113 protein-coding genes, 1 pseudogene and 1 riboswitch (1 of these 115 running past the window's edge) are annotated in these 115,343 nt (G+C 36.8%); of the genes and pseudogenes, 57 read left to right on the top strand and 57 right to left on the bottom strand.

Annotated features, from left to right (window positions below; translation table 11 throughout):
• The first annotated feature begins 511 nt into the window (after nt 1-511).
• Genes cydP through NGC85_RS07785 form a run of 5 tightly spaced genes read left to right on the top strand, consistent with a single transcriptional unit; the run spans nt 512 to nt 3,838 of the window.
• Nucleotides 512-703, top strand: a complete 192-nt coding sequence (gene cydP, locus NGC85_RS07805) for a cytochrome oxidase putative small subunit CydP (RefSeq protein WP_005054167.1) — start codon at nt 512-514, stop codon at nt 701-703.
• The gene (locus NGC85_RS07800) at nt 703-2,280 is read left to right on the top strand and encodes a cytochrome ubiquinol oxidase subunit I (RefSeq protein ID WP_254805440.1); all 1,578 of its coding nucleotides are present in this window, start codon (nt 703-705) and stop codon (nt 2,278-2,280) included. Before cydP ends, NGC85_RS07800 begins: the two co-directional genes overlap by 1 nt.
• Nucleotides 2,277-3,422: a cytochrome d ubiquinol oxidase subunit II gene (gene cydB, locus NGC85_RS07795; RefSeq protein ID WP_254805439.1), complete on the top strand. Its 1,146-nt coding sequence runs from the start codon at nt 2,277-2,279 to the stop codon at nt 3,420-3,422. Before NGC85_RS07800 ends, cydB begins: the two co-directional genes overlap by 4 nt.
• A 14-nt stretch (nt 3,423-3,436) precedes the next feature.
• A complete protein-coding gene (cydX, locus tag NGC85_RS07790; RefSeq protein WP_004653762.1) occupies nt 3,437-3,538 on the top strand; it encodes a cytochrome bd-I oxidase subunit CydX in 102 nt (33 codons plus the stop codon).
• Between the two features lie 3 nt (nt 3,539-3,541).
• Nucleotides 3,542-3,838, top strand: coding sequence for a cyd operon YbgE family protein (locus tag NGC85_RS07785; protein WP_005059072.1), 297 nt, complete (start codon nt 3,542-3,544; stop codon nt 3,836-3,838).
• Between the two features lie 431 nt (nt 3,839-4,269).
• On the opposite strand, the gene NGC85_RS07780 is transcribed toward NGC85_RS07785, so the two are convergent.
• The 6 genes from NGC85_RS07780 to NGC85_RS07755 all read right to left on the bottom strand — a co-directional run bounded on the left by NGC85_RS07780 (nt 4,270) and on the right by NGC85_RS07755 (nt 8,567).
• Nucleotides 4,270-4,791: a GNAT family N-acetyltransferase gene (locus tag NGC85_RS07780; protein WP_254805438.1), complete on the bottom strand. Its 522-nt coding sequence runs from the start codon at nt 4,789-4,791 to the stop codon at nt 4,270-4,272.
• A 65-nt stretch (nt 4,792-4,856) separates the two neighbouring features.
• Nucleotides 4,857-5,540, bottom strand: coding sequence for a DUF2057 family protein (locus tag NGC85_RS07775; protein ID WP_005054173.1), 684 nt, complete (start codon nt 5,538-5,540; stop codon nt 4,857-4,859).
• 218 nt (nt 5,541-5,758) lie between these two features.
• Complete coding sequence (locus NGC85_RS07770) at nt 5,759-6,355, bottom strand: nitroreductase family protein (RefSeq protein ID WP_254805437.1); 597 nt, start codon at nt 6,353-6,355, stop codon at nt 5,759-5,761.
• Nucleotides 6,356-6,530: 175 nt separating this feature from the next.
• Nucleotides 6,531-7,652: a signal recognition particle-docking protein FtsY gene (gene ftsY, locus NGC85_RS07765; RefSeq protein ID WP_254805436.1), complete on the bottom strand. Its 1,122-nt coding sequence runs from the start codon at nt 7,650-7,652 to the stop codon at nt 6,531-6,533.
• A gap of 117 nt (nt 7,653-7,769) precedes the next feature.
• Entirely contained in the window at nt 7,770-8,099 is a 330-nt protein-coding gene (locus tag NGC85_RS07760; RefSeq protein ID WP_254805435.1) for a hypothetical protein, read from the bottom strand.
• A gap of 108 nt (nt 8,100-8,207) precedes the next feature.
• Nucleotides 8,208-8,567, bottom strand: coding sequence for a hypothetical protein (locus tag NGC85_RS07755; RefSeq protein WP_005054177.1), 360 nt, complete (start codon nt 8,565-8,567; stop codon nt 8,208-8,210).
• A 226-nt stretch (nt 8,568-8,793) separates the two neighbouring features.
• Between NGC85_RS07755 and NGC85_RS07750 the strand changes: the two genes are divergently transcribed.
• The 3 genes from NGC85_RS07750 (at nt 8,794) to NGC85_RS07740 (ending at nt 10,481) form a co-directional block, all read left to right on the top strand.
• The gene (locus tag NGC85_RS07750; protein WP_005054178.1) at nt 8,794-9,027 is read left to right on the top strand and encodes a hypothetical protein; all 234 of its coding nucleotides are present in this window, start codon (nt 8,794-8,796) and stop codon (nt 9,025-9,027) included.
• 504 nt (nt 9,028-9,531) lie between these two features.
• Nucleotides 9,532-9,912: a DUF2750 domain-containing protein gene (locus tag NGC85_RS07745; RefSeq protein ID WP_005054179.1), complete on the top strand. Its 381-nt coding sequence runs from the start codon at nt 9,532-9,534 to the stop codon at nt 9,910-9,912.
• Between the two features lie 137 nt (nt 9,913-10,049).
• Nucleotides 10,050-10,481, top strand: coding sequence for a CBS domain-containing protein (locus tag NGC85_RS07740; RefSeq protein WP_005054180.1), 432 nt, complete (start codon nt 10,050-10,052; stop codon nt 10,479-10,481).
• A 57-nt stretch (nt 10,482-10,538) separates the two neighbouring features.
• On the opposite strand, the gene NGC85_RS07735 is transcribed toward NGC85_RS07740, so the two are convergent.
• Nucleotides 10,539-11,753 carry an aspartate aminotransferase family protein gene (locus NGC85_RS07735; protein ID WP_254805434.1) on the bottom strand — a complete coding sequence of 405 codons (1,215 nt, stop codon included), beginning with the start codon at nt 11,751-11,753 and terminating at the stop codon, nt 10,539-10,541.
• A 163-nt stretch (nt 11,754-11,916) separates the two neighbouring features.
• Here NGC85_RS07735 and grxD point away from each other — a divergent pair, with 163 nt between their 5' ends.
• On the top strand, nt 11,917-12,258 hold the full coding sequence (gene grxD, locus NGC85_RS07730) for a Grx4 family monothiol glutaredoxin (protein ID WP_005054182.1): 342 nt from the start codon (nt 11,917-11,919) through the stop codon (nt 12,256-12,258).
• A 50-nt stretch (nt 12,259-12,308) separates the two neighbouring features.
• Here the strand turns inward: grxD and NGC85_RS07725 are convergent, their stop codons facing one another.
• On the bottom strand, nt 12,309-12,632 hold the full coding sequence (locus NGC85_RS07725) for a hypothetical protein (protein ID WP_005059084.1): 324 nt from the start codon (nt 12,630-12,632) through the stop codon (nt 12,309-12,311).
• A gap of 79 nt (nt 12,633-12,711) precedes the next feature.
• Here NGC85_RS07725 and NGC85_RS07720 point away from each other — a divergent pair, with 79 nt between their 5' ends.
• Nucleotides 12,712-13,143, top strand: a complete 432-nt coding sequence (locus tag NGC85_RS07720; RefSeq protein ID WP_254805433.1) for a guanosine-3',5'-bis(diphosphate) 3'-pyrophosphohydrolase — start codon at nt 12,712-12,714, stop codon at nt 13,141-13,143.
• A gap of 51 nt (nt 13,144-13,194) precedes the next feature.
• A complete protein-coding gene (locus NGC85_RS07715; protein ID WP_005054185.1) occupies nt 13,195-14,118 on the top strand; it encodes a LysR family transcriptional regulator in 924 nt (307 codons plus the stop codon).
• Nucleotides 14,119-14,146: 28 nt separating this feature from the next.
• On the opposite strand, the gene map is transcribed toward NGC85_RS07715, so the two are convergent.
• Nucleotides 14,147-14,941 (bottom strand): type I methionyl aminopeptidase, encoded by a 795-nt coding sequence (gene map / locus NGC85_RS07710; protein WP_254805432.1) that lies wholly within the window; start codon nt 14,939-14,941, stop codon nt 14,147-14,149.
• Between the two features lie 356 nt (nt 14,942-15,297).
• Between map and brnQ the strand changes: the two genes are divergently transcribed.
• Complete coding sequence (brnQ, locus tag NGC85_RS07705) at nt 15,298-16,599, top strand: branched-chain amino acid transport system II carrier protein (protein ID WP_254805431.1); 1,302 nt, start codon at nt 15,298-15,300, stop codon at nt 16,597-16,599.
• Nucleotides 16,600-16,960: 361 nt separating this feature from the next.
• Nucleotides 16,961-17,203 (top strand): hypothetical protein, encoded by a 243-nt coding sequence (locus NGC85_RS07700; RefSeq protein ID WP_005054188.1) that lies wholly within the window; start codon nt 16,961-16,963, stop codon nt 17,201-17,203.
• Between the two features lie 29 nt (nt 17,204-17,232).
• Here NGC85_RS07700 and NGC85_RS07695 read toward each other — a convergent pair whose 3' ends face one another.
• Entirely contained in the window at nt 17,233-17,688 is a 456-nt protein-coding gene (locus NGC85_RS07695; RefSeq protein ID WP_254805430.1) for a hypothetical protein, read from the bottom strand.
• A 131-nt stretch (nt 17,689-17,819) separates the two neighbouring features.
• On the opposite strand from NGC85_RS07695, the gene NGC85_RS07690 reads away from it, so the two are divergent.
• Together NGC85_RS07690 and NGC85_RS07685 are read left to right on the top strand one after the other, a co-directional pair.
• A complete protein-coding gene (locus NGC85_RS07690; protein WP_254805429.1) occupies nt 17,820-18,680 on the top strand; it encodes an alpha/beta fold hydrolase in 861 nt (286 codons plus the stop codon).
• Between the two features lie 705 nt (nt 18,681-19,385).
• On the top strand, nt 19,386-19,850 hold the full coding sequence (locus NGC85_RS07685; RefSeq protein ID WP_005054191.1) for a MarR family winged helix-turn-helix transcriptional regulator: 465 nt from the start codon (nt 19,386-19,388) through the stop codon (nt 19,848-19,850).
• Nucleotides 19,851-19,897: 47 nt separating this feature from the next.
• Here NGC85_RS07685 and NGC85_RS07680 read toward each other — a convergent pair.
• Nucleotides 19,898-20,566, bottom strand: a pseudogene (locus NGC85_RS07680) (SOS response-associated peptidase family protein).
• Nucleotides 20,567-20,736: 170 nt separating this feature from the next.
• Between NGC85_RS07680 and NGC85_RS07675 the strand changes: the two are divergent.
• The 3 genes from NGC85_RS07675 (at nt 20,737) to NGC85_RS07665 (ending at nt 23,078) form a co-directional block, all read left to right on the top strand.
• Complete coding sequence (locus NGC85_RS07675) at nt 20,737-21,378, top strand: TetR/AcrR family transcriptional regulator (protein ID WP_005059093.1); 642 nt, start codon at nt 20,737-20,739, stop codon at nt 21,376-21,378.
• Nucleotides 21,379-21,491: 113 nt separating this feature from the next.
• Nucleotides 21,492-22,412, top strand: coding sequence for an ornithine carbamoyltransferase (gene argF / locus NGC85_RS07670; protein ID WP_254805428.1), 921 nt, complete (start codon nt 21,492-21,494; stop codon nt 22,410-22,412).
• 141 nt (nt 22,413-22,553) lie between these two features.
• A complete protein-coding gene (locus NGC85_RS07665) occupies nt 22,554-23,078 on the top strand; it encodes a protein tyrosine phosphatase family protein (RefSeq protein ID WP_005059094.1) in 525 nt (174 codons plus the stop codon).
• Here the strand turns inward: NGC85_RS07665 and ispF are convergent.
• The gene (ispF, locus tag NGC85_RS07660) at nt 23,066-23,557 is read right to left on the bottom strand and encodes a 2-C-methyl-D-erythritol 2,4-cyclodiphosphate synthase (RefSeq protein WP_254805427.1); all 492 of its coding nucleotides are present in this window, start codon (nt 23,555-23,557) and stop codon (nt 23,066-23,068) included. The genes NGC85_RS07665 and ispF overlap by 13 nt on opposite strands.
• Before the next feature lie 99 nt (nt 23,558-23,656).
• Here ispF and NGC85_RS07655 point away from each other — a divergent pair, with 99 nt between their 5' ends.
• Nucleotides 23,657-24,304, top strand: coding sequence for a hypothetical protein (locus NGC85_RS07655; protein WP_254805426.1), 648 nt, complete (start codon nt 23,657-23,659; stop codon nt 24,302-24,304).
• 96 nt (nt 24,305-24,400) lie between these two features.
• Here the strand turns inward: NGC85_RS07655 and NGC85_RS07650 are convergent, their stop codons facing one another.
• From NGC85_RS07650 to galE, 5 genes are all read right to left on the bottom strand, one after another.
• A complete protein-coding gene (locus tag NGC85_RS07650) occupies nt 24,401-24,904 on the bottom strand; it encodes a hypothetical protein (RefSeq protein ID WP_254805425.1) in 504 nt (167 codons plus the stop codon).
• Nucleotides 24,905-25,053: 149 nt separating this feature from the next.
• A complete protein-coding gene (locus NGC85_RS07645; protein WP_302885541.1) occupies nt 25,054-26,328 on the bottom strand; it encodes a D-amino acid dehydrogenase in 1,275 nt (424 codons plus the stop codon).
• 146 nt (nt 26,329-26,474) lie between these two features.
• A riboswitch (glycine riboswitch) is annotated at nt 26,475-26,564 on the bottom strand.
• Between the two features lie 136 nt (nt 26,565-26,700).
• On the bottom strand, nt 26,701-27,192 hold the full coding sequence (locus NGC85_RS07640) for a hypothetical protein (protein ID WP_254805567.1): 492 nt from the start codon (nt 27,190-27,192) through the stop codon (nt 26,701-26,703).
• Between the two features lie 109 nt (nt 27,193-27,301).
• On the bottom strand, nt 27,302-28,696 hold the full coding sequence (gene fumC, locus NGC85_RS07635; RefSeq protein ID WP_254805423.1) for a class II fumarate hydratase: 1,395 nt from the start codon (nt 28,694-28,696) through the stop codon (nt 27,302-27,304).
• Between the two features lie 154 nt (nt 28,697-28,850).
• On the bottom strand, nt 28,851-29,858 hold the full coding sequence (gene galE / locus NGC85_RS07630) for a UDP-glucose 4-epimerase GalE (RefSeq protein ID WP_254805422.1): 1,008 nt from the start codon (nt 29,856-29,858) through the stop codon (nt 28,851-28,853).
• A gap of 67 nt (nt 29,859-29,925) precedes the next feature.
• Between galE and tusD the strand changes: the two genes are divergently transcribed.
• Genes tusD through NGC85_RS07610 form a run of 4 tightly spaced genes read left to right on the top strand, consistent with a single transcriptional unit; the run spans nt 29,926 to nt 31,322 of the window.
• Complete coding sequence (gene tusD, locus NGC85_RS07625; RefSeq protein ID WP_254805421.1) at nt 29,926-30,294, top strand: sulfurtransferase complex subunit TusD; 369 nt, start codon at nt 29,926-29,928, stop codon at nt 30,292-30,294.
• A 43-nt stretch (nt 30,295-30,337) separates the two neighbouring features.
• Nucleotides 30,338-30,688: a hypothetical protein gene (locus NGC85_RS07620; RefSeq protein ID WP_254805420.1), complete on the top strand. Its 351-nt coding sequence runs from the start codon at nt 30,338-30,340 to the stop codon at nt 30,686-30,688.
• An 11-nt stretch (nt 30,689-30,699) separates the two neighbouring features.
• Nucleotides 30,700-30,984, top strand: a complete 285-nt coding sequence (locus NGC85_RS07615) for a DsrH/TusB family sulfur relay protein (protein WP_254805419.1) — start codon at nt 30,700-30,702, stop codon at nt 30,982-30,984.
• Nucleotides 30,985-31,010: 26 nt separating this feature from the next.
• Nucleotides 31,011-31,322 carry a TusE/DsrC/DsvC family sulfur relay protein gene (locus tag NGC85_RS07610; protein WP_254805418.1) on the top strand — a complete coding sequence of 104 codons (312 nt, stop codon included), beginning with the start codon at nt 31,011-31,013 and terminating at the stop codon, nt 31,320-31,322.
• A 10-nt stretch (nt 31,323-31,332) separates the two neighbouring features.
• On the opposite strand, the gene NGC85_RS07605 is transcribed toward NGC85_RS07610, so the two are convergent.
• On the bottom strand, nt 31,333-32,196 hold the full coding sequence (locus NGC85_RS07605) for a DMT family transporter (protein WP_254805417.1): 864 nt from the start codon (nt 32,194-32,196) through the stop codon (nt 31,333-31,335).
• A gap of 122 nt (nt 32,197-32,318) precedes the next feature.
• Between NGC85_RS07605 and NGC85_RS07600 the strand changes: the two genes are divergently transcribed.
• Complete coding sequence (locus tag NGC85_RS07600; protein ID WP_254805416.1) at nt 32,319-33,716, top strand: PLP-dependent aminotransferase family protein; 1,398 nt, start codon at nt 32,319-32,321, stop codon at nt 33,714-33,716.
• A 1-nt stretch (nt 33,717) separates the two neighbouring features.
• On the opposite strand, the gene NGC85_RS07595 is transcribed toward NGC85_RS07600, so the two are convergent.
• The 7 genes from NGC85_RS07595 to NGC85_RS07565 all read right to left on the bottom strand — a co-directional run bounded on the left by NGC85_RS07595 (nt 33,718) and on the right by NGC85_RS07565 (nt 40,968).
• Entirely contained in the window at nt 33,718-34,200 is a 483-nt protein-coding gene (locus NGC85_RS07595; RefSeq protein ID WP_005054213.1) for a helix-turn-helix domain-containing protein, read from the bottom strand.
• 176 nt (nt 34,201-34,376) lie between these two features.
• On the bottom strand, nt 34,377-35,609 hold the full coding sequence (locus NGC85_RS07590; protein ID WP_254805415.1) for a molybdopterin molybdotransferase MoeA: 1,233 nt from the start codon (nt 35,607-35,609) through the stop codon (nt 34,377-34,379).
• Complete coding sequence (gene moaCB / locus NGC85_RS07585; protein ID WP_087539268.1) at nt 35,609-36,532, bottom strand: bifunctional molybdenum cofactor biosynthesis protein MoaC/MoaB; 924 nt, start codon at nt 36,530-36,532, stop codon at nt 35,609-35,611. The genes NGC85_RS07590 and moaCB overlap by 1 nt, the downstream gene beginning before the upstream one ends.
• A gap of 15 nt (nt 36,533-36,547) precedes the next feature.
• A complete protein-coding gene (locus NGC85_RS07580; protein ID WP_099948746.1) occupies nt 36,548-37,090 on the bottom strand; it encodes a molybdenum cofactor biosynthesis protein MoaE in 543 nt (180 codons plus the stop codon).
• A gap of 2 nt (nt 37,091-37,092) precedes the next feature.
• Nucleotides 37,093-37,344, bottom strand: coding sequence for a MoaD/ThiS family protein (locus NGC85_RS07575; protein WP_254805414.1), 252 nt, complete (start codon nt 37,342-37,344; stop codon nt 37,093-37,095).
• Nucleotides 37,345-37,368: 24 nt separating this feature from the next.
• Nucleotides 37,369-38,400, bottom strand: a complete 1,032-nt coding sequence (gene moaA / locus NGC85_RS07570) for a GTP 3',8-cyclase MoaA (protein WP_254805413.1) — start codon at nt 38,398-38,400, stop codon at nt 37,369-37,371.
• 285 nt (nt 38,401-38,685) lie between these two features.
• Nucleotides 38,686-40,968 carry a molybdopterin-dependent oxidoreductase gene (locus tag NGC85_RS07565; protein WP_254805412.1) on the bottom strand — a complete coding sequence of 761 codons (2,283 nt, stop codon included), beginning with the start codon at nt 40,966-40,968 and terminating at the stop codon, nt 38,686-38,688.
• A 409-nt stretch (nt 40,969-41,377) separates the two neighbouring features.
• On the opposite strand from NGC85_RS07565, the gene dsdA reads away from it, so the two are divergent.
• Both dsdA and NGC85_RS07555 read left to right on the top strand, forming a co-directional pair.
• Nucleotides 41,378-42,709: a D-serine ammonia-lyase gene (gene dsdA / locus NGC85_RS07560; RefSeq protein ID WP_254805411.1), complete on the top strand. Its 1,332-nt coding sequence runs from the start codon at nt 41,378-41,380 to the stop codon at nt 42,707-42,709.
• Nucleotides 42,710-42,825: 116 nt separating this feature from the next.
• Entirely contained in the window at nt 42,826-43,572 is a 747-nt protein-coding gene (locus tag NGC85_RS07555; protein WP_254805410.1) for an IS5 family transposase, read from the top strand.
• A gap of 18 nt (nt 43,573-43,590) precedes the next feature.
• Here the strand turns inward: NGC85_RS07555 and NGC85_RS07550 are convergent, their stop codons facing one another.
• The 5 genes from NGC85_RS07550 to NGC85_RS07530 form a co-directional block, all read right to left on the bottom strand.
• On the bottom strand, nt 43,591-44,220 hold the full coding sequence (locus NGC85_RS07550) for a molybdenum cofactor guanylyltransferase (RefSeq protein ID WP_254805409.1): 630 nt from the start codon (nt 44,218-44,220) through the stop codon (nt 43,591-43,593).
• On the bottom strand, nt 44,217-46,997 hold the full coding sequence (locus NGC85_RS07545; RefSeq protein WP_254805408.1) for a nitrate reductase: 2,781 nt from the start codon (nt 46,995-46,997) through the stop codon (nt 44,217-44,219). The genes NGC85_RS07550 and NGC85_RS07545 overlap by 4 nt, the downstream gene beginning before the upstream one ends.
• Nucleotides 46,998-47,083: 86 nt before the next feature.
• The gene (nirD, locus tag NGC85_RS07540) at nt 47,084-48,703 is read right to left on the bottom strand and encodes a nitrite reductase small subunit NirD (protein ID WP_254805407.1); all 1,620 of its coding nucleotides are present in this window, start codon (nt 48,701-48,703) and stop codon (nt 47,084-47,086) included.
• 11 nt (nt 48,704-48,714) lie between these two features.
• Nucleotides 48,715-51,261, bottom strand: coding sequence for a nitrite reductase large subunit NirB (gene nirB, locus NGC85_RS07535; RefSeq protein WP_005402691.1), 2,547 nt, complete (start codon nt 51,259-51,261; stop codon nt 48,715-48,717).
• Between the two features lie 28 nt (nt 51,262-51,289).
• Nucleotides 51,290-52,648, bottom strand: a complete 1,359-nt coding sequence (locus NGC85_RS07530; protein WP_254805566.1) for an MFS transporter — start codon at nt 52,646-52,648, stop codon at nt 51,290-51,292.
• A 518-nt stretch (nt 52,649-53,166) separates the two neighbouring features.
• Here NGC85_RS07530 and NGC85_RS07525 point away from each other — a divergent pair.
• The 5 genes from NGC85_RS07525 (at nt 53,167) to accC (ending at nt 57,786) form a co-directional block, all read left to right on the top strand.
• Nucleotides 53,167-53,757: an ANTAR domain-containing response regulator gene (locus tag NGC85_RS07525; RefSeq protein WP_254805406.1), complete on the top strand. Its 591-nt coding sequence runs from the start codon at nt 53,167-53,169 to the stop codon at nt 53,755-53,757.
• On the top strand, nt 53,758-54,768 hold the full coding sequence (locus NGC85_RS07520; RefSeq protein WP_254805405.1) for an ABC transporter substrate-binding protein: 1,011 nt from the start codon (nt 53,758-53,760) through the stop codon (nt 54,766-54,768).
• 738 nt (nt 54,769-55,506) lie between these two features.
• Entirely contained in the window at nt 55,507-55,956 is a 450-nt protein-coding gene (aroQ, locus tag NGC85_RS07515) for a type II 3-dehydroquinate dehydratase (protein WP_254805404.1), read from the top strand.
• Nucleotides 55,957-55,981: 25 nt separating this feature from the next.
• Nucleotides 55,982-56,404, top strand: a complete 423-nt coding sequence (gene accB, locus NGC85_RS07510) for an acetyl-CoA carboxylase biotin carboxyl carrier protein (RefSeq protein ID WP_005061941.1) — start codon at nt 55,982-55,984, stop codon at nt 56,402-56,404.
• A 17-nt stretch (nt 56,405-56,421) separates the two neighbouring features.
• Nucleotides 56,422-57,786, top strand: coding sequence for an acetyl-CoA carboxylase biotin carboxylase subunit (gene accC, locus NGC85_RS07505; protein WP_034711088.1), 1,365 nt, complete (start codon nt 56,422-56,424; stop codon nt 57,784-57,786).
• Between the two features lie 47 nt (nt 57,787-57,833).
• Here accC and NGC85_RS07500 read toward each other — a convergent pair whose 3' ends face one another.
• Nucleotides 57,834-58,310, bottom strand: a complete 477-nt coding sequence (locus NGC85_RS07500; RefSeq protein WP_254805403.1) for a hypothetical protein — start codon at nt 58,308-58,310, stop codon at nt 57,834-57,836.
• Between the two features lie 203 nt (nt 58,311-58,513).
• On the opposite strand from NGC85_RS07500, the gene NGC85_RS07495 reads away from it, so the two are divergent.
• Complete coding sequence (locus NGC85_RS07495) at nt 58,514-60,004, top strand: amidase (RefSeq protein ID WP_254805402.1); 1,491 nt, start codon at nt 58,514-58,516, stop codon at nt 60,002-60,004.
• A 6-nt stretch (nt 60,005-60,010) separates the two neighbouring features.
• Here NGC85_RS07495 and NGC85_RS07490 read toward each other — a convergent pair whose 3' ends face one another.
• A complete protein-coding gene (locus tag NGC85_RS07490) occupies nt 60,011-61,177 on the bottom strand; it encodes an MFS transporter (RefSeq protein WP_254805401.1) in 1,167 nt (388 codons plus the stop codon).
• 189 nt (nt 61,178-61,366) lie between these two features.
• Nucleotides 61,367-62,755 carry an amino acid permease gene (locus NGC85_RS07485; protein ID WP_254805400.1) on the bottom strand — a complete coding sequence of 463 codons (1,389 nt, stop codon included), beginning with the start codon at nt 62,753-62,755 and terminating at the stop codon, nt 61,367-61,369.
• A 354-nt stretch (nt 62,756-63,109) separates the two neighbouring features.
• On the opposite strand from NGC85_RS07485, the gene fahA reads away from it, so the two are divergent.
• From fahA to NGC85_RS07465, 4 genes are all read left to right on the top strand, one after another.
• On the top strand, nt 63,110-64,417 hold the full coding sequence (fahA, locus tag NGC85_RS07480) for a fumarylacetoacetase (RefSeq protein ID WP_254805399.1): 1,308 nt from the start codon (nt 63,110-63,112) through the stop codon (nt 64,415-64,417).
• On the top strand, nt 64,404-65,036 hold the full coding sequence (maiA, locus tag NGC85_RS07475; protein WP_254805398.1) for a maleylacetoacetate isomerase: 633 nt from the start codon (nt 64,404-64,406) through the stop codon (nt 65,034-65,036). The genes fahA and maiA overlap by 14 nt, the downstream gene beginning before the upstream one ends.
• 17 nt (nt 65,037-65,053) lie before the next feature.
• Complete coding sequence (locus NGC85_RS07470) at nt 65,054-65,602, top strand: VOC family protein (RefSeq protein ID WP_005061957.1); 549 nt, start codon at nt 65,054-65,056, stop codon at nt 65,600-65,602.
• Between the two features lie 271 nt (nt 65,603-65,873).
• The gene (locus tag NGC85_RS07465; RefSeq protein ID WP_254805397.1) at nt 65,874-66,653 is read left to right on the top strand and encodes an IclR family transcriptional regulator; all 780 of its coding nucleotides are present in this window, start codon (nt 65,874-65,876) and stop codon (nt 66,651-66,653) included.
• Between the two features lie 60 nt (nt 66,654-66,713).
• Here NGC85_RS07465 and hppD read toward each other — a convergent pair whose 3' ends face one another.
• Complete coding sequence (gene hppD, locus NGC85_RS07460; RefSeq protein ID WP_254805396.1) at nt 66,714-67,769, bottom strand: 4-hydroxyphenylpyruvate dioxygenase; 1,056 nt, start codon at nt 67,767-67,769, stop codon at nt 66,714-66,716.
• A 517-nt stretch (nt 67,770-68,286) separates the two neighbouring features.
• On the opposite strand from hppD, the gene NGC85_RS07455 reads away from it, so the two are divergent.
• Entirely contained in the window at nt 68,287-69,957 is a 1,671-nt protein-coding gene (locus tag NGC85_RS07455; protein WP_254805395.1) for an FMN-binding glutamate synthase family protein, read from the top strand.
• A 27-nt stretch (nt 69,958-69,984) separates the two neighbouring features.
• On the opposite strand, the gene NGC85_RS07450 is transcribed toward NGC85_RS07455, so the two are convergent.
• From NGC85_RS07450 to NGC85_RS07435, 4 genes are read right to left on the bottom strand one after another with little or no spacing between them, the layout of a single operon-like run.
• Nucleotides 69,985-71,016: an alpha/beta hydrolase gene (locus NGC85_RS07450; RefSeq protein WP_254805394.1), complete on the bottom strand. Its 1,032-nt coding sequence runs from the start codon at nt 71,014-71,016 to the stop codon at nt 69,985-69,987.
• A complete protein-coding gene (locus tag NGC85_RS07445; protein WP_169110752.1) occupies nt 71,016-72,149 on the bottom strand; it encodes a YdcF family protein in 1,134 nt (377 codons plus the stop codon). The genes NGC85_RS07450 and NGC85_RS07445 overlap by 1 nt, the downstream gene beginning before the upstream one ends.
• An 8-nt stretch (nt 72,150-72,157) precedes the next feature.
• A complete protein-coding gene (gene murB, locus NGC85_RS07440) occupies nt 72,158-73,192 on the bottom strand; it encodes a UDP-N-acetylmuramate dehydrogenase (RefSeq protein WP_254805393.1) in 1,035 nt (344 codons plus the stop codon).
• Nucleotides 73,193-73,205: 13 nt separating this feature from the next.
• The gene (locus NGC85_RS07435) at nt 73,206-73,721 is read right to left on the bottom strand and encodes a low molecular weight protein-tyrosine-phosphatase (RefSeq protein ID WP_005054275.1); all 516 of its coding nucleotides are present in this window, start codon (nt 73,719-73,721) and stop codon (nt 73,206-73,208) included.
• Nucleotides 73,722-73,942: 221 nt separating this feature from the next.
• Between NGC85_RS07435 and NGC85_RS07430 the strand changes: the two genes are divergently transcribed.
• Nucleotides 73,943-75,103 carry an iron-containing alcohol dehydrogenase gene (locus tag NGC85_RS07430; RefSeq protein WP_254805392.1) on the top strand — a complete coding sequence of 387 codons (1,161 nt, stop codon included), beginning with the start codon at nt 73,943-73,945 and terminating at the stop codon, nt 75,101-75,103.
• Complete coding sequence (locus tag NGC85_RS07425; RefSeq protein ID WP_254805391.1) at nt 75,100-75,543, top strand: thioesterase family protein; 444 nt, start codon at nt 75,100-75,102, stop codon at nt 75,541-75,543. Before NGC85_RS07430 ends, NGC85_RS07425 begins: the two co-directional genes overlap by 4 nt.
• 61 nt (nt 75,544-75,604) lie before the next feature.
• On the opposite strand, the gene NGC85_RS07420 is transcribed toward NGC85_RS07425, so the two are convergent.
• The 17 genes from NGC85_RS07420 to dnaX form a co-directional block, all read right to left on the bottom strand.
• Nucleotides 75,605-76,186, bottom strand: coding sequence for a TerD family protein (locus NGC85_RS07420; protein ID WP_005061978.1), 582 nt, complete (start codon nt 76,184-76,186; stop codon nt 75,605-75,607).
• Between the two features lie 38 nt (nt 76,187-76,224).
• On the bottom strand, nt 76,225-76,938 hold the full coding sequence (locus NGC85_RS07415) for a TIGR00266 family protein (RefSeq protein WP_169110762.1): 714 nt from the start codon (nt 76,936-76,938) through the stop codon (nt 76,225-76,227).
• A 12-nt stretch (nt 76,939-76,950) separates the two neighbouring features.
• Nucleotides 76,951-78,243: a VWA domain-containing protein gene (locus NGC85_RS07410; protein ID WP_254805390.1), complete on the bottom strand. Its 1,293-nt coding sequence runs from the start codon at nt 78,241-78,243 to the stop codon at nt 76,951-76,953.
• 93 nt (nt 78,244-78,336) lie between these two features.
• Complete coding sequence (locus NGC85_RS07405; RefSeq protein ID WP_005054281.1) at nt 78,337-78,912, bottom strand: TerD family protein; 576 nt, start codon at nt 78,910-78,912, stop codon at nt 78,337-78,339.
• Between the two features lie 84 nt (nt 78,913-78,996).
• Nucleotides 78,997-80,073: a DUF475 domain-containing protein gene (locus NGC85_RS07400; RefSeq protein ID WP_254805389.1), complete on the bottom strand. Its 1,077-nt coding sequence runs from the start codon at nt 80,071-80,073 to the stop codon at nt 78,997-78,999.
• Nucleotides 80,074-80,116: 43 nt separating this feature from the next.
• Nucleotides 80,117-80,695 (bottom strand): TerD family protein, encoded by a 579-nt coding sequence (locus NGC85_RS07395; RefSeq protein ID WP_005054284.1) that lies wholly within the window; start codon nt 80,693-80,695, stop codon nt 80,117-80,119.
• A gap of 108 nt (nt 80,696-80,803) precedes the next feature.
• The gene (locus NGC85_RS07390; protein ID WP_254805388.1) at nt 80,804-81,988 is read right to left on the bottom strand and encodes a TerD family protein; all 1,185 of its coding nucleotides are present in this window, start codon (nt 81,986-81,988) and stop codon (nt 80,804-80,806) included.
• Nucleotides 81,989-82,060: 72 nt separating this feature from the next.
• Complete coding sequence (locus NGC85_RS07385) at nt 82,061-82,945, bottom strand: HpcH/HpaI aldolase/citrate lyase family protein (protein WP_005054286.1); 885 nt, start codon at nt 82,943-82,945, stop codon at nt 82,061-82,063.
• Nucleotide 82,946: 1 nt separating this feature from the next.
• Nucleotides 82,947-84,098: a cysteine protease StiP gene (gene stiP, locus NGC85_RS07380; protein WP_254805387.1), complete on the bottom strand. Its 1,152-nt coding sequence runs from the start codon at nt 84,096-84,098 to the stop codon at nt 82,947-82,949.
• Nucleotides 84,082-84,900: an HAD hydrolase family protein gene (locus NGC85_RS07375; RefSeq protein WP_254805386.1), complete on the bottom strand. Its 819-nt coding sequence runs from the start codon at nt 84,898-84,900 to the stop codon at nt 84,082-84,084. The genes stiP and NGC85_RS07375 overlap by 17 nt, the downstream gene beginning before the upstream one ends.
• A 12-nt stretch (nt 84,901-84,912) precedes the next feature.
• Nucleotides 84,913-86,031 (bottom strand): phosphoribosyltransferase domain-containing protein, encoded by a 1,119-nt coding sequence (locus NGC85_RS07370; RefSeq protein WP_254805385.1) that lies wholly within the window; start codon nt 86,029-86,031, stop codon nt 84,913-84,915.
• Nucleotides 86,032-86,086: 55 nt separating this feature from the next.
• Complete coding sequence (locus tag NGC85_RS07365; RefSeq protein ID WP_254805384.1) at nt 86,087-87,148, bottom strand: ATP-grasp domain-containing protein; 1,062 nt, start codon at nt 87,146-87,148, stop codon at nt 86,087-86,089.
• A complete protein-coding gene (locus NGC85_RS07360; RefSeq protein WP_254805383.1) occupies nt 87,145-88,677 on the bottom strand; it encodes a helix-hairpin-helix domain-containing protein in 1,533 nt (510 codons plus the stop codon). Before NGC85_RS07360 ends, NGC85_RS07365 begins: the two co-directional genes overlap by 4 nt.
• Before the next feature lie 2 nt (nt 88,678-88,679).
• A complete protein-coding gene (locus tag NGC85_RS07355) occupies nt 88,680-90,422 on the bottom strand; it encodes a PP2C family serine/threonine-protein phosphatase (RefSeq protein ID WP_254805382.1) in 1,743 nt (580 codons plus the stop codon).
• Between the two features lie 20 nt (nt 90,423-90,442).
• Nucleotides 90,443-91,501 (bottom strand): TerY-C metal binding domain-containing protein, encoded by a 1,059-nt coding sequence (locus NGC85_RS07350; RefSeq protein ID WP_254805381.1) that lies wholly within the window; start codon nt 91,499-91,501, stop codon nt 90,443-90,445.
• A 28-nt stretch (nt 91,502-91,529) separates the two neighbouring features.
• A complete protein-coding gene (locus tag NGC85_RS07345; RefSeq protein WP_254805380.1) occupies nt 91,530-92,165 on the bottom strand; it encodes a VWA domain-containing protein in 636 nt (211 codons plus the stop codon).
• 460 nt (nt 92,166-92,625) lie between these two features.
• A complete protein-coding gene (dnaX, locus tag NGC85_RS07340) occupies nt 92,626-94,674 on the bottom strand; it encodes a DNA polymerase III subunit gamma/tau (protein WP_254805379.1) in 2,049 nt (682 codons plus the stop codon).
• Nucleotides 94,675-94,866: 192 nt separating this feature from the next.
• Here dnaX and NGC85_RS07335 point away from each other — a divergent pair, with 192 nt between their 5' ends.
• The 10 genes from NGC85_RS07335 to NGC85_RS07290 all read left to right on the top strand — a co-directional run bounded on the left by NGC85_RS07335 (nt 94,867) and on the right by NGC85_RS07290 (nt 105,409).
• Nucleotides 94,867-96,027, top strand: coding sequence for a cupin domain-containing protein (locus NGC85_RS07335; protein ID WP_254805378.1), 1,161 nt, complete (start codon nt 94,867-94,869; stop codon nt 96,025-96,027).
• Between the two features lie 210 nt (nt 96,028-96,237).
• Nucleotides 96,238-97,293, top strand: coding sequence for a linear amide C-N hydrolase (locus NGC85_RS07330; protein ID WP_254805377.1), 1,056 nt, complete (start codon nt 96,238-96,240; stop codon nt 97,291-97,293).
• 36 nt (nt 97,294-97,329) lie between these two features.
• Nucleotides 97,330-97,836, top strand: coding sequence for a hypothetical protein (locus NGC85_RS07325; protein WP_254805376.1), 507 nt, complete (start codon nt 97,330-97,332; stop codon nt 97,834-97,836).
• A gap of 356 nt (nt 97,837-98,192) precedes the next feature.
• Nucleotides 98,193-98,759 carry a TetR/AcrR family transcriptional regulator gene (locus NGC85_RS07320; RefSeq protein WP_254805375.1) on the top strand — a complete coding sequence of 189 codons (567 nt, stop codon included), beginning with the start codon at nt 98,193-98,195 and terminating at the stop codon, nt 98,757-98,759.
• A gap of 549 nt (nt 98,760-99,308) precedes the next feature.
• Entirely contained in the window at nt 99,309-99,620 is a 312-nt protein-coding gene (locus NGC85_RS07315; protein ID WP_005054304.1) for a metalloregulator ArsR/SmtB family transcription factor, read from the top strand.
• 88 nt (nt 99,621-99,708) lie between these two features.
• A complete protein-coding gene (locus tag NGC85_RS07310; RefSeq protein ID WP_254805374.1) occupies nt 99,709-101,409 on the top strand; it encodes a SulP family inorganic anion transporter in 1,701 nt (566 codons plus the stop codon).
• A 196-nt stretch (nt 101,410-101,605) separates the two neighbouring features.
• Nucleotides 101,606-102,799 carry a serine/threonine transporter SstT gene (sstT, locus tag NGC85_RS07305; RefSeq protein ID WP_254805373.1) on the top strand — a complete coding sequence of 398 codons (1,194 nt, stop codon included), beginning with the start codon at nt 101,606-101,608 and terminating at the stop codon, nt 102,797-102,799.
• A 13-nt stretch (nt 102,800-102,812) separates the two neighbouring features.
• Nucleotides 102,813-103,493, top strand: coding sequence for a YoaK family protein (locus NGC85_RS07300; protein WP_254805372.1), 681 nt, complete (start codon nt 102,813-102,815; stop codon nt 103,491-103,493).
• 3 nt (nt 103,494-103,496) lie between these two features.
• Nucleotides 103,497-104,036 carry a DUF2058 domain-containing protein gene (locus NGC85_RS07295; protein WP_254805371.1) on the top strand — a complete coding sequence of 180 codons (540 nt, stop codon included), beginning with the start codon at nt 103,497-103,499 and terminating at the stop codon, nt 104,034-104,036.
• 113 nt (nt 104,037-104,149) lie between these two features.
• Nucleotides 104,150-105,409 (top strand): mechanosensitive ion channel family protein, encoded by a 1,260-nt coding sequence (locus tag NGC85_RS07290; RefSeq protein WP_254805370.1) that lies wholly within the window; start codon nt 104,150-104,152, stop codon nt 105,407-105,409.
• Between the two features lie 126 nt (nt 105,410-105,535).
• Here NGC85_RS07290 and NGC85_RS07285 read toward each other — a convergent pair whose 3' ends face one another.
• On the bottom strand, nt 105,536-105,730 hold the full coding sequence (locus NGC85_RS07285; RefSeq protein ID WP_254805369.1) for a hypothetical protein: 195 nt from the start codon (nt 105,728-105,730) through the stop codon (nt 105,536-105,538).
• A 293-nt stretch (nt 105,731-106,023) separates the two neighbouring features.
• On the opposite strand from NGC85_RS07285, the gene NGC85_RS07280 reads away from it, so the two are divergent.
• The 7 genes from NGC85_RS07280 to putP all read left to right on the top strand — a co-directional run bounded on the left by NGC85_RS07280 (nt 106,024) and on the right by putP (nt 114,241).
• The gene (locus NGC85_RS07280; RefSeq protein WP_254805368.1) at nt 106,024-106,965 is read left to right on the top strand and encodes a metal-dependent hydrolase; all 942 of its coding nucleotides are present in this window, start codon (nt 106,024-106,026) and stop codon (nt 106,963-106,965) included.
• A gap of 203 nt (nt 106,966-107,168) precedes the next feature.
• Entirely contained in the window at nt 107,169-107,486 is a 318-nt protein-coding gene (locus tag NGC85_RS07275) for a multidrug efflux SMR transporter (RefSeq protein WP_254805367.1), read from the top strand.
• A 753-nt stretch (nt 107,487-108,239) separates the two neighbouring features.
• Entirely contained in the window at nt 108,240-110,087 is a 1,848-nt protein-coding gene (locus tag NGC85_RS07270; protein WP_254805366.1) for an ABC transporter ATP-binding protein, read from the top strand.
• Entirely contained in the window at nt 110,087-110,545 is a 459-nt protein-coding gene (locus NGC85_RS07265) for a MaoC family dehydratase (RefSeq protein WP_254805365.1), read from the top strand. Before NGC85_RS07270 ends, NGC85_RS07265 begins: the two co-directional genes overlap by 1 nt.
• A gap of 112 nt (nt 110,546-110,657) precedes the next feature.
• On the top strand, nt 110,658-111,683 hold the full coding sequence (locus NGC85_RS07260) for an AraC family transcriptional regulator (RefSeq protein ID WP_005062056.1): 1,026 nt from the start codon (nt 110,658-110,660) through the stop codon (nt 111,681-111,683).
• A gap of 94 nt (nt 111,684-111,777) precedes the next feature.
• Nucleotides 111,778-112,152, top strand: coding sequence for a glycine cleavage system protein GcvH (gene gcvH, locus NGC85_RS07255; protein WP_005062057.1), 375 nt, complete (start codon nt 111,778-111,780; stop codon nt 112,150-112,152).
• Nucleotides 112,153-112,744: 592 nt separating this feature from the next.
• On the top strand, nt 112,745-114,241 hold the full coding sequence (gene putP / locus NGC85_RS07250; protein WP_005054321.1) for a sodium/proline symporter PutP: 1,497 nt from the start codon (nt 112,745-112,747) through the stop codon (nt 114,239-114,241).
• A gap of 52 nt (nt 114,242-114,293) precedes the next feature.
• Here the strand turns inward: putP and NGC85_RS07245 are convergent, their stop codons facing one another.
• Nucleotides 114,294-114,785, bottom strand: coding sequence for an Lrp/AsnC ligand binding domain-containing protein (locus tag NGC85_RS07245; protein WP_005062059.1), 492 nt, complete (start codon nt 114,783-114,785; stop codon nt 114,294-114,296).
• Between the two features lie 117 nt (nt 114,786-114,902).
• Between NGC85_RS07245 and putA the strand changes: the two genes are divergently transcribed.
• On the top strand, nt 114,903-115,343 hold the start of the coding sequence (putA, locus tag NGC85_RS07240; protein WP_254805364.1) for a trifunctional transcriptional regulator/proline dehydrogenase/L-glutamate gamma-semialdehyde dehydrogenase. Its footprint extends 3,324 nt past the window's final position; 441 of the gene's 3,765 nt are visible here — the first part of the coding sequence; its start codon is at nt 114,903-114,905; its stop codon lies beyond the right edge, outside the window.

Genomic DNA, 115,343 nt, shown 5'->3' with positions numbered 1-115,343 from the left:
ATTTACAAATTTTTACAAAAATTCTTCTCTATCATTAAGTTTTTATCATTCTTTTTTTAACAACACTTTTTTAAAGCTTTCATAGCAATTGCTCGTCTTCATCAAATTTAAATTTTAGGTAAAAACTTTACTAATGTGCTAGGAATTCATCACCTAATGCAGTTTAAATGATGGCTTTATGTAATCAAAATATTAACTTGTTGTAAATATTGATATTTTTATAATCAGACTATTTTAATAGGTTTTAATTAAAATTAATTGTTTTTAAATCCAAGCTTTTTAATAAACTTAAATAGAATAAATACAAGTGTTTTAATCAGAATTAATAATAATACCCTATCATTTTAGTTGGATAAAAATAGAAACACTTTAAATAATAATATATTAAAAATATAATATTGTTTTTAATGATTTTTTAATTTAAATAATCAAATTATCCTGTAAAAGTTTATTTTTATTCAATTATATTTAATAATGTTTCACATGATTTTAAAATATGAGAATCGGTTCTATGAGCACAAGTTCTCAAGATCCAAATCGGCGATTAATTCGAGAGATTACAATTATTCTTATTATTAAAATTGTATTACTCCTCGTAATTAAAAATATCTGGTTTGATGCTCCCACCATTCCAAAAGATTTTAATAATGAAGTTGCCGAGCGTATTGCTGGTGACATGTCCAAAACTCAGGAGACACGTTGATGATTTCTGAAAGCGTGGTCGATCTCTCGCGGTTTCAATTTGCTATGACCGCGATGTATCACTTTCTTTTCGTCCCTTTAACTTTAGGTTTAGCTTTTATTCTTGCCATCATGGAAACCACTTATGTGATTTCTGGTAAAGAAATTTATAAAGATATGACCAAATTCTGGGGAAAACTCTTTGGGATTAACTTTGCCTTAGGTGTTACCACTGGTCTAACAATGGAATTCCAGTTTGGTACGAATTGGGCTTATTACTCTCACTATGTAGGCGATATCTTTGGAGCTCCGCTTGCTATCGAAGGCTTAATGGCTTTTTTCCTTGAATCTACTTTTATCGGTCTATTCTTCTTTGGTTGGGATCGCCTATCTAAAGTTCAACATTTAGGGGTCACGTGGTTAGTCGCTATTGGCTCGAACATGTCTGCACTATGGATCTTGATCGCCAATGGCTGGATGCAAAACCCTGTTGGTGCTGCATTTAACTACGAAACGATGCGTATGGAATTAGTGGACTTTGGTGCATTGATTTTTAACCCTGTTGCGCAAGTCAAATTTGTTCATACAGTTTCTGCTGGTTATGTAACAGGTGCAATCTTCGTCCTAGCTATTTCAAGCTATTACCTATTAAAGAAACGTGATTTACCGTTTGCACGCCGTTCATTTGCAATTGCTGCAATTTTTGGTTTAGCTTCAACATTATCTGTGATTTTACTTGGCGATGAATCAGGCTATGAGTTAGGTGATGTTCAAAAAACCAAACTCGCTGCAATTGAGGCTGAATGGCACACTGAGCCTGCGCCCGCTGCATTTACTTTATTTGGTCTCCCGAATCAAAAAGAGATGCGAACTGATTATGCAATCAAAATTCCTTATGTGATGGGAATAATTGCAACGCGCTCGACAGATACTCAAGTCACAGGTATCAAAGACTTAATGAGAGAGCATGAGATTCGTATTCGTAATGGTATGGTTGCATATAGTGAATTAGAAAAACTTCGTGCAGGTGACCGCTCGCCAGAATTGTTGGCTTCATTTGAGAAAAATCAAAAAGACTTAGGTTATGGTCTGTTATTGAAAAAATATTCTCCAAATGTGGTTGATGCTACTGAAGCGCATATCCAAGCTGCGACCAAAGATACCATTCCAAATGTAGCCGCATTATTCTTCTCTTTCCGTGCAATGGTCGCTTCTGGCTTCCTTATGCTCTTGTTATTCCTGTTAGCGACATGGGCTGTAGCAAAACGCAATGCCGAAGATAAACCTTGGTTACTCAAGTTTGCTTTGTTTGCCCTTCCACTTCCTTGGATTGCAGCGCAAACAGGTTGGTATGTCGCAGAAGGTGGACGTCAACCTTGGTCTATCGGTGAAATTCTCCCAACGCACTTATCAGCTTCAAGTATTAGTACCGCTGATGTATGGGGATCAATCATCGCTTTAGCAGCATTCTATACCGTACTTCTTATTATTGAGATGTACTTGATGATCAAATTTGCTCGTTTAGGTCCAAGTTCTTTGCATACTGGTAAATATCATTTTGAAAAACTAGAAGCAAAAACTGGGGAGGCTCAATCATGATCGAATATGAACTCCTAAAAATTATCTGGTGGGTCCTAGTTGGTGTTTTACTGATTGGTTTTGCCCTCACCGATGGTTTCGACATGGGATCAATGGCTCTCATGCCATTTGTCGGTAAAACGGATTCAGAACGCCGAGCAGCAATCAATACGATTGCGCCTCACTGGGACGGCAATCAGGTTTGGTTCATTACTGCTGGCGGTGCGCTCTTTGCAGCATGGCCTATGGTTTACGCTGTTGCCTTTTCAGGTATGTATTGGGCGCTCTTATTAGTCTTATTCGCCCTATTCCTTCGCCCTGTCGGTTTTGACTATCGCTCGAAGTTAGAAAATACACAGTGGCGTACATCTTGGGACTGGGGGTTATGTATCGGTGGTGCAGTGCCAGCATTGGTCTTCGGTGTAGCCTTTGGTAACCTGTTTTTAGGCGTACCCTTTAGTTTAGATGACACACTACGTTCACAATATACGGGTAGTTTCTTCGCGTTGTTAAATCCATTTGCACTGATTTGCGGTATCGTTAGCTTATCCATGTTGTGTGCTCATGGTGGAGCATGGTTAATGCTTCGTACTGATGGAAACTTACATAACCGTTCTGCCAAAGCTACACAAATTATGGCAATTGTGTTCCTTGTGTGCTTCTTAGCTGCTGGTGCATGGTTATTGTTTGGCAATATTTCTGGTTATAGCTATGCTACTGCTGTAAATACTAATGCTGCATTAAATCCACTTGCTAAAGACATTGTGACCAATACAAATCATGGTTGGTTAAATAACTATGCAACTTACCCAATCACTATGGCTGCACCAATCTTTGCGATCCTGGGTGCGTTATTGGTGATTATTAGTGCAGCAAAACATAAAGCAGCTTTGAGTTTCATGGGCACTAGCCTGATGATTGTTGGAGCAATTTTAACAGCTGGTTTCTCATTGTTCCCGTTCTTATTGCCTTCAAGTATTGATCCAACATCCAGCCTAACAATGTGGGATGCTGTTTCTAGCCATAAAACACTTGGCGTGATGACCGTTGCTGCCTGTATTTTTGTTCCACTCATTTTGATTTATACCTCTTGGTCGTATTACAAAATGTGGGGAATCATCTCAAACAAGCACATTGAAGAAAACTCTCATAGTTTGTACTAATCAGGAGATGTGGTATGTGGTATTTTGCATGGATTCTAGGTGTTTTGATGGCATGTTTCGCTGGAGTGCTTAGTGCGCTTTATATCGAGCACCACCAAGACTTAGATGAGGAATAATAAATGGCTGAAGTCGTGTCAACATCGAAGAATAGTAAAGCGCAAGTCATTGCAATGATCATCTCGTTTTTGTTGGCATTGCCTCTCGCAGCTATTTTATTGGTACATCCTGCACTGATGCTAGATGAAAATGGTCACTACAATCATAGTTTGCTTATGTTGGTGATGATTGGAATTTCAGGTGGTTTCATTCATGGTGTTGGATTTATAGCAAGGTTTTGGTTATGGAAATGGTTATTTAGCCCATATATTGCGTGGCCTTTAATGATCTTAGGTTATTACACTTGGTTAGGTAATTAATTTCAATTCGAACAAAAAAGAGGAAGTCTTACTTCCTCTTTTTATTTGAATTACGCCATTTCAATGTCATTACAAATCAATTGCATTAAATCAAATATAAAAAAATAACAAATACTAAAACTCTTTATCAATTTGAATTTTCAGTTTTTTTTGATATAAAGCGGATTGTACAGATACACAAGTACTATTTGGATTGTTAACTAGAATAACCGTCAGTGGCGTAAGAACATTATTCGCATAGATATAAAGAAAAACCCTTGAAAACTCCATATGGTCTTCCACTTATCCCAATCTAATTTTTGTAATTGATGTGCCCAACAAACCTATTCATTAAATGACAAAAAGTCCTAGACTGTGATTACATTATCAAAAAACTTGTCGAATACGATCAAAGCCACCAGAAAAGAAAAACAGCATTAAAACAATTTGTTTTATGCAATCAATTTCTTCATTTCAATCAGTTGAATCGGAGCTAATGGTTGACCAACATCAGCATCTATAGGATAAGGCTCTGTATGACCAGTAATCTCATAACCACGACGTTGATAATATGCAATTAACTCACAACGAACATCTAATACATACATAATTAAATGTCGAATTTTCGAATAATTCTGTGCAATATAAGCTTCAACATAATTAAGCATTTCTCTGCCGTAACCTAAATTTTGAATTGTTGGATCAATCGCAAAAGTCCCTATTTCAATGGTACGGTGATCAAAAGTTAGCCCTATACAACCAACCAAAGAACCTTGTTGATTTTCACCAACAAGTAATTCAAAATTTGATTGATTTAGGTCTCTACTTAATTGTTCTGCGCTAATCCGTTTTCCTTCTACAAATGATTTTTCTGTAGTCCAACTTCGATCAGACTGAGCCCGATAAGCCAAATTAATTAACTTAACTAATTGCTCTATATCATCAACTTTTGCATTTCTAATATTTAAAGACATTTCTATTTTATACGCTCAATAAAAAGCCGATGATAACATCGGCATTTATTTAAATAGCGGATTTATTAATTCGTTTGACCTGCTAACCAAGCCATAAATTTTTGACGCTCTGATTTAGATGCTTTTTGCCATAAATCAACCAATTGCTGATCAGTTGTTTTAATAGTACCTGTAGGCGCAGCTGTTGTAACTGCAACAGGAACTGTAGAGACAACTTGAGAAGTATTGCCAGCATAAACAGGGGCAGGCTGATTAACTGTGTTATTTTTATTTTTTTGTGTCAAATCTAGTGTGCGACTCAATAAATTACTACCTGTGAACCAAGGTTGGGCTTCGTTATTTGCGCCTGTTTGTTGCACTACAAGTTTCTTATTTTGATCATATAAGGCCACTGTGGGTTGATCAGCATATTTTTTTGCAGAATCAAAATCTTTTGGAGCATTCACAAGCGCTAAATTATAAGCTTGATTATCCTTTAAATCAGTTGCTTGAATCGTGACTACACCAGATTTAACGATATCATGCTCACCATTTAAATGTTCAAAATATTCACGATAGCGTAGATTGACTGTTAAATTACCAGCATCTACTTGATAGTTATTCTTTTTTGAAGGAATCAAACCATTATTTACTTCTTGACCATTCACAGCAAGAATCACGATTTCTTCAGGTGCAGTGATTGTGACCGCTGAAAAAACTGAACTACTCAATAATAACCCGAAAGCAGCAACACCAACTCTTAAAGACATTAGACTCTTCTCGATAAAAACAATTTATGAAACCGTATGCACTATGCTATGCGATTGTGACCATTTTATGACATAAAACCAAACTGTCTATTCCATCGATTTGGCTTTTTTAAGATATATACATCATTTCTTATGCTAAGCACTATAGTTCTTTTGGCGAATACTCTGTGCAAATAAAAAAGAGCACTTAATAGTGCCCTTTTAAATATTGAATTAACTTAGTTAAAAGTTTTAAAACGAGCAGCATCATCCATATAGGTTTTTTCACCAGCAGTAGCTTCAATAGAACCAAATACTAGCTGTGCACGTAGTTTCCAATTTGATGGAATATCAAATGTTTCAGCCACTTCAGCGTCAACAATTGGATTATAATGCTGTAAAGAAGCACCTACCCCAATTTCAGATAATGCAGTCCAAGTTGCAAACTGTGCTATTGCAGTCGAATGTTCAGACCAAACTGGGAAATTATCAGCATATAATGCAAATTGCTCTTGTAAAGCTTTTACGACATCTTGATCTTCATAGAATAATGCTGTACCAAAACCTGCTGAGAAACTATCAATTTTTGCATTTGTACCTTCAAAGGCTTCAGCAGGTACAATTTTACGCAAAGTTTCACGTACAATATTCCAAAAATTGGTGTGAGATTCACCAAATAAAGTCACAACACGTGATGTTTGAGAGTTAAATGATGATGGGCTTTGTTTAACCGCCTCACGAATCGTTTCTTCGATTGTTGCCTGATCAACCGATACATTTTTTCCAATTGCATAAATTGTACGACGTGCTTTGATGCTATTTAGAAAGTTACTCATCTTGTTATGCCTCTTTTACCCTTAGGGTGTTATCTTGGATTGAATGTAGTTTATAACGGCTCATTTTAATGGAACAGCCCAATAAATATGACAGATCGTTTTATTTTTGAAACAATACAATTTTTCTAGTCATAAAAAAACCCACATGATGTGGGGGTTTTTTAATATATATTAATCACTTATCAGTTTCAAACAATGCAGCGACAAATGATTTTGCTGAGAATGGACGTAAATCATCAATCTTTTCACCGACACCAATATAACGAATTGGCACATGGGTACGGCTTGCAATATTGAATAACACACCACCTTTGGCAGTGCCATCCAACTTCGTAATCGTAATACCCGTTAAGCCAACAGCTTCGTCGAATAATTGCACTTGGTTAATTGCATTTTGACCTGTACCCGCATCTACAATCAGCATAATTTCATGCGGAGCAGTTGCATCAATTTTTTGCATAACACGCTTAACTTTTTTGAGTTCTTCCATTAAGTTAGCTTTATTTTGTAAACGACCTGCTGTATCTGCGATTAATACATCAATTCCTTTCGCTCTAGCACTTTCAAAAGCATCAAAAATCACAGATGCACTATCAGCGCCATGTCCTTGAGCAACCACAGGAATATCATTACGATCTCCCCAAATTTGAAGTTGTTCGGTCGCTGCTGCACGGAAAGTATCGCCCGCTGCAAGCATGACTTTTTTACCTTCACCTTGTAAGCGTTTTGCTAATTTACCAATAGTAGTAGTTTTACCTACGCCATTTACACCGACCATCAAAATCACATATGGCGATTTGTTTGGATCTATATGCAAAGGTTTTACCCGTGGAGCAAGCAAGGCAACCAGCTCTTCTTGCAAAGCTTTATAAAGTGCATGTGAATAAATTAAATCGCCACGTGCAGTTCGTTCGGTCAAATTGGTAATGATTGTTTTGGTCGCATCTACACCAATATCAGCAATAAGTAATTGCTCTTCAACCTCTTCTAGAAGCTCATCATCAATTTCTTTACCGCCGATCAAAATGTTAACCATACCGTCTGTGAAACTACGACGCGTTTTAGTTAAACCATCTTTCATTCGACCAAAGAAGCCACCCGTTTTAACTTCTTCAGTAACTTGCGTTTCAACTGGCTCACTAACTGGAGTCGTAATTGGCATCTCAGTTGAGCTTTTTACCGCTGGTTCATCAATAATTGGAACATCGACTGCAGGTAAATTCGGTAATGTGACATCGTCATCACCGATGTCAGCATCTATCAAGAATTTGTTTTGCATATTCGATTGCTGTTGCATGTCGATTCCTTGAAAAAAGCAGCTTTATAAAAAGATCGCTAGTCTAGCACAATTCGATTTCTTTTTCCCGACCGAGGCAAACCATTCATTTATAAATAAAAATAAACTGACTAAAACTCACTCATCTTCTTGTGCCATTGCTGGATATTGCTTAATACCATTTGATTCAAATTGATAAGCATTGAGAAGTTTCAGATAATCCATACGATGCAACTGCATCTGTTCCAGTATATCTTTTGCCATTTTTTGTGTTCTAGGATGACTTTCTTGAGCAGAAAACTGAACAATTTTTTGATATTGAACTTTGCTAATAGGACGTTGCAACGCGGAGTAAGCAAGTATAAAAATAGACAAAATAATAATGGCGACCAAAATATTATAAAATTGGTCTAATCTGAATCCTAATTTGGATTGCATTAGTTTCTGTTTAGAAAGTATTGAAAACATGAGCTACCTCGAATTAGAAGTAGTGTATGTTTCTGATTCGCCAAGAACAAGTCCAACGTCCAATAAGTCACAATTACACAACTTATTGAACGTGAAGCTTATCTCTGATTAACTCATTATTGTGCGAACAAAAGCAAAATACAAAATGAACGCAATGATAACAAGAGTTAAAAAAATAGCGAACATCCCGACGCCACTTTCCGCATCAGCAGGATGTAAATCATCCTCATCCGCAATTCGCTGCAATTCACCATTATAAATTTCATAAAAGCGATCTTTTTGATCCGCTGGAAGATGACTTGCGAAATCGTATACCCTTTTACGTTGAGCTAGACAATAATCACCTAGGTGAATTTCTTGATGAAATATTGCTTCATCAAGTAACTTACGATGATGGTGAGCTAAAGCAATGATTTGATTTTCTGATGGTGGAACATCAAAGTTTACTCCATCGATTACATTTGACATGTTATTCTCCTTTTCTATTATTCTCATTTTGATTCTACTTAAAAATATTTGCTGTAAATGTTTAATCGTGTAAGATTTTAATTACACAACGCTACGTAATATATTTGACAATTCAAGCATTATTGTCATAATAAGTTCATAATTCGAAGTTAAAGTAGCTTAAATTCAAAGAAAAGTATCTTTGAATAGAATTTAAAGTAATCATAATTAAAATAAGGAGTTATATATGATTCAGCATTTTACACAGCATGAACTAGAGCATGTATATGCAAACGCAGTAAATACAATTCAATCTCAAAAAAACTTCCAAGATGCAGTGAAAGAATTGGAAGAAGTTGCACAAGCAGGTCACGGTAAAGCAGCATTATTTTTAGCAGAATTGTATTATCAAGGTTTTCGAGTTGAACGCGATTCACTCAAAGCACAATATTGGCAGAAGATGGCAACAATGCAAGCATAATGAAACGTCACCTAGGTGGCGTTTTTTTATACCTGTATAAAACGTATTAACATAGTTCTTTCATATTCCTGACTTGCGCTGCGCCAAAGCTTTAGTCGCTTTGTCTTACTCAGGTAGCGTTTTTTGATACCTGTATAAACAAACCGTATCAACATAGTTCTTTCATATTCCTGACTTGCGCTGCACCAAAGCTTTAGTCGCTTTGTCTTGCTCAGGTAGCGTTTTTATACCTATCAATTATTTCCTAGATTAAAAAGAAGATTAATCCTCCTTTACCACACCCTATGTATGTTATTTAAATTTATAACCTGTAATTAACTTAGAGGCTTTTTTCATATCTTGATCAATTAAACATGTAATTTCTTATATGAATGTTTTTAGTAAAATTGCCAATTTAATCACACATACAATATTTGCTTACGATTTAGATCAATTGTTTAAACATTAATGACATCTAAAGTTCTTATAATAAATCATAATTTTTAATAATATCAGTTAACTCACATGTATCGGTTTAACCATTTTCAGCCAGTATCAAAAGAATTGATGATTAAAATCTCAATTTTAAAAACGATGATGTATTGCGGCGTACTTTGGGGTCTTTATGATCAAGGTTGGGCGATTAAGTCTGATGTTGATGGGCCAGTATTCCCTTTTTGGTTAAATGGTGTTCAAGCACATCGCTATGCAAAATCAAATTGGAAAAACTACAAACCTCGTAAAATCACGCCTAAAGACTTTCACGAGTCGTTGCTACCGACTTTAACTCGATTACAAGTTCAACCTGCTTTGTTCAATTCTTCACATCGCAAATTTAAACTTTCTACTCAGCAAATGCAGCATTTCTTTTTTATGCAGCATCAGCAGTTAGCAATCCCTGCTTAAATAGATATTTATAACAATGATGACTTTTTAGACAATCATTAAAGAAAGTTATCATTGTTCGTAAATTAGGGCTTTGCATTTAAAATAAATACAGTTAAGTTAAATGAAAATGACAATACAACACAGGTGGATAAACAATGACAATCGTTGCTCAAGTCATCAAGAATAAAGCTGTTCAATCAATTTTTACGATTTCTCCAAATGCAACTGTACTTGAAGCAATTAAAATTATGGCTGAAAAAGGTGTAGGTGCTTTGGTTGTTGCTGAAGACGAAAAAGTTGTAGGAATTTTCTCTGAACGTGATTACACACGTAAAATTGCACTGATGGAACGTTCATCAAATAACACACCTGTTTCAGATATTATGACTTCAAAAGTTATTTCTGTGAGTCTAAATAATACTGTCGAAGAATGTTTAAACTTAATGACAGATCGTCATTTACGTCATTTACCTGTACTAGAAAATGAAAAATTAGTCGGATTTATTTCAATTGGTGATTTAGTTAAAGCAGCTATGGATGATCAACGTGTTCTGATTGAGCAGCTTCAACAATATATTTCTGGTTAAATTATTATCTCGAAAAAAAGGGCAATTGATTGCCCTTTTTATTTCTCAAAGTTTAGATCACGCTTTCAAAAAATTCTGAATTGCAGCAACAAGACACTTTAATAATTCATCAGCTTGTTCATGTGTCATATTTAATGGTGGAAGTAAACGTACAACCGACCCAGCCGTCACATTGATAATTAACTGATATTCATCACGTGCAATCGCTACCAGTTCAGCACAGTCTTTAGGTAGTTGAATACCAATCATCATACCGAAACCGCGAACTTGTACATGATATTCAGCTAATTGCTCTCTCAACTGATCAACAATATATTGACCAACAGTTGCAGCGTTTTCTACTGCTTTTTCTTGCTGTAATGTATCAATCACAGTATACACAACACGTGAACCAAGCACCGTTCCGCCATAGGTTGAGCCATGACTACCTGCACCTAAAATTCCTACAGCTTTGCCTTGTGTCATGACTGCACCCACAGGAAAACCATTACCCAAACCCTTCGCAGTTGTCATAACATCGGGAATGATATTAGTATGTTGATAAGCAAAATATTTACCCGTACGCCCATTACCTGTTTGAATTTCATCAAGCATCATTAACCAATTATGTTGATTACATAGCGCGCGAACTTCTTCTAAATAGCTAAAACCTTGTGGTGCAGTATTCACCCCACCTTCGCCTTGGATCGGTTCAAGCAAGATTGCAACAATATCAGGATGATTAATCGCTGCTTCTTGAATTGCTTCAATGTCACCAAATGGAACGCGTACAAATCCATCCACCAATGGCGCAAAGCCTTCTTGAACTTTCTTATTTCCTGTCGCTGATAAGGTTGCTAGAGTACGACCATGAAACGACTGTTCCGCCACGATAATTTTTGGATTGCTAATCCCTTGTTGCGAACCAAATTTACGTGCAATTTTAATTGCTCCTTCATTTGATTCTGCACCACTGTTCGAAAAGAAAATTTCTTCCATACCTGAAACTTCTGCAAGTTTTTGCGCCGCCGCAGTTTGCCAAGGAATTTCAAATAAATTACTGGTATGGACTAATGTTGCAGCTTGCTCAGCAATTGCTTCAGCAATCACTGGATGAGCATGACCTAAACCACATACAGCAATTCCTGTTAAAGCATCTAAATATTCAGTGCCATCTGCTGTATATAAGTATGCCCCTCGTCCTCGCACAAAACTGATCGCTTGGCGACCATAGGTAGCCATAAGGTGTGATGGTTGATCAGGTTGCACTGGAGCAAGAGTAATATTAGTCATATCAAACTCAATCTATCATTAGTTGTGGTGAAAAAAGTTATATAAGCAAAAACTTGAACAGATTGAAAGCTCAAACTCACATTTATATAAGAAAAAACTTTAGCAATAGCTCAACAACGACTTTTCAGTATATAATTTGCCGAGATTAGTTGAGGATCTATCTATGACGGAACAAGCGCGTGATACAGTAGCGTTAATTCGTGATCAAATTGCGAAACACCCTGTTTTACTTTACATGAAAGGCACTCCACAATTTCCGCAATGTGGTTTTTCTGCTCGTGCAGTAGAAGCACTTAGCCAAATTGGTCGTCCATTTGCCTATGTAAATATCTTAGAAAATCAAGATATTCGTGCAACTTTACCTCAAATTGCAAACTGGCCTACGTTTCCACAGCTATGGATCAATGGCGAGCTTATTGGTGGTAGCGATATCATGCTTGAAATGTTCCAAAATGGCGAATTGAAACCATTAGTTGAACAATATAGCGCTGCTCCAGAAGCATAAGTTTAAAATAAAAGCCAATCAAATGATTGGCTTTTTTATTGAATCTAAGTTTAATCTTTACTAAATCCTATATAACGAAACAAACCCTCAACACCTAAATCAGTCTTATAAATCTGCATTGATGGATAACTCGCCTGAGTTACGGTCGCAAAAATATTCATATTCGGATCTTCATGAATTTCTTCAACGGATTGCGTTAAAACCTCATCGAAGCGATCTGCAATAAATTCAAAACCCAAATCCATCGCGATAAATATAGTATGTTCGCAAGGCTGAATATATTGTTCTTGATCCCAATCTAAAACAGCGCTGTTACAGTATGGACATGGAACATTTTGAGTTGAATCGGTGATCTCAATGAGTTGATATGACATAGTAATGATGCATAAAAAATTTGAATCATTTTAAAAGAATATGACACGCTAATCTATCTTAAATAGGAGCTTTTAGCAGATGGCAACACTTGAAATCGCGATTGCATTTGCTGCTAAGCAACATGCTGGTCAAGTTGACAAAGCCAATGCACCTTATATTTTACATCCGCTCAGGGTGATGTTGAATGTCCCTACCATTGACCATAAGATTATTGCTGTTTTACATGACATATTAGAAGACACCGAAACCACTAGTAGTGATTTGCGTAGTTTAGGCTTTCAATCCCATATCATTGAGGCAATCGAGCCTCTAACAAAACATGATGGTGAAACAAGAATCGAAGCAGCAAAACGAACGGTACAAAATTCTCTAGCACGTGTTGTTAAATTGGCAGATATCAATGACAATATGGACTTATCTCGAATTCAATCACCAACCGTTAAAGATTTCGAACGTTTGAAAGAATATCAACGAGTTCAAGACATTCTACTAATGAAAAACACCTATTAATCTTACTTAAAATGATTTTACTGGGTTTTACAAGCTGGAGTTTATAGCGTAATGCTAACGGATTTAGATGATTTTTATTGCTTTGCACTTGTTGTAGAGCATGGTGGGTTTAGTGCTGCTGAACGTGCCACTGACATTCCAAAATCAAAACTGAGCCGTCGTGTTTATAACCTCGAAGAGCAATTAGGCGTCCGTCTTATTCAACGTAGTTCACGTCACTTTGCTGTCACAGATATTGGTATGGATGTTTATCGTCATGCTCAAGTGATGATGAATGCAGCTCAAGCCGCACATGATGTCGTCAATCATTTAAGTAGCGAGCCTCGTGGTGTAATAAAAGTCAGCGTTCCAGTGGATATTGCACAAAATCAAATGGCAAAAATTCTACCTGCTTTTTTGAAAAAATATCCTGAAGTGCGTGTTCAAATGATGGTGACGAACCGTCGAGTCGATGTAATTAATGAAGGAATTGATCTTGCTTTACGAGTGCGCTCAAAACTTGATGAAGATCCAAACCTAATACTGAGACAATTTGAAGCGATTGAACAAAGACTATTTGCGAGCCAAGCATATCTAAATGAATTTGGTCATCTAAAAGATCCCGAACAACTTAACGACCACCGTATTATTAGTATGGCTGAAGATCACCTTGATCAAAACTTTTTACTTAGTGGTCCCGATCAACAACAGAAGAAAATTAAAGTTAATCCAGTGATCATGGGATCTAATCTACTCATGTTAGCTGAATTAGCAACTCAAAACTGTGGTATCGCTTTACTACCAGACAGTATTGCACAAGACTTTGTAAAATCAGGTCAATTAGTCAAAGTCTTACCAGAGTGGACTGCTCCACATGGTATTTTCCATGCTGTTTATCCATCACGAAGAGGTTTATTACCCGCGGTTCGTGTATTTATTGACTATTTAGTAGAAAAGTTAACGCTATGCTCCACAATAAAAAAGCCTGATTTCTAATCAAGCTTTTTTATTCAATTCAATTAAATTAAATTGCAGAGTAAGCACCCGTACCGTTTGGCCAAGGAGTTAATAACTCAAATCCATCGTCAGTTACAGCTACCATATGCTCCCACTGTGCAGATAGAGATTTATCTTTGGTAACAACTGTCCAACCATCACTTAATTCTTTAACATGAGGTTTGCCGGCATTCACCATTGGTTCGATTGTGAAAACCATGCCTTTCTTTAAAGTCATGCCCTGACCTTTTTGCCCATAATGCAGAATATTAGGTTGTTCATGATAAATTCGACCAATACCATGACCACAATACTCTCGAACGATACTAAAACCTTCAGCTTGAGCAACAGATTGAATTGCATAACCAATATCACCTAAAGTGGCTCCTGGTTTTACAGTACGAATACCTGCAAGCATTGCTTCATACGTTGTAATAACCAATTTTTTCGCTTCGGGCGTTGGTTCTCCTACAAAATACATCCGGCTGGTATCACCAAAATATCCATCTTTAATAACAGCAACATCAATATTTAGAATATCACCTTCTTGAAGAATCTTTTTTGATGATGGAATAGCGTGACAAACCTCTTCATTAACTGAGATACAGGTCGTTTTCGTGAAACCGTGATAACCCACATTTGCAGGAATAACTTGTAATGTATTAACAATATAATCATTACAAATGTCATCTAAGTATTCAGTTGAAATACCCGGCTTAATATAGGCTCCTATCATTTCTAAAACTTGTGCCGCCAAACGACCTGAGATACGTAATTTCTCAATATCTTCTTCAGATTTAATGGTCACAGTAGAAGCTCTCATCCGAGTTTCCTTATTCAACAGTAAAAAATTAATTTCTAAATGCAGATCAATTGCTTGTGTTGCAATTGTTAAGTCAATACTTTTACGCCTTCGTACGAAATTCTTCAATCACTTTAAGACTAAAAGATATTTATTATTTTACATTTAATTTCAATTCTTAGCACAACTACAAACTGCTGACCTCGTATTTTTAAAGTTTTAATAGCATTTCAACCAATTAAATTTACCATTGTTAATTATATGATTTTAATAAGTTCTTTTTAGTCAAAAATGAATCAAATTCACATAAAATTAGTTTCAAATGAATGCAATTTTGGTCTAGAATTCGCACTTTTATTTTATTCCTCCCTCTTTTTATGAACCATCTTCGTACAGGAGATATTATTGCTCTTGGTTTTATGACCTTTGCTCTTTTCATAGGCGCAGGCAATATTATTTTCCCACCAATTGTTGCTCAACAAGCTGGTGAACACGTATGGCTCGCTGCTTTTGGATTTCTCATCACCGCAGTTGGCTTACCTGTGATTACCATTATGGCTTTGTCTCGCATGCAAGGCTCTATTGAAGTCATTAGTTCACCTTTAGGACGATTTTTTAGTTTACTGCTTACTATCGTCTGCTATTTATCAGTAGGTCCACTATTTGCAACACCAAGAACGGCAACCGTTTCTTATGAAATAGGATTTGCACCCTACTTTGGTACATCTAGTAGCAGCCTTTTTATTTACAGTGTGATTTACTTTGTCTTAGTGACAGCAGTTTCTCTATATCCAAACAAACTTTTAGACACTGTTGGTCATGTCTTAGCGCCGTTGAAAATTATTGCATTAGCGATTTTAGGCATCGCAGCAATTTTAATTCCAACTGGTTATATTTCACCGCCAGTACATAAGTATGTGACAAGTCCAGTCTCTGAAGGTTTTGTAAATGGTTATTTAACCATGGATACTTTAGGTGCTTTGGTTTTTGGTATTGTGATTATTCAAGCCATTCAATCTCGCGGTGTTACAGACTCAAAACTCATTACCAAGTATGCAATTATCGCAAGCTTAATTGCGGGTGTCGGATTGACTCTTGTTTATATCAGTTTATTTAAACTGGGTTTAGGTAGCCATGAAGTTGCTGCAAATGCGGATAATGGTGCAGTTATTCTACATGCATATGTACAACACGCTTTCGGCGATCTAGGCTCTTTGTTTTTAACAGGTTTGATTTTTCTAGCATGTATGGTGACAGCAATTGGCTTAACGTGCGCTTGTGCAGAATATTTTACAGAGCTCACTGGTCTACCGTATAAATTATTGGTTTTCATTCTTATTGGTTTCTCATTAATCATTTCTAACCTTGGATTAACCAAATTAATTGCTTTTTCTGTACCTGTTTTAAGTGCAATTTACCCTCCAGCGATTGTGGTTATCATGCTGAGTTTCTTTTGGAAACACTGGAATAAACCATCTATTATCGTCAGTTCAGTTACCAGTATCGCATTTCTATTTGGGATAATTGAAGCAATTAAAGCCGCGGGATTTAGCAATAAACTACCTAGTTTCATCAATCATTTGCCATTGAATGAACAAAATCTAGCATGGTTACTCCCATCAATGATTGTTCTTGTTATTGCGATCATCATTGATCGATTGATCGTTATTAAAAATTAAAATGATTTGTCGTTAAAATCGTGTTTTACCCAAACATTATTTTAGCTATACAAAAAATGTTGTTTTATCAAATCTGCATTTTTTGTTTACGACAAATCTTTTTATCAAGCAATCAGCACGCACATTTCTCAAATTGATAAGTTTTTCAAAATGTAAAAATAACCATAAATATTTTACAAATAAATAGTATAAATACATATAGAAAATATTCAAACATCAAAGAAATCAATACATTCATAAATTTATTTAAAAAATAGTCAGATTAGCTCTTGTAATACCTAAAAATTAGCAGTACAACTTTAATATTAATTCCGACAAAAACGATTTGATTTTTGTCACTACGACACAAGGAGGGATGGAGATGTTATCAATACATTTCAATAAGCAAGTCTTCATTAATTCTCTGAAGGCTAATGATTCAATGGTATATGCAATCACCACAATTGCACTAATGGCAACACTGTTGCTACAAGGTACAATTAAGGGCAATTTAAAGCCTGAATATTTTGTATATGCTTTAGTTGTCTCAGTCGCCTTTTGTACGTGGGGGATTATCGATCGAAAATTTCGAAAGATGAGCGCTGAGCGCCAAAAGAATTTTTAAATAAAAAAAGGATGAGCAATCATCCTTTTTTAATGCATAAATTTAACTATTGTTCCTACCACTAAAACTGCTGTTGCACCTAATTCCACGATAATAAGAATTAACATAATCAATGTCATACACCATGTTGGTAATGTCCATTTGCCGAGTTGATGAGGCTGCTTAAATTGATTATTAGTATCTTTTAAAAAACCATGAATAATGTAGGTAAAAATCGACATCGAGAAAAAAAACAAATTAGCAATCACACAGAATAAAGCCAAAGTATCCATTAATACTGTAAAAAAACTCAGCGCAGCTAAAATCAGACTTGCAGCCGCGTAAAGTAAACTACTTCGATGAGCAATATCTACGTAGTAATGAGCTCTCGCCTGCGTGTTTTTTCTAATCTCATAATACTTCCAAACGCCTGTTAACATTCCCACCCAAAGAAATATACCGCTAAATACTATAGCTAACTGTGTCGCTTGAGTTAAATAGATCATCCCTATCTCATAAATTTTCATTTTAAAAACGTTATCTTACCTAAAATTTGACTTCAAAGTCATTCTTTAATCAAGTTTCTTTTTGGAACTTATGTACAGTAGAACAAAGCATCTCAAATGAGTATTTAATAATGAACAGCTTTGAATCATTTTGGATAAGTTGTAAAGATGGTTATCAACTTGCTGCACAATATTATTCCGCACCTTTACAAGAAGATAAGCCTTATCCAATTCTTATTTGTCCAGCAACAGGAATCACGAAGACATTTTATAATTCATTTGCCGAATGGTTGAATCAGCTAGGCTATGCTGTTCTGAGCTTTGATTTTAGAGGTATTGGACAGTCTCTACATGGTAAACTAAAAGATTCTAATGCAAGCATCAATGATTGGGGGTTATTAGATATCCCAGCCGCAACTGAAAGCTTAATTAACATCACGCGTGCTGAAAAAGTGATTATTATCGGTCACAGTGCAGGTGGACAATTATTAGGAATTAATCCCAATTATCACAAAGTTGCAAAAGTATTGGCGATTGCAGGTTCGACTGGACATGTAAAAGGCTTAAAGGGCAAAACAAAATTACTTGCCCCAGTTATGTTTAATGTCATTTTTCCAGTTTCAAGTTTTTTAAAAGGCTATGGTGCAACTCAGTTCATTGGTATGGGTGAAAATCTACCAAAGAATGTCGCAAAACAATGGGTTGAGTTTTGTAGTCAACCTGGCTATGTAATGAATGCAATCGGTAAAAGTATTTTTCATGATTTTCATAATGAAATTCAATGTCCAATTACTTCGTTCTGGGCGACTGATGATGAGATTGCGACACAAGCAAATGTAAAAGATCTTTTAAGACTCTATCCAAATGCGCAAACAAACTTTATTGAATTAAATCCAAAACAATATGGCTATCAAAAAATTGGTCATATGTTGATGTTTAAAAAATCACATCAAAAACTCTGGCCAGTTTTAGCAAAAGAATTGCAAGTATAATCTCTCTTACGAGTAACCAACTTTCCGTTTTAACGCATCTAAATCTGTAATCCTGTTTAGATGCGTCTTTTTAAATTTATCCCCAACATTCATGATTAGTGATATCAGAAAAATCAATAAATTGATAATCTTATCTAAATAGCTCCCCTTTTTTGTTATTTAAACTACATTTGTACTCTTACAAACAGCGCCAAAAATATAAAAATACAGAAAAAATGTGATAAAGAATGTATTTATTCATCCTTATTAACTATAAAAATATGCTATTTTTTAACCAACCGATAAATCCAAACAATTGTATTATTTATCTTATTGACTCTTATTTATTTTATAAATATATTGATTTCGTATTTTTATGACATTTAAGACAGAACTTTTTATCAAAAAAGTCACGTCATATTTTGTATTTATTTTCTACAATACGATTGTTCTACAAATACGTTAGAATGCAAAATTGAAGATAGACTCTTGGGGTTAAATGAATAACTAAAATCATCATTATTAACATTTTTAAATGGACTTATGATGTTTTCAATTATTCAAAATATATTTAGTCTAAAAGCAATTTTTAAGAAGATTTGCTATAAAGAGATTGCTGGAAAATTCAAGTTTCTAATTTTCTAGCAATAAACTGTTTGTAGTCATTTCATAGGATCTGAGAGTTGTTTTTTGCAACTCCGTGCAACAAGCATAGGAAATAAGTAAATGCCTAAAAAATATGCGCGTTTTTTACCTACAGCCGAATCATTTAACTTAGAAGACTTCCCATATTACTGGATTTCTCAAGTAAATGCTCAGTACGTTCAAAACATCGATAACGTGCTAAAAAAATATGGTTTAGACAATTCTCGCCGTCGTATTTTAATTGCTTTGAATGTAAAACCCCATGCAAGTGTTTCTGAACTCTCAGACATGGTCATTTCAAAAATGTCGACTACAACTAAAATTGTTTATCGTTTAAAAGACGAAGGATATATTGAAACCTATTCATGTAAAGAAGATGGTCGTATTACTCGCGTTTTTCTTACCGACAAAGGTACAGAAATGATTACCAAAATCAACGATCTTACTTCTGTCATTTTAGAGCAATCATTTGATGGCTTGACCCCTTTGCAAATTGAAAAAACCATGGAAATTTTACGACATATGTTTAAAAACTTAGCGCGTTAATTTCAGTTGAAAATGCTCCAAAAAATGGAGCTTTTTCATATAAACTTTCAAAAATCATCAAAGATATTTAATTGTGGTGTATCTTTTTTTAATTTGATTTTCGGTATATGCGAACATTCATATTCGTCCACAGGAAAACCTTGCATAAATTTTTTCAACTGTTCAGGTTGACTTATACTGAGCCATTCATCTAAACGGTCATGTGGAATAATTACAACAGATCACTTCACATCGCCAGGTTCATGGAAATCTTTCATCATTACATGATCAATTGCATCGAGTGTTAGCATTGCAGCAGAACGAATAATTTGATTATCTAGTTTTCTAATTTCATATAGCGCAGCGATATAAAAAGCATGCTGATCTTGTCTTCTCACTCCCCATCTTTGTGGTTTAAGATCAATATATTTACTCTCATAAAACTCAGAAACTGGAATAACACCAAATTTACATTTATAAGCTGCTTCTTGAAAACTTGGTTTCTGAAAAATAGTTTCATGCCTAGCATTGTAAGTATGTTTGGCAATACTCGTATCTTCCGCCCATTTAGGGATTAGACCAAAAACTACTTCACGCCACTCTAAGCCAAATTCAGATTTAAATAACAGCGGTGCTTTATAACCAGGATATATTTCATCCACATATTCAAACGGAATATCTGGTAGTCCAAGTTGTTTCACTTGCTCACTCGTGATTGGTTTGAAATTGGCACACATGTATGATTTAACTTTTATCTTCAGAAAAAGACGATTGAACATAAGTTTAACAACCTACGCTCAATAAATAAAACATGTAAGCTTTCTGCTACATTCAATGCACTTTATAGCCATACAAAATATATGGTTTTTGCTATAATAAATCATTACCAACACACCAATTGAATGTAATGACTGATATTTGTTATCCATCCTGTGAACAACCCATAACCCGTCGTGGTCAAGAAAGAAGACTTGCACTATTACTCTGTGCAACTGACTTGTTTCTTGAGAAAGGTTATGATGCTGTTTCACTAGACGATATTGTCAATCATGCTGGTGGTTCCAAGACTTCAATTTACAAATATTTTGGAAATAAAGAAGGTTTATTTACAGCGATTTGTGATTATCGAAGAGAGGTCTTTTTTAATGGTGTGTGCGTACCCTATGATCCTGAGTCTGTGAGTTTAAAACATTATTTAAGCAATACACTTCAACGTTTTTATCAACACATTATCAAAGCAGATAATATTGCATTCATGCGCATGTTTACTGAACAAACCCAAAAAGATGTTCAGTTAGCAAATTATTTTTACGATAAATGTGCTTTGAATATTCAAAACACCATTTCATCTGCGCTTGAGCAAGCACATGTAAATAATCAAATTTTTTGCACTCAGCCGCTTTTTTCTGCCACCATGTATTTTGGAATATTAAGGGATGTTGAATGGCGCATTCTGATGGGACTTAACGTTTGTGAGAATGATAAAGAAGTATATGATTATATTGATTATTGCGTAGAGTTGTTTTTAAAAGCTCATCAAAAAGTCTAATTCTTTTGCATTTTCTTAGTCGTGTAGTATAGTACTCAATTCGTTTTTTCTTCACCACCCATTATACAGCAGTTAATTATTGTTTTTATTCAATAATTATTGTGGGAGTAATTATGGCGCTTCGTCATTTCCTAACTTTACGTGACCTTTCATCTCTAGAATTGCAACGCATTCTTGACCGAGCTCAAGAACTTAAACGTATGCAACATAGCAATACGGTATATCAACCTTTTGTTGGTAAAGTCTTAGGAATGATCTTTGAAAAATCGAGTACCCGTACTCGTATTTCTTTTGAAGCTGGGATTTGTCAATTTGGTGGTAGTGCTATTTTTTTATCACCACGTGACACTCAATTAGGTCGTGGCGAACCCATCGAAGATTCAGCACGAGTTATATCAAGTATGCTAGATATAGTCATGATTCGTACCTTTGGTCACGACATCGTTGAACGTTTTGCATCTTACTCAAAAGTTCCGCTTATTAATGGCCTTACAGACGATCATCATCCTTGCCAACTACTTGCAGACCTACAAACATTCCAAGAACATCGTGGCAGTATTGCGGGTAAGACGGTTGCGTGGATTGGTGACGGCAACAATATGTGTAATTCATATATTGAAGCAGCTCATATGATGGGTTTTAAACTTAAAATTGGCTCTCCTGAAGGTTATGAGCCTAAACCTGAATTTTTAGCTGAGTTTGCTGATTGTGTTGAAGTCTTCAATAATGCTGAAGATGCAGCTGTTAATGCTGATCTAATTGTCACTGATGTCTGGGCAAGCATGGGACAAGAAGAAGAACAGAAATTACGTGAAAAAGCTTTTGCAGATTTCCAAGTCAATGAAAAATTAATGGATTTAGCACATCCTGATTGTCTATTTATGCATTGTTTACCTGCACATCGTGGTGAAGAAATTTCTGAAAACATGCTTGACCACAAAAATGCTGTCGTATGGGATGAAGCTGAAAATCGTCTGCATGCACAGAAAGCATTGATGGAATTTCTACTCAATGAAAATATGAAAAAAGATTAATCTATATCAACAGCATCTTCGGATGCTGTTTTTTTACCTCTTATAAATTGAACGCTTTAATAAAAACACTTATAGTAAGTTAAGCCTTTTAGAATAAGTTTCTCACTATACGAGAACCTCACTCATTGAACAGCGGACGTTATGACTACACTTGAACAAGTTTTATCTCAAATACCAAGCTTTTCTTTAGTACATGAACATTTGTTTAGTTCAGCCCAACCAAATGCTGAGCAGTTAAAACAGATTAAAGAATATGGTTGCAGTACTGTTATTAACTTAGCGACTAGTAAATCGGAAAACTATTTAAATAACCAAGATCAAATTTGTTTAGATTTAGGATTAAATTACATTCATATCCCGATAGATTGGGATGTTCCATGTTCTGAACAGTGTTTATTGGTTTTAGATTTAATTGATCATATTGTTCAAAATGAAATTGTTTGGTTACATTGTGCTAAAAACATGCGTGTTAGTAGTTTGATGTATTTATATCGACAGTTTTATATGAATATTGATATGCCAACCGCCCAAGAAATTTTACATCAAATTTGGGAACCGAATGAGACTTGGACTGGTTTAATTCACAGCATTACTTTACAACTTCAAGGTCGCAAAGCAACGCAAGAATTACAATTATCGCTTATAAATGCCGATCATTTTGCATGATGAGAGATTAAAACCGTCGCTGTTGCCAAGATACCTTCTTGACGACCAGTAAAACCTAATTTTTCTGTCGTTGTCGCTTTGATACTGATTTGAGTGACATCAACATCTAGAACATCAGCAATACTTTGACGCATTTCTAGATTATGTTTAGCAAGTTTAGGACGCTCACAAGCTACGGTAATATCGGCATTATTCAGTTGATAACCTCGATCTATAATAAGCTGATATACATGTTTAAGTAATAGACGACTATCTGCACCTTTATATTCTGGGTCAGTATCGGGGAAATGTTGTCCAATATCCCCCAACGCGAGCGCACCAAGCAATGCATCACACAATGCATGCAACACTACATCACCGTCTGAATGTGCTTTGAGACCTTGTGTGTGAGGAATTTGAACACCTGCTAAAGTAACAAAATTTCCTTCTTCAAAAGCATGTACATCGATCCCTTGTCCAATACGAATTTGAGCAACCATATAATTTTTCCTTTTACAATATACTGAACAAATCTTGTATTCTGGCTTTCAATTTCGCTATAGTACGTTGAGCAAATTTGACTGAAAGTATAAGTGATTATGCTGTTTAACACTGTAAAAAATCAATTAAAGAAATCTAGTTACATCATTACATTGGGTTGTATTTGCTCAACATTTACCTACGCAGAATCTATTGACTGTGTAAGTAACAATGTTGATCTAAATAAAATATGCTCAAAACAATATAGTGAACAACGCCAGAAGTTGAACACTAAGTTTTTAACAGCCTATCTTGTGACAGATGCGCCTACACAATTACTGCATGACACTCAAAAGCTTTGGATAAAACAAATTTCACAATGCAAAAGTAAAGCATGTTTTCAGCAGCAATTTGATGTTCGTTTAGATGATTTAAACTTTTATACATCCATGAATCAAACATTGACCCAACATTATTTAAAATATGAACAAGGAAAAATTGCGAAACAGCCTGTTCATTTAAAAATCCATCAACTTGATAAAGATAAGCTCAAGATTGAAGGTGTGGCATATCGCAATCCAAACAATCGCTTGGAAACACAGATACTCTCATTACTTGCTTATAGTACGCCCGATCAAAAGAATCAAATCGTAGATAACGAAAAAAAATGCCAATATCAATTTGACTATCAAAAGGCATTATTAATCGTTAAAAGCGAACAGAAAGGTTGTGATCGTTTTACAGGTATTTATCGTTTGTATGATTAAACTTAGTGGCTCGTGAATGGCTAAAACCATCAAAAAGGTTTCCAGCCAGTAGGAATAAGGGAAACCACTAAGGAGAATCTCACCTGATATGTATCTCTATACTATTTGAGATACAAAAATACCACTTAGATAAGATATATCTACTGATTCATCAATACAAAAACCAATACCAGAAAAGGTGTCATTATCTTCAACAATATAAACTTCATCATCCACATTAAAGATCGGATTACATAAATCCTTCAACTCTGAAAAAGGCATACCTATATAGATATAATTTATTAGTTTTCCCTGATAACCCTTAAATAACGATATATTAAATAAAATGCCCAGATGATTAAAATGCAGCTCAACCATTCCTTTTGAATAGAACCAAATCTCACCCTCTAATCGCCCATCACAAATTTCTCTAGTAGGTACACATAACCATTTATCACTCTTCTGGATAGCAACATGCAGCGGGATTCCATCGGCTCTTAACCACTTCTCTACCTCAATAAAATTTAGCCCATTATAGAATTCTGATAATGTAAGTCCCAAAGTAAAGCCTGCTGCTGACTTTAGTGGCTCAATGAGAGCATTAATATCAACTTTCATCATATTTTTACTCCCTCATCCCACAATCTTTATTGGAAAACCAAGTTAATCACTATATCCAATGCAATACTAAACTGATTAAAATCATAATTTCAAAAGAATATCTAAAATCAAAACAAGAAGCTGATGTTTTCACATCGGCTTCTTTCACTTTAAGTCGGAAATTTTTGAGAAATTTCTTGGCTAATTACAACTGCTGTTGCGGCAGATAAAGTCCAGCCTAAATGCCCATGCCCTGTATTGTAAAATACTCGTGAATGTTTACCTTGCTTCACTACTGGTAACATATTTGGCATCATTGGACGTAAGCCAGCCCAAGGCACAACATGCTCAGTAGAAATATCAAAGTTTTGATTAACCCAATTTACAAGAGGTTGAATTCGATCTGCACGGATATCACGGTTATAGCCATTAAACTCAGCCGTGCCCGCCACGCGGAATCGATCTGCTCCAAGTCTAGAAGTTACAATTTTTGCACTCTCATCTAGCAAACTAACCCAAGGTGCATTTTTTACACTTTGTTCATCTTTGAGTTGTACTGTAATCGAATAGCCTTTAACAGGGTAAACATTAACGCTATCACCCAACATATCAGCTAATTGATAACTCCCCACGCCACCACATACTAAAATTAGGTCGGCTTCAATAATAGTTTGCTCTTGAGATTCAGAATGCATATTTTCAGAACTGTTTTTGCATTGAATGATGACTTTATCTTGTTCACATTTCACATCAACAACATCCAGCCCGAAACGATATTTAACCCCATAAGCCTCGGTTCTTTCTGCTAAGCCAACAGAATATTTGTGAATATCTCCTGTGGCATCGCCAGCAGTATAATAGCCACCGTAATACTCCCCTGTTAAATTTGGCTCTATCGCTTTCATTTCTTCAGGTGTTATAGCATTACGTTCAAGTTTACCTTCAACCAGAACATCATTAACTTTCTTAGCAATTTCAAAGTCTTCTTTAGTGTGATACATATGCAAAATACCACGCTTTTCTAGATCAAAAGAAATACCTTCTTTATCTGCAACTTCAAACAATCGCTGTCTTGCCAATAAAGCCAAACGAACTGTTTCAATAGTGTTAGCTTTGTAGTTTTTAATATGGGTCAAAAACTCAACGAGCCAACGGTATTTGTGCACACTAAAAGATGGATTGAGCAATAATGGTGCATCTTTTTTGCCCATCCATTTCATACCTTTTAGCACAGTCGCTTTTTGATTCCATACTTCAGCATTACAGGCAGATAATTGACCACCATTTGCAAATGATGTTTCCATTGCTGGAAATAAATGGCGATCAATAACGGTGACTTGGTAACCCAATTTAATTAATTCATACGCAGATGTTACACCTGTAATCCCCGCACCAATAACAACAACATGTGGCATAGCAACTCCCTGAAATGCATAACATTTCATAAGCATAGCCCCATCTGTCATGGTACCTGAGAGTTTCGGCAGATGATTACCAATTAATCATTAAGCCTTCCCCTTCGGTGAGTGTTTAATGTAGATAAAAGTGTTGTATGTTTCTACGAATTAAGCACTACTCTCCAGATTGTATTTCTATTATTACAGTCCTTCTGCCTGAGAGTTTCCGGGGTCGTTGCTCCTTCGGCGAGTTCATTCAAGAACTTCTCTCCCGCAATAATAATTATATCCCTACAAGCAATATATATGCCGCCTAATATTACGAACACTAAATTCTTGTAACTGTTTGTAGAGAAAGACGCATCTAACTTTAACACTAATCAGCCAATAAAAAGCAGACTTAATGTCTGCTTTTAAAAATTAAAATTTACATTGCAAAATCTGTTCTGAAAATTTCCCCTTCCATAATTCTCTCAGTGTTGGTAAATAGAACTTTTCTCCTATCATCACCAACTCGGCATCAATCAAAGCATGAATTTCATGCATTAAGATATAATCCAACGCAATTAACGAAAATTGCGGATGTTTTTGCGAAACTTGCTTACGTTTAATTTGAGCTTTTTTCACCAATTCATTCGCAAAGTTTTTATCTTTATACGTGGTGATTGCACTTAAACGTAGCTCAATGATCCCCCAACCTTCTAATAACTTTTTAAAAACATCAAAGTCTTTAGAAGTTGCTTCCCAAGTCACATTTTCCAAATTATTGTCATCAGGTAATACTGGCAATAATAGATCTGCTGTACTAGGAAATATTTTCTTTAAATTCAATAAAAATTTAACAGGATTTTCATTTGGAAGATCAGCAAACTGGATATTGGTTTTGGTGTCTGTCAAATAAATATTGAGCATAATGAAACAACAATCAGGTAAATCAAAAGTGTATTGTACGCAGTTCACTTTATAAAAACTACACATAAAAAATCCCTCTTAATAAAGAAGGATTTTTTTCATTCATCTTTTACTTACTATTTGGAGAGACCATGTTTTCTGGTTTAACAACTTCATCAAACTGTTCAGCAGTGACTAAACCAAGCTCTACAGCAACCTGCTTCAATGTTTTATTTTCTTTATAAGCGGTTTTTGCAACTTTGGCAGAATTTTCATAGCCAATCACAGGATTGAGTGCTGTCACCAACATCAAAGAATTATGTAAGAAATAATCAATTTTCTCACGATTTGGCTCGATCCCAACCGCGCAGTGATCATTGAAGCTATTGCATGCATCTCCCAAAAGCTGAACAGATTGCAATAAGTTATATGCAATCACTGGCATAAATACATTTAATTCAAAATTGCCTGAAGCTCCAGCAATGTTAATCGTTGTATCATTCCCTAAAACCTGTGCAACCACCATTGTCATTGCTTCACTTTGGGTTGGATTGACTTTACCCGGCATGATACTCGAACCAGGTTCATTTTCAGGAATACGAATTTCGCCAAAACCACACCGTGGACCACTCGCCAACCAACGAATGTCATTGGCTATTTTATTTAAACTTGCAGCTAATGTTTTTAAAGCACCTGATGCAAATACCGCAGCATCGCGCCCTGCCAAAGCTTCAAATTTATTTGGAGCCGTCACAAATGGTAAACCAGTGAGTTCAGCCAATTGTTCAGCAGCTTTTACAGCATAATCTGGGTGAGCATTCAACCCAGTGCCAACTGCAGTTCCACCTAAAGGCAGCTCATATAATCCAGCAAGAGCTTGATGTAAGCGTTTCAAACCATGCTCTAATTGAGATACATAACCACTAAATTCTTGCCCTAAAGTCAGTGGAGTCGCATCTTGTAAGTGTGTGCGACCAATTTTAACAATATCATCAAATTCTTCTGACTTGCTCTGTAAGGTCGTTTTTAACCTTTCAACAGCAGGAATGAGTAATTCATTAATTTGAAGGCTTGCAGCAACATGGATTGCTGTTGGGAAAGAATCATTTGTTGATTGAGCACGATTAACATGATCATTTGGATGGACTGGATTTTGCTTGCCTAACGGATGTCCTAGTTTTTGATTAGCAATATTTGCAATAACTTCGTTACAGTTCATGTTACTTTGAGTGCCAGAACCTGTTTGCCAAACGACTAAAGGAAATTGGGAATCCCAATCCCCTGCAATGACTTCTTCCGCAGCATTTACAATATATTGGCTAAGGTCTTCTGGTAGTTGTTTTAATTCAGCATTGGTTATTGCAGCTGCTTTTTTTACCAATCCCATTGCACGAATCATTGCACGAGGTAAACGTTCTTGACCAATTTTAAAGTTCTGTAAACTTCTTTGGGTTTGCGCACCCCATAAAGCTTCATTTGGAACTTCAACTTCACCCATCGTATCGTGTTCAATTCGCATTTGCATAAACAACCTCTGCTCTATTTGATTAAAATTATCACGGGCTTAAGCTGAATAATGCTTTGGCTGGCGGAGACCTAAATATTAAATTTATAATATCTATGAAGTCTCGAAATTATCCTAAACAAAGCAAGTCGAAATGTAAATAATAATCATTATCTCAATTACCATTTAAGGTATTTTGATAAAATCGCCACTGATCTTCGATCATTTGCTTCAATGTTCGTTTAGGCGACCAATGAAGTATCTTCTGTGCCTTATCAATATTTGCACCCAATTGAGCTAATTCATCATGTTGGTATATTGCAGGTTGAACTTTTATTTCTGACTGAGTTATTTTCACAATTTCATCTATTAATGATTGAATAGAAGTAAGTTCAGTACTTGCTATATTAAATGCCTCTAAACAACTGGATTGAGTTTTCAGCCAACTTAAAGCATTTAATACAACATCACATGCATCCAAAACATGTAAGAAACTTCGTTCAACCGTTCCATCTTTGGTCTGTGCTTGATTCTGAATCTCGATACAATCTCGCTGCATCGCTGCGACTTGTATAGCTAGAGGTACAATATTTTTTGGCAGTTGAGTTACATATTCACCTAACACACCATGTTCAAAGGCACCGACAATATTGGATAAACGCAAATTTACAATTTTCCATTCATGATCTGCTTTATACGTATCTGCAATAATATCTTCGACCATTTGTTGCGAGCGAATGTATGGATTCGCATAGCGATAATTAAACTCAGTTTCCTCACTTAGTTCTAGATTAGATTGTCCGTAAACAGCTAAGCTAGAAATATTAATGAATTCTCTCACGCCCATGCGTTGCATGGCTCTTAATAAACTCATGATACTACTGACATTATCATTATAGTATTCTAATGGTTTTAATACCGATTCTTCGAGCGATTTAAAACTTGCAGTATGAATCACAGTTTCAATAGAGTATTGTTCAAAAACTTTATTTAGAGCAGGTGTATTTCTTACATCAACCTTTACAAATGGGATATACATTCCAGAGATATATTCTAAACGCTCCAAAGTTTGCAAAGTTGAATTGGCTAAATTATCAACAATGACGATCTCTTGCCCGCGAGCCAATAAACTCAAAGCAATGTGTGAACCTATAAAGCCCAAACCACCTGTCACCAAAATCATTGTATACTTACCTTCTTTTTAATCTGTCCATCATCATTTTGCCTACGATGACCATAGTGAATGTTCAATGAGTACACTACTGCTAATCACTTCTTCGCCTACTTCAGTAATTGCTTGGCATGCTTTTGGCTTAGCACAAGCATTACATAATAAACAGTCAGAATTTCGTGTGTTCTTTTACCAAGATGGTGTTCATGTTGCGAACGATTTACAGTGGTTTCCTGATGATCAACGCAATCTGAAACAAGAATGGCAAAAGCTCGGCATTCGACTCCCTGTCTGTGTCAGTGCTGCCCTTGCTCGGGGAATCACTGATGCGAGCAATGCACAACGTCATTCACTTCAACATCACAACTTAGCTCAAGGTTTTGAACTTGTCGGACTTGGAGAGCTTGCTGATGCAGTGCAAAGCTGTTCTCGTATACTTCAATTTTAATTTAAGTACATAAATAGAGTGTTGCTTTTAAAAGGTATATTGTGTGAAATCTGTACTCGTCATCCTAACGCAGTCTAATTTAACAAGTTTGCAGATCAATGAAAGTCTATCTGCAACAATGGTTTTAGCAACCTTTGGTGTCTCTGTCAAAGTTTTATTCAAAGATGCTGCACTGAGTCTGTTAGACAATAATTTAGAGTTCAATCAATTTAAACAAGCATTTAAAATTGCTGCCAATATGGTCGAAAGTTTTGAATTTTATGATCTAACGCCAATCTTAGTTGAGAAAAAAAATCAGCAGCTTGAAAGTATTTTAAAATCTGAGCAAGAAATTGAATTTATTGAAATCAGTTCTGAATTTATTAAATCATTTGATCATGTTCTCTATTGGTAAGTGTGCTCATCATGAAAAATCGAACTCTATTTATAATTCAGTCTAATTACATGAACACCGATAAAATCTTGGTCGAATTAGCACAAATGGCTCAAACTGAAGATTCTATCGTTGTACTGGGTGACGCGTTATTAAAACTGACAAATACGATTGTTGATATTTATCCAAATCTTTATTGCTTAAGTAACGAACAAACACTACTCAACAATGAGTTCAAACCACAAATTAAAGTAATCGAGTATTCAGAATTCGCTGATTTAGTCTTAGAATTTAAGAATTGTGTTTCTTTAAAATAATTTTTTCAATTTACTTAGGCTATTTTATGCATTTAGAATTAGATGATGACGGTCATTTGGTCGACTATACAATTTGGAATCAAGAGGTTGCTGCGGAACTCGCAAAATCTTTAGACTTAGAATTATCAGATTGGCATTTTGAAATTCTTCATGCCGTACGCCAATTTTATCAACAATTTGGACATTCACCTGCAACACGTCCTTTGATTAAATTCTTGATGAAAACAGTGAGTCCTGAAATCAACAACGCTGAACTACAGGATAAGTTTAAAACAGGTTTAGTGGCTCGACATTTAAGTCGCCTAGCCGGTGTTCCTAAACCTGCAAATTGTTTGTAATCATCTTAACCTATGAAAACTTTTTAGCAAAAGCTACACAGATAATTACCGCTATCGTTACTGCAAACATGCTAATACTCACATGCTCATGTAATATCATGGCAGCTATGAGCAAACCAATAATTGGTTGTAACAGTTGTAACTGCCCGACAGCTGCAATTCCGCCTTGTGCTAAACCTTTGTACCAAAAAAAGAATCCAATCAACATACTAAATAATGAAACATACGCTAAACCTAACTTAGCTGACAACGAAATTTGTGCCATATTAACAGGCATATAGAGGTATGCAATGAGTAACATCATTGGCAAAGTCAAAATAAGAGCCCAACAAATGACTTGCCAGCTGCCTAACTGCTTAGATAAATTTCCACCCTCTGCATAGCCAAAGCCACAAAGCAATATCGCAATTAGCATGAAAATATCACCATAATTAAATGCCCATGATCTTGTTTGAAACAGCATAAATCCAAAAACAAACAGGCCGCCCAATACTGCAAAAACCCAAAACATTAAGTTTGGTCTTTCACCTCCACGTAATACACCAAATATTGCTGTTGATAATGGTAATAAGCCTACAAAAACAATGGTGTGTGCTGCACTAACAAATTGAAGTGCCAAAGCTGTAAATAAAGGAAATCCAATAACTACACCAATCGCCACATAAAATAGTGGTAGCCAATCTTTTTTTTCAGGCATTTTTTGCTTTGATAATAAAATCAAAGCTAAAGCGATTACCCCCGCAATCGCAGCCCTAGCAGCAGTTAAAAAGGTCGGACTTAGCTCTAAAATTGCAACACGTGTTGCTGGTAATGAACCTGCAAAAATTACAACCCCAATTAGTCCATTCAACCAACCACTATTTAAAGATTTCATTTGCCAACTCCCCATCTATATAGGGAATTTAATCTGTGATAAGGTGAATTCACCATATACAGAAAAGTACAATTTCAAATAACTGTACTGCTATTTTTTACAATACAGTTTGAGAGAAATAGATGAAAGCAACTAAAATTGATCTGGTTATGCAATACATCAACCTACAAATTAATAATCGTTCATTAATGCCTGGTTCTCGTCTCCCATCTGTACGCGCATTGGCTGAACGTTTGACTTTATCTGTCTCAACAGTGGTCGAAGCTTATGAGAGACTTGCTTCTCAAGGTCTAATTGAATCAAAAACTGGCTCAGGTTTTTTTGTAGCAGGTCCTCTTGCACCACTTTCAATGTCACAACTTACAACGAAAATTGATCGCAACATTGATCCCTTATGGATTTCTAGACAATCATTGGAAGCTCAGCCGAATGTTTTAAAACCAGGTTGTGGATGGTTACCTGATAATTGGATGCCATATGAAAATATTCGCAAAGCACTGAAAAAAGTTTCTAAAGCAAATAGCGAGATTTTATCAAATTACTCAACCCCTCTTGGACTTCTAGCACTAAGAGAATTGCTATCCCGTAGAATTTTAGTAAGAGGCGTTGAAGCGAATCCAAACCAAATATTGCTTACGGATTCAGGTACCCAAGCAATTGATTTAATCTGCCGCTATTTTTTAAAGCCAAACGATGTCGTTCTTGTAGATGATCCTTGTTATTTTAATTTTCATGCTTTACTTAAAGTTCATCAAGTTCAAGTCATAGCTGTGCCTTACACACAAAATGGACCTGATTTACCGGCTTTTGCAGATGCAATTCAAACGTATAATCCACGTTTATATATTACCAATGCTGGAATTCACAATCCTACAGGTGCGGTATTAAATGCATCAACAGCTTATCAAGTCCTAAAACTTATAGAGCAATCTAATTTAATCGTGATTGAAGATGACATTTTTGCCGATTTAGAATTGCAAGCTGCTCCAAGACTTGCTGCGCTGGATGGTTTATCCCGGGTGATCTATATCGGTAGTTTCTCTAAAACATTATCAGGCTCAGTTCGTACGGGATATATTGCGAGTAAAACTGAGTGGATAGAAGATTTAGCTGATATTAAGATTGCAACAAATTTTGGAGGAAACAATTTATCTGCTGAAATTTTGCATGCTGCATTAACTGATGGGAATTATCGTAAATACTTAGATGAATTAAAAATTCGCTTGGCTAAAGCGATGGATGTAACGATAAAACAATTAAACCAACTCAACATTAAACCTTGGCTGAAACCACAGGCAGGACTATTTTTATGGTGTGAATTACCCACGCATCTTGACAGTGCTCGTATTGCTCAAAAATGTCTAGAATATGACGTTATTTTAGCGCCGGGTAATTCGTTTAGCCAAAGTAAAAATTTTAAAAACTTTATCCGTTTTAATGTTGCACAATGTTTAGATCCCAAAGTTTTTGAAGTTCTATCTCTTGCTATTCAACATGAGATAGACCAACAAAAATTATAAATCAAGCACTTTTTTGCTTTTGCTCAACAAATGCAAAATAGCCAGGACCAGCTGTTACACGCACATCTTTAACATTGATAGGCTCATCGCATTCAGAACAAACCACTTTAGGGTTTATTTTCTGACCACAGGTTTTATGAGTAAATTCTATTGGTTTTCCAAGACCTAGATCCATCCATTTATCAGCCCACTGTACCATTGATAAAATAATTGGATATAAATCTAAACCTTTATCTGTAAGTTGATATTCAAAACGTTCTTGACGTTCAACATAAGGAACTTTAACCAAAATGCCGTGCTCTACTAAACGCTTTAAACGCTCTGAAAGCACATGACGTGTAAGTCCTAAGCTTCGTTGAAAATCATCAAAACGACGTATTCCCATAAAGGCATTACGTAAAATTAGCATTGTCCAACGATCACCAAGCACAGAAAGCGTTCTCGCCACTGAACATGGCTGATCGCCAATTTCTTCCCATTTCATTATTATCACCTGATCATTTTTTAAAGCTATAAGATATGTTATGCATATCTTGAACCGTATGTTTAGAAACTAAACAATATAAAATATACACTAAACCACCTAATCTATAAGATGCAATATATAGGCTTGGCTAAATCTAACAAAAACAATGAATTTTACATAAATGTATCAATCATTTAGTTTTTAATAAAAATGCCTGAAACCTTTTGTCCTGCATTGAGTGGGATATTTGCAGGAATTCGCACCAAACAATTTGCTTGCATCAAATTAGTCAGCATATGTGATTGTTGCTTAGCAAGGCTTTTCAACTTGAGTTGACCTTGATCAAAGTAGGCGTGCATTCTCAAGAATCGTTCGCGTGCATCAGATTTAAGCTCATGCGTGAGCGTGGCGCTAAACCATTCAACTGATTGATGTTGATTCTGCAAAGTATCCAATAGCACTTTGCCATAAATTTGCATACAAACATAAACTGCTGCTGGATTACCTGGCAAACCAAGCATATAACAATGATGGTTGTCTTTTGACTGATACTCAGCAAAAAATAATGGTTTGCCCGGTTTTTGCTTCACTTTCCAAAAAACTTGTTGAAATCCTGTCTCAAAAGCACAAGGACGAACAAAGTCATAATCACCAACAGAAACACCACCCGTGGTAATGATGACATTATACTGATGTTTTAATTTTTGAAAGCATGCTGTGACTTGTTCAGCCTCATCTGCAATATGTAGAATCTCGACCTCAATTCCATAATCTTTGAACCATGCCCTTAATAAAGGACCATTTGCATCAAAGACTTTGCCTGCTTGCAGGTCTTCAGGACTTTGAGCAACCTCATCACCTGTAACAACTACTGCAACTTTAGGCTGTTGAAAGACCTCAATATTTTTTACTCCCGCCATACTTAAAGCAGCGAGAGCACCTATATTAATTTTCTGACCTATTTCAGCAAGCTGTTGACCTTGTTTGACTTCTTCACCAGTAAAACGAATATCAGCCTGTTGTTTAATATGCTCACTTAAGCGGATTTGATCAGCATTTTCAAGGATTACGATTTCTTGGCGAGCAACATGAGTTGTTCCCTCAGGAATTTTTCCACCTGTAAAAATCCTAATCGCGTGATTTTGCTGCAAAGGCAACTCGGAAAAAGTACCTGCTTTGATTTCCCCATTCAGCTTGAAGCTAGCATTTTGAAGATCATCAAGCGAGCAGTTGATTGCATAACCATCAACTGCACTTTGAGAGAAGCTCGGTAAGTTAACCTCAGAATACACCTCCTTTGCCAGATAACGATTTAAACAGTCTCCTAAAGCCAGCGTCTCTGTTGTTAGCGTTTTGGGTTGTGTTTGAATGAATGCCAGTGCTTCATCAATACTGATCAAACCTTTTTCAGCACCACATCCTGACATTATTCATATCCCCCTGGATGTGGCAAATCACGACATACATCAAAAATATGCACCAAAGCAGGTAAAATGGCTGCCATTGATTCACTTGCACCACCACGACTACCAGGTAAAGTCACTACTAACGAACGATCAATAAAACCAGCCACACCACGCGACATAGCCGCATATGGCGTACGTTTCTGTCCAAAAGAACGCGCCGCTTCCATCAAACCATCAAGTTTTCTTTCCAATAAAGGTTCAAGTGTATCTACCGTTATGTCACGTTTCCCGATTCCTGTACCACCTACGGTCATAATGCACGCATAAGATTTGCTGAGCTCTAACACTAGATCCTTTAACTGATCAGATTCATCAGGCAGAATTTGATAATGAATTGGATCAAAACCAGCTTCTGTCAAAGTATCAACAACTGACTTTCCTGCGGTATCAGGTTTACGACCCGCGGCAACGGTATCAGACAACACAATCACGGCTGCTGAAACAGGCTGACGTAAAGTGCGCTTAAAGTGCGATTTACCGCCTTTTTTCTTGAGCAATTTACATTGATCTAAACAAAGCTCTTCTGGCTCACAGTGCGGTTTGAGCATGTCATATAACGTTAAACCTGCAAGACTGGCAGCTGTGAGTGCCTCCATCTCAACACCTGTAGGACCAATCGTTTCTACAGTGGTTAAAATTACGACATGATCATCATTTAATTCATATTCAACATCGGCACGATAAATCGGTAATGGATGGCAAAGTGGAATCAGTTCATCTGTTCGTTTCGCTGCCAATATACCTGCAATACGTGCAGTTTTCAGCGCATCGCCTTTTTCAGTATTTCCGTCACGTAGGAGTTGAATACAATGTGCAGGTGCATGTAAGACAGCTTGTGCTTCAGCTACACGATAACTTTCGGGTTTCATCCCAACATTTTTCATTTTTACGTCCTAAATTTAATCGTGTGTATGGTCATGTGCACAATGTTCATGGTGCTGATGCGTTGTTGATTCTGCTTTTGATAAAGGAGAACTCAAGGGCTTTTTCGATTGAAGATTATCAGTGGTATCTTTTCGAATACAACAGCCTTCAACATAATGACTCGTTCCATCGGTGAAAAATTCTTCTTTCCAAATTGGAACTTCATGCTTGACTCGTTCAACAGCTTCTTCGCAAGCTTGAAATGCTTCACGGCGATGCGCAGCATACGCAATTGCAATAATTGCGGTATCACTCACATCCAAATAACCAATACGATGAATCACTCGAACATAAGAAACTTGATATTTATCTTTAATTTCCTGTTCTATCTCACGAATCATCTTTTCTGCGACAGGCGTGTAAGAGGTATATTTAAGTGCTTTTACAGATTTTCCTTCATGATGGTTTCGCACAGTTCCTATAAAAACATCAATCCCGCCACATTCAGGAAATGACTGAATAGGATCAAAAATATCTAAACTTAATGCTTGATCTTGAACTCTTGAAAACTCACGCATTTCTAACCTCCAGCAACAGGTGACAAAAGCACCACTGTGCATGATGAATTTAGTACGGTCTGACGTGTCACAATATCTTCACCTATCGCGCAAGCACATTTATCCATCGCCTTTGTAGCATCTGGATAACGATCTACAATATGTGCTAATACATCATTAATCATTTGATCTGCTGCAAACTCAAATGCAAGCTCTTTGGGTAATAATCGCTCGATTGCACCAAAAGCTTCTATTTTTATCTCTATCGTTTGCATACCTGCTCCAAACCACTTTTCGATCTAACCGCCAAGCATGTGCATACTAATTTTACGTGCTTGTTGATGTTGTAATGCATGATAACCTTTGGCCTTATACCAAATATAAGGTTTAACTTTTTGATCTAATATTTGATATGACGGTTCAGATGAATCAATCTGTTGTTTAATGGTGTTCAACAAATCGTGTTTGATATTCAAACCTTGTTGAGCAAATAAACAATTGAATAGTTCACCTTGTGCAGTTAGACGAATACGATCGCACTCACCACAAAATGAGTGGGTAATCGTCGAAATGATGCCAATTCGATAATCATCATCTAATCGATATTGGCGTGCTGGTTCATGATTTTGTTGAAGTAGCTCAATAGCATAATGTGGCTTTAATCGCGCTAATATTTCTGCTTCGCTCACTACAGCATCTTTTGTCCAATGTTGATCACCGTCTAGCGGCATAAACTCAATAAAACGTAATGGGATATTTTGATCTTTAGCCCATCTCACCATCGGTAGAATTTGATCATCATTGTGATCTTTCATCAAAACACAATTAATTTTAAAAGGAATTTCAGCTTTTTGAGCGGCTTTTATTCCTTCTAATACAGGAATAAGTTCTTTCTTGGTTAGTGCTTTGAATTGTTTTGCATCAAGACTATCAAGGCTGATATTTAAATCATCCAAACCAGCAGCTTTTAATTGATCAGCGTACTTCGCTAGGTAATGACCATTCGTCGTCATTGAAATACGTTTTAAACCAATTTTTTTGAGTTGTTGTAAATCACGGATGAAATGAACAACTCCTTGTCGCATTAAAGGTTCCCCACCTGTAATACGAATATTCTCAATGCCTAGTTTCACCATATAAGTACAAAAAACCAAAAGGGATTCGAAACTTAATAAGTCTTGCTTTTTCATCCATTCAGGATGTTCAGGCATACAATACACACATTTAAAATTGCAACGATCCGTCACCGAAATACGTAACTTACGCTTAATACGACCATACTGATCTTGCAAGATCGGTAAATTCGTTTCAGGTATTTCATGCTTCATCATATGCACTCATATTGTGAATTTTCTCATCTTGTTCAGCACAAGTTGTGTGCGTATCTATTTTCCTGAACATATGAGAATTTTACTTAAGCAATTATTATTCCAATTTCTAAAATTCATCAATCATATAGTCTGTGCTTAGTTGAATGAACTTATCATTTTAATACTAGAGCAAAATCTGATGATTTATAGCAGATTATGGTTAAATAAAATTGCACCATTTAAAAACATATATAAATTTAAACGCAATAAAATAGTGCAAATCAACTCATCAACTCAATCTATCAACTATGCCGCAGGTTTCTCTAGCCGTACGGGCACATATTTATGATATGGGGTTTTCGATAAAGGATCGCAATGCTTTAACGAAGTTAATCGATTCAATTCAGGTCCGATCGCCTGACCTCCGTTATAACGTAAACCATAGCCATGTGGCAGCGAAACGACCCCTTTTCGCATTCCCTCATCGATCTCCACAACCACATCAATCTGCCCATGTTCCGAAACACATTGTAATGAGTGACCTGTCTCTACGCCAAAATGAACTGCATCTTCAGGATTCATTCTCAAGCGACCTTCTGCATCAACCTTACGCCATGCTGGATCACGGTAGATTTGGTTTGCGTTATAGCTACGGCGCTCACCTGCCAATAAGACAAATGGAAACTGATCACTTGTACCTTGAGTTTGTTGATTCAGTTGTGCTAACTCAATCAACATTTCAGGAATTGCTAAATGAATCTTTTTATCTTTATAAGCAACCAAATCCCAGACATCATCATAATTATGTTTAGAGAGAATCACGCCTGAACGTTTTTGCAATATCGCTTGGAATAAGTTTACACCTAATGTTAAACGATTCCCTTTATAACCCGCTTGTTTGACAGCTTTATAGTGTTGAGCCGAATACTGCATACACAAAGGCAATAATAAAGCTGTTGATGCAGCTTCATTTGGTAATGTCTGCCCAAGTGTTCGATAAACAATAGATGCCGCAAATGGGACTAACTTTTTATTTTTCACAAAACTGGCAGCAAGTGCAGCAAAATAACCTAGATAAGCTGTCTTCGCAGAATCCTTTTGCGCGATCTTATTCAGTAAAGGAAATTGTTTAGGGATCACATTCATTGCTTCAAGTAGGCGAGTATAGATTTCCGCTTCAGGCAGCGTATTGCCTTGAGCTTTAAAAAGCGGATGACGTAAATGGAAACCATTTTGTGGAAATTCCAAATTAAAGCCTGTAAATTCCCACTTTTCAAATTGACTATGCGCTGGCAATACATAATCGGCTAATCGCGCTGTTTCTGTCATCGCAACATCAACCACAACTAGCAATTCCAATGACTGGAATGCCTGTTCATAAGCTGTGGTATCTGGATAGGTGAGCAATGGATTACAACTATCTACAAAGACTGCACGTACTCGCTTCTCGCCTGCTTTTAAAATTTCGTCAGGCAAAATATTTGGTGGAAAGAAACCTGATATTGGGAACATCTTATGATGAATCGTACGGCGATATTTAGGATTACGTTCATCAGTATTGGTCAATATCGGAATAAACATGGTGTGTAAGTTATTCGTTCCCTGTTTACCAAAATGCCCTGCGAGTAAATAAAGTAGTTTTTCCAAATATCCGTTTAATGTTGTATTTAAAGTATGCTGAATCCCTAAATCAATACGAACACAACCACGCTTAGCTTTGGCAAAATCACGGACAATTTGATAGATCAATTCTACTGAAATATCTGCCTTCTCAATATATTGCTCAATTGGGATGGCTGAAAATGCTTGTTTAACTTGCTCAAATCCATGCGTATGTTTTTCAATAAACGCTCGATCATACAAATTTTCACGCAACATGATCGCGATCATTGCAGACATCAAATAGGAATCTGTACCTGGTTTTAATTGCACATGGATATCAGCTTGCTTAGCCGTTTCAGTAACACGCGGATCAAAAACCACCATTGTTCGGTTTGGATCTTTCTTGATATGTTTTAAAGTATCACGAGCATTTGGAATGCCATGTGCTTGAAACGGATTGGTTCCAATAAATAAAACATAATCCGCATGTTCCACATCTTCGGTGGTATGACATGCTTGACTACCAAACAAACGTCCATTTACCCAGAAATCACCAGTTTTCTCTTGAGCAAGGGAGTTATAGGCATAAAAGCTTTTCATTGCATACAATAGTTGGCGACCATAAGCCGCTCCTAGATGATTGCCTTGTCCACCACCACCAACCGACGCAAATGCTGTACCGCCATGTGCATCACGAATTTTAACCAATTTATCTGCGATTTCTTGGATCGCTTGATCCCAGGAAATTTCTTGAAATGAACCATCAGCTTGTCGCTTCGAAGGATGAGTTAAACGATCTGCATGTTGTTGATAATGCTGTAAACGTGCTGCTTTTTGACAAATATAACCTTGTGAAAATGGATGCTGCTCATCACCTTTAATTTTCTTAAATTGATTATCTTCTATTTCAACGCTTAAACCACAATTACGCGAACATAAAATACAAGCAGTCACATCCTGTCTTGCAGCGTTAGTCGATATTGGCATTTTATTCTCCCTATGATGTGCAATCTCTTATCCGTTTAAGGTCTTATGATTTTTAAAAGCAAATATGGTTTAACTTACAAATAATAAAATAAGCACAACAAGCACTTATCTCGATTATTGTTCTGACTTTTTACTTATCCAAACATGATCTTCAATCTTAACAAATCATTTAGATGATGGCTTAAAATCAATCAAGTTCCAAAATAGAACTTATTTAAATAAAGATCAAGTACAATAATCTGAAATAAAATTAAGAATCGATTAAACAGAGTTTTTATAAATGAATAAGGTTGTTGATATAAAAATATAATTTTTATTGATCTAATCGCGGTAATACATGAATATCTAAAAAGAATGAAATTTCCACAATTACTCCTCTCTATAATAGAAAGATTTTATGAGCAGTCCAATGAATTCAAACCAAATTGAAACCCTTGTTGCACAACATCCGATTGTCGATGATCTGATCCAACTTAAAGAATCCATTTGGTTGAATCCAAATTTTACGACGCTAGAAAAGGGTTTACCTTTTGTTGGTCTTAATCAAAATGATATTGATGATGCACGTGATCGTTTAGCTCGCTTCGCTCCTTATCTGATGTCTGTATTTCCTGAGACTAAGATAAGCAAAGGAATTATTGAGTCTGAACTGGTTTCTATTCCAAAGATGCAGCAAACGCTTGAAGCTCATTTCAAACAAGATATCACTGGAAAATTATGGCTCAAAAAAGACAGTCATTTGCCAATCTCAGGATCCATCAAAGCACGTGGCGGTATTTACGAGGTGCTCTATCGAGCTGAAAAACTTGCCTTTCAAGCAGGTTTATTAACAGTTCATGATGATTATTCAAAATTAGATAGTCCAGAATTTAGAGATTTTTTTAGTCAATACAGTATTACCGTCGGCTCTACAGGAAATTTAGGACTTTCTATTGGTATCATGAGTGCCAAACTTGGCTTCGATGTCACTGTGCATATGTCAGCAGATGCCCGCCAATGGAAAAAAGATAAATTAAGATCGCATGGTGTTACCGTTATTGAATACGCGCAAGATTACGGTGTTGCAGTTGAAGAAGGTCGTAAAGCCGCATTAAAAAATCCAAATTGCTTTTTTATTGATGATGAAAATTCAAAAACTTTATTTTTAGGATATGCCGTTGCAGGTGAACGCTTAAAAGCGCAATTAGAATCTCACAATATTACGATTGATCAAGACCATCCTTTATTTGTTTATTTACCTTGTGGGGTTGGTGGTGGCCCTGGTGGCGTTGCATTTGGACTAAAAATGGCTTTGGGTGATCACGTACATTGCATTTTTGCAGAGCCAACTCATTCACCATGCATGTTGCTAGGTGTAGCAACAGGCTTACATGATCAAATCTCAGTACAAGACCTAGGCATTGATAACATTACCGCAGCAGATGGCTTAGCAGTAGGACGTGCATCAGGATTTGTGGGTCGAGCGATGGAAAGACTACTCGATGCTTTCTACACACTGGATGATCAAAGCATGTATCAATTATTGGGTCTACTCAATCAATCAGAAGATTTAAAACTGGAACCATCTGCCTTGGCTGGAATGTTAGGTCCAATCTTAATCAGTCAGCACCAAGAATATGCTGCTATACATCAACTGACTGCACAACAAATGAATAATGCTAATCACATTGTTTGGGCAACTGGTGGTGGGATGGTTCCAGTTGAAGAAATGGAAATTTATTTGCAAAAATCCATAATCTAAACCTTCATATCAACTTTTACACAAGAAAGCTTTTGACTAGGGTCTGTTGACATTTGCTGTATAAAAAAATAGCGAGTAAGTAAAATTCAATCGCCAAACCAAATTTACTACTCGCTATGCCTCGCACAATGCTGAATGATCAACACTGGTTAAAGTTAGAAACTATTTTGCGTAATTTTGATATCTATCTCAAACGAAATCTTAGAAATTTTATTGAAGCCATTCTTTATCGAATTAGAACAGGTTGCCCATGGCGAGATTTACCACCAGATTTTGGTAATCCAAATTCAATATTCAAAAAATATAGTCGATGGTCTAAACATAATAAGTTAATGAAAATATTTAAATTAATCAGTAAATATACAGATAAAGAGTGGATTTTTATCGATGGTTCCCATGTCAGGGCACATCAACACTCTGCTGGATTAAAAGATCAAGGCATATCAAAAAGCATTGGCGGGAATAGTTCAAAAATACATTTAGCCGTTGATTCTTATGGCAATCCAATTGAGATTATGATCACAAATGGAACAACACATGATATTAAGGTTGCCCCTGAGTTAGTCGCAAAATTAGATTTGGAAGAGGCTGAGATTGTATGTGCTGATAAGGGGTATGATTCTGAACCACTACGAGAGCAAATAAGAGCGGCAGATACACAAGCCAACATCCCAAGAAAATCAAATACTCAATCCAACAATCAACATATGGATTGGGATTTATATAAAATTAGGCATTTAGTGGAAAATACCTTTGCTAGATTGAAGCAGTTTAGAGGAATAGCGACCCGATATGACAAGCTAAAACGTAATTATGAAAATGCGGTTGCTTTAGCTTGCATATACATTTGGTTGCCATTATGAAATGTCAACACACCCTAATTAGTTTGAAACAAACATCTGTTTAAAAGCTTTCATCTGCTTGTATTGTTGAAGTTCATCTAATGAATTGATGCTATGACAAAATAGGCTTTGCTTTTGAAAGACAACGTGTTGAGCGTGTAGTTGCCTAAAAGTTTCTCTTAAACTTAATTTATTTGCAGCGAGCTGGTTTTCTAATATCGACAAACTAGCTCTTTTTAACAAGCAAAATGGATACAAGGCATCGCCATTGATATTTACATACGCCACGGATGCTTGCGGATTTTTCTCTAAAGCCTTATGCAGCTTTGCAAGCACTTGATTTGGAATATAAGTCACATCACAAGGAATAAATAATGCATATTCTGCTTGTACACGCGACCATGCACTTTTCATTCCCATCAACGGCCCTAAAAAGCCGTTTTGATCATCAGAAAAACATTCAACAGTCGGCTCTATGCTTTTATAGATCGAGCTATCACGATGACTATTGACCCATGTCTGCTGAACTTCCGCTTTAAAGCGCTGACAAATTTTTGACAATTGAATCTGATCATCAAACTGTTGTAATAGTTTGTTCATCCCATTCATTCGTCGTGCCTGTCCTCCCGCCATGATCACGAGATCTGTAGCGGGAAAATCTGTATTCATGCTTCCGCCTCCAACTGGCAGGTTTTAATCAAACCTCTGATCTCAGGTAAACAAGAACCGCAATTGCCACCCGCTTTTAGACAAGCTGTCACTTGTTTTTCATGAGTAATATTCTGCGTTTTAATCGCTTCAATGATCTTATTTTTACCGACTTTGAAGCAGCTACAGACCAATGGTCCATCATTATTTGCGGCTGACATCGGCATACCAGCAAGCAGTGCTTTACGATGTAATGCACTTAAACGCTCACGTTTGAATAAACTCGCAACCCAATCACGGTCAGGCAACATATCCGATGGCGCAATATAAAGACTGGCAATCAAGATCCCATCTTTCAGAATAATGCTATGACTCATTTGCGCTGAAACATCTTCAATACTCAACCATTCATAGGTTTCATCTACAAAAGGCAAGAAACTTTTTAAATTCTTCTGAGTCTGATCAAAGTTGTGACGATCTGCAATTTCAAAACGAACTGCTTTGGCTATTTTAACTTTTGCCCACCATGCACATGTTTGCAATGAGGTTTTGATTTGTTGTTCAAACCCATCTCGGACATACAAAACACCTTGCCATGTCGTATGGAACGGCTGAATTGCGACAGGCGTATGTTTAAACTCAGGTTCACCTGATATTGCATCTACAACTGGATTAACTACTTTTCCGACACGGGCATCAGAGGCAACTTGCTCCGTCCAATGAATCGGTGCAAAAATTTGACCACGGCGAACACCTTGAGCCAAAGTGACACGCAGAACACAACTGCCCCATTGTGACTTCACTTCAACCAATGCTTTATCACGAATACCAAATTTTAAAGCATCATTCGGGTGAATTTCACAAAATGGTTCAGCTCGGTGAGTAGTCAGATTTGCTGACAAACCTGTTCGCGTCATGGTGTGCCATTGATCACGAATACGACCTGTATTCAACACCAATGGATAATCTTCAGAAACTGCATGAACTGGATCAATTGCCACTGTCGGGATCAGTTTTGCTTTTTTGCTTTTATGGCTAAACAAACCTTGATCAAATAACTGCTCAACCGCAGTACTTTGACCTTTTTCCCAAACAGGCCATTGGATCGGACGTAAATGATCATATTCATCCAAAGACAAATTCATTAGTCCTTTTAGGTTGAAATAACGAAAGTTTTCAACTTGATCCCGTTGATCTAAACTTGCATTTTGATGCGCAGATAAAGCGGCGTGTTCATTAAAGATGTCACATGCATTGTTAAAATCAAAACCAGAAAAACCTAATTTTTTCGCAACTTCAGCAACAGCCCACCAGTCTGCTTTTGCTTGCTTTGGAGCAGGTAAAAAAGCTCTTTGACGTGAAATACGGCGCTCTGAGTTGGTCACCGTTCCATCTTTTTCACCCCAACCTAACGCAGGAAGCAACACATCTGCATAAGCGGTGGTATCTGTATCAGCACAAATATCTGACACCACGACAAACTCACATTTGTCCAGTGCCCGTTTTACTTGATCCGCATCAGGTAAACTCACCACTGGATTGGTTGCCATAATCCATATGGCTTTAATTTTCCCAGACTCTACGGCTTGGAATAAATCAACGGCTTTCAGTCCCGCTTGATTGGCAATCACAGGACTATTCCAAAAGTTTTGTACAAGTGTTTGGTGTGATGGATTATCGATGTCCATATGTGCTGCTAACATATTGGCTAAACCACCCACTTCACGGCCACCCATGGCATTCGGTTGACCTGTCATTGAGAATGGCGCAGCACCTAATTTCCCAATTTTCCCTGTCAAAAGATGGCAATTGATAATGCTGTTGGCTTTATTCACGCCTTGAGAAGATTGATTCACACCCATAGAAAATAAACTCACAACTTTTTCAGTTGTAGCAAATTTTTCAAAGAAGAACTTTAATTTTTCTGCTGAAATTCCGGTACGTTTCACGACTGACTCAAAATCAGCTTCAGTCTGACTCGACTCTAATAATGTGTCTAAGCCTTCAGTATGTGTATCGACAAAATGTTGATCAATAAAGTTATTCTTATATAAATACTGTAATAAACCATTGAACAATGCGACATCTTGTCCTGGTAAAATTGGAAGGTGCAAATCTGCTTGTTCACATGTACTGGTAAAACGGGGATCAACCACAACAACGAATAAATCTGGATTTTTACTTTTCGCCTGCATGATGCGTTGGTAAAGTACAGGATGACACCATGCAGTATTTGAACCCACCAACACCACCATATCGGTAAATTCAAAGTCTTCGTAACTTGCTGGCACGATATCCTCACCAAAAGCACGCTTATGCGCTGCAACGGCTGAAGACATGCACAAACGTGAATTGGTGTCGATATTGGCTGTACCTAGATAGCCTTTCACAAACTTATTGACGACGTAATAATCCTCAGTCAATAGCTGCCCTGATACATAAAATGCCACACTGTCATGACCGTATTGATCGATACAAGCTTGGAATTGATCTGCGATTTTTTCTATGGCTGCATCCCATGTCGTTACCTTACGATGGTTCTTACGACCAAACATCGGATGCAGAACGCGAGTCTCTAATCCTAGAGTATCCGCCAAATTACTGCCTTTAATACAAAGGCGTCCAAAATTAGATGGATGTTCCAAATCACCAGCAACCTGAAACGTTGTTCCTTGTGCTTTATGATTTACCGTGACATCAACACCACATCCAACCCCACAATAGGGACACGTTGTTTTTGTAATGATTGTTTCTGCTTGATCGGAGCGACTGTGTTCTAAATTTTGAATACTGTTCATGACTGCCCCTTCACCTATTTCATCTATGCCTGAATTTCACGTTCTGTTTGGGTTTAGGCACCGAGGAACCTAAACCCCAAAGATGATTAACCTGCTTTCTTCATTGCAAAATCCTTACCAAATAACAATTTATTTCTAAATGTTGAAATTGGTGTTTGATCTGCAATCAATTCCGCATACCACATGCCATCTTCAGTATCACCGAACAGTACCGCACCGATGACTTTATCTTTCTGAATAATGATACGCTTGTAAATTTGTCGTTTTTCATCATTCAGGATAATGTCTTCGTAATCTTCTTTCGGTTCAAAATTTCCAGCCGAGAATACATCAACACCACTCACTTTAAGCTGAGTTGGAACGGTTGGTGATTTGAAAGTTAAACTACCGTGTTCTGCCAAGTGTGTCGCACAGATAAATGCTTGTCCCCACAATGGTTCGACAAGACCAAAAGTCTGATTACGATGCTCAATACATTCACCTACTGCATAAATACTTGGGTCAAATGTTTGCATCGTATCATTGACCAAAATACCACGATTGCAACGTAAACCAGCACTTTGAGCCAAAGCAATATTTGGACGAATACCTACAGCAAATACGACAAGGTCGGCATCTAACACTGTGCCATCTTTCAGACGTACTTGATTAACATGACCATCTTTACCAATCAATACTTCAGTATTTGCCTCAGTGATAATATTAATCCCTTTTTCTTCAATGCTTTGACGCAACATACGACTCGCACGACCATCAAGCTGACGCTCCATGATACGATCCATCAAATGAAGAACAGTGACATTCATACCACGTTGCTTGAGACCATAAGCTGCTTCTAAGCCAAGCAGACCACCACCAATCACCACAGCATTTTTCTTCGTTTCGCAATATTTAATCATGGTATTGACATCATAAATATCACGGAAGCTGATCACACCTTTCAAATCTACGCCTTGTACAGGTGGGATAAATGGAGATGAACCTGTTGCAATAATCAAACGATCGTAATCGACACTTTCGCCTTTTTGTGTATGCACTACTTTACGAGTACGATCGATTTTTATAGCAGGATCGTCAGCAATAAATTTGATGCCCTTATCGCTGTACCATGCATGTGGATGCAACATAATGTCATCAATAGTTTTCTCACCAGAAAGCACTGGTGAAAGCATGATACGGTTATAGTTACCCCAAGGCTCTTCACCAATCACCGTCACATCATAACGATCAGGTGCCATGTCGAGTAAATCCTCTAGACAGCGCATTCCAGCCAAACCATTACCGATCAAAACGAGCTTCAGTTTTTCTTGAGAAACACCATTATTGGTAATATAAGTTTTTTGCGGAACAGTACCTACCCAAACTCGACCATTTTCGATTTTGGTTGGAAAAACAGAAAGCTTTTGATCTTTATCTTCTAGGCATCGACCTGTTGCTAAACTGAAGTGTTGTTTGTAAATCGGTGAGGCAATAACACGCTCACCTTGCAAATCACCAATAATACCGCGCGCCATTACATTTGCTTGGCTAAACGGATCTTTATTACTTAATGCGTAAATACGTTTTTCGTTCCCTACGCGGAATAAAGCAACGGATTGACCCGCAATAAGTGCACCTACACCTGTATTTGGCGTGATGTCATCAAGATGACACACATCAATCCATTGATTTTCTGGAAGCATATTCATGTCTTTTAGATTTGTCATTTTGATTCTCCTTATGCTTCTACCATCGGGATACGATCAACTGAACGTTCAGCTTCATTTAATGGACGGATCTGATCACGCACTTCAGTAAATTGAATATATGGATCAGCTTGCTCTTCAGCGCTTGCATTAATGTAAGTTTGGAAGCGTTTACGAATCTCAGGATTCTCTACCGCAGTACGCCATTCGTCTTGATAAGTTCCAATTACATGTGCCATGCGATTTTCAAGTTCTTCTGCAAGACCAAGCGAATCATCGACAATCACAGCTTTGAGATAATCTAAACCACCTTCCATGTTGTCACGCCATACACTGGTACGTTGTAAACGATCAGCAGTTTGGATATAGAACATAAAGAAGCGATCGATATAACGAATCAAAGTTTCAGTATCTAGATCAGAAGCTAAAAGCTCTGCATGGCGTGGTTTCATTCCACCATTACCACACACATATAGGTTCCAACCTTTTTCTGTCGCAATTACACCAACATCTTTACCTTGTGCTTCAGCACACTCACGCGTACAACCCGACACAGCCATTTTTAGTTTGTGCGGTGAGCGTAAGCCTTTGTAGCGATTTTCTAATTCAATCGCTAAACCAACAGAATCATCTACGCCATAACGGCACCACGTGCTACCTACGCATGATTTCACTGTACGCAATGATTTACCGTAAGCATGACCTGACTCGAAGCCTGCTGCATTCAACTCTTCCCAAATAAATGGTAGCTCGTGCAGTTGAGCACCAAATAAGTCAACACGTTGACCACCTGTAATTTTGGTATACAGGTTATATTTTTTAGCAATTTGACCTACAGCAATCAAACCATCTGGAGTAACTTCACCACCTGCCATACGCGGTACAACTGAGTATGAACCATCCTTTTGGATATTTCCTAAGTAGTAGTCATTACTGTCTTGTAGACCTGCGTGCGTTGGCTCCAATACAAAGTCATTCCAGCACGATGCCAAAATGTTTGCTGTCATTGGTTTACAGATATCACAACCTAAACCATGACCATGTTGTTGAATCAAATCATCAAATGTTTTGATTTCATTGACACGCACCAAGTGATAGATCTCTTGACGTGAGTATGGGAAGTGTTCGCATACATGGTTATTAACCGTTACACCTTGACGTTGTAACTCAGACTTTAAAACTTGAGTAACTAATGGCGCACAACCACCACATGCTGTTGCTGCTTTAGTACATTTCTTTAAAGCACCTAAAGAGGTGGAACCATCACAAATAGCTTGGCAGATATCTGCTTTCGATACATTGTTACATGAACAAATCGTTGCGCTGTCTGGAAGTAAATCAACACCGCTACCTCCCGCTTTCGCGCCAGAATCAGCAAATCCTGGCATGATTAAGCTTTCAGGTGTTTCTGGCAATGCGATACCATTCAACATCATTTGTAAAAGATCGTTATATTCTTTTGCATCACCAACAAGTACTGCACCCAGTAATTTGGTTTTATCTGCATCTACGACGATTTTCTTATAAACCAATGCATCTTCATCAGCATAGAAATAGCTAAGCGAATTCGGTGTCATGCCATGAGCATCACCAACCGATGCCACATCTACACCCATCAATTTCAACTTAGTGCTCATATCAGCACCAGCGAAACAATGTGTTTCTTCAGCTAAGATATGCTTGGCTGCAATACGCGCCATGTCATATCCAGGTGCAACCAGCCCATAAATTTTATTGTCCCAAAGCGCACATTCACCAATTGCGTAAATATTTTCATCAGAGGTTTGGCAGTAATCATTGATCTTGATACCACCACGCTCCCCAAGTGCTAAACCGCTTGAACGTGCTAATTCATCACGTGGGCGAATCCCCGCAGAGAATAAAATCACATCCGTTTCAAGCTCACTACCATCAGCAAATTTCATTACATGCTTAGCATTATTGCCAGCTTCGATACATTGCGTTGCTTTTTGTGTGTGAACTTTTACACCTAAGTTTTCGATTTTACGGCGTAATACTTTACCACCCAAATCATCGATTTGAACCGCCATCAAACGTGGAGCAAATTCAACTACATGTGTTTCAAGATTTAAATCACGTAAAGCTTTAGCCGCTTCCAAACCGAGTAAACCACCACCGATCACCACACCTGATGTCGCGTTTAGGCTTGCAGCACGGATCGCATCTAAATCTTCGATGGTACGATATACAAAGCAATTTTCACGATCATTACCTGCAATTGGCGGAACGAAAGCATATGAACCAGTTGCGAGTACAAGTTTGTCGTAACTGATGACATCACCCATACTAGTAGTCACAGTTTGTTCTTTTGTATCAATTGCAATGGCTTTGGTATTTAGTCTTAAATCGATACCATGAGCATCGGCAAAATCGAAACGAGCAAGTGATAAATCTTTCGCTGATTTACCTGAAAAATATTCAGTCAAATGTACGCGGTCATATGCAATACGTGGTTCTTCAGCAAGAATTGTTATCTCTAATTCATCATCAGCTTTCTCTAAGATGGCTTCGATGAATTTATGACCCACCATACCGTGACCAATCATCACTAATTTCATTGTGTTTCTCCTAAAATCTAATCTGAGATTAAGCTGCGCTGTTTTGTTCTGAGCCACGTTCTAAAATCGCTTGTTCAAACAAGCGTTGTTCTTTTTCTTTATGCTCTACCGAAAATCGGATCAGCATGACCGAACTCGCGGCAATGACCACCAAACCACCTAAAACCATTAAACAAGTTTGAATATCCAACATACCTTTCAGTAAGAAACCTGCTGCCACTGCACCAACGTTTCCACCAGCACCAATGATGCCTGCCACACCACCTAACGCTTCACGATCAATGAATGGAACAAGCGCATAAGTCGCACCACATGCCATATGAGTAAATAATGCGAACACAGTCATCACTAGAATGGCCGACACAGCACCATTCATTTGTGAGAACAACATTAAGAAAAGCCCTTCGCCAAGAATTAAAGCAAATAGAACTTTAGTACGACCATCTAAGCCTTTTTTGAGTGCAACTTTATCTGAAAGAATCCCACCCAATGCGCGTGCAAATAATGCAAGCAAACCAAAGATACCTGCTGCTAAACCAGCCTCTTTTAATCCGAAACTAAAGTGCTCGACGTAGTACATTGCAATGATGTTATGGATAAAGATTTCGATACCGAAACAAGCTGCATATGAGAAGAAGAGAATCCATACGCGGTAGTTACGTGCAGCATGCATTAAGATTGCCAGACCACCTTTTTTATCGCTACCAACAACTACACCTTGAGCACGTAACTCTTTGAAATCGCCTTGAGGACAATCTTGAGTAAACTTCCAGTAAAGGAAACCTACGATCACCATCATGACACCTGGAACGATTAGTGCGAGTCTCCAACCAAATGCTTGCTCAACACCAAACATTACCAATGCAGATAGTAATAACGGCATGAGTGCTTGTGTTGCCCCACCACCAGCATTACCCCAACCAGCTGAGGCTGCGTTTGCAGTTCCCACGACATTTGGAGCAAACATGATGCTAGTGTGGTATTGCGTGATCACAAAACTCGCACCAATCGCACCGATAAGGAGGCGAAAGAAAAGGAACGATTCATAGCTATTTGCTGAAGCCACACCAAATACAGGAATGCTGCCAATAATTAACAAGGCGGTATAGGTCTTGCGTGGTCCGTATTTATCGCATAAAGGACCAACAATCAAACGAACTAAGATAGTGATTGCGACTGCCGCAATATTGATATTTGCGATTTGATCTTTTGTGAGATGAAATTCACCTGCAATGACAGGCATTAAAGGTGCACATGCAAACCATGCAAAGAAACAAACGAAGAATGCGAGCCAACTCATGTGGAATGCGCGCATGGTAGGTTCAGAAAAGTTAAATAACTTTATTGAAGTCGCTTTTTTAGCTGATAAATCTAAAGACATTGCCATCTCCCATACTGAACGTATACAGCTTTGTTGACACATCACTTTGTGCAAACAAATCGATCAGATCGGACATCGTTGGCCGTCTTGTAAACTTAAAAAGTCTTCTTTGACTCAATAATATTTAAGCAATTGGCATGCCATAAATTAAAAAATAAAATAGATAAAGCTATAAGTTTTTGATAAGTATTAATTTATAGTGGTTTATGCATTTTACTAATATTATAGTTATTTGTTTTTTTCCAAGAAGATTTAGTCATGGTCTGTTTTAAAGCACAATTGATGCTGCATCAAAACAACACTTTTTTTGCACCACAAAAATACATTTTTAAGCGATTGAAACTCTATCTCTTCAATCTTCTGTTTATTTTATGGCTTCATAAGCACTTAAAAGGATGCTTCCTGCATTTGAAAGTCGTGCTAAGATTAAATATGTCCTGTTATGGCACTAATATTGCTTCAAAAAAACACCTACAGCACTTTATTCTATACGTGCATAAACTCATAGTTTGACTTATATCATTATGCCGAAACTCAAGATCGCACTTATTGACGATGACCAGGCTCGGGCTGACTATATCAAGACCAGTTTAATTGAACATGGCTTTGAAGTCGTTGCATGCTTTACCTTAGATCATCTCAATATTTTTAAATTAGAGCATCTTCAAGCAGATATTATTCTGCTAGATATGGATCATCCACATCGTGACGTGATCGAAAGCTGTGTCAGTAATTTTGATCTACCGACTGTTTTATTTACCAAAAACACCGATAAAGATACGATCAAACAAGCCATTGACGCTGGTATTACAGCTTATATCGTCGATGGTCTTGACCCTTCACGCCTACACACTATTTTAGATATATCAATTGAACAATATAAGAAACATAAAAAATTAGAAGGCGATTTAAAAGATGCAAAAACCAAACTGGCGGATAGAAAAGACGTTGATAAGGCAAAAGTATTGTTAATGAAATTGCATGATCTAACTGAAGATACAGCCTTTCAACTACTCAGAAAAAATGCAATGAGTCATCGAATGACCATTGGTGAAATGGCACGGCGATTACTTGATGCACAACAGCTTTTAAACAATCATACAAAGGATGAATAAATGAGCAGTTTAGAAAAAACCGAATTGCAACTTGGTTATATTCCTTTACTTGATTGTGTTGCTTTACTTTGGGCAAAAGAAAGAGGCTTTTTTGCTGAATTTGGTTTGAATGTTACGTTAGTGAAAGAAGCATCTTGGGCGAGTCTGAGAGACCGACTGGCATTTGGATTATTAGATGCTGCACATTGTTTATCTGCAATGCTTCCTGCTGCTGCTGTTGGTGCAGATCAAATCGGTATAGCACTACAAACACCGTTAGTGTTAAGCGAAAATCGCGCATTTATTAGTTTAAGTCAAAAATTATGCTATGAGTTAGCGATTCATACTGAAGATAGCGCTAAAATTTCGGCACAAAAATTGGTCAGTTTTATTCAAGAAAACAATTCTGTCTCTTTAGCCCATGTGTTTCAGCATTCAATTCATCATTATTGTTTGAGAGAATGGTTGGCTCTAGCAGATGAAAAGCTAGCGCATTCAATTCAAGTTAAAACACTTCCCCCACCGTATATGGTTGAAGCGCTGAGCAATCATTTAATTGATGGTTTCTGTGTAGGAGAACCTTGGAACACTCAATCTGAGATACATGGCTTGAGCCATATTATTTGCTCAAGTCAGCACATCATTCCAAATGTCGCAGATAAAGTTTTAGCTGTAACTAAAGAATGGGCGCAACAAAATCCCAATACATTAATTCATTTAACTAAAGCGATTTTAAAAGCACAGCAAGAACTTCGTGAGTTAAAAGACTTTGATCCTGTTTGGCAACTTTTAGTTAATTTTGAAGTTGTACAATTTGATTGCTCAGCCGAAGTTCATGTTGAAAAATATTTTGCGATTCAAAACATCATTCGAAACTTTATTCAGGATAATGCAATTCCTAAAGTCGATGATTTCGAATGGCTATTTGAACAAATGAAGAAATGGAGTAATTTATCATTAGAGTCAGCTTCATATACAAGTGAGGCATTGGGTTGTTTACTACCAGAAACCTATGCTCTTGCCGCTGAATAAAAAAAAGCTGCCTTTTAAAAGGCAGCCTTGAAAGACCATTAAGAGAATATACCAATCAAAAATATTCTCTTAAGTAAACATAGCTTAATTGAAACGACTTATCTTTTTCAGACAATTTCATATCATTTACAACCATACAAAACTTCACAATTCATGTTTTTTGCCAATAAGCATATGTGATGATGCTTGTAACTATTGAGAATAGCTCTCTAGATTGAACTGAATATAGCCTTTTGCTTATGCCTACACCTTGTAGATTAATCAATCATCCCTAACATCTTTTTTTAACAACTCATTTAATTTTCAGACACAAACCTCCGCCAACTCCAAAATATAAATTTAAACTGTTTAAAAACATATATTTAAATCAAAATTACAAGATTATTATTTACTCATAATTGGCAATATACAACTTAATACTACAGTCGGCTTTCATGTCATTTTTTTTGTTTAATCAACAATTATGTAAAGACGTGACTTCTGAGTTACACAAATTACATCCACGAAATAAGCGATTTCAGTTTATTATAATAAAAAATAAAACTTATTAAAATTTGTCATATTTTAACATTGCCATTTCCTTGCAAAGTTTTCATTATATGCACCATGCTTGGTATGCAGTTTTCTTCGTTGATAAAAACAATTTATATAAAAAATGCAGAATTATATGCCATAATAAGCAAACTTTGCAGACATCTTGCAAAAAACATTTGCAGTTATAGAATTGGAGCAGGCTGAATGAGCTCAACCATTTTGCTGATTCACGGACCGAATTTGAACTTGCTAGGAAAGCGCGAACCAGAAGTTTATGGTTATCTCACCTTAGATGATATTAACCAGCAACTCATCGCTCAAGCTAAAAATGCATCCTTAACATTAGAAACTTTCCAAAATAACTGGGAAGGTGCAATTGTTGATCGTATCCATCAAGCACAAATCGATGGCGTCAAATTTATTATTATTAATCCTGCTGCACTTACCCATACATCTGTTGCTCTTCGTGATGCCCTGTTAGGTGTTGCAATACCATATATCGAAGTTCACTTGTCAAATGTTCACGCTCGCGAAGCATTTCGACACCACTCGTATTTATCAGACAAAGCCATTGGCGTGATTTGTGGCTTAGGTGCCAAGGGTTATAGCTTTGCACTCGATTACGCAATTGAAAAAATTCAATCTTCTAATTAATCCAAACATTTAGGAATGCTCACTCATGGATATCCGTAAAATCAAGAAGCTCATCGACTTGATGATTGAATCTGACTTGCAGGCGATTGAAGTTAAGGAAGGTGATCAATCCATTTCATTGACTCGTCCAACTCCAGTTTTTGCAGCAGCTCCAATTGCGGCAGCACCAACAAGCTCTACTCCAGCAGCTCCAGCAGCGAAGACCCCACGCGGCGCAGTAGAAACATCGCCTATGGTTGGTGTGTTTTATTCTGCTCCTAGCCCTGGCGAAGCACCGTTTGTGAACGTTGGTCAAACCATTTCTGCTGGTGAAACATTGGGTATCATTGAAGCAATGAAAATCATGAACCCAATTGAAGCAACCAAGAGCGGCGTAATTGAAGAAATTTTAGTGAAAAATGGTGAAGTCATCCAATTTGGTCAACCGCTTTTCCGCTACCGCGCTTAATGAGCTTGGGGATTTCTATGTTGCAAAAAGTACTGATTGCAAACCGTGGTGAAATCGCTTTGCGAATCACTCGGGCTTGTAAAACGCTTGGTATTAAAACAGTCGGCATTTACTCAGATGCAGATAAGGATCTAATGCATCTACGTTTTGTAGATGAAGCGGTGTGTATTGGACCAGGTGCAAGTAGTGAAAGCTATTTGAATATTCCTGCAATTATTACTGCCGCAGAAATTACGGGCGCTGATGCGATTCATCCTGGTTATGGTTTCTTATCAGAAAATGCTGAGTTTGCGGAAATTGTAGAAAGTTCTGGTTTCATTTTTATTGGTCCTCGCCCTGAGCATATCCGCCTTATGGGGAACAAAGTTTCCGCAATTATGGCAATGAAAAAATCAGGTGTCCCTACAGTTCCTGGTTCTGCTCATGCTGTTACGCCAAATAATGCACTTGCAGAAGCAAAAGAAATTGGCTTTCCATTGATTGTTAAAGCTGCTTCAGGTGGTGGCGGTCGTGGGATGCGAATCGTAGAGCGTGTAGATACATTACTTGAATCAGTTCAAGCCGCTCAACGCGATGCAGAAATGTGGTTTGGCGATGATACGGTTTACATGGAACGTTTCTTACAGAAACCTCGCCATGTTGAAGTTCAGATTCTTGGTGATGGCAATGGTCATGCGATTCACTTATATGATCGTGACTGTTCTTTACAACGTCGTCATCAAAAAGTTTTAGAAGAGGCCCCTGCTCCCAACTTACCAGAGCAAGCACGTGCTGATATTTTAGAAGCATGTGTGAATGCCTGTAAGTTAATGCAATACCGTGGTGCTGGTACATTTGAATTTTTATTCGAAGATGGTGAATTCTTCTTTATTGAAATGAATACACGTGTTCAAGTTGAACATCCTGTGACTGAAATGGTAACGGGTGTTGATATTATTGAGCAACAACTTCGAATTGCTGCTGGTTTAGGCTTAGAGCTTGAACAAAGTCAAATCGAAGTCAAAGGTCATGCCATTGAATGTCGTATCAATGCTGAAGACCCAACGACGTTCTTGCCTTCTCCAGGAAAAATCGAAAGTTTCTATGCTCCTGGTGGAGCAGGTATTCGTTTAGATTCTCATATTTATCAAGGCTATAGTATTCCACCATACTATGACTCTATGATTGCAAAATTGATTTCACATGGCAAAGACCGTGAAACTTGTTTAGCTCGTATGCGTCAAGCACTTGATGAAATGATTTTGACGGGTATCAAAACCAATATTCCATTACACAAAGATTTGATCTTAAAAGATAAGAATTTCTGTGAACAAGCAATGGATATTCATTATTTAGAAAAACATTTGCTAAAGCAGCTTGAACCTAAAGCTGAAAAAGCATAAAAAAAAGCCTCTTAATATCTAAGAGGCTTTTTTTATATCTTTAGAATTTAAGGCAATACACGATGTAATGTTGCAAAGCATTTCTCGCCTTTTTCATTGGCACAAAAATCAATCGTGTGATCATTTGACCATTTCACAAAGTACTGCGAAACCTCACCAGTCTGATCTTGTTGCTGCCCTGAGCAATCCATCAGATTGTTGTCATATTTAATTTGAAGAGCTAGAGCAGGTAAACGCTCTTTGTGATCTTCCGAAGGCTGATAATCATATAAGCCGTAAGACCATTCTTGACCGCTTTTAATTACCACTTCATTTGAACCGCGAAAGTTGTAATACTCAACACACTTTTTATTATTCGGAATTTCCATCCCCCAAAGCCCCATGATCTCTGGTCGAGTGGTAACACGAATCGCATTTGCCTTAGCAATTTGTTGTGCCGCTACTTCTTTATCATTTACTACCGTCTCTGCCATAGTCCATGTTGAGCAAGCCCATAATAATCCAATAATATAAATATTTTTCATAGATTTAATTAAGTCGTCATCTAAACGGTGCATTAGGTTAAATTAGCATATTTTTTGAGAAAAACATGCATTCATAACCATATAGACACAATATTTTTATCATCTAATTTATTTGATTGTTCTGCAATTTTTTTCAGGTATTCTATTTTCCAACGCTTCATTATTTTGAATTTACCAATAAAATAGCTTTAGGGATAAAAGCCATGAATTTTGCCGAATACGTACAATATGATGGTCTAGGATTAGCCCAATTAATTAAAAATAAAGAAATTCATCCTTCTGAATTGCTAAAAATCGCATTAGAGCGTAGTGACAAAGTAAACCCAAAACTTAATGCTATTATTATTCCAATGTATGAGCATGCAAAACAACGCTCAGAACAAACACTTTCTGGTGCGTTTGCTGGCGTTCCATTTTTAGTCAAAGATCTATTTCAAGAATACAAAGGTATTCCCACATCATATGGAAGCCATTCGCTAAAAAAGATCAATTATACGCCTGACTTTAATGCAGAAATCGTAAATCGTTGGGAAGAAACTGGGATAATTACGTTTGGTCGAACCAATACGCCTGAGTTTGGTATTAAAGGAATTACTGAACCTGATGCATGGGGTTCATGTCATAATCCTTGGAATTTAAAACACAATAGTGGTGGATCTTCTGGAGGTTCAGCGTCCGCTGTATCAGCAGGCATAGTTCCAATTGCGGGTGCTGGTGATGGTGGTGGCTCTATTCGCATTCCTGCTTCATATTGTGGTTTGTTTGGATTGAAACCAAGTCGAGGTCGTACACCATGGGGCCCGCAGTACAGTGAAGCTATGCATGGAGCAGCCATGCAACATGTACTTTGCAAAACTGTTCGTGATAGTGCTGCGATGCTTGATGCTGTACAGGGACCTGAACAAACTTCGCTTTTTAGAATAGAACCACCTCAACAAAAATATCTTGAAGTCATTCAACAAACACCAAAAAAACTCCGAATTGCATTTAGCACAAAATCGCCAATCGGTACCAAAGTTTCAAAAGATGCAATTCAAGCCGTTCAACAAACAGCGAAATTATTAGAATCTTTGGGGCATATTGTGGTTGAGGATACCCCACTCATAAATGGTTTAGAATTAGCAAAAGACTTTATTACAACGTGGTTTAGCCAATTCACCTATATGCAAGCACAGATTAAACAGATGTCAGGAGCAACTGATGGTGATTTTGAATTGGACTCGATTGCTTTAGCTGCTTTTGGAGCCAAAACTACAGCCAGTGAATATATTCATACACTCAACAATTGGGGACTTTATAGTACTCAAATGAATCTATTCTTTGAAAAATATGACCTTTACTTGACACCTAGCACAGCATCTGTCGCACCGAAAAATGGTGAAGTCGCAACCCCAGCTTGGCAAAAACCAATTTTGAAAGGATTACTCAAACTTGGGAGAGCCCATTATTTGGCACAAGGAAAATTGGTGGAAAAGATGGTACAGGACAATTTAAGTTGGGTACCGTTCACACAGTTGGCAAATGTCACAGGTTTACCTGCTATGTCTGTACCGCTTTACTGGAACAAACAAGGACTGCCTTTAGGTAGCCAGTTTATTGCACCATTTGGTCGTGAAGATCGGTTACTTCAACTGGCTGCACAGCTTGAACAAACCCAATCTTGGTTACATCAATATAAAAATATCCAAATTTGACTCACCCTAAGCTGCCGTTTCAATTCGATTCGGCAGCCATATCACCAAAGACAAACCTAAAAGTACGACTAAACTTGCAATTAAGAAAATCGTTTCACCAGAAAGTATTTGCCAATAATGCCCTGCCAATAAACTTCCAGATGCAACGCCCAAGCCCCACATAGTGCTATACAAAGCTTGTCCACGACCTTGTTGCTCTGCCGAAAAATTCTGAAAAATCACTTTCATTGCGATCAAATGGAATAGCCCAAAACTAAATGCATGTAAGCATTGAGTGAGTAATTGACCAATATAATTGGTCTCTAAAATTGAAACCAAGTACCAACGTAGACTCGTTAATAGCAGACAAACGATGACCAAATTCCGCCATGAAAAGCGTGTAAAAAATACTCTTTGGGCCACAGCAAACATTACAATTTCAGCAATGACTCCCATCGCCCACAAACTACCGATTTGGGTTGTACTAAATCCTATTTCTTTTAAAAAATTGCTATAAAAACTATAAAAAGGCGCTAGTGAAAAAAGTAAGATGAACTCAATGGTAAAAAATGCAGCAACAGTCGGTTTTCTTAAAACAGGGATTAATGATTCTAATTTTTTCTGTGAACTTGGGGCATGTTCAGGTTCTTTAATCGTAAAAGACCATAAAAATGCGAGGAATGAAATCGCTAATAGCAATACAGGAAGCATTGAAATTGGGATAATTTCTAATAGTGCTCCAATCAAACACACACCCAAAATAAAACCCACTGACCCCCATTTACGTACTTTACCATACAGTTCTGCTCGTTTTTCACCCAACCAAAATAACGTCACACCCTCAAATTGAGCTAAAATCGCATTTTGAAAAAAGCTAAAAATTAACATCAGCAAAGCCACTGATTGAAAGCTATTTGGAATGATAAATATTGCAAACCAAATACAGGCTTCCATCCATGTCGCAATTCTTACTAAGAGCATGCGTTTGCCAGATTTATCTGCAATCCAGCCCCAAATCAGCGGTGCAAAAAAACGTGTGATAATGGCAATTGAAGAAAGAATACCAATTTCCTCGTAATTGAAGCCCTGATCTTGTAGATACAGATTCCAATAAGGCATGAATGTTCCAACGATTGAATAATAAAATAGGTAAAAACCACCCAATCGTGTTTGGATACTTAAATGTTTAAACAAGTCTCAAGCCTATTAAAAAAATAAAATTAACAACAAATGATCTGCCTTGTTGTTCGTGTTTAATTTTAACTGATTTAACACTTTAATTTGCTATTTATACTTTGTTTTTGAAATGACTGCTTGTTTTGGTTATAAAAAAAGGGCTGAAAATTCAGCCCCTATTCATCTACTACAATATTTATTTAAAATTTACACATCGGCATTATATGCGACACTTGGCTGTGCGTTTCTCAACCTACGCTGCTTTAAGTAATATGCCAGCATTAAACAAAGAATCCATGCTGGAATCATCATCACGGCGATACGCATATCTGGAGTGAGTGACATCACAACAAGAATACCAAGCATAAAAATGATGCAAAGATAATTACTAAATGGATAAGCGATACTTGGAAATTTAGTGCTCTGCCCTTGTGCCTGCATTGCTTTTCTGAACTTTAAATGAGTCCAAGAAATAACGATCCAGTTAATTACAATGGCTCCAACAACCAACATCATCAGTAAACCAAATGCTTTTTCTGGAAATGCATAATTTAGCAACACACACAGAACGGTCACGAATGCTGACACTAAAACCGCATTTGTAGGAATACCATTTTTATTGATTTTTTCAAGAAATTTAGGTGCATTGCCTTGTTGTGCCAAACCTAATAACATGCGGCTACTACAATAACTTGTCCCGTTATAAACTGAAACAGCAGCAGTCAAAATAACAAAGTTCAACATCGTTGCCACACCATGACTATCGAGTGAAGCAAATACCATAACAAAAGGACTACCGCCATTTGCCATTTGATTCCAAGGGAATAAAGCAAACAAAATAAACAATGTTGCGATATAGAAAATCAAAATACGATAAATAATTTGGTTAACGGCTTTAGGTAAAGTTTTGTCAGGATCACGTGCTTCAGCAGCCGTAATACCAAATAGTTCAATTCCGCCAAATGCGAAAATAATCACAGCCATCGCCATAACGAGACCTTCTACACCAAATGGAAAGAATCCACCTAATGCCCAAAGGTTACTAATACTGGCTTGTGGTCCAGCAGTGCCTGTTGCAAGTAGATATGAACCAAACCCAATCATTGCCAAGATTGCTAAAATTTTGATGATAGAGAACCAAAATTCCATTTCACCAAAAAGCTTTACATGTAATAAGTTGATACCGTTAATCAATAAAAAGAAAGCCAAGGCTGAAGCCCATGTTGGTATTTCTGGCCACCAATACTGAATATAGAGTCCAATTGCACTCAATTCTGCCATACAGACTAAAATATTGAGTACCCAATAATTCCAGCCTGACATGAAGCCCGCAAATGCCCCCCAGTATTTATAGGCAAAGTGACTAAAAGAACCACTGACAGGCTCTTGTACTACCATTTCACCTAACTGCCGCATCATTAGAAACGCAATTAATCCAGCAATTGCATATCCTAAAATAACGGACGGTCCCGCAAGTTTGATTGATTGCGAAATACCAAGAAATAGTCCTGTACCAATCGCACCACCTAGCGCGATAAGCTGGATGTGCCGATTGCTTAAACCGTGTTGCAGGTTTCCTTGCTGTTGTTTTGACATATGATTATTCTCATCCTTGTCGCGTAATTTTTTTGTACTAAATTACGTATATCATAAATTAATCAAGAATATCTAGCGTTGAAAGAAAAATAATTAATTTACTTTTCTCGTAACCGCGCATATAAACAGAAAATTCAACAAATAACAATTATTATGAATAATGTAATTTAATTACGTATTGCATAATTAAATTATTTAAGTATGATAGAAATCATAAAGCATCATTTTTTCACTGCTCACTGTATGGCTCAAAGTCTTAAATAAAAATATATTTAGGACTTTCAATAAATTAAACAGTTGAGAAAAATTATTTAGATCGGTTTTTTAAAAAATTAGAGACAAGGAAAGCAAATCATGGCAAATCAATTAACATCTTTTCTTGAAATTGACCCACAATCAGATTTCACAATACATAATTTACCTTATGGCATTTTTAGCGAAGAGCCTCAAAGCACCAAGAAAGTTGGCATTGCAATTGGTGAATGGGTACTTGATCTTGCCCTGTTAGAGTCTGAAGGTCTTTTGAGTCTTGAAGGAAATGTAAACTATTTCAATCAACCAACACTGAATCAATTTATCGAATCTGGTAAACAGAATTGGCAACATGTTCGCAAAACAATTCAGAGTTTACTTTCAGTAGATAATCCTATTCTTCAAGAAAATAGTGATTTGCGTAATCGTGTTTTATTCGCAAAAAATAACGTAACTTTACACCTACCAATTCAAGTGTCGGGCTATACCGATTTCTATTCATCTAAAGAGCATGCAACCAATGTTGGTACCATGTTTAGAGATCCTAAAAATGCATTATTGCCAAACTGGAGTGAGCTACCTGTTGGCTACAATGGTCGTGCAAGTTCGGTGATTGTAAGTGGAACTGATATTGTTCGCCCATCAGGTCAAATTAAACTTCCAAATGATGAGCGCCCTGTGTTTTCAGCAACACGTAAGCTCGATTTTGAATTAGAAACAGCATTTATTGTTGGAAAGCCAACTCAGCTAGGTCAACCAATTTCGATTAATAATGCGTGGGATCATATTTTCGGAATGGTTTTACTCAACGACTGGTCTGCACGTGATATTCAACAGTGGGAATATGTTCCATTAGGTCCTTTTAATGCAAAAACCTTTGCGAGCGCGATTTCTCCATGGGTAGTGACAATGGATGCACTAGAGCCTTTCAAAGTTAAAGGGCCTGAACAACATCCAAAACCTCTTCATTATTTACAAGAAAATATTGCAAATAGTTATGACATTCATCTGAGTGTCGAAGTGCAAACACCTGATTCAGAACAAACAGATGTCATTTGTGAAACCAATTTCAAATATATGTATTGGTCTATGGCTCAACAACTTACACATCACACTATTGCTGGTTGTAATGTACAAGTTGGCGATCTAATGGGTTCAGGCACAATTTCTGGTTCTGCTGAAAATTCTTACGGTAGCCTACTTGAATTAACATGGAATACGACAAAACCGCTCACACTTTCAAACGGTGAAAAACGTGGCTTTTTAGAAGATGGTGATCGCGTCATCATGAAAGGCTATTGTGAAAAAGATGGTATCCGTATTGGTTTCGGGCAAGTTGAAAATACCATTCTTTCTGCACATACATTTGACTTCAATGAAACTGAGGTTGAACAGTATGAAACTGTATAGTTACTTTCGTAGCTCTGCTGCGTACCGCGTCCGAATCGCATTAAATCTTAAAAAATTGAGCTATGAAACCGAACCTGTTCATTTAGTAAAAAATGAACAGTTGCTCGAAAGTTACAGAGTGATCAATCCAAGTCAACTGGTACCCACGCTTATTGATGGTGCTTATAGATTTTCACAATCCATCAGTATTTTGGAATATTTGGAAGAGCAATATCCAACTCAACCTTTACTACCAAAAGACGTTATAGAACGCGCCAAAGTTCGTGCTTTTGCTCAATCGATTGCCTGTGATATTCATCCAATAAATAACTTAAGAGTTTTGAAATATTTACAAAACGATCTTTCGTTAAATGATGAACAAAAGAAATATTGGTATCAACACTGGATTGTCGAAGGCTTTAAAAGTCTCGAAGCACAATTAGAGCATTCAAATGGGCAGTTTTGCTTTGGAACGCAACCCACTTTTGCAGATTGTTGTTTAATCCCTCAAGTCTATAACGCGAAACGTTTTAAAGTTGATTTGAGTCCTTTTCCCAAAATTGAATCTATCTATCAACACTGTTTAACCATTCCTGCATTTTTACATGCTGTTCCAGAACAACAACCAGATTGGGAATAAGATAAAAGGAGTTTTCTATGAGCTTTGCAATTAAAAAAATTCATCATGTAGCATATCGCTGTAAAGATGCGAAGGAAACCGTAGAATGGTATAAACAAATGCTAAACATGGATTTCATTTTGGCGTTTGCAGAAGATCACGTACCCTCAACTAAAGCATTTGATCCTTATATGCATTTGTTTCTTGATGCTGGTCAAGGAAATGTCTTGGCATTTTTCGAGCTTCCTACTCAACCTGAAATGGGTCGTGATGAAAATACTCCGCAATGGGTACAACATATTGCCTTTGAAGTGGAAGATCAAGCAACTTTGATGATTGCTAAGGAACATCTTGAATCTCAAGGCGTGAAAGTTTTGGGTGTCACCAATCATGGTATCTTCCACTCAATTTACTTCTTTGATCCAAATGGACATCGTTTAGAATTGACCTATAACGATCGTCATGCCGATGCAAAAATTGCGCGTATTACCGAAGAAATGAAACTTGAAATGTTAGATGAATGGAGTCGTACCAAACGCGCACCACACCACACACATTTCTTACATGAGGATGAGCTAGGAGCATAACTCTAAGCTCATTAGTCGATGTCTTATTGAATCGGTATTGAAGTCCCCTGACATCAATACCGATTTTTATTGTTTTAATTTAAACATTCTATTTTTTATGTGATAAAACTAAATAGATGAATAGCGATATGCTTATACAATTCACCTATTTATATCATTCAAAAAGATGATTTCTATTTTACTGATCACTCAGGCATGATGTGATCGAAATGGATCGATCTACTGATAGTAAATGTATACGGCTTGAAAATAGCAAACTAAGGGTTATTGAATGATTGAAGAAAAGTTATCTGGTGGAGTTCAATCTCTTGAGGTGGGTTTAGCTGTACTCAATGCGCTTTTAGAACATAATAAGCCGATTATTCTTAAAGATTTATCGAGCAAGCTAGATATGCACCCAGCTAAAGTGCATCGATATTTGGTAAGTCTCATCAGAATGAACTATGCAAAACAACTTGAAGCTGGTCAATATGCCTTAGGTGATCAAGCTTGGCGTTTAGGTTTAAGCTGTATTCAACATACTGATGTGTTGCAGCTCGTTCAACATTTAATTTATGACCTGCAAAGCAAAATTGGCTGTGGCATTCAAATCAGTAAATGGTCGCCACAAGGTCCATTGGTTGTGCAATCAATAGAATCCAATCATCCTATTTCTATTGTGACTAAAGTCGGTTCAATCATGCCTTTGGTCAACTCAGCAGCAGGTCGTGTTTTTGCGTCTTACCTTCCCGAAACTGTTATTAAGCCGATGATGCAAAACGAGTGGGATAAAGCGTCTCAGAATGGGTATTCAGTTAAGCCTAAAAACTGGAATGATTTTCTAGCGTTAAAAGAAAATACTTTAGAACGAGGTATGGCAATCGCTCAAGGTGATTTACTAGTAGGTATAAATGCGGTTGGCTTACCTATTTTTAATGCACATCGTTCGATGGAGTTCTGTATCGTGGCTTTAGATAGTGAAATGTTTTTACCTGTTCACAAAGGCAGTGAAAAACTGGAATTATTTAAACAGGAGGTTGCTCTGATCAATCAATATATTCAAACTCGATAATGATTAACGATAAAAAAGCCAAGAATTTTATCTTGGCTTTTTGTTTTCCAATAACTTTTATTATTTTGCTTCTAATACACCACGACGGATTTGATCGCGCTCAATAGATTCAAATAATGCTTTGAAGTTACCTTCACCAAAACCATCATCATCTTTCCGTTGAATAAACTCAAAGAAAACTGGTCCAAGCATGTTTTGCGAGAAAATCTGTAATAACAATTTTTTCTCACCTTCTTTGGTATTTCCATCCAGTAAGATACCGCGTTTTTGCAGTTCTTCTGTTGGCTCCCCATGCTCTGGTAAACGCTCTTTTAGCATTTCATAGTATGTTTCAGGCGGAGGTGTCATAAACTCAAGACCTAAGCCCTTTAACTTATCCCAAGTTGAAATTAAATCATCAGTGATAAATGCAATATGCTGAATCCCTTCACCATTAAAATCAGCTAAGAATTCTGCAATTTGTCCATTCCCTTTATCAGAATCTTCATTTAATGGAATACGAATCATACCGTCAGGTGCTGTAAGTGCTTTAGAGGTTAAACCTGTGTATTCACCTTTAATATCGAAATAGCGAATTTCTTGGAAATTAAAAATTTTCTCGTAGAAATTTGCCCAATAATCCATACGGCCTTTATATACATTGTGCGTTAAATGATCAATTTCATTTAAACCTGCTCCTTTTGGATTTTTATCTACATCATCAAAGAAAATAAAATCATTTTCATAAATATTCCGATCTACAAGGAAAATTGGCATACCACCAATTCCTTTAATTGCAGGAATATTTAACTCCATTGGACCCGCTTGGGTGTACATTGGCTCTGCACCAAGTTCAATTGCATTTTTAAATGCTTTTGCTGCATCGCGAGTTCTAAAACCCATCGCACAAGCTGAAGGACCATGTTCTTTGAAGAAGAATGAAGCATAAGATTCAGGCTGATAATTCAAGATAATATTGATGTTACCTTGTCGCCATAAATAAACTTTTTTAGATTTATGTTTTGCAACTTTGGAAAAACCAATCGTCTCAAAAATTTGATCTAATCCATTTTCCGTCGAAACAAATTCAATAAAAGCAAAACCACATAGTTCTAATGGGTTATCTAAAATGTCCATCTAGTTTCCCTTATTTAGATAAATTCATCCGTTTTAATTCTGCGCCCAATGTTTTATGCATAAGCATTTAACTCATGCATAAACCATAACAACACAGCTTAATAGAAAAGGTAAAAGGCGTTTTATACATCTACTAAAAGCGTCCTTGTTACACTTTTTCTTTCCATAACTAAGCCAACAGTTCTTTGAGAAATACCTTTCTCTGTATTAGCTCTCAACCATATACCCATGCTACAAGAAAGAAATAATTTATGCAATACATAATTTAATTATGCATTATGTAATTATTAAATTTTATACCGACTCAAATTTAATTGATATTTCATTAGAATAAGGTCTTAAAATGATAAATTCCATATCAAAATCCGACAAAAGTCAAAATGAGTAATAATGAATAAATAGGACATTTTTTACTTTAAAAAGAGAATAATTATCAAGTCTAACAATTCGTTACTTGTAGATCAGTTTGGTTCTTGGCATGGTTTGGATACTGCTTAATTATAGGAAAAAATTGTCTATGGCTAGCCCAGCACAAGCGATAAGACATAAATTACTTAACACTTTCTTTTCAAGACATTCTGTTTGGTTTCTTTGTATTTTTACCGCATTAACTATTACCTGGTTTAAGTTCACTTATACACCACATTCAATTTATTATTTTATTTCAGATACTTTATTGAATGGATTGTGGCTCGTGACCAGTTTACTCAGTGTGGTTGGTTTACACGACCTCTTACAAAAGAAGCATGCAATTCTAAGAAATTATCCAATTCTGGGACATTTCCGCTTTATTTTCGAGGATGTTCGTCCAGAAATTAGGCAATATTTTATCGAATCAGATCAAGATGCTTTACCGTTCTCTCGCATGCAACGCAGCTTGGTCTATCAACGTGCTAAAAATGAAAATGCGGATAAACCTTTTGGTTCTATTGTAGATGTTTATGAGCCTAACTATCGTTTCATTGTTCACTCTATCGCACCTTGTCCACCTGCTGATCCAAATACATTTCGAGTGCTTATTGGAAATAGTCAATGTAGCCAACCTTATAGCGCATCAATTATGAACATTTCCGCAATGAGCTTTGGTAGTTTGAGTGCTAATGCCATTCGGGCTTTAAATAAAGGTGCTCATTTAGGTAATTTTTATCATGACACTGGTGAAGGAAGTCTTAGCCCTTATCACTTAGAAAATGGCGGTGATATCGTTTGGCAAATTGCGAGTGGTTACTTTGGCTGCCGTACAGCAGAAGGATTATTTGATCCTGAAAAATTCGCTCTACAAGCTAAAAATCCAAAAATTAAAATGATTGAGCTTAAACTGTCTCAAGGGGCAAAACCGGGACATGGCGGAATCTTACCAAAGCACAAAATTACCGAAGAAATCGCCCAAATCCGTGGCGTTTCAAGAGACCATGATTGTATTTCTCCTGCTAAGCATCCAAGTTTTAACACCCCTATTGAAATGATGTATTTTATTCAGAAGCTTAGAGAACTTTCTGGAGGTAAGCCAGTCGGATTTAAACTATGTATTGGTCAACCTTGGCAATTTATGAGTATTGTAAAAGCCATGCTAGAAACTAAAATTGTTCCAGACTTTGTGGTAATTGATGGTTCTGAAGGTGGCACTGGTGCAGCGCCTATTGAGTTTAGCGACTATATTGGCACACCGTTGCGAGAAGGATTACGATTTGTTCACAATACCTTAGTCGGTACAGGTTTACGTAGCCAAGTTAAAATTGGAGCAAGTGGAAAAATCATTAGTGCCTTTGATATTGCAAGTACATTTGCATTAGGCGCGGACTGGGTCAATTCAGCACGTGGGTTTATGTTTGCTGTTGGATGTATTCAAGCACAAAGCTGTCATACCAACCAATGTCCAGTAGGTGTTGCAACGCAAGATAAAGATCGCCAAAAAGCTATTAATGTACCCAATAAAGCGGAACGTGTTTTTAACTTTCACAAGAATACTTTACATGCCTTGTCTGAAATGATTGCGGCGGCAGGTCTTAAGCATCCGTCAGATATCAAAGCACATCATTTAGCTCAACGTATGAATGACCGTGAAATCAAAAACTATGCTCAAATTCACTTCTTCTTAAAAGAAAATGAGTTATTGAGTAATGAATTAAACGATGAAGAAAACTTCTATTACAGAATGTGGAAACTGGCAGACGCTAAAACATTCTAATTGTTATGATTAAATATCAAATCACCACTAGTAATAGTGGTGATTTGGTTTGGCATGTAAGAAAGCTGGAATTAAACCTGTTAATGCTGCGCGAATATCTGCACGCTCATTAATGAGCTGGTGAGAACCCTCTTCTAACATTAACAAGGTCTGTAATCTAAACTTACGACGAATATATTCAATGTTATAGCGCCAATCAACAGTTTGATCGAGCGCACCTTGTGCTAGCCATACTGGGATACGACAAGCTGGTCGTTGCTCCATCTCTAACATCCATTTCGACATCGCCAGTATCCAGTCCATTCCCATCATACGAGGCTGTAGTGGATCTGTTAAGCGAATGAATCTTAGAAACTCTGGATTATGATTATTACGACGAAAATGTCGCGGTACCTGACTTTTAATTCTGCGGATAATGCCAAGCCCAACTGAGTTATGCCACCAAGCAGTTTTTGCCGGGCGAATTAAAGGAGACAAAAGAAGCACTCGATCAACAATTGGATCTTCTCTTCGTTCGGCAAACTCTAGCAAATGATGCATCCAAATCGCACCGCCCGTACTTTGCCCTATACCTAACCAAGGTTTTGGTAATTGTTTTGCGTCATGAACTGCATCATAAACTGCATGCAACACTTGTTGATAATGATCAAAATTTTGGATACTTGCTGAAGAGCCATTACTTAATCCATGCCCAGGAAGATCATAAGTAATGACGCTAAAGCCTTGATCTAGAATTTCTTTAATAATGGGCTGATAAATACCACTATGCTCTAAATAGCCATGTAATAAACAAACAGTTCCTTGAATTTTTTCTTGTTTTGGCTGAAAAACTTGTACATGTAAACGGAATAAAGCCATTTCCACATATCCTTGCCAATGCTCGCACTCTAACAAATGCAAACCATACAGTTTTCGATATGCCTGAAGTGGTTTCGATGGTTCAGTTATTAATTTAGATAAATCAAGTGGTTCTAAAACTTGTGGTGTCGTTTCTCGATTAGGAATAGGTAAATCTAATTGTTTTAAAATTGTCGGATTTAAAAATGGAATATTGGACATTATGGTATCTCTCGACAATCACTTGAGCCAAACAACATATCACGAATAGTAGCAAGCATTTCATAGTTTGCACGACGACTATGATCATAATTTTGTTCACTTGGTCGCCAAGTCGTTAAAGTCGTTGGCATAGGTGCAACAACGGGTACTGTTTCTATCCCATTCAATGCAAATAAACGACGGGTACGCGGCATATGATACTCATCTGTAATCAAGATAACCGTAGGCGCGCCACCTTTCTTTTGCAGTAACAAAGAACTAAATCGGGAATTCTCACAGGTATTCATGCTTCTATTTTCAAGCAATTTTGCTTCAATCCCTCGTTCTTTTAACCAAGCTTGCATATATGGAGCTTCTACACCACTTAATACAATCGGTAAATCATATTTTTTCTCAACCTGAAGGGTTTTCTCAAGACGCAATCGGGTGTAGTTATTTACCACAATATCTTTGCCATTTTCCCCTAACTTCAATCCGCCACCAAGAACTACAATAGCATTTGGCTGAGAAAAATTTTGTAGCTCGCTGAGCTGATCTTTATTTTTTTTGAGTTCCGCTAAATCTTTATTGGTCTCGTCTTTTTCGTCTTGGTTTATAGATAAATCGATAGGATATGTTTCCAAAAAAACCACATACTTATCTATTAATGCCTGATTATCAGCAGTATTCCATTTGAGAAACTCAATCGGTTCACTTACAGCGCTAGCCGAACTTTCTTGCTCTTGTTCAGAATTTTCAACCCTCAAAGGAATGCTTGGCTGTTTTTCTTGATCTTCGTTTTCTTGGTCTTGCTCTTGAACGATCAACTCTTGCAGTAATTTATATCGTGCTTGGATCAAATTTAAATCTTCAGGCTTTTCAGACTGAAAGGTTTTTTCCATTAATTTCAGATAGGCTTGCCGAGCAATCCATAAATTTGAACCAGGTTCTAAAGTTTCATGCTCACTTAATGCAGCAGGTTTTTGACTTTGTGCCGCGACCTCATTGACATCGACAGGAACAAAGTGGTTTAAACTTTTTACAATCATTTGCGAATAAAAAGGTGAATATAAAAAAAGTACAAAACAGCCTAACAGCACGAATAATATCGTTATTACCCGTACTAAACTGACCATCCAATGCACTTTAGCCATAAGTCTCCTCAATCACCATGAGCTTGAATTAAACCCTGTTCACTGTATAGCACAGGTTCAGGTTCCAACTGAATACTAAACTTTTGTTTTACATCAAATTGTACTGCTTGATATGTCTTTTTGACATCTGCCAAAGTTGCATCGGCATAATTGACTAACACTAAAGCTTGTTTGTGGAACATTCCAACCGTGCCGAGTTGCTTGCCTTTCCAACCCGCTTGATCAATCAACCAACCTGCTGCCACTTTAACATCGCTATTTGCTTGAGGATAATGAGGAGTGTTAGGAAATTGTTGAGAAATTTTGTCAAATGCAGCTTGGGTTAAAATTGGATTTTTGAAAAAGCTACCAACGTTTGGAAAATCTTTTGGATTTGGCAGTTTACTTTGACGAATTTGAATGACTTGGTTTTGCAAATTTTCAGCGGTGAGTTCATCGGCCATAGCCTGTTGAAGATCACCATAACTCAACTTTAATTCAGCTTTTTTAAGCAATTTGAATGTAACACTTAAGATAATGTAACGGTTTGGTTGTTCTTTAAAGCGACTGTGTCTGTATGCAAAATTACAATCTTGACTCAGGATAGAACTAAATTGTTGAAGTTCACGATCATAAACTTGGACTGATTCGATGAACTCGCCTACTTCAACACCATAAGCACCAATATTTTGTACTGGTGAAGCACCCACTAAACCAGGGATAAGAGCAAGATTCTGTAAACCATACCAATGTTGTTGCGTGCTATACAAGACAAAATCATGCCAAACTTGACCAGCGCCTACTTTAACGGTAACCGTGCTTTCATCTTCATCGATTCGATCAATACCTTGAATATTTAAATGAATAACTAAGGCATGTATATGTTCGGGTAATAATAAATTACTACCACCCGATAGAATCAGAACATTCAGATCATTTTTTTTAGCAAAAGCTAAAGCATCAATTGCATCACTCGGTTGATTGATTTTGACATAGTGTGAAGCGATGGCGCTAAGATTCAACGTATTTAAATTTTTAAGTTGAACCTGCGTTTGTACGTGCATATTAAATTTAATCCTACAAATCTGCTTTTATTTGCTTTGTTAAAATCTCAACCCATGCTTCGCTACTCGATTCGCATTGATCAAGTACACGATCAAAACCATCAGCTCCGCCATAATATGGATCTGGAACGGCTTGTTGCTTAAATCGAGAATCATGCTCACTCATCAGGGCTAATTTTGCACGAATTTGACCCGCTCCAAATTGCTGTGCTGCTTTGGATAAAAGCGCTTGAATATCATCAAAATTTTCATGATCCATCGCTAAAATCAAATCAAACTGAACAAAATCATCTAAGGTGATTTGTCTTGCTCTTAATTCTGATAAATCATAACCACGTTTACTTGCATGTTTTTGGCTGCGTGGATCTGGGGCTTTATTTGGATGATAGTTACTTGTGCCAGCTGAATCTACGAACACATTTAAATTATGCGCATCACAATAATGTCTCAGAATTGCCTCAGCAGTTGGCGAACGGCAAATATTTCCTAAACATACACACAAGACCTTATACGGCGTCTTGGATGGCATAAACACCTCAAAACTACTTTTTTAGAACGCCTTATGTTAATTTATTTAAGCCATCAAGCCTATAGCAGCATGATATAAAAATGTTGTATTTATAAGGTTTTGTTTACATTTATCTGCAAATTATACAAAGAATATTTTTAGATAATACAAGGAATGAGTTTGAGAAATTTAGTAATCTATCTGAGTAATACGCCCACAAAACAAAGTATAAGGAAGTATGTATGAACTCGTTCCAATTTCAAACCGTTCCCAACATTATTGCTGGGTTAGGTTCTATACAAGAACTTAAAAACGTTTTATCAGAAAAAAACTACTGTAAAGCGCTACTGGTGACTGATGCAGGGATGATTCAGCATCAATTACATCAACCTATCTTAGATATTTTTCAACAAATTGGACTTGAATCTATTATTTATTCAGATATACAAGCCGACCCTCCTGAACATATTGTTTTAGAAGCGGTCGATTTCGCTAAACAAGAAAAGATTGATGTGATTATCGGTTTTGGTGGTGGTAGTTCGATGGATGTTGCAAAAATTATTGCTTTGCTCGCACATCCAGAACAACAACAAAATTTGAGTGAAATATATGGTGTAAACCAAGCAAAAGCTCCTCGTTTAGCTTTAATTCTTATTCCCACCACTTCAGGTACAGGGTCAGAAGTGACACCCATTTCGATTGTAACCACTGGTGCTACCACTAAAATGGGAGTTGTTTCTCCAATTTTATATGCTGATGTCGCCATTTTAGATGCAACATTTACTCAAGGATTACCAGCACATATCACTGCTGCAACAGGCATTGATGCAATGGTACATGCAATCGAAGCCTATACTTCAAATTTAAAAAAGAACTTTTATGCAGATATGCTGGCTAAAAATGCTCTGAAATTATTGAACAATAATTTATCCAAAGTTTTGAAAGATGGTTCTGATCTTGAAGCCCGGCAAAATATGTTGGTCGGTTCAATGCTTGCAGGACAAGCCTTTGCTAATGCTCCAGTTGGTGCTGTGCATGCCTTAGCTTATCCATTAGGTGGTCACTTCCATCTGTCTCATGGACATACCAACGCTTTGGTTCTTGTGGAAGTCTTGAAGTTTAACGCCCCTCAGGCAAAACGTTATTATGCGGAATTGATGCAATTATTAGATCCTAGAAGTACAGGCTGTACAGATGGTCTCTGTGATTTATTTATAGATCATATGCAAAATCATTTGGATCAAAGTGGTTTAACTTTGAAACTCAAGGATTTAGATATTGCTGAGTCTAAACTTCCTCAATTAGCTCGTGATGCAATGTTGCAAACTCGCTTGTTGCAAAATAATCCAAGGGAAATAACTGAAAAAGATGCTTTACAGATTTATCAGGCGATTTATTCATGAGCAAACCAACCTTAAAAACCCGTGACCAATTTAAATTCTTTTTACCAATTCAAACACGTTGGGCTGACAATGATATTTATGGTCATGTAAACAACGTGACTTATTATAGTTATTTCGATACAGCGGCGAATTCATTACTGATCCAAAAGACAAATTTTGATATTCACCAAAGTGAAATTATTGGTTTAGTCGTCGATTCCGCTTGTAGCTTTCTGCAAGAACTTTCATTTCCTGAAATCATTGAGGTTGGAGTCGCGATTGGTAAAATCGGTAATTCTTCACTGAGATATGAGTTGGCTATTTTTAAGCAAGGGCAAGCAACTGCCGCTGCACAAGGACATTTTGTTCATGTTTTTGTAGATCGTGAAAATCGAAAAAGTACTACAATTCCTAATGAGATGAGGAAAATTTTAGAACAATATCAATTTCAATGTTATTAAAAAAATGCCTACAATATTTTAACAATTGTAGGCATTAACATGAGTCTTATTATTTAAATATTTAAATATGAGGTAAAACATAAGGTACGATATCTTGGAAAGTACGTCCGTGAACATTTTCACCAATCGCATGCATTTTCCAAGCATCATTATGACGATAGATCTTTGCAATAATTAGACCTGTATGCCCACCTTGCGAAGACAATTTATAACTCGCAATTTGTTGATTAGTTGATTGATCAACCAAACGACAGAAAGCATTTTCAACTTTTTCGAAAGTTTGACCGCGAAAGCTGCTAACTGTAAAAACTAACGATTTCACTTGGCTTGGCACTTGATTTAGGTTTACGCGAATCACTTCATCATCCCCATCACCAGCTCCTGTGAGATTATCGCCGGAATGGTTAATACTGCCATCCTTACTACGCAATTGTCCAAAATAAACAACATCTAAAACTTGTTTATTCTCATCAAACATTATAACTGAGGCATCAAGATCAATATCTGCACTACCGCCACCGAAACCTAAAAAGCCTTTGCTTTTAGCAACATCCCAACCTACACCAAGGAAAATTTGCTGTAAGCTAGTACCATCAGCTTTTTGCAAATTGATTTTTTGCCCTTTTTCTAAATTAATAGCCATTTTGTTTATACTCCATAACACATGATAAAAGTGATTAATTAATTTGTATTATTACGACCCAACTTTGACATTAGCCATTGAAGGAAATTATTTCGATTGCGAGAGCAAATAATGACTTTTCCTTTACCAGAGAAACGTAATACCATCCCTTCTCCGCTGGTGACACTATTAACAAGATTGCCTAAGAATCCACTATTTTGAGATGTCGAAAGAGATAAATTATAATTTAGACGTGAATCCCAACATACAACATGACCATTATCAATAATCACATCTTTATTCGGTTCAACTTCCAACTCAAATAGAGTTCCACAACCTGAAACAACAACTTGACCCTGTCCACTGGTTTCCATGACGAGAAAACCACCTGTATTTCCAAAAAAAGCCCCACCTAAGCTACTATTCAATCTCGCCTTAACTTCAACTGAATCATGTGCCGCAACAAATGCCCCATCACTCAGCAAATACTGTGTTGCACCAACATCTAAGATTTGCATATCACCATCAAGCGTAGCTGAAAGTAGGCAATCACCATCTCCACGTACAGCCTCAATATGCTGTTGAAATAAGGACTCTTCATTAGCAAAACGACGTAATAAAGATTGCATCAAGCCCCCTTGTAGACGACCTTTAAGCTCTAAAGAATCTTCAAGCATAACCATTGCATTACTTTCGCAAAAAATTTTATCGCCACGTCGCATTGAAACATGTAAAAAAGGTTCAGGTGAACCAACTAAAGTAAATTGAGCCATATAATTTGCTCCTTAATTTTCAATAATTTGTTGCTGCTTTGCAGCGTTTAACCAGTCAGGAAATTCATCTAAAAGCAATTCATATAAACGATCATCTGAAACACTATCAATTCGATCTAAACTAAAAAAATTACAGTTATCAACTATTCGACCTTTTAAATCATCTAATTTTTCTAAAGCCCCATAATCTCGCCCACCAATCCCCACAAACTGCCAAAAGATAGGTAACTTTGCAGCTTGGGTTAATGTTTTTTGCATCTCTCTTCGACTACCTACGCCACCATCCGAAATAAAGAGCACAAAGGTAGGTATTTTATCTTTGAATTTTTGATAATAATCTATCACCGCTTCAATCGCAGGAATCTCTTGATTAAAACGAGCTCCAACTTGCCAATTTTTCCAACCTCGTTGGGTCGTGTTGATAAAATCGTTCACGTTACTTATTGTGACTTCATCTAGCTGTGTTGTTTTTGCAGCGAAAGCCCAAGATTCGAAACTGCCGTCGTCATCAAAGTGAATCGCTAAAGGCATTAAGCGATTAACCACTTTCTGAACATCACCTCGGCGATACTGTCCATCCATTGAACCAGATGCGTCTAAAACCAAAGCAACACGAGCTGTTATGCCAAGTAAATTTTTCTTTTCTAACTGAACCATTGATTTTTTGGTCAGGTCAATAATCGAAGCATTGCCTGTTTTTTCTGCTTTTTCTAAAGACAATTTTTTCTTTAAATTAATGTTTGACTGTGGTGTTGATGATATTTGTGGAGCAGCTTCTTCGGCTACCTCACCACCAAAATATTGAATCAATGCGTCTAAACCCGCACTAAAACCCTGTCCATTTGCAGCTAATCGCCAAATATTATCTTTGCGATAAATTTCGATCAGCATTGCTGCACGTTCCTGATCGAACGTATGACCATCAAGCCTAAACTCAGCCACGACCTGCTGCTGTAAATTCAGGATTTGAACTGTGATCTGTTGTGTTTGCGACATTATTGCCTGACCATCAATCGCTGCGGTCATAACCAAATGTTGAATGACTTGCGGTAATTTTTCCAAATCAATCATAAAATGACTAGACTGGACTTGATTGTCTGTCAGTTGCACCGCTTGGCATGGTGTTTTAGGTTGATTATAGAACGTCATATAACGCTCATCGCTTAATTTATATTGTGGATCTAAGCCAAAACTAGCGATATCTAAAGTGAAATTGGCTTGATATTGAATGTGAATATAAAAAGAATTTTGTCCTTGTAAAAGATCATCTAATTTAATTTTTTGCCCACGAATTAAGCTCAGCATATTCTAAAATTGCCTATTTTTTCATTTATATTTATATAAATTTTAAGATGATGATACTTGAGTACCATCATCTATCACTAAATCATTTAATGATTATACAGCCACACCAAAAGATGCTGCTAAAGGACCTAAACCACCAGCAAAACCTTGACCAATAGCACGGAATTTCCATTCGCTACCATGTTTATATAATTCACCAAAGATCATCGCTGTTTCTGTACTGCTGTCTTCTGATAAATCATAACGAGCAATTTCACTACCGCCTGCATCATTTAATACGCGGATATAAGCATCGCCAACTTGACCAAAGTTTTGATTACGACCTTGACCATCATAAATCGTTACAGCAAAAATAATTTTTGCTACATCAGCAGGTACTTTAGTTAAATCAACACTTAGTGTCTCATCATCGCCAGCGCCTTCACCAGTACGGTTGTCACCATTATGTACAACTGAACCATCTGATGATTTTAAGTTGTTAAAGAAAATAAAATCATTGTCAGCACGTACTTTACCGCTTTCAGTGACAAGAAATGCAATCGCATCCAAATCAAATGCTTGGCCATCAGTTACACGTGGATTCCAACCCAAACCAACTGTTGTTTTGGTGATTCCAGGTGCTTCTTTAGTTAAGCTAACATTTCCACCTTTGGTTAGACTAATTGCCATGAAATATACTCCCTATTCTACTATTGAATTAAATGATTACTTGCTATTTGATATAACAGATTTTATCTACTATATCTATATATTTTATGAAGATTTTGATTGTCGCTTTTCATAAGCAATCGATGAAAAAACTGCCCAAATGATAAATGCAACACCAATTAATCCTGTCACAACTTCAGGAACGTGACCGCCTGTACCTGTATACAGCATGATTGCAGCAAGCATACCAATAGCATACATTGCACCATGTTCTAAATATATGAATGCTTCTAAGGTACCCTTTTCCACTAAGTAAATGGTCATTGAACGGACAAACATAGCTCCAATTGCCAAACCAAGCATAATGATGACAACATCGGTAGTAATCGCAAATGCGCCAATTACACCATCAAAGCTGAAAGAAGCATCAAGTACTTCTAAATATAAAAAACCACCAATACCAGCTTTTACAATCGTACTTGAAGCGCCTGTTGCTTTCGATTCATTGTCTACAGTTTCTTCTGCTTGACTGCTTTCAAGTATATGCCCCAACGCCTGAACACCTACATAGACAACAATGCCCCAGATTCCAGCTAAAGTCACCACGAGTTTCGTTTCTACACTAACTAAACTCACCATAATCAGCAGTGCAATCATGGCAACAAATACAGACATTGCAGGAACATTAGCGAGATTCGCTAGTCTAGATTCTAACCAATGGAACCAATGGGTGTCTTTACCATCATCGAACAAGAAATTTAAAAATACGAGTAATAAAAACATCCCACCAAATGCAGCAATTTCAGCATGATGAGCTAGAAGTTTTTCTGAATACAGAACTGGATCATTCAAAGCCATTTTTACAACTTCGACCATTCCCATATCAGCAGTGATTGCAACAATCACAATTGGGAAAATTAAACGCATCCCAAAAACAGCGATAAGAATACCAACAGTTAAAAATATCTTTTTCCAGAACTCGTCCCAATGGCGTAAAATCGATGCATTTACCACGGCATTATCAAAAGATAGAGAAACCTCCATCACTGCTAAGATTGCAGTAATCAACAACACCCGAAGCATAGATTGAATCCCTGCTTGCGGTCCATGGCTAAAACCCCACCAAGCAGATAACGCCAAGCAGATTACAGTGAAAATAATTGAGAAACGAAAATGTTTCATTGTGCCTCTTTAGATAAGAATCTTATCATCATGATTTTTAAAATTAACCGACTTGGATTCCATATTGCTGGCACATTGCAGCAAGTCCACCAGAATAACCTTGTCCAACCGCTTTAAATTTCCATTCACCGTTATGACGATAAACTTCACCGAAAACCATTGCTGTTTCTGTTGAATAATCTTCTGCAAGATCAAATCGAACAACTTCCACATTTGTATCTTTATTTACGACACGAATAAATGCATTGGCAATTTGACCGAAGTTTTGTCCACGTGTTTGAGCATCATGAATAGTGACTGTAATCGCAACTTTTTCAATCTCAGGAGACACTTTAGATAAATCAACCAATAAGGTTTCATCATCACCATCACCTTGCCCAGAACGGTTATCACCTGTATGTTCAACTGAATGATCTTGTGATTTGAGTTGATTATAAAAAATAAAATCATGATCACCGCGAACTTTACCAGTTGCAGTTAATAAAAATGCACTCGCATCCAAGTCAAATGCGGCACCGTCAGTGGCACGCTCATCCCAGCCTAATCCAATTAAAATACGAACTAAGTTTGGATCTGTCTTACTTAAGGAAAGATTTCCACCTTTATTTAAACTAATTGCCATTTTGTCTATTCTCCTCGATTGAAGTTTATAATTAGTTTCTACACTACAAAAAATATAAGCTTAATTTTTAAAGGATTTTTCAATATAAAATTAAGCTAAATTTTAATTTTATTTGCTACCTGCAACCCAACGCAATCCAAAATTAAAGGCTTGATCTAACTCTTTATGACCTTTCACATATTGAACATGTCTTCGTACTTCTATATTTCCCTTTTGATTCATCAATTCAACGATTCCACACATACCTAATGGTTGCCCTTCAGTCAAACGAATTTCAATAGGCGGTTGTTCTGGAACATATATGGTCACAACAGCATCCGTTTCAGCCCAGTTTGGAACACCTTGATATATAAAAGCGAAAATCACAACCCGATGAATTTGATCCCAATTTTTCCCATTTATTCGCAGCCATTCCCCTGTTTGCAATGCTCCAGTACGATCATCATCAGATAACTGAATATATGGAAATGTTTGGAATTTCCCAAAACAATCACCGAGTGCCTGAACCACAGATTTTGTTCCATCTTGCATTTCAAACAGACACCCTAAATCAAGATCAATGTTTTTGCCTTGATTCAGCATTTTGTCAAAGAAACTTTTTTGTTTTGTAGCAGTTTTTTGGTTCCAATTTAGATTAATTTTAATTTCACCGAAAGTTTGATCTTTTTTTGTTAAGTTAATCCTATTGTTTTGTTTATCTAAACTAATCTTACTTAAACTAACTTTTTCAGGTTTTGCGGGTACAGGTGATGGTTGAATCGGAGGTGGCGTATCGCTAATCTCCACACCAAAGTATTCTGACAATGGTTTTAATCCTCCATTAAAACCCTGATTCACAAAACGGAATTTCCAAGATTCTTTATAGCGATAAACTTCTGCCAAAATTAAGGCTTTTTCAGTTTTTTCTGCACTTTTAATATCTGCTGTGGCAGACAATTGACCATTTTCCCACAGCTCAATCTGAATATCCTGAACTGCGTTGATGGTTAGGTTACCGTCAATTGCAGCACAAAACGAAACTTTGCTGATTTCAGCTTCTAATGACTGGGTATTGACATTAAATTGGGCTAAGTAAGGCGTCTTATGCGTGGATTCTAGCAATTCCACACTACGATTTGGCGTTTGCTTTTGTCCATAAAAAATCATATCCGCATCACCGCGCACCTTAGCTTGGGCATTAAGAATATATGCACTCATATCCAAACTTATTTGTTCGGGCATCGCCGTCTTTATTTTTATTTGAAGCTGGGGCTGTGTTAAAGCTAAATTCGCCCCAGTAATTAATTGTTGCATTGCGATACCCTCGTTTATCTTATTTGAATTACTTTTAAATGAAATTTAATTATTTTCATATCACAACGAATACTAGATTTTTAAACCAAAAACTTTAGCTCGCTCCAAAATTCGTTCTGCCCAATGTTTATGTGTGGCAGGTTCAAGCATAGAACCATGACATGCAAAAACGGCCTGTGCATCTTGATTTAAAATATCTTGTGCTTGTTTCAATTCAATTTCATTGACTTGAAAAGCTTGATGCACAATCGGAATCTGTGCTGGATGAATAATGGTTTTACCAGATAAACCATGTTGAATATCTAAGTACAATTCATCTTGCAATAATTTAACTTGGCTAAAGTGTTCACATACAGGCGCACTTAAAGAAAAACCATGTGGCAAAAACTGACCAGCTAAATTTGAAATTAAAGTCCCAATTGGTGTTTGATATAAAGTCATATCATTTGGGCGACGTAATGCCAAACAATTTAATAAATCATTACCGCCTATCCGCAAGACCAATACAGGATGAAACTGTTGTTGTAAAGCTTGCCTTAATTCCTTCATCGCTCCCATATCAAATGTATCAGGCGTTTCTAAGGTCGGCATCAGTTTTAAATCAGATGATAAAATAGCATGCCATTGATTCAAATTAGATAAGCCAAATTTAGGCAAGACCATACCATCTAATAACTGAATCTCTGCCCACTGCATCAATTCTTCTGCCATTTCTAAATGACGAGGACGAATAAATAACTGTGGATGCTGTAAGTTTCTTTGATTCTGTTGTAAATGTTGCAATAATTTTTTTAAATTCTCTTTTGCAAATTCAACATCATGCTCGACAACGGCATCTTCTAAACATAATACAACTGAACGTAATTCAGGATATTTTTCACCATTCACCACCTGCCATAAATCTGGTCGCGTGGCTGGCATGTATAATGTTGCCCCCAATGACAATGCAGATAACATATTAATTTTTCCCTAATTTTTGAATTAATGTAATGGCACGATAGGGTGCAATTTGATCACCAACGACTTTGGTTGGTGTCTGGGTAATATCCGTAAGATGGCGTAATAAAGCAGTGTCAGCATCATCGGCATCTCGCAATAGCACCAGATCAGGCACACGGCGTAAAATTGCACGTGTTGCCTCTGCAATACTCGGCTTAATTCGATTTAAATTGGTGATCTGATATTGCTGCGCCAAGTCTTGAATCACTTGCTGGCTTTGTTGCTGTTGTTTTTGCCGTTGTGTTTCTGTCCAAACAGCATTCGGTTGAACTGCACATTGACGGCGAATTTGATTAATTTTTTCAATAAATTGTTGTGATTGATCAAATTTTTCTAGCTGAGTATATTCAATACAACTATGCCATTGGTCAATATTTTGCGCATTAATCTCTTCAGCTTTGAGTGGTTCACCTTCACAAATCGTTCGTGAAATTAGCCCTGAAATCGTTGAACCCAACACCCCAGATGGAATCAACCAATCATCACCACTTGCAGCCAACCATGCACAGCCCCCAATATCAGCTAATACAACTAATGGCAGTGGTCGATTGGCAAAACGAGGATCATCTCCTAAGCTACGCTGTAATTCTTGTCGAATTGCACCTTTGCCTGTCCAACCATCTACAAACACAATGGATTGATGTCCATGCTTGGCAATAATGGTTTCTAATGCTGCAAAATCAATTCCTCGATCACGAAGAATACTCACCCCATAATGGATACAAGGACGACCCAAATCTTGTAAAGCATGATAAAGCAACACACCTAAAGGCACACCTGCACGAACAAAACTGACTAATACAATTGGCTCAACAAATTCTGTTACCAATGTTTGAGCCAATTGTTGTACATTCTCCGCCAAACGTTGCTGCCCTTGTTGCAAAGCATTTTCATACAGTACTAAATGACGTTCAGAAGGTGCATGTTCCTGACTAATCATTTGAGAATAGTGTTTTTGCCCAGACTGAATTAAATGTTCTTTCTCTACAGTATCCGTTGCCTGAATATGGGTGCGGCGCAATAAGAACGTTACTTGTTCAGGTAAATAACTACCACTAAACCCTTGCTTTGAAATCAATTCACTGGCTTGTTGCTTATTGATAATCGCCATAATACCCTTCTTGTGCATATTGTTGCGCCAAGTTATGTTTGACCCAACGATTCAATTGGCTATGATTCGGCATGCCCCACCAATCGCATAAATTTAAAAATTCAACATCAGATAAACTATCACCAAAACCTAAAATACTACGTTGTGGCACATCTAGTTGCTGTAATAAGAATTTTGCGGCATTGGCTTTACTGACAGGTTTTGGGATAAACGCCAAATTATTACCATTCAAATGAAAATAAAACCCATCTAATAATTCATCACTCAAACTATTCAACAGTTCTGGTAAAAAATTCGGCGCATACGGATTGTCATTTTCAGTATTTTGCTTGGCAACAAGATACAGCCCCAAACCTTGTTCTTCAACGATCCATGTCCGAATTGAGCCAAAATCAACTGCTTGTTGGATAACTTGCATCAAAGCTTGCAATCGTGCTTTGTAAGGCAGTAGAACCTGCTGCATTTGTGAATGCCAATCTTGGTTAATTGACAGATCGGCATTTAAAACAGTTCCACCATGAGAACATACCGCACCGTACTGAAATGGCAAATGGACGCGAGACAGTGCTTCTGCACTACGCGCCGTCACAGGGATCACATGTGTACTTTGTAATAACCACTGCACAAAATGTTGTTGCACAGGATTCATATACGCCAAAGCCTGCCCATTTTTATCAGTCGTTGCCATTTTAAAGTCAGGTTGAGGTGTAATCCGTCGATGTGTTTGGAACAAAGTATCATCCAAATCAACCAACATAATGGGAGCTAAAACGGGAGTTGAACTTAATAAAAAATCAGTCATAAAAACATACAATTAAGAAATATGGTGAGGGTAATCTACAGCACTAATCACTTCAGCATTTGGCAATGCAGCTAATAACTCGGTCGCCACTGAGTCTTTTGTCGTTTCAACCGTAATAAGGATACGATCATAATCTAATGGGTTGATATTGTAGACAAAGTTTTGAATACCTAGACCATAGTTATCCGAAAATGCCAAGGCCGACTGAATCGCATGTCCTTCTGCGATTGGCGAACGTGTAATTGCGCTGAATTTCACATTAGCACCTTGTTGGTGTAAATGTTCTGCCAATAAAAAAGAAGACCAAACATATTCACCACTGCCTAAAACCAAGATTCGTTCTTGTGCTTGAGCAGAGAGTCGAATATGTGCAGTCGTATCCTTCACTGGTAAGCGTCCCCATGTCGGTTGCTCTAAAGCTTCAAACTCACCAAATGCAATCGTATCGACTTTTGGCATCTCAATTTTTTTTGGATTTTCAGCATCTTGCCATTGCCATGTGCCAGTCATTAGCGCCACAGATTGACACTCTAGACCCGAAATATGAATCCCTGATGACCAATCCGCTAAAGTTGCAGTCACCACATGCGAAATTTCATTTAAACCTGCTTGCTGCAAAGCTGAGATGAGATTAATAAAGGTTTTCCCTGTCGAAGCTTCATCATCAACGAGAACAATACTCTTACTCACTAATATCTGAGCATGAATTTCTGGATCAGCAGAGCTATATAACAATTGATCTTGCGCATGACTGTGTTCTTCTAAAAAACGAACGAGTAATGGTGCATCTGCTACTGGATGTCGAGTCGTTGTGGCATACAAAGCATCAGGATATTGTTTTTGTAACACCTGATGAACACCAGCACCCAAACCAACCGCTGTTTCTGCCATCCCAATCACCAAAACAGGTTCAGGTAAATTTGCAGGAACTTGTAGGGCTAAATCAGTAAAAGCTTGGCGAATAATCACAGGACTCACTGGAATATGCCGACCCAATACTTTTGATACAAATAAAAAAGCACGTTTTGGGTTAATACGTTCGGCAAAACCTAATAAATCTTGCCATTGCCATACATTATCTTTGCTAGGTTGTAAGGTTAATGTGCCGCGCTGCAATTCAATCTTAATCATAAAGCTTTATCATTCAAATCAGTAAAAAGGTATATTTAGCGATCAAATCTGGAAGTTAAACTTGCAGGCTTTGACTAATATTTCGAACTGTTATATTGCTAGGCATAACTTCCGCTTGGTACTCATGCTCAAGAAACTCTGAAATAAGAGCAAGCACTAAATTAACACCACTATGAAAGGTGTGACTAATTCCACCTGAAGGTCGTGGATTGACTTCTAAAATATAGAGTTCACCGACATGGTTATAGCGTGCTTGCATATTCACTAAACCATCACAATGAAATAAACGTGCTACACGTCGCCCAAGATCAATCGCAGGATCATCTAAAGTTAAGGTTTGATAATCACCACGATGTTTATAACGAGCCACGGCATAACGCACTTCACCATGAACGCAGAACATATCGACAGAACATTCATGCCCAGATAAAAATGGCATCACCAAGTAGGCAGGCGTTTGTGGGAGCTGGCGATAACTTTCTATAAAAGTCTGCGGATGGGCTTTAAAATTTTGGCTGTTGTGAAACATATCAAACGGCGTAGCGTTTGGGTCTAAACGCCAGAATCCTGAAGCAAACACGCCTGTCACAGGCTTCACACATACCGCACCTTCGGCTGACCATTTATCATAAGCAGCTTGTAATTGATCCGCTGTTTCAACCGTTGTTGCAGGAACTACAGGAATACCATGTTCAGTACAAATTTGAGTAAATGCTGATTTATCATGTAGCTGTCCTACATTTTCAGCAGTGTCACATCCCGCCATTAAACGAATACCAAGTGCATCAAAACGATGCTTTTGCTCTAAGTAAATACGTCCAAATCGTCCAGCAACAATCAATTTAACCTGTAAACGCTGTGCTTGCTCCAATACCCATTCTACTCGTTCTGACAAAACAGGTTCTTGTAAGGCAATATCGGCTACAGATGTAATTTCAGGGCGCAAATCTTGATGTGATGCAATAACGTGAATCGGAAAATCTGAGCGCAACTGCTTTGCAGCTAAGACCAAATCTCTTTGACAAGAATGTGCTTGAGTAAACCAAATTCCAATTGAATGCGGAGAAATAACCTTTGTTTCATCAATTTGTGGAACATTTAAATTTAACTTTATCATGAAGAACACACTACCATCTGAACCACCACTAAACGCCCGCCATCCTGACGGGATAATAAAATTTGCTTGCCATCTGTTAATTCAATTTTTGAACCAATCGGCACGACTGTCTTGGTCGCCACATCCATCAGATCAGGTAAATTTTCATTGACCAACCACCATTGCTCTTGATGAAAAATAAAATAACCCACACGTTTAGTTTGCTCAGCAGTCAGACGCTCATTAGGGGCGATCAGACTATTTGCATGCCACTGATAAATTGACTGCCCTGTCCATACCATTAGCCGATGATTGTCTGGTCTAAAACTCCCTTCTTGACGCGCTGAGTATAAATTTAAAACAGGTAATTGTCCTTTAAATTGAGTACCGCAGAAAGGACATATGGGTTGTGTCGTATTATCAAAAACATACCATTTTTGGCTGCAATCCGTATTGAGACAAGGTTGAATTAAATCAACAGTTTTAACCAAAGCAGTTTCCCAGTCATTTGCTGAGGGACGTTGTTGTGGTTGATGTAAACCTGTCACAAAACTTTTTAAAAATAAATCTTTAAGATAAGGGCCTGTCACATCATAAGGAATTTTTTCTGGATCAGCCCACGGTAAAGCACTCGGACGCACCTGACTTACTTTAACTCGATTACGATGATCCGTTGGATGCTCAATAAATAAAGCTTGTTCACCCATTGCTAGATTTTCATCTCGTTGAGGATCATTGAGATCATGCACCAAACCGCCACGTAGTGGATGTCGATAGAGCAGATACATATAAATCAACACCGCTAAAGCATGCCGATCTGTCATGATGTTTGGCAAATGCCGTGCTGGATCATCCTTTGTCAAATGATTGGTCTGTATGACTTCAGGCGCAATAAAATCAGGTGTTCCCACAACATCGGGGGGATATTTACTTGGAACAACCAAACCATCTACATCAATCACACAAGCACGACCCGTCACAGGATCGATTAGAATATTCTTATACGATAAATCAGAATGTGCTAAGCCTGCTGCATGCATACGCCGTACTGCACGGGCAATCAGAATACAAATTTTTAAATAATTCAGCCATGTACCTTTTTCTCGTTCATCTAAAAAACGATTTTGATTATTGGCACTTGCAAACCATTTACCTTCTTTTTCTTTACCTTTAATCCCCAAAAAATCATCATTTTTTGAACCAAATTCAAAGAAAAATGGCTGTTGATAGGTAGGAGCTGTGATTCCAAGCAAACCATTATATTCCACCAAACCATCGGGCCAACAGAACACATTTTTCCAATAGTCACCGCCTGCACTATTAAAAATTCCTTGCCATTTATTGCCGACAATTTCTTTTAAACGATCTTTTTGACGCTCTAATTCTGCTTGTGATTGATAAAAACTATTTTTCTCTTTCGTAAAAAAACAGACGACATAAGATTTATCAGGTGAAAAATACACATCTTTCATCGCGCCTGAGCCAATCACTTCATCCACAAATGCAATCGACCGACCATCTAGAGTTTGACATTGAATGATTTTATTCATCTTTAACCTCTAAGCGGCTTATCATGTACATTCAGTTCTGAACTTTTTTGATCATCGTTCTCATCAACCTTTTTTTGCAATGAATCTTGCCATAAAACCGCCAAAGTACGATCATCATGATGCCCTGCACTAAAGAATTTTGACCATTCCAATAAAGCTTGATCTGGTTTTTCATGCTGTAATTTTGGCTGGATCTCTTGCCATAGCTGTTGCCATTTTTGCAGATTATTCAAACCTGCATCTGTTTCAAAACGTGGGTCTGAAATACCATCGGTCATCAGCAATACCGCTTGGCAGTCTTGGAAATAACCAATATTTACCTGTGCGCTAAATTGATTGACTACTTGCCGAGATAAAAATCGAGTTTGACCTGCAAACTCTCCACCATCAGGTTTGCCCATCAATCGTATTTTATCAGGGCTATAGACGGCAATTGCACCATCCCCAATCCAAAAACTACTGATCAGTGTTCGTTCAGGTTGTTGTTTCACGATTGCAGCTAGTAATGTCGTAGAAAATTTCTTTACATCCACTTGCTGCTGATGTGCTTCATGTTCAATCGCCTCAACGGCAGTCAATGCTGCTTGATAAAATAAATCCTGCAATTGCTGACCTAAAGCTTGCAATTGTTGATCGACTTCTGCAACTTGCCAGCCTGCTATCAGTTGATCTAAGTGCGCTTGTCGCTGCTTTAAATCGTCAAGCAATATCTGTCCCATAGACTGCACTGCCAGTTGCGAACCACGCCGAGAAAAATCAGCGCTACCCGCACCATCCGCCACGATTAAAATTGCCCAATCACTATTGTCTATTTGCTTAATCAGCAAATCATCATCACGAAAGCTTCCTGCATGCTCATGTGAACGCCCTCGTTGACTCGAAGCAGCAATCTTAAAATTCTCTGCTTGAATATAATCGGAATCGCTGTGACTTTTCTGATAGGGTTCATTCGCGTCTGGCTCATTGATTTGCCATAAGCTTCGTGGATCAGGCGTTACAATGAACGTGACTTCACCTTGCTGCCAATCGACTTGTTCTTGATTGATTTTATATTGGAAATTTAATTTGAACTCACCTGCCTGCAACGGAGTTCCTTGTAACTGCTGCATGTCCTGATTAAAACACAGACCTAAGTCATCTGAGATTTCAATACGATCGGCACAAATATAGACTGGTTGTTTTATAGGATGTTGCATTTGAATCTTGGCTTGATAAATCTGCCCAACACGTGCATTTGGAATCTGAAAATAAGGCATTTTTTTCACCATTTTTACAATATCGACTGAAGTTGCATCTTCACTTGACGGATAAGGCGTAATCATTCCAAATTGAGTATCAGTCATCGAATTAAAGTCATTAGTATTCTTTTTATCCCGCTCTGATGGCGAGCTTTCAAGATGTTCATGATTTTCTTCATTTACAGCTACTATTTCACTATCACACTGCTGATAGAAACTGCTTAAACCATTTTGACAAGGTAAATAAATGGCTTGTCGCCCTTCTCGCAAAATATGGTATAGCTGAGTTTGATGAAAATATGGAAGTTGCTCACATTGGAAAGCTCTCGCATCATAAATCTCTTCAGCCAAATCATAATAAGCATTATAAATACGTTTGTTTTTGAGCAACTGACTGATCCATTCGGCAATTTCGCCTAAGTCAGTTGATTGGGATTTATCTTGTAATAATTGCGTTAATAAATCAGTGAAAGCGCTTTGTATCTCTGGATGTAAAACTTGAGACATGCTTATTCCTTATGGCTATTTTAGCCACGCCCTCGTTGTACATCGAAACCATCAATTCCACCATAACCAAAGCGAACTTGGCGGCGACACCACGGACATATTGCTTCTTCACTAAACCCGTCATAACACATCAATTGACCACAACCACACATTGCAAATGCAGTATCAGCCAAACAATGTGGACATTCGGGTGCACCTTGTAGCAAGGTTGTATTGACTTGTTGCTGATGCTGACTCTGATCAGACCACGTAAAATAGTCTTCATCTATTTTGCAACATTCAGTTAATTGAAAATGATACAAATTAAGTTCGATATTTAAATCCTGTGGCGCTTTGTACTGAATTTCTCGCTCATATTTCATCAGATAAGGACGATTGAGTTTCGCGCAACGCCCAACAAAGGTGACACAGTTTTCATCCACCAAAGTATTTTTTGCAGGAAGATCTTTTACTAAACGCATAAAACTTTCATCTAAGCTTGGTAAATGATTATGTTCCTGTCCATCACCAATACTCTTACTTTGTGCTAATACAGAAGCACTGATCCATTGGAAAAACTTTTTAAAATCATGCTCATTCAATTCATCAAAGGCAATACAATGCTCAGTTAATTGCTTTAGGATTTGATAATCCACATTTTTGCCCATGCCTAAAGCAATTAAAGTGCAGCGTCGAGTATATTTTTTCTGCCAACGATAAATCGCATCTTTACATTCATCTGTTGGACGACCATCTGTAAATAAATACACCACAGGTTTCCAATCACCTTTGGTGTCCTCAGTGGTTTTTATTAAATGGCGATCAAATTCATTCATTAAATGTTCTAATGCTTTGCCTAAATGTGTACCACCACCCAAAGGTAGTTTCACAGGATAATAGGCAAAGACTTCAACCAATGGAACTAGTGTTCGAACTAGCCCAGCAAAGGCAATCACCGAAACATAAACCGTTTCCAAAGCATAAGGATCTTTGCGCAATTGCTGCATAATCAACTGGATGCCTTGCTGCATCTGTTGGATATTCTGCCCAGCCATAGACTCAGAACAATCCAGTACAAAAAAAACAGGTAAACGGCGCATCTTTTGTCCTTAATGATTGATGATCGAATTACAAAACCAACTGTACTTCAGGCGGAGGTGGCGGCAATGAAATCGAACCTGAAATACCCGCACTACTACTTCCAGCAACCACACTGGCTGAGACCCATTTAAAAAATCCAGCAAATGAAGCCGCATCCATGGTATCCAATACCACGACCTTATCCGTGAGTTGCAATAAGTGCTCTTGTTTCGCTTTTGGTCCAGCAGCACAAGCTACAATACTGGCAAAATTAAATTGTTGAATCACAGGAATAACCTGTTGATAAGCATAAATATCAGAGGGCGAACCGTCAGTCATAATGAATAATAAAGGTCGCCAATCACCTTTCTCATCCGTTGTACTTGTTTGCACCTGCTGATTGACGCATTCAGCAAGAAGCTCCAAGGCAGCACCCATAAAGGTTGCTCCTGCACTGGGTGCTTGAATTTCGGCGAATTGAACTTGATCTAAAGGAGTTAAAGATAAATAAATTTTTGCTTCTAAATCAAAGGTAATAATACTTAAATAAACACTTTCTAATGCATAAGGATCTTGACGCAGTGCACTCAACATGGACTGCAATCCGACATTCACTGAGTGAATCGGCTCACCTCGCATAGACCCAGACGTATCCAACAAAATATAAACAGGCAAACGACGCATAATCAGATTACTCAAACATGTAAAGCTAAAGTTTTAAAATTAAATAAACGCGATGACAATTGAACTTTGCAAAGAAAAAAATGATTACGTTTGTTATTCCATGAATATATAAATTGATGACTTCAATTTTCTAATATTCAATCCAAAACAGATGCAATTTTATTTATAGAAAGAAAATTGTTTTCAGTTTTTAAAATCAACACTTTTAACTTTGCTACTAAAACTAGTGATATACCCCATTGTTCAATTAAAATTTATGCAGTTTTATTATTTCACTTGATATTTTTAGGGTGTCTACAATATTAATTTGATTAGAATAAACTCAATTAATACGTTCCTATAGAGCAAGAGTTCTAAAATTTCTCTGCTCATATCAACGTATCATTTTTAGCATAATCGTCAGTATTTTTCTATAAAAATCATTAAGAAATATATAAAAAGATACTGACTTGTATACCTTCTATAATTTTAATTGAATATTTTGAAGTTCAGCATCAAATATATCAACTAGACTTTTGATGGTCGGTTCTTTATGTAACAACTCAACCGCACGATTAAACGCTTTTTGCTTGCGCGCATTTTGCATCATCAAAGGTGTATTTGAGTCTACTTCAGCATACTCAACGTTAAATTGGGTATTTGGCCACTGTACTTTTAAGGCATCTTCTAGCCCATGCTGCAATTGAGAGAGCATGCCCTCATATTCCTGTGGAATTTGAAAGATCGATGAACCATTTATTTGTCCTTGCATAACACCATGCTGTGCTAACTCTTGCACTGCTGGTGAAAGTTGACTGGTTCTAAACCAATATTCCCACTTCTCTAAATTCCACTCACCCTCTAGAACTTGTTCACGCAATTTTAGAATATCTTGTGGCATTAAATCAGTCGATTCAGCTTTATGCTGTTCTTCTAAACTTGTAACTGACTGCTGTTGTTTAATATCTACAGATTCTACTGAAAAAGGTGTCTCCTCAACTACATCTAACAGTAAATCAACGCGCTGTTCATTTTGCTGAATATCAACGTGTTCCCGAATATTATCTTCAACAGGAAAAATCAACACATCTTCTGAGTTTATAAATTCAGCTTGAACGTTGCTTACTTCTGCTGAAGTGTCTAATTCAACCAATTGCCCTGCACACACATCAAAAACCATCATATTACTATTTAGATTTTGCGCAGCAGGTTCAGGTTCAGGTTCAGGTTCAGGTTCAGGTTCAGGTTCAGGTTCAGGTTCAGGTTCAGGTTCAGGTTCAGGTTCAGGTTCAACACTAACCTGATCTAGTTTCTCATCAAACTTATTTTCAAACGTCTGAAAATCTTGTTCAGATTGCTCAATTTGAACCTTTGACGTCTCATGCAATATTATTGATGGTTCTATTTTAGCTTCACTCGTTGCACTGACAACGATTTCATTAACGGATAACGGTCTAAACGCAAGTAAACGCAAGACAGTCATTTCAAAACCTTGCTCTTGCGTCACTGCAAGCTGAAGTTCTGTTCGCCCTTTACAAGCAATTTGATAATAAAGTTGTAAGTCTTGAGCAGAGATTAATTTTGAAAGTTGAATAATTTTTTGATTAATTTCTTCACTATATTTCAAAGCAAGATCTGGTAAATATTGCAATAAAGCCAGTTCATGTAGTGTTGAAACTAATTGATCTAGTACCAAAGACACATCTAAGGCTTGCTGCCGAAATTGCAACAGTAACTGACTAACACGCGCTTGCTGATTTTGATGAATCGCTAAAATCAAATCATAAATAATAGTTCGATCAATCAACCCTAACATTTCTTTTACATCTTGATGATGCACAGCACCCTGACCATAAGCAATCGCTTGATCAGTTAATGACAAAGCATCACGCAATGAACCTTGTGCTGATTCTGCAATTTGCCAAATGGCGTCTTGATCTGCTTCGATATGTTCTTTATTTAAAATAGAACTTAGATGTGTTGTGATTTCATCAACAGCTAAAGGACGCAAAGTAAACTGTAAACAGCGCGAGATAACGGTGATCGGTAACTTTTGTGGATCTGTAGTCGCAAATAGAAACTTTACGTGCTCAGGTGGCTCTTCTAAAGTTTTAAGTAAAGCATTGAATGAATGCGTTGAAAGCATATGCACTTCATCGATCAAATAAACTTTGAAGCGGCCTTGGGTTGGTGCATAAGGTACGTTATCAAGTAATTCACGGGTATCTTCAACCTTAGTACGCGAAGCTGCGTCGATTTCAATCAAATCAATAAAACGACCTTCATTCACCGCCTTACACGTTGCGCACACTTCGCATGGTGTTGAGGTTACACCTATCTCACAGTTCAAGCATTTGGCTAAAATACGTGCAATCGTGGTTTTACCAACTCCACGTGTTCCCGTAAACAAATAAGCATGATGCAAACGTCCACGTTCCAATGCGCTGGTTAAAGCACGCGAAACATGATTTTGCCCCACTAACTCATTGAAATTACGTGGACGGTATTTTCTTGCCAGTACTTGATACATGTATGCTCCTCTCTGCATGTTAAGCATACTGTTTTTTTGAAAGGACTGTAAACGAATACGTTTCTAATTGATCAAGTTTAAATACATTCTCTAACTTTTAATGACTATTTCATCTTATGCAGACAAGACTTGCGTCAATATTCAACTCAAGGGAGAATACGCGCCAATTTAAATATTTTGGTTTCACTCACCATGTCACAATCTTTAACGGTACTCGGCGGTATCACCGCAGAAGAATTTCTTAATGAATATTGGCAAAAAAAACCACTGCTGGTACGTAATGCTCTACCTGAAATTATTGGATTATTAGAGCCAGAAGATGTACAAGAGCTGGCTCTGGAAGAGGATGTTACTGCCCGCTTAATTCGTCAAAAAAATAAAAATCCAAATGAATGGCATGTTAAATCATCTCCACTCACCAAAGGTGATTTTCAAAAACTACCTAATTTATGGACTATTTTAGTTCAAGCAGTCGATCACTATTCATTTGATATTGCAGAACTTTGGAAAAAATTTCCTTTTATTCCACAATGGCGTCGTGATGACATCATGGTGTCTTATGCACCTAAAGGAGGTTCTGTAGGAAAGCACTTTGATTTTTATGATGTTTTTTTAGTGCAAGGTTATGGTCATCGTCGTTGGCAGTTAGGTCAAATGTGCAATGAATCAACTGAGTTTTTACCAGACCAACCATTAAAACTGCTTACAGAAATAGATGTTCATTTTGATGAAGTGCTTGCTCCTGGCGACTTACTTTATGTTCCCCCTGGGCTTGCTCATTATGGTGTGGCTGAAGATGACTGTTTAACGTTTTCTTTCGGTTTCCGCATGCCAAATCTTTCAGAAATGATAGATCAAGTCAGTGATAAGTTTGCAGAAAATGATTCTCTCAAAAACCCTTTGTTGGATATTGCACGCCAACAAACTGAAAATCTTGGGGAAATTAACAGTACTGAATTTTCCTATTTAAAAACTGAGTTACTTAACTACCTCAGCACAGCTCCAGAGTTTGATGCGGCAATCATGTCTTATATGAGCGAATCGAACTACCCAAATAGTATTCCAGAACCTGAAGAAATTGAGGCAAATGATTTATTAGAGGTTGTAGGCACTGGTTATCAACTAATACTCGAACCAGCATCGAGACTTCTTTATAGAAATCAGAATGAAGTTTTAGATTTTTGGGCGAATGGTGAGAATATTTGCATTTCAGAGTCTTTCGCATCGACACTAAAACAGATTGCAGATGGAAAAGTTTTGATGTTTGATGAAAACTTGAACCAAGATGAAATCTTGGAAGATATCGCTCTACTTTTAAACAATGCAATCTTGATGTTATTACCACCAAACTAAACCAAATTTAGGCTTCTGGATCATGGTTGAATTAGATAAGAAAAGTTTTTGCTTTTTTATCAATTCCAGTCACATTCAGAAGTCTTTCTTTTTACCAATATTACATTTTAGAGATTGAATACTAATAAAATATTTATAAACTAATTACTGATAAGCTAAAAACATATATTAATTTTAAATAATTCTTGATTAAAAAATGTGGAGATCAACATGTTGAAAAAAACATTACTTTGTTCATTCATCGCATCGTCATTATTTTTTCAAACAGTTCAAGCATGTACAAGAGCCGTATATTTAGGTAATGACAATCACATTATTACAGGTCGATCTATGGACTGGAAAGTGGATGTCGGAACTAATCTTTGGATCATGCCAAGTGGTGTAGAGCGTGATAGTAATGCAGGTTCGAAATCTCTGAAATGGAAATCAAAGTACGGCAGCGTGATTGCTTCTGGATACGATATATCAACAACAGATGGTATGAATGAAGCAGGATTAGTCGCAAATGTGTTATGGCTAGTTGAATCCCAATATCCTGATAGTAAACAATCGAATAAACCACAATTAAGTATTTCTGCTTGGGCTCAATACGTACTTGATAATTATGCAACTGTTGCTGAAGCAGTATCTGCTTTAGAAAAAGAACCTTTTACACTAATCACAGATGCTGTTCCTGGAGAACAACGATTAGCGACTCTTCATTTATCTATTTCTGATAAGACCGGTGATAGCGCGATTATTGAATATATCAACGGAAAACAAGTTATTCATCACAACAAAAAATATCAAGTTATGACCAACTCGCCTATCTTTGACCAACAGTTAGCATTAAACACCTACTGGCAACAAATTGGCGGCACAATAATGCTCCCCGGCACAAATCGTGCAGCAGACCGTTTCGCTCGTGCGTCTTTTTATATCAATGCAATTCCTAAAAATGATAACCCCAAAGAAGCAATCGCATCTGTATTTAGTGTGATTAGAAATGCTTCCGTTCCTTTTGGTTTAAACACTGCCGAAGAACCAAATATTTCTTCAACTCGTTGGAGAACAGTAGCGGATCATAAACAGCAACTTTATTTCTTTGAATCAGCAGTATCGCCAAATGTATTTTGGGTTGATTTGAAGCAAATAAATTTTAAAGACGGTGTTACACGTAAACTTGATTTAGGTAAAGATCAGCAGAATACTTTTGCTGGCGATGCGACAAATCAATTTAAGACGGCTAAACCATTTGAATTTCTTGGCCCAACACTACATCATTAAGCAAATAAATTCAGAACAGACCTGAGAATTGAAATTATGAAAAAAGTAATAGGCTTATTGTGCTTCGCAAGTATTGTGAGTGGATGTTCTAACTTACAACATCAATCAACATCACCAACAACCTTGGATCATCTTGCGACGGCTGGTTCTTTAAATTGTAAATCCAATGAAATTTGTCCAACAGTCGTTGTAGCGTGGGATAAACAAACAAGAGAACAACTTAAAATTGATGTTTCACTTACAAGCACATATGACTATTACGACATAAAAAGTATAAGCTTTAGCGTTGATGGAAAATCTTTTAATTATGATGCCATGACAAAGACGGAGCAAAAATATATAAATCGACTCATTCCAAGAAGATCATCAAATTCATTCATACTTCCAAGCTCATTTCTTAATGAACTCAGAAACGCACAAAATATTGATCTATCAATTTCTACAGACAAAGGCGTAATCAAACGTTCTGTTTACACGCCTACACAGCGCTCACAACTTTATCAAAACTTTGTGAACTTAATCGCAAGCTTGCCACAAGAATAAGCTCAATCATTTTAAATCTGTGGGTCAGTTGAAAAAAATACTGGCTCACTTTAATAATACGAATATTTCTCATTTACCAATTGAGGAATTAAAATCTTTGTAATCCAGTTAATAACATCAAAATATAAACAATCATAAACCACCTAGAATCAACTTAATAAATTATTATTAATACAGCTAATTCAATTTGTTAATTTTATCGATAAATAATACATTTCACCTAATAATCGCAATTCATAAATATTGTTATTTTCCGCTAGGATATTTTCAAAATAGCATGTAAAATCCCATGCCAAAATTGCATATCAGAATGCGAAACTATGCTCTAGTAATGGGGAGCGACTTAGAGGCTAAATATGTCAAAAAAAGAAGATATTATTACCACAGCATTAAGACTTTTTAACTCTCATAGCTATAATTCAATTGGAGTTGATCGGATTATTAGTGAATCTAATGTCGCTAAAATGACTTTTTATAAATACTTCCCTTCCAAGGAGAAACTAATTGAAGAGTGTTTACTCCAAAGAAACGTAAATTTACAAACATCATTAAATGCAGCTTTAGCTGAATGTAATCCAGATGATTATCTAGAACAACTCAACGCAATATTCATTTGGTATGACGCTTGGTTTCATAGCGAAGACTTCAATGGTTGCATGTTTCAAAAAGCGTTAGAAGAAGTCATTAAAATTTATCCTTCTACTTTGGAACCAGCTACTCAATATAAAATATGGTTAACCAATTTAGTACACGGTTTATTGACACATTTAGATATTCGTAATCCGACCCATCTAGCAACACTGATTGTGAGTATTTTGGATGGCATGACCATTCAAGCTCATGTAAATAAAAATTCTGTCCAAATGGATGAATACTGGACACGTGTAAAACATTTAATCAACTTTGAAAAAGAATTGGCTTAAAAGTTAGAGTTTTCCTTTGAATCAAGAGTCATTTAAAGGAAAATTGATATATAAGGAAAATTAAAAAATAAAGCGTGATTTATAGTTATAATTGTGGCTCACGCTTGCGTCTGAGTTGTAAAAGAATAATAAAATTATTACCCTCTGGCGGTAGTACAGTAGCACTCCCACTCCTTTTTATGCAGACAGATCGTTCTGTCTTATTATCAGTATATCTACTTTTTCAAAAAGTACAAACTTTTTTTTAATTTTTTTATATTCATTAATGTTATTAATAATTTATTTTTATTGTTTAGTTATTTTTAATAATTTTAAGCGTCAACCATATTTTTAAATATAGAAATCACTTAAAAAATAGACCAAAATATTAAATAGAGACTTTAATCTCACTTTTGAATAAAAAAATATAATGGCATACACAAATGAGAGTCATTATTACTTTTACTTATATCCTTTTTCATAAAAAACCATTGCAATTATTCAGTTTTGCTACATTTTTTAATTTTGCTGCCCTTATACTAAGTTCGCTTGAAACATCGTGAGGATAATATGCAAAAAGATCTTGAGATCGAAGCAATGAGAGAATCTGCAAGCTCAATTGTCAATGTACTTAAATCTCTTGCAAACACAGATCGTTTAATTATCTTGTGTCATTTAGCGAAACAAGAATTAAATGTTTCTCAAATTGAAGAGCTAACTCAAATCTTTCAACCTACCCTTTCACAACAACTCATGATGTTAAGAAAGAGTAATGTTGTTTGTACTCGTCGTGATGGAAAGCAAATTTTTTATTCAATCAGTGATCCAAAGTTACAAGTTGTGCTTACAACGCTTTATCAGAATTATTGTCCTAACATCTAAACTGATCTAAGTTTTATATTTATATGCAGTTTGCTTTGCTTTTTTTCTGCATAATATATGCATAAATACATTTTTAGATGATTTATGCATGAACTCTATAAATCAAAAAATATTAAATCTATTTCCCTCTTCTAAGTGGCTACAAAACTATAGCTCAGCCAACTTCAAGTCAGATTTTTTTGCAGCATGCATCGTACTGACAATGCTTGTTCCGCAAGGTATGGCTTATGCCATGTTGGCAGGTTTACCTCCAATTATGGGTATTTATGCCAGCATTTTACCTATGATTATTTATGCATTCATCGGTAGCAGCACCACCCTTTCTGTCGGGCCTGTGGCGATTATTTCGATGATGGTTTTTGCGACCTTAAATCCACTTTTTCCTGTAGGTACAGTTGCGTATATTGAAGCCGCTTGTTTGTTATCTATATTAGTTGGCTTTATTTCACTCCTACTTGGCTTTTTTCGATTTGGCTTTTTAATTCAGTTAATTAGCCACCCTGTAATCAAAAGTTTTGTTATCGCCTCAGCTTTGCTTATTGCGCTTGGACAAATTAAATTTCTATTAGACATTCCTTTAAAAGCAAATAATATTCCAGAATTTATTAGCACCTTGATTCCAAATATTCATCTAAGCAATCTATTGACGATCAGTACGAGTTTAGCTGCAATTATCATCTTAGTCTGTATTCCAAAATTGTTTAAAAATGACGTGATTATTAAACTGAGCCCATTACTATTAGTCGTTTTTTCTATCGGAATAGTTTTCTTATTGAATTTAGATCAATACGGTTTAAAAACCGTCGGGATGATTCCTTCAGGTTTGCCTGATCTTAAATTTCCAACGTGGAATATCGAACTTGTAAAAACTTTACTCCCAAGCGCTTTCATGATTGCCATGATTAGCTTTGTAGAATCATTAGCAATTGCTCAAGCAACCGCCATCAAAAAACGTGATGATTTAAATAGTAATCAAGAATTGATTGCTCTCGGTCTAGCAAATATTTCGGCTGGGATAAGTTCCGGTTTCGCTGTTTCTGGAAGTTTATCTAGAACTATTGTCAATGCTGATGCAGGCGCTAAAACACCAATGTCAGGTGTACTTTCATCATTACTGATGATCTTTGTGGGTTTGTACTTTACAGGTTTTTTCCAAAATCTACCTTTGGCAATTTTAGCCGCTACCATTTTAGTTTCTATTTGGAAGTTAGTAAGCTTAGTCCCATTTATAGAAACATGGAAATACTCCAAAGCTGATGGGCTTGCAATGTTAGCGACTTTTATCGGTGTAACATGTATTGATATTTCCACTGGATTAGTGATCGGAATTATTTTAACTTTCATTTTATTGTTATGGCGAATTAGTCGTCCCCATATTGCTCAAATTGGCTTAGTCGAAGGAACACAGCATTTTAGAAATGTTTCACGTTATGATGTAATTACAATACCAACTATTTCTTCATTTCGTGTAGATGAAAATTTAAATTTTTTGAATGCTCATGTGCTAAAAGGTTCTGTTATTACAGAATTAAGTAAAAATAATCAAATTCAACATGTCATTATCAACTGTTCGAGCATCAGCAATATCGATCTGAGCGCATTAGAAATGTTGGAAGAACTTAATCTAGAACTTTCAATACTCGCCATTCAACTACATTTATCAGAAGTTAAAAGTACAGTGATGGATCGACTGTTAGACTCTAGGCTAATCAAAGAGTTAACAGGCCAGATTTTTTTAACGCACTATCAAGCAATCCAAGAAATCTCTGTGAGAACTAGCGATAATTAGCCTGCTTTGAGATGCTTTTTTATACAAAAAGATAGAGCTTGTTCTTATAATTTTTTCTTTAAAAACATTATCTTATTTTTTACATAAATTTTAAAGTAATTTGCTTGTAAAAAAAATTTTTAAATACTGAGTGCTTAGGTATAGAATACGGCGCTTGTTTAACCTTAAACCACATACAGGTTTATAAGGCTTTTATATGTTTAATGTATTGTCTCGCTTAAGTTTAGTTAGCAAAATTATTATTGCTATTTTTTTAGGGATTGGCGTGGCATTGCTATTTCCTAACTTTACACCTTATTTAAGTTTATTAGGTGAATTGTTCATCAAAGCATTGAAATCTGTTGCGCCAATTTTAGTATTTGTATTGGTTCTCTCTTCAATCGCAAATTTCAAAGTTGGACAGAATTCTAATTTAAAGCCAGTGATGGTTCTATATGTAGCAGGAATGCTATTAGCTGCATTTAGTGCGGTTATTGCGAGTATCATTTTTCCAAGTCAATTATTTTTGCATTTAGCAAATCAATCAGAGCTACAAGCGCCTGGTAGTCTTGCTGAGATCTTAAAAAATCTACTATTAAGCTTTATAGCCAATCCTGTTCAAGCCATTAGTGATGCTAATTTTATTGGTATTTTAGCTTGGGCTATCGGTCTAGGTTTAGCACTTAGACATAGTTCTGATGCAACCAAGCAAGTATTAACTGATGTTGCTGATGCTGTGAATAAAATCATTCATATCGTGATCAGCTTTGCACCTGTTGGTATCTTTGGCTTAGTTGCAGTTACATTTGCAGATGCGGGCTTAGCAACGCTATCAAGTTATGCACACTTATTAATGGTTTTGATTGGAACAATGCTTTTTGTTGCATTGGTGATCAATCCAGTTCTTGTTGCATTAACAATGAGAAAAAATCCGTACCCATTGGTGTTTAAGTGCTTAAAAGAAAGTGGTATTACCGCATTCTTTACACGTAGCTCAGCTGCAAATATTCCTGTGAATTTGGATTTAGCACATCGTCTTGGTGTAAATGCAGCCACAGCGAGTGTTTCTATCCCTTTAGGCGCAACAATCAATATGGCTGGTGCAGCAGTAACCATTACAGTTTTAACGCTTGCTACAGTTCATACGCTGGGTATTCATGTTGATTTTAGTACCATGATTATTTTATCTGTTGTCGCAGCAGTTTCTGCTTGTGGTGCTTCAGGTGTTGCTGGTGGTTCTTTATTACTTATCCCAGTTGCATGTAGTTTGTTTGGTATATCATCTGAAATTGCCATGCAAGTTGTTGCGATTGGTATGATTATTAGTGTATTACAAGATTCTACTGAGACTGCGTTAAACTCATCAACTGACGTTTTATTTACAGCCGCTGTAGATTTCCGAAACCGCTAAAACGAGTAGGTTCATGCCGTTACAACGTTTACCCAACTGGATTCAAATAAGTGCTTTTTTACTCGCACTGAATGCTGGAATGGTAAACGTTTTAGGCTTATTCACTGTCCTTCATCAATCCGTTTCGCATATGACGGGTAATGTCAGTATGCTTGCAATGAGCGTACTCAACTGGCAACCCGAACATTTTTTCTATCTAAGTTCAGTCATTGTTTGCTTTGTTATCGGCTCATTTTATAGCGGTCTAATTTTAGGTAATAGCCATAGTGCATTTGGTCGTCACTACGGTTTCCCTTTAAGTCTAGTTGCTATCTTTTTGTTTCTCACTTGGTTATTACTGCCCTATTTTCCTCGATATGGACTGTTATGGGCTTGTGTTGCTATGGGTGTACAAAATGCAATGGTGAGCCATTATAAAGGTGCAATTATCCGTACAACCCATTTATCTGGCGTATTAACAGATATTGGTTTAGCGATTGGATATAAAGTTCGCGGTCTAAACGTAGAAAATCGTCGTATTTTTTTACATCTACTCATTTTTTCGGGTTTTTTAGTTGGTGGACTTATTGCGAGTTTGCTTTATCCTTATTTAAAATTACAAACATTTTTAGTCCCTGCTGGACTCAGTCTGACATTGAGTTTAGCGTATTGGGTTGCATATTTTCGCTTTTCATCAAAAACGCATCTGGATTGAACTATGGTTAAAAATGCATTGCAAGCTCAGTTATTAAAGGCTGGTTTAGTAGACAATAAAAAAGCGAAAAAACTCACTAAACAAGCGCAACATGAGCAAAAAACAGGTCACAATGATGATGCTCAAATTAAAGCTGAAATTGAACGAGCAAAACAAGAAAAGTTAGCGAAAGATCAGGCATTAGATTCTGAAAAACAACGTATCTTAGAACAAAAAGCGCTAAAAGCATCAATTATTCAAATGATCAAACAGCATAAAGTAGGTCAAACAGAAGGTGATGTGGCTTATCAATTTATTGATGAAAACAAGATTAAAAAGGTATATATCAATCAACAAATTTATAATGCCTTAGTTTCTGGCTCATTGGTGATTGCTAAAGATCAGGAAAGCTATGCTTTTTTACCTAAAGCACTTGCCGATAAAATTGACCAAAAAATGCAAGGATTTGTTCTGATTAATAAGAATACAGAAAAGAATGACCAAGCGACTGATGAAGAAGATCCGTATGCAGCTTATGTGATTCCTGATGATTTAATGTGGTAAACCTTACTGCATGTTAAATCACCTTACAGTTCGTATATAAACTGTGAGCAAAAGGACAATATCGTATTTAACACCTTACAATTCTAATTCAAAGAATTTTAAGGTGTTTTCGTTTGGATTATTTAGGTTTTATAAGAGAAATTCGAACCGAGTTGAGCCATTATCCATGGCTAGAAATGTTGCTTGGATTAGCTGTTTTAATTATTTTTGCAGCTTTGGCTAACTTTGTAGCTAAAAGAATTATTGTTCGTGGAATTCGTCATTTAATTACCAAATTTAAATCTCCAAATCAGTCTATTTTTGCTCAACACAGTGTAACGCGACGTTTTGCAAATATAGTTCCTGCTATTGTGATTATGAATGGTATTACCACCGTTCCACATCTCTCTGCAAAATTCATTACATTTGTGCAAATGGGGGCACAAGCTTTTATTTTCCTTACGCTTGCTCTTACAGTGAGTGAAGCCTTAAATATTTTTAATTTAATATATCAACGTAATCCTAAATCAAGAAATAAACCAATTAAAGGATATTTGCAGCTCATTAAGCTGATTTTATTCGTTGTTTGTGGTCTGATGATTTTAGGTACATTCCTAAAAAAAGATGTCTTTACCCTGCTTGCTGGCTTTGGTGCGATGGCAGCAGTGTTAATGTTGGTCTTTCAAAACACAATACTTTCGCTTGTTGCCAGTGTTCAAATCGCATCTTATGACATGGTTCGTATTGGTGATTGGATCGAAATGCCATCACTCAATGCTGATGGTGATGTAATTGATATGTCATTACATACCATAACTGTGCAGAATTTTGATAAAACATTCACAACCATTCCAACCAATAAGCTGGTAACAGATACGTTTAGAAACTGGCGTGGGATGAGCAATTCAGGTTGTCGTCGTATAAAGCGCTCTATCTTTTTAGATCAAAGTAGCGTTCATTTCATGAATCATGAAGAACAGCAAAAGCTAAAGAATTTTTTACTTTTGGATCGTTATCTCGATGCAAAACAATCTGAAATCGATGAGTTCAATAAACATTTAAATAGTCAGTCTCAATACAATCAACGAAGATTAACAAACTTAGGAACATTCCGAGCTTATGTGGAATTTTACTTACGTCAGCATCAAGGTATTGCTCAAAATCAAACTATTTTAGTTCGTCAATTACAGCCTACAAGTGAAGGTTTACCCTTAGAAATCTACGCTTTTACCAATACGATTGCATGGGCATCTTACGAAGCGATTCAATCGGATATTTTCGATCATTTGATCGCAATTATTCCTGAATTTGGTTTAAGAATTTATCAAGCCCCATCAGGATATGATTTACAAAAACTAAATTCTATATCTTCTATATCTCAACCTGAACTTTAAGCTGAAATAAGTCTTCATTCGACAATAATTTATGATGCAATAAATAAAAGGAAGCCTTTAGAAAAGGCTTCCTTTTATTTGAGTTGAAAAAAATGATTCTAAACCTCAAGAAAACTTAGATTTAAATTAATGGACACTTAACTCATCATCTTTTGCGAGCAGCACAGAAGCTAACATTGGTATGCCTAAAATAATCGGAACAACAATGATCCATAAATCAGTAGTTAATTTACTAGAAAAGAAGAAATGAATAACCATCGCGGCTAAAGCCAAGACTGAAGCTAAGATCACCATGAACCGTACTGCAAATTTAACAAGCATTTTATAATCCTATCGTTTTTGATTCTTGATTTTAGTATACGCTTTAATCTGGAAAAGATAAGCAATTAAAAATACTACCGCTTGATCAGCCAGTTACATAAGCAATTGCAAAGGATGAAAAGATCAACGTTCTGAAAAATATTTAATGTAAATTAAAACGCCTCATTCAATTGCTTATCTTTAAAATCTATCTAATTGCTGTTTTTGTCCTTTATGAACATGGTGATCTTTTTTACTCAATGCTAAAAATTACATATTCAAATTAGTTTGTCATTTTAGATTGGGTAATGCATATGATCACAGAAAATCATCAAATTAAGGCTAGAAAAGTACATTTCGATTTCTCTGAGTCTTCAGTTTGTTGGATGCCAAATGATCCTCTATGTTCTCACATCGCCAATGGCATTAACATGCTACTTCCAGCGGGTGAATTTTGGTTTTGTCGTGTATTTAACAAAACACTCCCCCATATAACGGATGAAAAACTAAAACAAGAAGTAGTTGGTTTTGTTCGCCAAGAAGCTGCACATGCTCGAGCGCATGAAAAAGCCCAAGATTTTTTAAGAGAAAATGGTTATGACATCCAAGACCCACTTAATCGCGCACATTTAATTTTTAATATTCTTTTAGGCGATAAACCACTTGGCATTCCGTTCCTAAAAGGTGAAAAGCTTGATGAATATTGGTTACTATTTCGTGTCGGTGTAATTGCTGCAATTGAGCATTTTACAGGCACTATTGGTCAATGGACTTTAGAGAGTAAATCTTGGGACAAAGCTGATCCAGCAATGTCCGATTTATTCCGCTGGCATTTAGCTGAAGAAGTTGAACACCGTTGTGTAGCTTATGATTTATTTGAACATCTATTAACGAATAAATTAGGCTTCTACGTTTCTCGTCAAGTGATTATGATGGCAATTTTCCCATTATTTATTTATTTTCTTGCTGATTTTGCACGCAGTCTTGGGAAACAAGATTTAGAGCATAAAGACATTCAAAAATTAATGCGTCGTGGTTTCTTCTCATTTATTCGCGAGTTTGAAAAAACAGCCACTAAAACTGATAACTTACCAACGATTAAATATTTATGGAAAGCAACTTTACGTTGGGTTTCTCCAAATTTTAATCCAATCCATGAAGGCGATACAGATCAAGCATTGGCTTATATGGCAAAATCCCCTGCTGTTCAATATTTTGAACAAATGACAGTAACACCAAACAACATTCCGTCTTAATTTAAAACCATCTTATTGATTTTGGATAATTTATAGACATATAACTTATCCAATTTTAAAAGTTTTAAACTCCTATCTATACAAAATTTAATAAAAAATAACTGAAATTTTTTGCTAAAAATGTTTCTATATTTTGAAAAGGACGACCTTTTTATTTCTTAAGTTGTTAGGACGACCTAATATTCTAATAATGAGGTGTCTAAATGGCTTGGGCTTATTTAATTTTAGCTGGAATATTCGAAATTGTTTGGGCATTTTCTATAAAAATGTCAGATGGTTTTACAAAACTCACGCCAAGTATAATCACAATTGTTTTCATGATTTTGAGTTTTGGCCTATTAGCTGCTGCTATGAGAACCTTACCCCTAGGAACTGCATATACTATTTGGGTTGGTATTGGAGCTATTGGTGCATTTCTTATTGGTATATTTTTCTTACATGAGCCGATAGGACTTCTGCGAATTTTAGCAGCAGCCTCAATCATATTCGGTGTTGTATTGATGAAAGTAACAGCTAGTTAAGTTTTAAAATAATAGCCTTTTCACAAGGCTATTATTTTTTTATCATTACAACTAATCTCGTTATTATATATCCACAGAAAATATATAACTTTAAATTCAGCATAAAATTAAATCTAAAAAACAAAATCTTACACTAAATTAATCTTATACTAAGGAAATAAAGCTACTCTATTTTCCTCCAAAAAACCACAGGAAGCTTAAACTCATGCTTAAGTAAATAAGCACAAACTAATAACCCAGAGCTAATTACAAACCATATTAGATCCAACTCAACTAAGCTCAATAAGCAAATGCTTACGCCTAAAAGAATGAATATATAAAAAACGGCTACCCCAAACTTATTATCCATTTTATCCCCCAATAAAATTAAATACTTAAGTGATTGATAAGTTAAATCAGTTTAAAAAAAATACAATACTCTTGAGTCATTGAATTTTACGACTAAATGTTAATTGTTAAACTAATTTTCAGTTTAACCACAAAAAAGATACAAAATATAATTTTTTTTATGATAATGCAAATTTCACATTTTCTTAACAATCACATGCTATTAAAAACAAACTCTCAAAAATGCCCCAATACCATTCAATTTGATTTCATAAACGATTTAATTTTTCATAAGTCCTATCGCTGCAGCCTATAACAAAGAAAATATTAGAAAATTCCACGAAATAACCTTATTCATCTATTTATTTGATTTTCTGTTATGCTACAGCTAGCTAAGTCGATACTTTAAAACTTGAGGGAAACGTAATGCTGCAATGGTTTGAAAAATTAGTCGATCCTTATCCCACAAAAGACTTAAACAAACCATTACCAACCACGTTCTTTGCTTTTGTATGGCAAGCAACCAAAGGCGTACGCCCTTTTCTATTTTTTCTTATCGCGTGTACTGCTGCTGCTGCATGTTTTGAAGCACTATTTTTTGCATATGTTGGAAAATTAGTAGACTGGCTCACAAAAAGTCAGCCTAGTACCTTTTTACAAACCAATCAGCAAAATTTAACGATTTTAATTAGTATTTTATTTGCAAATATTTTCTTTGTAAGCCTTCAATCCATTATCAAACATCAGGTTCTATTTAGTAATTTCCCGATGCGTATGCGTTGGCGTTTTCACAACTTATTATTACAGCAAAGTTTAGATTTCTTTCATACCGATTTTGCAGGTCGTCTTTCAGCAAAAGTGATGCAGACTGCATTAGCCGTACGTGAATTTTGGATGATTCTGGGCGACATGTTGGTTTATGTCTTGGTTTACTTTATTACCATTAGTTTAGTACTTGGCTCTATTTCACCTATTCTCATCGTTCCGCTCATTTTATGGCTTCTACTATTCATTATCATCGCCAGTTACTTTATTCCACGCCTTGGTAAAGTCTCTATGGAACAAGCCGACGCGCGTGCCGTTATGACAGGTCGTATTACTGACGCATATACCAATATTCAAACTGTAAAATTATTCGCTCATGCTGGACGAGAAAGCCAGTATGCCAAAGAATCTATGCGCGAATTTATGGTGACTGTTTATAAACAAATGCGTTTAGGTGTGAAATACCAAATTAGCATTCGTTTACTCAGTGCCTTTCTTTTCATAGGCGTGATCGGAACTTCAGTATGGTTATGGACACAAGGTCAAGCCGCGATTGGCGTTATTGCAGCGACCACAGCTATGGTATTAAAACTCGATAGTTTGGCTGAATTTATTATGTGGCATGTCACAATGCTGTTCGAGAACGTCGGTACCATTCAAGATGGTATGAAAACTTTGGGGAAACCAATCCAAATTCAGGACAAACAAGATGCAACTGAGCTCAACGTTAAAAATGGTGAAATTCGCTTTGAAAATGTAAGTTTTGCTTATAATGAGAAAAATGTGATCGAGCATTTCAATCTAACAATCAAGTCAGGTGAAAAAATTGGAATTGTGGGACGTTCTGGTGCTGGAAAATCAACACTAATCCAATTGCTGCTTCATTTTTACGAAATCAACCAAGGTCGTATTTTGATTGATGGTCAAAATATTCACGATGTAACACAAGATAGTTTACGTGCCAATATTGCATTAGTGACGCAAGATACATCCCTATTACATCGTACAGTTGCTGAAAATATTAAATACGGTCGTCCGAATGCAAACGAAGTAGAACTTCAACTCGCTGTGAAAAAAGCCCGTGCTGAAGAATTTATTCCGCAATTGACAGACCAAAAAGGACGTGTTGGATTCGATGCTTATGTCGGTGAGCGTGGAGTCAAGCTTTCGGGTGGACAACGTCAACGTATTGCAATTTCTCGTGTTTTTCTTAAAGACGCACCGATCCTCATTTTAGATGAAGCAACGAGCGCTCTCGACTCAGAAGTGGAAGCAGCGATTCAAAGCAGTTTAAATGACTTAATGGTAGGCAAAACAGTTATTGCTATTGCGCACCGTTTATCTACTATTGCTCAGATGGATCGCCTCATTGTACTGGATAAAGGCAGAATTGCTGAACAAGGTACACATGAAGAACTGATTGCCAATGATGGCTTGTATGCACAATTATGGAAACGCCAAACGGGTGGTTTTCTAGTTGAACAACGAGTGACTCAGGACACAGAATAATGTTGTATTTAGAAGATTTAAAGATTGGAGATCATTTCATTAGTCGTGAATATGAAATGACTTTGGAAGAAGTGAAACAGTTCGCAGGTCAATACGACCCGCAACCCTTTCATTTAGATGAGCAAGCTGCCGCACAACATCCGATTTTTCAAGGCTTAGCCGCAAGCGGTTGGCATACTTCTGCCGTGACGATGCGGTTATGGACAGAGTGTTTTCCAATCGCAGGTGGATTACTCGGCTCAGAATCAAGTCTACGTTGGCCACGTCCGACTCGTGTTGGCGATAAAATTCATGTTGAAATTGAAATTACAGCGATCGTGCCATCCAAAACTAAAAACGATCGAGGTATCGTCAGCTATGTGACCCAAGCTTTAAACCAGCATGGTGATGTGCTATTAATATCAACAACCAAAATTATGGTTTTTAGAAGACCAAATTTATGTTTGAAGATTCAGTGACTCTCTTGTCCAACAATTTTTATGATTGATTATTTTATTTCATGTAAAGATGTTTAAGACTTAAAAATGTTTAAAAGATATTGGCAAAATTGATGAGCGCCACGGAAAGCACATGAAAACACCCTCAACTCGTCAAGATCAAGGTATACCAGGTGTCTATGGCTTATTGTTATTAGACGTAGTTTCTCGTTGGGGATATAACGATGAAACTTTATTTGCTCCATTTCATCTCACGAGCGAACAACTGGCTGATCCAAATTATCGAATTCCAACACCAATCGCAAACGAACTAGTAAAGCATTCTTTGCGCTTAACGGGTGAAAGTACCCTTGGTTTTCATATAGGTACGCAAATGCGTATCTCTATTCATGGTTTTATTGGTTATGCCATTATGACTGCACATGACATCACTGATGCCATTGCACTGGCCAGTCGTTTTATTCAGCTTCGCCTTCCGTTTTTACAGCTTTATTTTTCTACTTTTGGTCCTAAAGCCACTTTACAACTACAATGTGATATTGAGGTTGAACCCTTACGCACCGAAATTATTTTAGGTTTGACCATTGGTATCATGACCATGGCAAAAGCCTTAACTGGAATTGAAGATTTAAGTGGTGAAGTTGATTTAGATTTTCCCGAACCAATTGGATTCGAAAAATATCGTGATAAATTAACAAGTATCGTTAGATTCAATCAACCACACTTAATTTCTAGTTTTGATAAAAAATACTTAGGCTTGAAAATGGTCAATGCTGACCCGATCGCCAGTCAAATTGCTATTAATCAATGTGAAACTGAGTTATCTGCTTTAGGTGAACGGAGACGTCTAGCTATGCGTGTTCGTGATATTTTAACCAATTCAGAGCAGCATTATTTAAGTATCGAAAGCGTCGCAGATCGTTTACATATGTCAGATCGGACTCTAAAACGACAATTAGCAGCTGAAGGCACATCATTCTCAACATTGGTAGATGAGGTACGGTATCGTCATGCTACATCCCTACTTTCAAGAACTGATTATAGCTTGGAACAAATTGCTGATGAGTTAGGTTATTCTGATGTAGCCAATTTTAGCCGAGCATTTAAACGTTGGAGTGGTCGAAGCCCTAGCAACTGGCGCAAAGATCCATATTTATAATATTTAAATGCTTTTTTGTTAGATGCTTTTGTTTTTATTGAAAAACCTGTATAAAACCAGACAAAAATGATACGACAGATTTTAAGGAGTTGTCATGAACCATCCAGCAGATTTGAAATATGCAAGAACGCATGAGTGGGTAAGAATTGAAGGTGACTTAGTTGTTACGGGTATCAGTGACCATGCTCAATTGGAATTAGGTGATTTAGTTTATGTTGAAGCACCTGAGGTTGGAACTCAAGTTGTTGCGACTGAACAAGCGGGAATCGTAGAATCAGTTAAAACGGCATCTGACATCCACGCACCTATTTCAGGTACTGTCGTTGAAGTAAATACAGCTCTCGAAGATGATCCTGATTTCGTAAATGAAGAACCATATGGTAAAGGTTGGATCTACAAAATCAAACCTGACAATATGGCTGACGTTGAAAAGCTTCTGTCAAATACGGATTATGAATCAGGTTTGTAAGATTCATTAAAGCTATTTTTAAAAAACCTAGTCAAATTGCCTAGGTTTTTTTATGTCAAATACAAAACTAGCTAGCGATAAACTCATATCATTTTTCAAATGAATGAAAATTTAACTCATTACAAGCAATTTAGCTTTTTTGATCGAATACAAACCACAAAATATGTCGCTTTAGCATCTTAACCAAACTATATTCGCTAAATTTAAAGCCATTTCATTCAAAATAGATTTTTATCAGCGTTTTAATAGCTTAATTAGATCAATTTAAGTACATCTCAATCCCGTAAATAGCTCAAAAAACACAAAATTATTAAATTGCATGTATTCATAGCTAATATTTTGCAATTGAAAATAAAATATTGTCTGATTTATAGTAGCTCTAAAGTTGAATTTATTCGATTAAAAACATAAGATTCATGAGCTTATTTTTAATTACACAATTAAACAATTTTATTACAAAAAAACAACAGTTTTTCCAAAATCATCCATGCTTGAATCTGTCACCTTATCAGTCTTGTTAGAATAGTAAATCAATTTTGGGCTATTCAGATGGGATTGTACCGTTATGGATAAATAAGGATAAGCATCCATTATGAATTTTTCTAATCCCACTGTTGTAATATTCGTGGTGTATATCGCTGCTATGTTAGGCATCGGTTTATACGCCTATTTTTCTACCAAAAACCTTGATGATTATATTCTTGGGGGGCGAAGTCTAGGAAGTTTTGTCACCGCCCTATCAGCTGGTGCATCCGATATGAGCGGCTGGCTGCTCATGGGTTTACCCGGTGCTATTTATCTTGCCGGACTATCTGAATCATGGATTGCAATTGGCTTAATTATCGGTGCTTGGCTCAATTGGTATCTGGTTGCAGGACGCTTACGTGTTCATACCGAAGTGCAAAATAATGCCCTGACACTACCAGATTTTTTTACAGGTCGTTTTGATGATCAGAAGAAAATCTTACGTGTTACATCTGCATTGATTATCCTTATATTCTTTGCAATTTACTGCGCTTCTGGCATGGTTGCTGGTGCTCGTTTATTTGAAACCCTTTTCCAAATACCATATACCACTGCATTGTGGCTAGGTGCTTTTGCAACTATTGGTTATGTGTGTATTGGTGGCTTCCTTGCAATCAGTTGGACTGATACTTTCCAAGCAGGCTTGATGATTTTCGCCTTATTGCTTCTTCCAATCGTGACCTATATGTCTTTAGGTATTGGCATGGAAGAATTTACAGCAGTTGTTGAAAGCGTTCGTCCACAGGCATTTGATTTTGCGACTAACTTAAGTTTTGTTGCGATTATCTCTGCGGCAGCTTGGGGTTTAGGATATTTCGGTCAACCGCATATTCTTGTACGCTTTATGGCAGCAGACTCAGTAAAATCGATTCCAGCAGCACGCCGTATTGGTATGACTTGGATGATTTTGTGCTTAGCAGGTGCAGTCGGTTCAGGTTTTGTTGGTATTGCATATTTCCAAATGCATCCAGAACTTGCAGCCGCAGTAACGGGTAACCCTGAAACTGTGTTCATGGAACTCACTAAAATTCTATTCAATCCGTGGATTGTTGGTATCATCCTTGCTGCAATTTTATCTGCCGTAATGAGTACATTGAGCTGCCAACTTCTCGTTTGCTCTAGTGCCTTAACTGAAGATTTGTACAAAGGCTTTATCCGTAAAAATGCCTCTCAGAAAGAGCTTGTTTGGATCGGTCGTGCAATGGTTCTTGCTGTTGCGATGCTTGCCCTTGTTCTTGCACAAAACCCAGAAAGTAAAGTTTTAGGCTTGGTTGCTTATGCATGGGCTGGTTTCGGTGCTGCATTTGGTCCATTAATTATTCTATCGCTATTCTGGAAGCGCATGACCTTAAACGGTGCTTTAGTGGGTATGATCGTTGGTGCTGTTACCGTTATTGTTTGGAAAAACTTCTTCGGTGAAACAGGTATTTACGAGATTATCCCTGGCTTTGCATTCGCGTTTATCAGCATCATAGTAGTGAGTTTGCTTGGTAAAGCACCAAATGCAAATGTCACTAGCCGTTTTGAACAAGCTGATGAAATCTATACACGTGAAATGAAATAACTGACGAAATAAAATAATCAAGGGGCTCTCGAGCCCCTTTTTTTGTGCTTTGTTAAAATTTGGTTCGTGATTTGATTTTAATTTTTGAACTATCTTTCACAACTTGCATCACAGGATAACTACGTGTTTCTTTAACACCCGGTAACTGCCAAAGAATTTGTCCTGCAATTTTTCTAAACTCTTCCATCCCCGCACTACGCAATTTAATTAAAAAATCAAAGCCACCACTCACCATATGACACTCAACAATTTCAGGGTATTGAGTCACTGCATCAATAAAATCATCTAAAACATTTGGCGTAGTTTTATCTAAAAGCACCTCAACAAATACTAAAAAATTCGCATTGAGCTTATTGGGATTAAGCTTTGCCTCGTACCCCAATATAAATTCATCCTTTGTTAATTTCTGAACACGAGCCATAACCGCTGTCGGAGAAAGGTTCACTAATTCAGCTAATTTACTATTAGAAATTCTTCCATCTGTTTGAAGAATATCCAGAATTTTTAGATCAGTCCGATCTAATGTATAAATAGGGCTATTCAACTGAATTTTCCTCTAAAAAATGGGTCAAATATAGTGAGTTACTCGGGTTTTATTCTGTAATCATAAATTATCTAAACCTCTCTACTCAATAGAGATAGATTGTTATCGGAATTTAGCATGAATACTTTGGATACTCCCGCACAAATGGACACAGCTCACACCAATGGTGGTTATATCACCGAATTTAAAGAAAAAAGTGAGTTTGAGCAACGCATTAATACTGCTTGGCGACGTGCAGAACCAGAATCTGTTGCAGAACTCACAGAAGCTGCAAATATATCACCTGATCTTGATCAAAAAATTTACGAACTTGCATTCAACTTAGCTAATAATTTACGTGAACGTAAAAGCTCGGCTGGTAAAGCAGGTATTGTTCAAGGTTTACTTCAAGAGTTTTCACTTTCTTCACAGGAAGGTGTTGCATTGATGTGTTTGGCGGAAGCATTGCTTCGTATTCCAGATACTGCAACACGTGATCTTTTGATCAAAGACAAAATTAACCAAGGCAATTGGAAAGAGCATGTTGGCCAAAGTAGCCTGATGTTCGTAAACGCTGCA

It is taken from the genome of Acinetobacter sp. Z1 (assembly GCF_024296945.1).
In the GTDB taxonomy this organism is placed as follows: Bacteria; Pseudomonadota; Gammaproteobacteria; order Pseudomonadales; family Moraxellaceae; genus Acinetobacter; species Acinetobacter beijerinckii.
Note: the sequence above shows the minus strand (reverse complement) of the source record. Positions and strands in the feature narration are given on the sequence as shown.

Excerpts from the sequence above, each read along its gene's own strand:
- cydP (WP_005054167.1), top strand. The coding sequence starts at position 512 with ATGAGCACAAGTTCTCAAGATCCAAATCGGCGATTAATTCGAGAGATT.
- nirB (WP_005402691.1), bottom strand. The coding sequence starts at position 51,261 with ATGAAATTAGTGATGATTGGTCACGGTATGGTGGGTCATAAATTCATC.
- NGC85_RS07270 (WP_254805366.1), top strand. The coding sequence starts at position 108,240 with ATGCTGCAATGGTTTGAAAAATTAGTCGATCCTTATCCCACAAAAGAC.
- NGC85_RS07385 (WP_005054286.1), bottom strand. The coding sequence starts at position 82,945 with ATGTTATCTGCATTGTCATTGGGGGCAACATTATACATGCCAGCCACG.
- NGC85_RS07335 (WP_254805378.1), top strand. The coding sequence starts at position 94,867 with ATGTCACAATCTTTAACGGTACTCGGCGGTATCACCGCAGAAGAATTT.
- NGC85_RS07280 (WP_254805368.1), top strand. The coding sequence starts at position 106,024 with ATGATCACAGAAAATCATCAAATTAAGGCTAGAAAAGTACATTTCGAT.
- NGC85_RS07800 (WP_254805440.1), top strand. The coding sequence starts at position 703 with ATGATTTCTGAAAGCGTGGTCGATCTCTCGCGGTTTCAATTTGCTATG.
- NGC85_RS07500 (WP_254805403.1), bottom strand. The coding sequence starts at position 58,310 with ATGAAAAATATTTATATTATTGGATTATTATGGGCTTGCTCAACATGG.
- NGC85_RS07420 (WP_005061978.1), bottom strand. The coding sequence starts at position 76,186 with ATGGCTATTAATTTAGAAAAAGGGCAAAAAATCAATTTGCAAAAAGCT.
- NGC85_RS07275 (WP_254805367.1), top strand. The coding sequence starts at position 107,169 with ATGGCTTGGGCTTATTTAATTTTAGCTGGAATATTCGAAATTGTTTGG.
- NGC85_RS07260 (WP_005062056.1), top strand. The coding sequence starts at position 110,658 with ATGAAAACACCCTCAACTCGTCAAGATCAAGGTATACCAGGTGTCTAT.
- NGC85_RS07375 (WP_254805386.1), bottom strand. The coding sequence starts at position 84,900 with ATGACTGATTTTTTATTAAGTTCAACTCCCGTTTTAGCTCCCATTATG.
- NGC85_RS07575 (WP_254805414.1), bottom strand. The coding sequence starts at position 37,344 with ATGCAAACGATAGAGATAAAAATAGAAGCTTTTGGTGCAATCGAGCGA.
- NGC85_RS07780 (WP_254805438.1), bottom strand. The coding sequence starts at position 4,791 with ATGTCTTTAAATATTAGAAATGCAAAAGTTGATGATATAGAGCAATTA.
- NGC85_RS07555 (WP_254805410.1), top strand. The coding sequence starts at position 42,826 with ATGCCTCGCACAATGCTGAATGATCAACACTGGTTAAAGTTAGAAACT.
- NGC85_RS07745 (WP_005054179.1), top strand. The coding sequence starts at position 9,532 with ATGTATCGGTTTAACCATTTTCAGCCAGTATCAAAAGAATTGATGATT.
- NGC85_RS07355 (WP_254805382.1), bottom strand. The coding sequence starts at position 90,422 with ATGTCTCAAGTTTTACATCCAGAGATACAAAGCGCTTTCACTGATTTA.
- fumC (WP_254805423.1), bottom strand. The coding sequence starts at position 28,696 with ATGCAAATGCGAATTGAACACGATACGATGGGTGAAGTTGAAGTTCCA.
- NGC85_RS07315 (WP_005054304.1), top strand. The coding sequence starts at position 99,309 with ATGCAAAAAGATCTTGAGATCGAAGCAATGAGAGAATCTGCAAGCTCA.
- NGC85_RS07525 (WP_254805406.1), top strand. The coding sequence starts at position 53,167 with ATGCCGAAACTCAAGATCGCACTTATTGACGATGACCAGGCTCGGGCT.
- NGC85_RS07520 (WP_254805405.1), top strand. The coding sequence starts at position 53,758 with ATGAGCAGTTTAGAAAAAACCGAATTGCAACTTGGTTATATTCCTTTA.
- moaCB (WP_087539268.1), bottom strand. The coding sequence starts at position 36,532 with ATGAAAAATGTTGGGATGAAACCCGAAAGTTATCGTGTAGCTGAAGCA.
- NGC85_RS07330 (WP_254805377.1), top strand. The coding sequence starts at position 96,238 with ATGTTGAAAAAAACATTACTTTGTTCATTCATCGCATCGTCATTATTT.
- NGC85_RS07390 (WP_254805388.1), bottom strand. The coding sequence starts at position 81,988 with ATGCAACAATTAATTACTGGGGCGAATTTAGCTTTAACACAGCCCCAG.
- NGC85_RS07455 (WP_254805395.1), top strand. The coding sequence starts at position 68,287 with ATGGCTAGCCCAGCACAAGCGATAAGACATAAATTACTTAACACTTTC.
- NGC85_RS07425 (WP_254805391.1), top strand. The coding sequence starts at position 75,100 with ATGAGCAAACCAACCTTAAAAACCCGTGACCAATTTAAATTCTTTTTA.
- NGC85_RS07495 (WP_254805402.1), top strand. The coding sequence starts at position 58,514 with ATGAATTTTGCCGAATACGTACAATATGATGGTCTAGGATTAGCCCAA.
- NGC85_RS07690 (WP_254805429.1), top strand. The coding sequence starts at position 17,820 with ATGAACAGCTTTGAATCATTTTGGATAAGTTGTAAAGATGGTTATCAA.
- fahA (WP_254805399.1), top strand. The coding sequence starts at position 63,110 with ATGGCAAATCAATTAACATCTTTTCTTGAAATTGACCCACAATCAGAT.
- NGC85_RS07405 (WP_005054281.1), bottom strand. The coding sequence starts at position 78,912 with ATGGCAATTAGTCTAACCAAAGGTGGAAATGTTAGCTTAACTAAAGAA.
- NGC85_RS07685 (WP_005054191.1), top strand. The coding sequence starts at position 19,386 with ATGCCTAAAAAATATGCGCGTTTTTTACCTACAGCCGAATCATTTAAC.
- NGC85_RS07695 (WP_254805430.1), bottom strand. The coding sequence starts at position 17,688 with ATGATCTATTTAACTCAAGCGACACAGTTAGCTATAGTATTTAGCGGT.
- NGC85_RS07435 (WP_005054275.1), bottom strand. The coding sequence starts at position 73,721 with ATGCCATCCAAGACGCCGTATAAGGTCTTGTGTGTATGTTTAGGAAAT.
- brnQ (WP_254805431.1), top strand. The coding sequence starts at position 15,298 with ATGAACCATCTTCGTACAGGAGATATTATTGCTCTTGGTTTTATGACC.
- NGC85_RS07785 (WP_005059072.1), top strand. The coding sequence starts at position 3,542 with ATGGCTGAAGTCGTGTCAACATCGAAGAATAGTAAAGCGCAAGTCATT.
- NGC85_RS07470 (WP_005061957.1), top strand. The coding sequence starts at position 65,054 with ATGAGCTTTGCAATTAAAAAAATTCATCATGTAGCATATCGCTGTAAA.
- stiP (WP_254805387.1), bottom strand. The coding sequence starts at position 84,098 with ATGGCGATTATCAATAAGCAACAAGCCAGTGAATTGATTTCAAAGCAA.
- sstT (WP_254805373.1), top strand. The coding sequence starts at position 101,606 with ATGTTTAATGTATTGTCTCGCTTAAGTTTAGTTAGCAAAATTATTATT.
- NGC85_RS07715 (WP_005054185.1), top strand. The coding sequence starts at position 13,195 with ATGCTAACGGATTTAGATGATTTTTATTGCTTTGCACTTGTTGTAGAG.
- NGC85_RS07755 (WP_005054177.1), bottom strand. The coding sequence starts at position 8,567 with ATGTCAAATGTAATCGATGGAGTAAACTTTGATGTTCCACCATCAGAA.
- putP (WP_005054321.1), top strand. The coding sequence starts at position 112,745 with ATGAATTTTTCTAATCCCACTGTTGTAATATTCGTGGTGTATATCGCT.
- NGC85_RS07395 (WP_005054284.1), bottom strand. The coding sequence starts at position 80,695 with ATGGCAATTAGTTTAAATAAAGGTGGAAATCTTTCCTTAAGTAAGACA.
- NGC85_RS07465 (WP_254805397.1), top strand. The coding sequence starts at position 65,874 with ATGATTGAAGAAAAGTTATCTGGTGGAGTTCAATCTCTTGAGGTGGGT.
- cydB (WP_254805439.1), top strand. The coding sequence starts at position 2,277 with ATGATCGAATATGAACTCCTAAAAATTATCTGGTGGGTCCTAGTTGGT.
- NGC85_RS07590 (WP_254805415.1), bottom strand. The coding sequence starts at position 35,609 with ATGTCAGGATGTGGTGCTGAAAAAGGTTTGATCAGTATTGATGAAGCA.
- NGC85_RS07760 (WP_254805435.1), bottom strand. The coding sequence starts at position 8,099 with ATGTTTTCAATACTTTCTAAACAGAAACTAATGCAATCCAAATTAGGA.
- tusD (WP_254805421.1), top strand. The coding sequence starts at position 29,926 with ATGAGTACACTACTGCTAATCACTTCTTCGCCTACTTCAGTAATTGCT.
- NGC85_RS07615 (WP_254805419.1), top strand. The coding sequence starts at position 30,700 with ATGAAAAATCGAACTCTATTTATAATTCAGTCTAATTACATGAACACC.
- maiA (WP_254805398.1), top strand. The coding sequence starts at position 64,404 with ATGAAACTGTATAGTTACTTTCGTAGCTCTGCTGCGTACCGCGTCCGA.
- NGC85_RS07310 (WP_254805374.1), top strand. The coding sequence starts at position 99,709 with ATGAACTCTATAAATCAAAAAATATTAAATCTATTTCCCTCTTCTAAG.
- NGC85_RS07735 (WP_254805434.1), bottom strand. The coding sequence starts at position 11,753 with ATGACTAATATTACTCTTGCTCCAGTGCAACCTGATCAACCATCACAC.
- galE (WP_254805422.1), bottom strand. The coding sequence starts at position 29,858 with ATGATTTTGGTGACAGGTGGTTTGGGCTTTATAGGTTCACACATTGCT.
- NGC85_RS07345 (WP_254805380.1), bottom strand. The coding sequence starts at position 92,165 with ATGCGTCGTTTGCCTGTTTATATTTTGTTGGATACGTCTGGGTCTATG.
- NGC85_RS07325 (WP_254805376.1), top strand. The coding sequence starts at position 97,330 with ATGAAAAAAGTAATAGGCTTATTGTGCTTCGCAAGTATTGTGAGTGGA.
- map (WP_254805432.1), bottom strand. The coding sequence starts at position 14,941 with ATGAGAGCTTCTACTGTGACCATTAAATCTGAAGAAGATATTGAGAAA.
- ispF (WP_254805427.1), bottom strand. The coding sequence starts at position 23,557 with ATGGTTGCTCAAATTCGTATTGGACAAGGGATCGATGTACATGCTTTT.
- NGC85_RS07740 (WP_005054180.1), top strand. The coding sequence starts at position 10,050 with ATGACAATCGTTGCTCAAGTCATCAAGAATAAAGCTGTTCAATCAATT.
- NGC85_RS07295 (WP_254805371.1), top strand. The coding sequence starts at position 103,497 with ATGGTTAAAAATGCATTGCAAGCTCAGTTATTAAAGGCTGGTTTAGTA.
- murB (WP_254805393.1), bottom strand. The coding sequence starts at position 73,192 with ATGCACGTACAAACGCAGGTTCAACTTAAAAATTTAAATACGTTGAAT.
- NGC85_RS07665 (WP_005059094.1), top strand. The coding sequence starts at position 22,554 with ATGACTACACTTGAACAAGTTTTATCTCAAATACCAAGCTTTTCTTTA.
- NGC85_RS07285 (WP_254805369.1), bottom strand. The coding sequence starts at position 105,730 with ATGCTTGTTAAATTTGCAGTACGGTTCATGGTGATCTTAGCTTCAGTC.
- NGC85_RS07640 (WP_254805567.1), bottom strand. The coding sequence starts at position 27,192 with ATGCTCAATATTTATTTGACAGACACCAAAACCAATATCCAGTTTGCT.
- NGC85_RS07450 (WP_254805394.1), bottom strand. The coding sequence starts at position 71,016 with ATGTCCAATATTCCATTTTTAAATCCGACAATTTTAAAACAATTAGAT.
- NGC85_RS07320 (WP_254805375.1), top strand. The coding sequence starts at position 98,193 with ATGTCAAAAAAAGAAGATATTATTACCACAGCATTAAGACTTTTTAAC.
- NGC85_RS07720 (WP_254805433.1), top strand. The coding sequence starts at position 12,712 with ATGGCAACACTTGAAATCGCGATTGCATTTGCTGCTAAGCAACATGCT.
- NGC85_RS07565 (WP_254805412.1), bottom strand. The coding sequence starts at position 40,968 with ATGCCAATATCGACTAACGCTGCAAGACAGGATGTGACTGCTTGTATT.
- NGC85_RS07530 (WP_254805566.1), bottom strand. The coding sequence starts at position 52,648 with ATGGCAATGTCTTTAGATTTATCAGCTAAAAAAGCGACTTCAATAAAG.
- accB (WP_005061941.1), top strand. The coding sequence starts at position 55,982 with ATGGATATCCGTAAAATCAAGAAGCTCATCGACTTGATGATTGAATCT.
- cydX (WP_004653762.1), top strand. The coding sequence starts at position 3,437 with ATGTGGTATTTTGCATGGATTCTAGGTGTTTTGATGGCATGTTTCGCT.
- nirD (WP_254805407.1), bottom strand. The coding sequence starts at position 48,703 with ATGACAAATCTAAAAGACATGAATATGCTTCCAGAAAATCAATGGATT.
- NGC85_RS07365 (WP_254805384.1), bottom strand. The coding sequence starts at position 87,148 with ATGATAAAGTTAAATTTAAATGTTCCACAAATTGATGAAACAAAGGTT.
- NGC85_RS07300 (WP_254805372.1), top strand. The coding sequence starts at position 102,813 with ATGCCGTTACAACGTTTACCCAACTGGATTCAAATAAGTGCTTTTTTA.
- NGC85_RS07545 (WP_254805408.1), bottom strand. The coding sequence starts at position 46,997 with ATGAACAGTATTCAAAATTTAGAACACAGTCGCTCCGATCAAGCAGAA.
- grxD (WP_005054182.1), top strand. The coding sequence starts at position 11,917 with ATGACGGAACAAGCGCGTGATACAGTAGCGTTAATTCGTGATCAAATT.
- NGC85_RS07400 (WP_254805389.1), bottom strand. The coding sequence starts at position 80,073 with ATGAAACATTTTCGTTTCTCAATTATTTTCACTGTAATCTGCTTGGCG.
- NGC85_RS07775 (WP_005054173.1), bottom strand. The coding sequence starts at position 5,540 with ATGTCTTTAAGAGTTGGTGTTGCTGCTTTCGGGTTATTATTGAGTAGT.
- NGC85_RS07610 (WP_254805418.1), top strand. The coding sequence starts at position 31,011 with ATGCATTTAGAATTAGATGATGACGGTCATTTGGTCGACTATACAATT.
- NGC85_RS07700 (WP_005054188.1), top strand. The coding sequence starts at position 16,961 with ATGTTATCAATACATTTCAATAAGCAAGTCTTCATTAATTCTCTGAAG.
- NGC85_RS07595 (WP_005054213.1), bottom strand. The coding sequence starts at position 34,200 with ATGAAATGGGAAGAAATTGGCGATCAGCCATGTTCAGTGGCGAGAACG.
- accC (WP_034711088.1), top strand. The coding sequence starts at position 56,422 with ATGTTGCAAAAAGTACTGATTGCAAACCGTGGTGAAATCGCTTTGCGA.
- argF (WP_254805428.1), top strand. The coding sequence starts at position 21,492 with ATGGCGCTTCGTCATTTCCTAACTTTACGTGACCTTTCATCTCTAGAA.
- NGC85_RS07750 (WP_005054178.1), top strand. The coding sequence starts at position 8,794 with ATGATTCAGCATTTTACACAGCATGAACTAGAGCATGTATATGCAAAC.
- ftsY (WP_254805436.1), bottom strand. The coding sequence starts at position 7,652 with ATGCAACAGCAATCGAATATGCAAAACAAATTCTTGATAGATGCTGAC.
- NGC85_RS07675 (WP_005059093.1), top strand. The coding sequence starts at position 20,737 with ATGACTGATATTTGTTATCCATCCTGTGAACAACCCATAACCCGTCGT.
- NGC85_RS07430 (WP_254805392.1), top strand. The coding sequence starts at position 73,943 with ATGAACTCGTTCCAATTTCAAACCGTTCCCAACATTATTGCTGGGTTA.
- NGC85_RS07600 (WP_254805416.1), top strand. The coding sequence starts at position 32,319 with ATGAAAGCAACTAAAATTGATCTGGTTATGCAATACATCAACCTACAA.
- NGC85_RS07410 (WP_254805390.1), bottom strand. The coding sequence starts at position 78,243 with ATGCTGAGCTTAATTCGTGGGCAAAAAATTAAATTAGATGATCTTTTA.
- NGC85_RS07445 (WP_169110752.1), bottom strand. The coding sequence starts at position 72,149 with ATGGCTAAAGTGCATTGGATGGTCAGTTTAGTACGGGTAATAACGATA.
- hppD (WP_254805396.1), bottom strand. The coding sequence starts at position 67,769 with ATGGACATTTTAGATAACCCATTAGAACTATGTGGTTTTGCTTTTATT.
- NGC85_RS07265 (WP_254805365.1), top strand. The coding sequence starts at position 110,087 with ATGTTGTATTTAGAAGATTTAAAGATTGGAGATCATTTCATTAGTCGT.
- NGC85_RS07605 (WP_254805417.1), bottom strand. The coding sequence starts at position 32,196 with ATGAAATCTTTAAATAGTGGTTGGTTGAATGGACTAATTGGGGTTGTA.
- NGC85_RS07415 (WP_169110762.1), bottom strand. The coding sequence starts at position 76,938 with ATGGCTCAATTTACTTTAGTTGGTTCACCTGAACCTTTTTTACATGTT.
- NGC85_RS07770 (WP_254805437.1), bottom strand. The coding sequence starts at position 6,355 with ATGAGTAACTTTCTAAATAGCATCAAAGCACGTCGTACAATTTATGCA.
- NGC85_RS07360 (WP_254805383.1), bottom strand. The coding sequence starts at position 88,677 with ATGAATAAAATCATTCAATGTCAAACTCTAGATGGTCGGTCGATTGCA.
- NGC85_RS07370 (WP_254805385.1), bottom strand. The coding sequence starts at position 86,031 with ATGATTAAGATTGAATTGCAGCGCGGCACATTAACCTTACAACCTAGC.
- dnaX (WP_254805379.1), bottom strand. The coding sequence starts at position 94,674 with ATGTATCAAGTACTGGCAAGAAAATACCGTCCACGTAATTTCAATGAG.
- NGC85_RS07645 (WP_302885541.1), bottom strand. The coding sequence starts at position 26,328 with ATGAAATGTTATGCATTTCAGGGAGTTGCTATGCCACATGTTGTTGTT.
- NGC85_RS07650 (WP_254805425.1), bottom strand. The coding sequence starts at position 24,904 with ATGATGAAAGTTGATATTAATGCTCTCATTGAGCCACTAAAGTCAGCA.
- NGC85_RS07350 (WP_254805381.1), bottom strand. The coding sequence starts at position 91,501 with ATGCGCCGTTTACCTGTTTTTTTTGTACTGGATTGTTCTGAGTCTATG.
- NGC85_RS07725 (WP_005059084.1), bottom strand. The coding sequence starts at position 12,632 with ATGTCATATCAACTCATTGAGATCACCGATTCAACTCAAAATGTTCCA.
- NGC85_RS07655 (WP_254805426.1), top strand. The coding sequence starts at position 23,657 with ATGCTGTTTAACACTGTAAAAAATCAATTAAAGAAATCTAGTTACATC.
- NGC85_RS07550 (WP_254805409.1), bottom strand. The coding sequence starts at position 44,220 with ATGAATACAGATTTTCCCGCTACAGATCTCGTGATCATGGCGGGAGGA.
- gcvH (WP_005062057.1), top strand. The coding sequence starts at position 111,778 with ATGAACCATCCAGCAGATTTGAAATATGCAAGAACGCATGAGTGGGTA.
- NGC85_RS07580 (WP_099948746.1), bottom strand. The coding sequence starts at position 37,090 with ATGCGTGAGTTTTCAAGAGTTCAAGATCAAGCATTAAGTTTAGATATT.
- moaA (WP_254805413.1), bottom strand. The coding sequence starts at position 38,400 with ATGATGAAGCATGAAATACCTGAAACGAATTTACCGATCTTGCAAGAT.
- dsdA (WP_254805411.1), top strand. The coding sequence starts at position 41,378 with ATGAATTCAAACCAAATTGAAACCCTTGTTGCACAACATCCGATTGTC.
- NGC85_RS07485 (WP_254805400.1), bottom strand. The coding sequence starts at position 62,755 with ATGTCAAAACAACAGCAAGGAAACCTGCAACACGGTTTAAGCAATCGG.
- aroQ (WP_254805404.1), top strand. The coding sequence starts at position 55,507 with ATGAGCTCAACCATTTTGCTGATTCACGGACCGAATTTGAACTTGCTA.